This is a genomic window from Beutenbergia cavernae DSM 12333, from assembly GCF_000023105.1.
Classification (GTDB): domain Bacteria; phylum Actinomycetota; class Actinomycetes; order Actinomycetales; family Beutenbergiaceae; genus Beutenbergia; species Beutenbergia cavernae.
Map to the genome: position 1 here is coordinate 1545563 of NC_012669.1, position 112771 is coordinate 1658333.

102 protein-coding genes, 3 rRNA genes and 1 pseudogene (1 of these 106 only partly in view) are annotated in these 112771 nt (G+C 72.4%); 73 read left to right on the forward strand and 33 right to left on the reverse strand.

All coding sequences use genetic code 11. The features are described 5' to 3' along the window. From BCAV_RS06800 to BCAV_RS06815, 4 genes are all read left to right on the forward strand, one after another. Window positions 1-609, forward strand: partial view of an ABC transporter permease gene (locus BCAV_RS06800; RefSeq protein WP_015881851.1) — the 3' portion only. It extends 429 nt beyond the left edge of the window; 609 of the gene's 1038 nt are visible here — the last part of the coding sequence; the start codon falls outside the window, past its left edge; it ends in the stop codon at window positions 607-609. Between the two features lie 60 nt (window positions 610-669). Beyond that, the gene (locus BCAV_RS06805; protein ID WP_015881852.1) at window positions 670-1752 is read left to right on the forward strand and encodes a substrate-binding domain-containing protein; all 1083 of its coding nucleotides are present in this window, start codon (window positions 670-672) and stop codon (window positions 1750-1752) included. 74 nt (window positions 1753-1826) lie between these two features. Continuing rightward, entirely contained in the window at window positions 1827-3023 is a 1197-nt protein-coding gene (locus BCAV_RS06810; RefSeq protein ID WP_015881853.1) for a Gfo/Idh/MocA family protein, read from the forward strand. 33 nt (window positions 3024-3056) lie between these two features. Beyond that, window positions 3057-4064, forward strand: a complete 1008-nt coding sequence (locus BCAV_RS06815) for a sugar phosphate isomerase/epimerase family protein (protein ID WP_015881854.1) — start codon at window positions 3057-3059, stop codon at window positions 4062-4064. Window positions 4065-4143: 79 nt separating this feature from the next. On the opposite strand, the gene BCAV_RS06820 is transcribed toward BCAV_RS06815, so the two are convergent. Further along, the gene (locus BCAV_RS06820) at window positions 4144-4695 is read right to left on the reverse strand and encodes a hypothetical protein (RefSeq protein WP_015881855.1); all 552 of its coding nucleotides are present in this window, start codon (window positions 4693-4695) and stop codon (window positions 4144-4146) included. Between the two features lie 192 nt (window positions 4696-4887). Here BCAV_RS06820 and BCAV_RS06825 point away from each other — a divergent pair, with 192 nt between their 5' ends. Continuing rightward, window positions 4888-5826, forward strand: a complete 939-nt coding sequence (locus BCAV_RS06825; protein WP_015881856.1) for a phosphotransferase family protein — start codon at window positions 4888-4890, stop codon at window positions 5824-5826. An 83-nt stretch (window positions 5827-5909) separates the two neighbouring features. Here BCAV_RS06825 and BCAV_RS06830 read toward each other — a convergent pair whose 3' ends face one another. The 3 genes from BCAV_RS06830 to BCAV_RS06840 all read right to left on the reverse strand — a co-directional run bounded on the left by BCAV_RS06830 (window position 5910) and on the right by BCAV_RS06840 (window position 9405). Next, window positions 5910-7148 carry an acyltransferase family protein gene (locus tag BCAV_RS06830; protein WP_015881857.1) on the reverse strand — a complete coding sequence of 413 codons (1239 nt, stop codon included), beginning with the start codon at window positions 7146-7148 and terminating at the stop codon, window positions 5910-5912. A 156-nt stretch (window positions 7149-7304) separates the two neighbouring features. Next, a complete protein-coding gene (locus BCAV_RS06835; RefSeq protein WP_015881858.1) occupies window positions 7305-7964 on the reverse strand; it encodes a response regulator transcription factor in 660 nt (219 codons plus the stop codon). A gap of 10 nt (window positions 7965-7974) precedes the next feature. Continuing rightward, a complete protein-coding gene (locus tag BCAV_RS06840) occupies window positions 7975-9405 on the reverse strand; it encodes a sensor histidine kinase (RefSeq protein WP_015881859.1) in 1431 nt (476 codons plus the stop codon). 138 nt (window positions 9406-9543) lie between these two features. Between BCAV_RS06840 and BCAV_RS06845 the strand changes: the two genes are divergently transcribed. After that, window positions 9544-10767: a cysteine desulfurase family protein gene (locus BCAV_RS06845; RefSeq protein WP_015881860.1), complete on the forward strand. Its 1224-nt coding sequence runs from the start codon at window positions 9544-9546 to the stop codon at window positions 10765-10767. Here BCAV_RS06845 and BCAV_RS06850 read toward each other — a convergent pair. Next, window positions 10745-11815 carry an NAD-dependent epimerase/dehydratase family protein gene (locus BCAV_RS06850; protein ID WP_187292857.1) on the reverse strand — a complete coding sequence of 357 codons (1071 nt, stop codon included), beginning with the start codon at window positions 11813-11815 and terminating at the stop codon, window positions 10745-10747. The two genes, BCAV_RS06845 and BCAV_RS06850, sit on opposite strands and share 23 nt — an antisense overlap. Window positions 11816-11942: 127 nt before the next feature. Between BCAV_RS06850 and mnmA the strand changes: the two genes are divergently transcribed. Further along, window positions 11943-13085, forward strand: coding sequence for a tRNA 2-thiouridine(34) synthase MnmA (mnmA, locus tag BCAV_RS06855; protein WP_015881862.1), 1143 nt, complete (start codon window positions 11943-11945; stop codon window positions 13083-13085). Next, entirely contained in the window at window positions 13082-14155 is a 1074-nt protein-coding gene (locus tag BCAV_RS06860) for a uroporphyrinogen decarboxylase/cobalamine-independent methonine synthase family protein (protein ID WP_015881863.1), read from the forward strand. Before mnmA ends, BCAV_RS06860 begins: the two co-directional genes overlap by 4 nt. A gap of 48 nt (window positions 14156-14203) precedes the next feature. On the opposite strand, the gene BCAV_RS06865 is transcribed toward BCAV_RS06860, so the two are convergent. After that, window positions 14204-14530: an antibiotic biosynthesis monooxygenase family protein gene (locus BCAV_RS06865; protein ID WP_015881864.1), complete on the reverse strand. Its 327-nt coding sequence runs from the start codon at window positions 14528-14530 to the stop codon at window positions 14204-14206. Between the two features lie 270 nt (window positions 14531-14800). Here BCAV_RS06865 and BCAV_RS23525 point away from each other — a divergent pair. Then, window positions 14801-16045 (forward strand): annotated as a pseudogene (locus BCAV_RS23525) (DUF222 domain-containing protein); the annotation flags it as partial. Window positions 16046-17020: 975 nt separating this feature from the next. On the opposite strand, the gene BCAV_RS23175 reads toward BCAV_RS23525, so the two are convergent. Beyond that, window positions 17021-17836 (reverse strand): MBL fold metallo-hydrolase, encoded by an 816-nt coding sequence (locus BCAV_RS23175; RefSeq protein ID WP_015881866.1) that lies wholly within the window; start codon window positions 17834-17836, stop codon window positions 17021-17023. Between the two features lie 67 nt (window positions 17837-17903). Here BCAV_RS23175 and BCAV_RS06875 point away from each other — a divergent pair, with 67 nt between their 5' ends. Continuing rightward, on the forward strand, window positions 17904-18965 hold the full coding sequence (locus BCAV_RS06875; protein WP_050761684.1) for a DUF4037 domain-containing protein: 1062 nt from the start codon (window positions 17904-17906) through the stop codon (window positions 18963-18965). Here the strand turns inward: BCAV_RS06875 and BCAV_RS06880 are convergent. Beyond that, window positions 18938-20503: an MFS transporter gene (locus BCAV_RS06880; protein WP_015881868.1), complete on the reverse strand. Its 1566-nt coding sequence runs from the start codon at window positions 20501-20503 to the stop codon at window positions 18938-18940. The two genes, BCAV_RS06875 and BCAV_RS06880, sit on opposite strands and share 28 nt — an antisense overlap. A 90-nt stretch (window positions 20504-20593) precedes the next feature. On the opposite strand from BCAV_RS06880, the gene BCAV_RS06885 reads away from it, so the two are divergent. Continuing rightward, window positions 20594-21265 (forward strand): TetR/AcrR family transcriptional regulator, encoded by a 672-nt coding sequence (locus BCAV_RS06885; protein WP_015881869.1) that lies wholly within the window; start codon window positions 20594-20596, stop codon window positions 21263-21265. Between the two features lies 1 nt (window position 21266). Here BCAV_RS06885 and BCAV_RS06890 read toward each other — a convergent pair whose 3' ends face one another. From BCAV_RS06890 to BCAV_RS06905, 4 genes are read right to left on the reverse strand one after another with little or no spacing between them, the layout of a single operon-like run. Next, on the reverse strand, window positions 21267-21815 hold the full coding sequence (locus tag BCAV_RS06890) for a hypothetical protein (protein WP_015881870.1): 549 nt from the start codon (window positions 21813-21815) through the stop codon (window positions 21267-21269). Beyond that, window positions 21812-22219, reverse strand: a complete 408-nt coding sequence (locus tag BCAV_RS06895) for a hypothetical protein (protein ID WP_144016736.1) — start codon at window positions 22217-22219, stop codon at window positions 21812-21814. Before BCAV_RS06895 ends, BCAV_RS06890 begins: the two co-directional genes overlap by 4 nt. A 29-nt stretch (window positions 22220-22248) precedes the next feature. Then, complete coding sequence (locus BCAV_RS06900) at window positions 22249-22734, reverse strand: hypothetical protein (protein WP_015881872.1); 486 nt, start codon at window positions 22732-22734, stop codon at window positions 22249-22251. Further along, window positions 22731-23108 (reverse strand): hypothetical protein, encoded by a 378-nt coding sequence (locus BCAV_RS06905; protein WP_015881873.1) that lies wholly within the window; start codon window positions 23106-23108, stop codon window positions 22731-22733. The genes BCAV_RS06900 and BCAV_RS06905 overlap by 4 nt, the downstream gene beginning before the upstream one ends. Window positions 23109-23132: 24 nt before the next feature. Between BCAV_RS06905 and ligA the strand changes: the two genes are divergently transcribed. Genes ligA through BCAV_RS06935 form a run of 6 tightly spaced genes read left to right on the forward strand, consistent with a single transcriptional unit; the run spans window position 23133 to window position 28670 of the window. Continuing rightward, window positions 23133-25481 carry an NAD-dependent DNA ligase LigA gene (ligA, locus tag BCAV_RS06910; RefSeq protein WP_015881874.1) on the forward strand — a complete coding sequence of 783 codons (2349 nt, stop codon included), beginning with the start codon at window positions 23133-23135 and terminating at the stop codon, window positions 25479-25481. Between the two features lie 35 nt (window positions 25482-25516). Beyond that, complete coding sequence (locus tag BCAV_RS06915; protein ID WP_015881875.1) at window positions 25517-25939, forward strand: hypothetical protein; 423 nt, start codon at window positions 25517-25519, stop codon at window positions 25937-25939. Beyond that, window positions 25936-26655 carry a 5-oxoprolinase subunit PxpA gene (locus tag BCAV_RS06920; RefSeq protein WP_015881876.1) on the forward strand — a complete coding sequence of 240 codons (720 nt, stop codon included), beginning with the start codon at window positions 25936-25938 and terminating at the stop codon, window positions 26653-26655. Before BCAV_RS06915 ends, BCAV_RS06920 begins: the two co-directional genes overlap by 4 nt. Continuing rightward, window positions 26652-27320: a 5-oxoprolinase subunit B family protein gene (locus tag BCAV_RS06925; RefSeq protein ID WP_015881877.1), complete on the forward strand. Its 669-nt coding sequence runs from the start codon at window positions 26652-26654 to the stop codon at window positions 27318-27320. The genes BCAV_RS06920 and BCAV_RS06925 overlap by 4 nt, the downstream gene beginning before the upstream one ends. Next, on the forward strand, window positions 27317-28165 hold the full coding sequence (locus BCAV_RS06930; protein WP_015881878.1) for a 5-oxoprolinase subunit C family protein: 849 nt from the start codon (window positions 27317-27319) through the stop codon (window positions 28163-28165). The genes BCAV_RS06925 and BCAV_RS06930 overlap by 4 nt, the downstream gene beginning before the upstream one ends. A gap of 10 nt (window positions 28166-28175) precedes the next feature. Further along, window positions 28176-28670: a nucleoside/nucleotide kinase family protein gene (locus BCAV_RS06935; RefSeq protein WP_015881879.1), complete on the forward strand. Its 495-nt coding sequence runs from the start codon at window positions 28176-28178 to the stop codon at window positions 28668-28670. On the opposite strand, the gene BCAV_RS06940 is transcribed toward BCAV_RS06935, so the two are convergent. Further along, on the reverse strand, window positions 28634-29956 hold the full coding sequence (locus BCAV_RS06940) for a glycosyltransferase (RefSeq protein ID WP_222836675.1): 1323 nt from the start codon (window positions 29954-29956) through the stop codon (window positions 28634-28636). The two genes, BCAV_RS06935 and BCAV_RS06940, sit on opposite strands and share 37 nt — an antisense overlap. 41 nt (window positions 29957-29997) lie before the next feature. Here BCAV_RS06940 and BCAV_RS06945 point away from each other — a divergent pair, with 41 nt between their 5' ends. Genes BCAV_RS06945 through gatB form a run of 4 tightly spaced genes read left to right on the forward strand, consistent with a single transcriptional unit; the run spans window position 29998 to window position 34053 of the window. Further along, complete coding sequence (locus BCAV_RS06945; protein ID WP_015881881.1) at window positions 29998-30723, forward strand: TetR/AcrR family transcriptional regulator; 726 nt, start codon at window positions 29998-30000, stop codon at window positions 30721-30723. An 11-nt stretch (window positions 30724-30734) separates the two neighbouring features. Beyond that, window positions 30735-31031, forward strand: a complete 297-nt coding sequence (gene gatC, locus BCAV_RS06950) for an Asp-tRNA(Asn)/Glu-tRNA(Gln) amidotransferase subunit GatC (RefSeq protein WP_015881882.1) — start codon at window positions 30735-30737, stop codon at window positions 31029-31031. Beyond that, window positions 31031-32551, forward strand: coding sequence for an Asp-tRNA(Asn)/Glu-tRNA(Gln) amidotransferase subunit GatA (gatA, locus tag BCAV_RS06955; RefSeq protein ID WP_015881883.1), 1521 nt, complete (start codon window positions 31031-31033; stop codon window positions 32549-32551). Before gatC ends, gatA begins: the two co-directional genes overlap by 1 nt. Continuing rightward, window positions 32548-34053, forward strand: a complete 1506-nt coding sequence (gene gatB / locus BCAV_RS06960) for an Asp-tRNA(Asn)/Glu-tRNA(Gln) amidotransferase subunit GatB (protein ID WP_015881884.1) — start codon at window positions 32548-32550, stop codon at window positions 34051-34053. The genes gatA and gatB overlap by 4 nt, the downstream gene beginning before the upstream one ends. 63 nt (window positions 34054-34116) lie before the next feature. On the opposite strand, the gene BCAV_RS06965 is transcribed toward gatB, so the two are convergent. Continuing rightward, window positions 34117-34800 carry a hypothetical protein gene (locus BCAV_RS06965; protein WP_015881885.1) on the reverse strand — a complete coding sequence of 228 codons (684 nt, stop codon included), beginning with the start codon at window positions 34798-34800 and terminating at the stop codon, window positions 34117-34119. Between the two features lie 66 nt (window positions 34801-34866). On the opposite strand from BCAV_RS06965, the gene BCAV_RS06970 reads away from it, so the two are divergent. The 15 genes from BCAV_RS06970 (at window position 34867) to BCAV_RS07040 (ending at window position 50820) form a co-directional block, all read left to right on the forward strand. Then, complete coding sequence (locus tag BCAV_RS06970; protein ID WP_015881886.1) at window positions 34867-35448, forward strand: GNAT family N-acetyltransferase; 582 nt, start codon at window positions 34867-34869, stop codon at window positions 35446-35448. A 52-nt stretch (window positions 35449-35500) separates the two neighbouring features. Beyond that, complete coding sequence (locus BCAV_RS06975; RefSeq protein ID WP_015881887.1) at window positions 35501-36439, forward strand: metal ABC transporter substrate-binding protein; 939 nt, start codon at window positions 35501-35503, stop codon at window positions 36437-36439. Further along, the gene (locus tag BCAV_RS06980; RefSeq protein ID WP_015881888.1) at window positions 36436-37191 is read left to right on the forward strand and encodes a metal ABC transporter ATP-binding protein; all 756 of its coding nucleotides are present in this window, start codon (window positions 36436-36438) and stop codon (window positions 37189-37191) included. The genes BCAV_RS06975 and BCAV_RS06980 overlap by 4 nt, the downstream gene beginning before the upstream one ends. Beyond that, complete coding sequence (locus tag BCAV_RS06985) at window positions 37188-38075, forward strand: metal ABC transporter permease (protein WP_015881889.1); 888 nt, start codon at window positions 37188-37190, stop codon at window positions 38073-38075. Before BCAV_RS06980 ends, BCAV_RS06985 begins: the two co-directional genes overlap by 4 nt. Beyond that, on the forward strand, window positions 38072-38788 hold the full coding sequence (locus tag BCAV_RS06990; protein WP_015881890.1) for a metal-dependent transcriptional regulator: 717 nt from the start codon (window positions 38072-38074) through the stop codon (window positions 38786-38788). Before BCAV_RS06985 ends, BCAV_RS06990 begins: the two co-directional genes overlap by 4 nt. Before the next feature lie 7 nt (window positions 38789-38795). After that, window positions 38796-39527 carry a DUF1361 domain-containing protein gene (locus BCAV_RS06995; RefSeq protein ID WP_015881891.1) on the forward strand — a complete coding sequence of 244 codons (732 nt, stop codon included), beginning with the start codon at window positions 38796-38798 and terminating at the stop codon, window positions 39525-39527. A gap of 65 nt (window positions 39528-39592) precedes the next feature. Beyond that, the gene (locus BCAV_RS07000) at window positions 39593-40837 is read left to right on the forward strand and encodes an exo-beta-N-acetylmuramidase NamZ family protein (RefSeq protein WP_085970048.1); all 1245 of its coding nucleotides are present in this window, start codon (window positions 39593-39595) and stop codon (window positions 40835-40837) included. Further along, window positions 40834-41691 (forward strand): MurR/RpiR family transcriptional regulator, encoded by an 858-nt coding sequence (locus tag BCAV_RS07005; protein WP_015881893.1) that lies wholly within the window; start codon window positions 40834-40836, stop codon window positions 41689-41691. Before BCAV_RS07000 ends, BCAV_RS07005 begins: the two co-directional genes overlap by 4 nt. Beyond that, window positions 41688-42407 carry a PIG-L deacetylase family protein gene (locus BCAV_RS07010; protein WP_015881894.1) on the forward strand — a complete coding sequence of 240 codons (720 nt, stop codon included), beginning with the start codon at window positions 41688-41690 and terminating at the stop codon, window positions 42405-42407. The genes BCAV_RS07005 and BCAV_RS07010 overlap by 4 nt, the downstream gene beginning before the upstream one ends. An 88-nt stretch (window positions 42408-42495) precedes the next feature. Beyond that, window positions 42496-43488: a GNAT family N-acetyltransferase gene (locus BCAV_RS07015; protein WP_015881895.1), complete on the forward strand. Its 993-nt coding sequence runs from the start codon at window positions 42496-42498 to the stop codon at window positions 43486-43488. A gap of 10 nt (window positions 43489-43498) precedes the next feature. After that, on the forward strand, window positions 43499-45202 hold the full coding sequence (locus BCAV_RS07020; protein WP_015881896.1) for an ABC transporter substrate-binding protein: 1704 nt from the start codon (window positions 43499-43501) through the stop codon (window positions 45200-45202). Between the two features lie 55 nt (window positions 45203-45257). Further along, window positions 45258-46946 (forward strand): ABC transporter substrate-binding protein, encoded by a 1689-nt coding sequence (locus BCAV_RS07025; RefSeq protein WP_015881897.1) that lies wholly within the window; start codon window positions 45258-45260, stop codon window positions 46944-46946. A gap of 108 nt (window positions 46947-47054) precedes the next feature. After that, window positions 47055-48032 (forward strand): ABC transporter permease, encoded by a 978-nt coding sequence (locus tag BCAV_RS07030; protein WP_015881898.1) that lies wholly within the window; start codon window positions 47055-47057, stop codon window positions 48030-48032. Then, complete coding sequence (locus tag BCAV_RS07035) at window positions 48032-49948, forward strand: dipeptide/oligopeptide/nickel ABC transporter permease/ATP-binding protein (protein ID WP_015881899.1); 1917 nt, start codon at window positions 48032-48034, stop codon at window positions 49946-49948. The genes BCAV_RS07030 and BCAV_RS07035 overlap by 1 nt, the downstream gene beginning before the upstream one ends. Window positions 49949-49953: 5 nt before the next feature. After that, the gene (locus BCAV_RS07040; protein ID WP_245528966.1) at window positions 49954-50820 is read left to right on the forward strand and encodes an ABC transporter ATP-binding protein; all 867 of its coding nucleotides are present in this window, start codon (window positions 49954-49956) and stop codon (window positions 50818-50820) included. A 118-nt stretch (window positions 50821-50938) separates the two neighbouring features. Here BCAV_RS07040 and BCAV_RS07045 read toward each other — a convergent pair whose 3' ends face one another. Next, window positions 50939-52531, reverse strand: coding sequence for a glycoside hydrolase family 3 protein (locus BCAV_RS07045; protein WP_015881901.1), 1593 nt, complete (start codon window positions 52529-52531; stop codon window positions 50939-50941). A gap of 391 nt (window positions 52532-52922) precedes the next feature. On the opposite strand from BCAV_RS07045, the gene BCAV_RS07050 reads away from it, so the two are divergent. The 19 genes from BCAV_RS07050 to BCAV_RS07140 all read left to right on the forward strand — a co-directional run bounded on the left by BCAV_RS07050 (window position 52923) and on the right by BCAV_RS07140 (window position 76359). Beyond that, window positions 52923-54179 carry a peptide MFS transporter gene (locus tag BCAV_RS07050; RefSeq protein ID WP_245528967.1) on the forward strand — a complete coding sequence of 419 codons (1257 nt, stop codon included), beginning with the start codon at window positions 52923-52925 and terminating at the stop codon, window positions 54177-54179. Window positions 54180-54295: 116 nt separating this feature from the next. Further along, window positions 54296-56155, forward strand: a complete 1860-nt coding sequence (ilvD, locus tag BCAV_RS07055; RefSeq protein ID WP_015881902.1) for a dihydroxy-acid dehydratase — start codon at window positions 54296-54298, stop codon at window positions 56153-56155. Between the two features lie 83 nt (window positions 56156-56238). After that, window positions 56239-56751 carry a hypothetical protein gene (locus BCAV_RS07060; RefSeq protein WP_015881903.1) on the forward strand — a complete coding sequence of 171 codons (513 nt, stop codon included), beginning with the start codon at window positions 56239-56241 and terminating at the stop codon, window positions 56749-56751. Window positions 56752-56778: 27 nt separating this feature from the next. Continuing rightward, window positions 56779-58488: a dihydroxy-acid dehydratase gene (gene ilvD / locus BCAV_RS07065; protein WP_015881904.1), complete on the forward strand. Its 1710-nt coding sequence runs from the start codon at window positions 56779-56781 to the stop codon at window positions 58486-58488. Window positions 58489-58558: 70 nt separating this feature from the next. Continuing rightward, the gene (locus tag BCAV_RS07070; RefSeq protein WP_015881905.1) at window positions 58559-59254 is read left to right on the forward strand and encodes a VOC family protein; all 696 of its coding nucleotides are present in this window, start codon (window positions 58559-58561) and stop codon (window positions 59252-59254) included. 535 nt (window positions 59255-59789) lie between these two features. Continuing rightward, a 16S ribosomal RNA gene (locus tag BCAV_RS07075) occupies window positions 59790-61318 on the forward strand. A gap of 364 nt (window positions 61319-61682) precedes the next feature. Then, window positions 61683-64803: ribosomal RNA gene (locus BCAV_RS07080) — 23S ribosomal RNA — on the forward strand. A 127-nt stretch (window positions 64804-64930) separates the two neighbouring features. Further along, a 5S ribosomal RNA gene (gene rrf, locus BCAV_RS07085) occupies window positions 64931-65048 on the forward strand. The 16S, 23S and 5S rRNA genes sit together here, the layout of an rRNA operon. Window positions 65049-65699: 651 nt before the next feature. After that, entirely contained in the window at window positions 65700-67571 is a 1872-nt protein-coding gene (locus tag BCAV_RS07090; RefSeq protein WP_015881906.1) for an acetolactate synthase large subunit, read from the forward strand. Between the two features lie 17 nt (window positions 67572-67588). Further along, window positions 67589-68113 carry an acetolactate synthase small subunit gene (ilvN, locus tag BCAV_RS07095; RefSeq protein ID WP_015881907.1) on the forward strand — a complete coding sequence of 175 codons (525 nt, stop codon included), beginning with the start codon at window positions 67589-67591 and terminating at the stop codon, window positions 68111-68113. A gap of 39 nt (window positions 68114-68152) precedes the next feature. After that, window positions 68153-69181, forward strand: coding sequence for a ketol-acid reductoisomerase (ilvC, locus tag BCAV_RS07100; protein WP_015881908.1), 1029 nt, complete (start codon window positions 68153-68155; stop codon window positions 69179-69181). 113 nt (window positions 69182-69294) lie between these two features. Then, window positions 69295-70032, forward strand: coding sequence for an alpha/beta hydrolase (locus tag BCAV_RS07105; RefSeq protein ID WP_015881909.1), 738 nt, complete (start codon window positions 69295-69297; stop codon window positions 70030-70032). A 48-nt stretch (window positions 70033-70080) separates the two neighbouring features. Continuing rightward, window positions 70081-70770, forward strand: a complete 690-nt coding sequence (locus BCAV_RS07110; protein WP_050761823.1) for an endonuclease III domain-containing protein — start codon at window positions 70081-70083, stop codon at window positions 70768-70770. A gap of 106 nt (window positions 70771-70876) precedes the next feature. Next, window positions 70877-71980, forward strand: coding sequence for an aldose 1-epimerase (locus tag BCAV_RS07115; RefSeq protein WP_015881911.1), 1104 nt, complete (start codon window positions 70877-70879; stop codon window positions 71978-71980). After that, window positions 71977-72816, forward strand: a complete 840-nt coding sequence (locus BCAV_RS07120; RefSeq protein ID WP_015881912.1) for an SMP-30/gluconolactonase/LRE family protein — start codon at window positions 71977-71979, stop codon at window positions 72814-72816. The genes BCAV_RS07115 and BCAV_RS07120 overlap by 4 nt, the downstream gene beginning before the upstream one ends. Then, window positions 72813-73349: an ASCH domain-containing protein gene (locus tag BCAV_RS07125; protein WP_015881913.1), complete on the forward strand. Its 537-nt coding sequence runs from the start codon at window positions 72813-72815 to the stop codon at window positions 73347-73349. The genes BCAV_RS07120 and BCAV_RS07125 overlap by 4 nt, the downstream gene beginning before the upstream one ends. Next, entirely contained in the window at window positions 73346-73990 is a 645-nt protein-coding gene (locus BCAV_RS07130) for a hypothetical protein (RefSeq protein ID WP_015881914.1), read from the forward strand. The genes BCAV_RS07125 and BCAV_RS07130 overlap by 4 nt, the downstream gene beginning before the upstream one ends. Before the next feature lie 77 nt (window positions 73991-74067). Continuing rightward, the gene (locus tag BCAV_RS07135) at window positions 74068-75111 is read left to right on the forward strand and encodes a 3-isopropylmalate dehydrogenase (RefSeq protein ID WP_015881915.1); all 1044 of its coding nucleotides are present in this window, start codon (window positions 74068-74070) and stop codon (window positions 75109-75111) included. Window positions 75112-75225: 114 nt separating this feature from the next. Beyond that, window positions 75226-76359 (forward strand): branched-chain amino acid aminotransferase, encoded by a 1134-nt coding sequence (locus tag BCAV_RS07140; RefSeq protein ID WP_015881916.1) that lies wholly within the window; start codon window positions 75226-75228, stop codon window positions 76357-76359. A 26-nt stretch (window positions 76360-76385) separates the two neighbouring features. Here the strand turns inward: BCAV_RS07140 and BCAV_RS07145 are convergent, their stop codons facing one another. Next, window positions 76386-77267 carry a TIGR03560 family F420-dependent LLM class oxidoreductase gene (locus BCAV_RS07145; RefSeq protein ID WP_015881917.1) on the reverse strand — a complete coding sequence of 294 codons (882 nt, stop codon included), beginning with the start codon at window positions 77265-77267 and terminating at the stop codon, window positions 76386-76388. 73 nt (window positions 77268-77340) lie between these two features. Between BCAV_RS07145 and BCAV_RS07150 the strand changes: the two genes are divergently transcribed. Then, window positions 77341-77979: a TetR/AcrR family transcriptional regulator gene (locus BCAV_RS07150; protein ID WP_015881918.1), complete on the forward strand. Its 639-nt coding sequence runs from the start codon at window positions 77341-77343 to the stop codon at window positions 77977-77979. Window positions 77980-77982: 3 nt separating this feature from the next. Here BCAV_RS07150 and BCAV_RS07155 read toward each other — a convergent pair whose 3' ends face one another. Then, window positions 77983-78504 carry a DUF6069 family protein gene (locus BCAV_RS07155; protein WP_015881919.1) on the reverse strand — a complete coding sequence of 174 codons (522 nt, stop codon included), beginning with the start codon at window positions 78502-78504 and terminating at the stop codon, window positions 77983-77985. A gap of 357 nt (window positions 78505-78861) precedes the next feature. Here BCAV_RS07155 and cimA point away from each other — a divergent pair, with 357 nt between their 5' ends. Continuing rightward, entirely contained in the window at window positions 78862-80472 is a 1611-nt protein-coding gene (gene cimA / locus BCAV_RS07160) for a citramalate synthase (protein ID WP_015881920.1), read from the forward strand. A gap of 112 nt (window positions 80473-80584) precedes the next feature. On the opposite strand, the gene BCAV_RS07165 is transcribed toward cimA, so the two are convergent. Further along, the gene (locus BCAV_RS07165) at window positions 80585-81172 is read right to left on the reverse strand and encodes a helix-turn-helix domain-containing protein (protein WP_015881921.1); all 588 of its coding nucleotides are present in this window, start codon (window positions 81170-81172) and stop codon (window positions 80585-80587) included. An 85-nt stretch (window positions 81173-81257) separates the two neighbouring features. Here BCAV_RS07165 and BCAV_RS07170 point away from each other — a divergent pair, with 85 nt between their 5' ends. Continuing rightward, on the forward strand, window positions 81258-82214 hold the full coding sequence (locus BCAV_RS07170) for an NAD(P)/FAD-dependent oxidoreductase (RefSeq protein WP_015881922.1): 957 nt from the start codon (window positions 81258-81260) through the stop codon (window positions 82212-82214). On the opposite strand, the gene BCAV_RS07175 is transcribed toward BCAV_RS07170, so the two are convergent. The 3 genes from BCAV_RS07175 to BCAV_RS07185 are packed head-to-tail and all read right to left on the reverse strand — an operon-like array spanning window position 82204 to window position 84631. After that, complete coding sequence (locus BCAV_RS07175) at window positions 82204-82737, reverse strand: hypothetical protein (RefSeq protein WP_015881923.1); 534 nt, start codon at window positions 82735-82737, stop codon at window positions 82204-82206. The two genes, BCAV_RS07170 and BCAV_RS07175, sit on opposite strands and share 11 nt — an antisense overlap. Window positions 82738-82742: 5 nt before the next feature. Then, window positions 82743-83156 (reverse strand): hypothetical protein, encoded by a 414-nt coding sequence (locus BCAV_RS07180; protein WP_015881924.1) that lies wholly within the window; start codon window positions 83154-83156, stop codon window positions 82743-82745. Window positions 83157-83212: 56 nt separating this feature from the next. After that, window positions 83213-84631 carry a hypothetical protein gene (locus BCAV_RS07185; protein WP_015881925.1) on the reverse strand — a complete coding sequence of 473 codons (1419 nt, stop codon included), beginning with the start codon at window positions 84629-84631 and terminating at the stop codon, window positions 83213-83215. 107 nt (window positions 84632-84738) lie between these two features. Here BCAV_RS07185 and lplAB point away from each other — a divergent pair, with 107 nt between their 5' ends. The 3 genes from lplAB to BCAV_RS21550 all read left to right on the forward strand — a co-directional run bounded on the left by lplAB (window position 84739) and on the right by BCAV_RS21550 (window position 86973). Next, the gene (gene lplAB / locus BCAV_RS07190; RefSeq protein WP_015881926.1) at window positions 84739-85803 is read left to right on the forward strand and encodes a lipoate-protein ligase LplAB; all 1065 of its coding nucleotides are present in this window, start codon (window positions 84739-84741) and stop codon (window positions 85801-85803) included. Between the two features lie 80 nt (window positions 85804-85883). Further along, on the forward strand, window positions 85884-86465 hold the full coding sequence (locus BCAV_RS07195; protein WP_015881927.1) for an HhH-GPD-type base excision DNA repair protein: 582 nt from the start codon (window positions 85884-85886) through the stop codon (window positions 86463-86465). 28 nt (window positions 86466-86493) lie between these two features. Next, complete coding sequence (locus BCAV_RS21550; RefSeq protein ID WP_015881928.1) at window positions 86494-86973, forward strand: pyridoxamine 5'-phosphate oxidase family protein; 480 nt, start codon at window positions 86494-86496, stop codon at window positions 86971-86973. Window positions 86974-86991: 18 nt separating this feature from the next. Here BCAV_RS21550 and BCAV_RS07205 read toward each other — a convergent pair whose 3' ends face one another. Beyond that, window positions 86992-87684: a YggS family pyridoxal phosphate-dependent enzyme gene (locus tag BCAV_RS07205; RefSeq protein ID WP_015881929.1), complete on the reverse strand. Its 693-nt coding sequence runs from the start codon at window positions 87682-87684 to the stop codon at window positions 86992-86994. Beyond that, window positions 87681-88367, reverse strand: coding sequence for a pentapeptide repeat-containing protein (locus tag BCAV_RS07210; RefSeq protein WP_015881930.1), 687 nt, complete (start codon window positions 88365-88367; stop codon window positions 87681-87683). Before BCAV_RS07210 ends, BCAV_RS07205 begins: the two co-directional genes overlap by 4 nt. Before the next feature lie 114 nt (window positions 88368-88481). Between BCAV_RS07210 and BCAV_RS07215 the strand changes: the two genes are divergently transcribed. Then, window positions 88482-89534 carry a DUF4185 domain-containing protein gene (locus BCAV_RS07215; protein ID WP_015881931.1) on the forward strand — a complete coding sequence of 351 codons (1053 nt, stop codon included), beginning with the start codon at window positions 88482-88484 and terminating at the stop codon, window positions 89532-89534. Between the two features lie 24 nt (window positions 89535-89558). On the opposite strand, the gene BCAV_RS07220 is transcribed toward BCAV_RS07215, so the two are convergent. The 3 genes from BCAV_RS07220 to BCAV_RS07230 are packed head-to-tail and all read right to left on the reverse strand — an operon-like array spanning window position 89559 to window position 92368. Beyond that, window positions 89559-90284, reverse strand: coding sequence for a FadR/GntR family transcriptional regulator (locus BCAV_RS07220; protein ID WP_015881932.1), 726 nt, complete (start codon window positions 90282-90284; stop codon window positions 89559-89561). Window positions 90285-90317: 33 nt separating this feature from the next. Next, on the reverse strand, window positions 90318-91268 hold the full coding sequence (locus BCAV_RS07225) for a dihydrodipicolinate synthase family protein (protein ID WP_015881933.1): 951 nt from the start codon (window positions 91266-91268) through the stop codon (window positions 90318-90320). Continuing rightward, on the reverse strand, window positions 91265-92368 hold the full coding sequence (locus tag BCAV_RS07230; protein ID WP_015881934.1) for a sialidase family protein: 1104 nt from the start codon (window positions 92366-92368) through the stop codon (window positions 91265-91267). The genes BCAV_RS07225 and BCAV_RS07230 overlap by 4 nt, the downstream gene beginning before the upstream one ends. An 85-nt stretch (window positions 92369-92453) precedes the next feature. On the opposite strand from BCAV_RS07230, the gene BCAV_RS07235 reads away from it, so the two are divergent. From BCAV_RS07235 to BCAV_RS07250, 4 genes are all read left to right on the forward strand, one after another. Continuing rightward, window positions 92454-94088, forward strand: a complete 1635-nt coding sequence (locus tag BCAV_RS07235) for an extracellular solute-binding protein (protein WP_015881935.1) — start codon at window positions 92454-92456, stop codon at window positions 94086-94088. Next, window positions 94069-95076 carry an ABC transporter permease gene (locus BCAV_RS07240; RefSeq protein ID WP_015881936.1) on the forward strand — a complete coding sequence of 336 codons (1008 nt, stop codon included), beginning with the start codon at window positions 94069-94071 and terminating at the stop codon, window positions 95074-95076. Before BCAV_RS07235 ends, BCAV_RS07240 begins: the two co-directional genes overlap by 20 nt. Further along, complete coding sequence (locus BCAV_RS07245) at window positions 95073-95963, forward strand: carbohydrate ABC transporter permease (protein WP_015881937.1); 891 nt, start codon at window positions 95073-95075, stop codon at window positions 95961-95963. Before BCAV_RS07240 ends, BCAV_RS07245 begins: the two co-directional genes overlap by 4 nt. A gap of 83 nt (window positions 95964-96046) precedes the next feature. Beyond that, window positions 96047-97222, forward strand: coding sequence for a sialidase family protein (locus tag BCAV_RS07250; protein ID WP_015881938.1), 1176 nt, complete (start codon window positions 96047-96049; stop codon window positions 97220-97222). A 14-nt stretch (window positions 97223-97236) separates the two neighbouring features. Here BCAV_RS07250 and ybaK read toward each other — a convergent pair whose 3' ends face one another. The 5 genes from ybaK to BCAV_RS21560 all read right to left on the reverse strand — a co-directional run bounded on the left by ybaK (window position 97237) and on the right by BCAV_RS21560 (window position 103786). Then, window positions 97237-97725 (reverse strand): Cys-tRNA(Pro) deacylase, encoded by a 489-nt coding sequence (gene ybaK / locus BCAV_RS07255; RefSeq protein WP_015881939.1) that lies wholly within the window; start codon window positions 97723-97725, stop codon window positions 97237-97239. Then, window positions 97725-98771, reverse strand: a complete 1047-nt coding sequence (locus tag BCAV_RS07260) for a DUF2510 domain-containing protein (RefSeq protein WP_187292858.1) — start codon at window positions 98769-98771, stop codon at window positions 97725-97727. Before BCAV_RS07260 ends, ybaK begins: the two co-directional genes overlap by 1 nt. Window positions 98772-98794: 23 nt before the next feature. Then, on the reverse strand, window positions 98795-100123 hold the full coding sequence (locus tag BCAV_RS23375; protein WP_015881941.1) for a DUF2510 domain-containing protein: 1329 nt from the start codon (window positions 100121-100123) through the stop codon (window positions 98795-98797). 113 nt (window positions 100124-100236) lie between these two features. Next, window positions 100237-102894 carry a DEAD/DEAH box helicase gene (locus BCAV_RS07270; RefSeq protein WP_015881942.1) on the reverse strand — a complete coding sequence of 886 codons (2658 nt, stop codon included), beginning with the start codon at window positions 102892-102894 and terminating at the stop codon, window positions 100237-100239. Between the two features lie 280 nt (window positions 102895-103174). Further along, window positions 103175-103786, reverse strand: coding sequence for a helix-turn-helix domain-containing protein (locus tag BCAV_RS21560; RefSeq protein ID WP_015881943.1), 612 nt, complete (start codon window positions 103784-103786; stop codon window positions 103175-103177). A 121-nt stretch (window positions 103787-103907) separates the two neighbouring features. Between BCAV_RS21560 and BCAV_RS07280 the strand changes: the two genes are divergently transcribed. Both BCAV_RS07280 and BCAV_RS07285 read left to right on the forward strand, forming a co-directional pair. After that, complete coding sequence (locus BCAV_RS07280) at window positions 103908-104630, forward strand: DUF6882 domain-containing protein (RefSeq protein WP_043346767.1); 723 nt, start codon at window positions 103908-103910, stop codon at window positions 104628-104630. A gap of 3 nt (window positions 104631-104633) precedes the next feature. Beyond that, entirely contained in the window at window positions 104634-105866 is a 1233-nt protein-coding gene (locus tag BCAV_RS07285) for an alpha-L-fucosidase (protein WP_015881945.1), read from the forward strand. 7 nt (window positions 105867-105873) lie between these two features. Here the strand turns inward: BCAV_RS07285 and rlmC are convergent, their stop codons facing one another. Beyond that, the gene (gene rlmC / locus BCAV_RS07290; RefSeq protein WP_015881946.1) at window positions 105874-107004 is read right to left on the reverse strand and encodes a 23S rRNA (uracil(747)-C(5))-methyltransferase RlmC; all 1131 of its coding nucleotides are present in this window, start codon (window positions 107002-107004) and stop codon (window positions 105874-105876) included. A 44-nt stretch (window positions 107005-107048) separates the two neighbouring features. On the opposite strand from rlmC, the gene BCAV_RS07295 reads away from it, so the two are divergent. Beyond that, window positions 107049-107702 carry a GntR family transcriptional regulator gene (locus BCAV_RS07295; RefSeq protein WP_043348967.1) on the forward strand — a complete coding sequence of 218 codons (654 nt, stop codon included), beginning with the start codon at window positions 107049-107051 and terminating at the stop codon, window positions 107700-107702. 17 nt (window positions 107703-107719) lie between these two features. Here BCAV_RS07295 and BCAV_RS07300 read toward each other — a convergent pair whose 3' ends face one another. Further along, window positions 107720-108211, reverse strand: a complete 492-nt coding sequence (locus BCAV_RS07300; protein ID WP_015881948.1) for a nucleoside deaminase — start codon at window positions 108209-108211, stop codon at window positions 107720-107722. Window positions 108212-108255: 44 nt separating this feature from the next. Here BCAV_RS07300 and BCAV_RS07305 point away from each other — a divergent pair, with 44 nt between their 5' ends. From BCAV_RS07305 to BCAV_RS07320, 4 genes are all read left to right on the forward strand, one after another. Beyond that, entirely contained in the window at window positions 108256-109443 is a 1188-nt protein-coding gene (locus BCAV_RS07305) for an amidohydrolase (RefSeq protein ID WP_015881949.1), read from the forward strand. 125 nt (window positions 109444-109568) lie between these two features. Then, the gene (locus BCAV_RS07310) at window positions 109569-110444 is read left to right on the forward strand and encodes an SMP-30/gluconolactonase/LRE family protein (protein WP_015881950.1); all 876 of its coding nucleotides are present in this window, start codon (window positions 109569-109571) and stop codon (window positions 110442-110444) included. Further along, on the forward strand, window positions 110431-111189 hold the full coding sequence (locus BCAV_RS07315; protein WP_015881951.1) for an SDR family NAD(P)-dependent oxidoreductase: 759 nt from the start codon (window positions 110431-110433) through the stop codon (window positions 111187-111189). The genes BCAV_RS07310 and BCAV_RS07315 overlap by 14 nt, the downstream gene beginning before the upstream one ends. Window positions 111190-111375: 186 nt before the next feature. Beyond that, window positions 111376-112713, forward strand: coding sequence for an ABC transporter substrate-binding protein (locus tag BCAV_RS07320; protein WP_015881952.1), 1338 nt, complete (start codon window positions 111376-111378; stop codon window positions 112711-112713). Window positions 112714-112771: the final 58 nt, after the last annotated feature.

The window sequence follows — 112771 nt, forward strand, 5'->3', positions numbered from 1 at the left end:
GGGAAGGTCGTGGCATTCATCGCCACGCTCGCGATGCTCGTCGCGGCCCGCGGCCTGGCCGAGATCATCTCGGGCAAGCGGAACCAGAACCTGGAGAACAACGGGTTCGAGGCGTTCTGGCGCGACGACTTCCTGGGTATGCAGACGATCGTCTGGGTGTTCGCCGTCGTCGCCGTGCTCGGCTGGGTCCTCCTCAACCGCACGACCTTCGGTCGACGCACCATCGCCGTCGGCGGCAACGCGGAGGCGGCACGGCTGGCCGGGATCAAGGTCCGAGCGCACACGACGTGGCTCTACGTGCTGTGCGGGGCGCTCGCCGGACTCGCCGGGGTCATGATGATCGCGCGGACGACCACCGGAAGCTCCACCCACGGCACGCTGTACGAGCTCGACGTGATCGCCGCCGTCGTCGTGGGCGGCACGCTCCTGATCGGGGGCCGCGGCACCATCGTCGGCACCGTACTCGGCGTCCTCATCTTCGCGACGCTGTCCAACGTCTTCACGCAGAACAACCTGTCCATCTCCGTCCAGTCCGTCGCGAAGGGCGCGATCATCGTGCTCGCCGTGCTGCTTCAGCAGCAGCTCGCCGCTCGCTCCCGCAAGACGTAGCGGCTCCCACCCATCACCCCCGGGTCTTCTCGACCCTCGCCATCTCAACGAGGAGAAGTCATGTCCCAGCACCCCACCCGCCGAGCGATCGGCGCCAAGGCGCGTCTCGCCGTCGTCGCCGCCACGCTCGGCGCTGGCGCTCTCGTGCTGTCGGCCTGTACGAGCAACGAACCCGCCGAGGAGGAGACACCGGCGGCGGAGGACGACGGCGGAGGCGAGGCCGGCGGCGGCGCCAACGACGAGCCGGGCGAGACGGTCGTGATCGGCTTTTCGGCGCCAGCCGCCGACCACGGCTGGATGGCCGCGATCACCGAGCGCGCGCAGGAGTACGCGGACGAGCACAGCGACATCGACCTCCAGGTCGCCGAGGGCACGAACGACGTGAACCTCCAGATCAGCCAGGTCGAGCAGTTCATCAACGACGGCGTGGACGCGATCGTGCTGCTGCCGTTCGACGGCGCGGCGCTCACCGAGGTGGCGCTCGAGGCGATGGAGGCGGGCATCGTCGTCGTGAACGTCGACCGCGAGTTCAACGACCCGAACGCCGCCCGCGTCACGGTGCTCGGCGACAACTACGGCATGGGCGTCAGCGCGGGGCAGTACATCTGCGAGCAGCTCGGCGACAACCCGGACGCGATCGTGGCGGAGATCGCCGGCATCGACTCGCTTCCCCTGACGCAGGACCGCAGCCAGGGCTTCGAGGACGCGCTCGGGGAGTGCGGGCTCGACGTCGACAACCGGGTCGCCGCCGACTTCACGATCCAGGGCGGGACCGCCGCCACGGAGCAGCTGCTCGCGGCGGCCCCCCAGATCGACGCGATCTGGAACCACGACGACGACCAGGGCGTCGGCGTCCTCGCCGCGATCGAGACGGCCGGACGCGACGAGTTCTTCCTCGTGGGTGGTGCCGGCTCGGTGAACATGATGGAGGAGATCCAGAACCCCGACTCCATCGTCGAGGCGACGGTCATCTACCCGTCGACGCAGGCGGCGGACGGCATCGCGCTCGCCCGCCTCGTCGTCCAGGGGCGGAGCATGTCCGACCTCGTCGAGGTCGAGGTCCCACGCCTCGTCCAGCTGTACGCGCCGGTCGTCACGGCCGATAACGTCGAGCAGTACCTGCCGACCGCGTTCGAGTCCTGAGCGCGCCCAGCACCGACGCTGCCCCGTCCGCCGGCGCCCTGCCGGCGGCCGGGGCACCGACCTGAGAGGACACCATGCCGGACCACCCCTCGCCGACGACGCCGGAGCTCGCCGTCGGGCTCGTGGGCTACGCGTTCATGGGAGCAGTGCACTCCCACGCGTGGCGCACGGCGCCCCGTTTCTTCGACCTGCCGCTGCGGCCCCGGATGCGCGCCGTCGCCGGCCGGGACGCAGCGGCGGTGGCGCAGGCCGCGAGCAAGCTCGGCTGGGAGGAGTCGGTGGTCGGCTGGCAGGACCTCGTGGCGCGCGACGACGTCGATCTCGTCGACGTGTGCACCCCGGGGAACACCCACGCGGAGATCGCGATCGCCGCGCTCGAAGCAGGCAAGCACGTGCTGTGCGAGAAGCCTCTCGCCAACACCGTCGCCGAGGCCGAGGCGATGACCGCGGCCGCCGAGAAGGCGGCGGCGAACGGCGTGCTGGCGATGGTCGGGTTCACCTACCGGCGCGTGCCGGCGATCCAGCTCGCGCGGCAGCTCGTGGCCGACGGGCGGCTCGGCGAGATCCGGCAGGTCCGCGCGCGCTACCTGCAGGACTGGATCAGCGACCCGGAGGCGCCGCTGTCGTGGCGGCTCGACGCGTCGCTCGCCGGCTCGGGCGCGCTCGGCGACATCGGCGCCCACATCATCGACCTCACGCAGTTCATCACCGGCGAGCGGCTGACCGGCGTCGTCGGCCTCACGGAGACGTTCGTCAAGGAGCGTCCCGTGGCGGAGGGCTTCTCCGGCCTGTCCGGCACGGGGTCGTCGACCGAGCGCGGCCCGGTCACCGTGGACGACGCCGCCCTGTTCCTCGGGCGGTTCTCCTCCGGCGCGATCGGCACGTTCGAGGCGACGCGCTTCGCTTGGGGCCGCAAGAACGCCATCCAGCTCGAGATCAACGGCTCGAAGGGATCGCTCGCGTTCGACTTCGAGGACATGAACGTCCTGCAGTACTTCGACGCCGAGGAGGACGCCGTCACGGCGGGCTTCCGGCGCATCCTCGTCACCGAGCCGCAGCACCCGTACGTCGAGGCCTGGTGGCCCGCTGGTCACGGGCTCGGCTACGAGCACGCGTTCACGCACCAGGTCGTGGACCTCGTCCGTGACATCGCGAGCGGGACCCAGCCCACGCCGTCGTTCGCCGACGGCCTCCAGGTCCAGCGGGTGCTCGACGCCGTCCTGCGGAGCAGCGCGGCGGGCTCCACCTGGCTGGACCTCCCGGCGTCCTGACCGTTCCACCACAGCAAGGAGAGAGAGAACCACATGACCCGTCCGATCACGCTCTTCACCGGCCAGTGGGCCGACCTGCCGTTCGAGGAGGTCGCGCGGCTCGCCTCGGAGTGGGGCTACGACGGCCTCGAGATCGCGTGCTGGGGCGACCACCTCGACCCGTGGCGCTGGGACGACGACGCGTACGTGCAGGGCAAGCTCGACCTGCTCGAGCGGTACGGCCTCAAGGTGTGGGCGATCTCGAACCACCTCAAGGGCCAGGCGGTCTGCGACGACCCGATCGACATCCGCCACCAGGAGATGCTCGAGCCGCGGATCTGGGGCGACGGCGACCCCGAGGGTGTGCGCCAGCGCGCCGCGGAGGAGATGCAGCACACCGCGCGGCTCGCGGCGAAGCTCGGTGTGAAGACCGTCGTCGGGTTCACCGGCTCCGCGATCTGGAAGTACGTGGCGATGTTCCCACCGGTGCGCGCCGAGGTGATCGACGCCGGCTACCAGGACTTCGCCGACCGGTGGAACCCGATCCTCGACGTCTTCGACGAGGTGGGCGTGCGGTTCGCGCACGAGGTGCACCCGAGCGAGATCGCCTACGACTACTGGACCACCGTGCGCACGCTCGAGGCGATCGGGCACCGCGAGGCGTTCGGCCTCAACTGGGACCCGAGCCACATGGTGTGGCAGGACATCGACCCCGTCGGCTTCCTCGTCGACTTCGCGGACCGCATCTACCACGTGGACTGCAAGGACACGAAGAAGAGGATGGTGAACGGTCGCAACGGCCGGATGTCGTCGCACCTGCCGTGGGCGGACCCGCGCCGCGGCTGGGACTTCGTGTCCACCGGTCACGGCGACGTGCCGTGGGAGGACGCGTTCCGCACGCTCAACCACATCGGCTACGACGGCCCGATCTCGGTGGAGTGGGAGGACGCCGGGATGGACCGGCTCGTCGGCGCCCCCGAGGCTCTGCAGTTCGTGCGCTCGCACGCGTTCGACGCGCCGGAGGCGGCGTTCGACGCGGCGTTCTCCACGCGCGCGGAGTAGGGGCCTTTCCACGCGCCGAGTGGTCGCACTCGGTCGCCTGCCGCCGCGGTGGGCGACCGCCTGCGACCACTCGGCGCGGTCAGTCCCAGGTGACGGAGTAGATGACGCGGCCGTGCGTGCTCCGCGGGTCGTACTCGGCGCGGATGCCGACGGCTGTGTCGCCGAACACGAGGTTGACCCACGGCGAGGTGACCTGGTCGGCGTCCGCCGTCGTCGCTGCGGTGACGAACTCGTCCGCGACGCTCGCGGGCTGAGCCAGGTCGGCGAGCACGCCCCGGAAGGCCTCCTCGACGGCGCCGAGGTCGAGCTGGCCGGTGTCGCCGAGCACGGGGTCGACGACGACGCCGTCCGTCACGCTGACGGTGAGCGTCGCCGTCGGCATCGTGAAGCTGGCGCCGGGCAGGAGCACCGTCGCCTCGACCGGCGGGTCGGACTCGAGCACGACGGTGGCGTCGTCGTCGACGTCCAGACCGAGGTCGGCGGGGGCGGGAGGGGTCGTGAGGTCGACCGTCTCGGGTACCGGATCGGGTGCCGGGTCACCCTCGATCGAGACGGAGCACGCAGCCGGCGTCAGGATCGCGAGAATGCCCAGGGTGACGACGGCGGCGCGCACGCGGCTGCGGTTCCTCACCGGGACATCCTGCCCGAGCCCGGCGGGGGGCGAGCTCGTCCCTCTGCGGCGAGCTCGCACTCTCCGGAGATCGAGCTCGCCGCAGACGTACGAACTCGCGGGGCGCCCGCGGTCGAGCCTGGGACCTCGAGCTGCCGGGCTGCTGCAGATATCGCCTCGCGGAGCCGCGGCGCCGTCGGGCAGGCTGACCCGATGTCCCGACGCCGCCCCACGTGGCCCGAGCTGCCCGAAGCGCTCCGCGACCTGATCGAGTCCGAGCTCGGCGTCGTCGTCGTCGATGCCCGCAGCCACGACGGCGGCTACAGCCCGGGGCTCGCGAGCACGCTCGTCACCGACGACGGCGGGCGCACCTTCGTCAAGGCCGTCGCTGCGAGCGACAACGAGGTGGCGGCGACGCTGTACCGGCGGGAGGCCGAGGTCGCGGCGGTGCTGCCCGAGGACGTGCCCGCCCCGCGGCTGCGCTGGAGCGCGGAGCACGACGACTGGGTCCTGGTGGCGTTCGACGCCGTCGACGGCCGCACGCCCGCGGTGCCCTGGCAGGCCGGGGAGCTGGACGCCGTGCTCGACCTCGCGTCGCGGCTCGCCGAGGTGCCCGCGCCCGACGTGCCGCAGATCCCGGTGATGGCCGACGCCGAGGACGGCGCGTTCACGAACTGGCGCCAGCTCGCGGACCGGCGCCCCGCCGGGCTCGCCACGTACGAGGAGTGGGTGGTGAAGAACGTCGACCGGCTCGCCGACGTCGAGTCGGGGTGGCGTGAGGCCGTTGCCGGGGACGTGCTCGTGCACGGCGACTTCCGGGGCGACAACGTGATCGTTCCGACCGACGGCCGGGGCGCCGTCGTCGTCGACTGGCCGTACGCGAGCCGCGGCGCGGCGTTCTGCGACGTCGTCGGCATGCTTCCCGCGCTCGCGACCGAGGGCGGGCCGCAGCCCGAGGAGATCGTGCGCACGCACCCGGTGGCGCGGGCGGCGGACCCGGACGCCGTGACGGCGTACGTCGCGGCGATCGTCGGGTACTTCACGCGGGCGTCGCTGGACCCGCCCCCGCAGGGCATCCCGCACGTGCGGGCGTTCCAGCGCGCGCAGGCGGAGGTCGGCGTGGTGTGGCTGCGGGAGCGGCTGCGGAGCTGACGGGCCGGCTGAACCCCTCGAGTGCGTGACCTCTCCCGCGACACGCGCGGGCGCGGCAGGAGAGATCACGCACTCGGGGAGGGTCAGGCCCGGCGGTTCTCGACGAGCGCGGCGCGAGGGCCCCGTTCAGGACGTGCGCCGCGGCTGCCCTCGAACCGCCCGAACACCGCGACGAGCCCGCCGAGCACGAGAGCGAACGCCCCAAACCAGCCCGGCCTGCTGAGCCACCACTCGAGGCTCCACGAGCTGGGGAGCTGGGACCCGGCGCCCACGAGCACGACGCCCACCACGACGAACATCGCCGTGAGGTGCCACAGGTAGAGGGTCATCGACCGCGCGCCGACCCACGCGAGCGCGGCGGCCCCGCGTCCCGCCGCCGTCCACGCCAGGAGCCGTTCGCGCAGCAGGAGCACGGCGCACACCTGGGCGAGCGCGAGCGCGACCACCGGCGCCGTCGGCGGGCCGAGGTTCGAGATCGCGTCTCCCGGCATGCCGATCATGCTCGGCGGGTACGGGCCGAGCGACACGAGGGCGACGAGACCGGCCAGACCGGCGCCGAGACCCGCCCAGAGGACGCCGCGCCGCACGCTCGCACCCGTGCGTCGGGCCAGCGCGTACGCGATCCCGAGCACGTACGGCACCGCCCACACGGCCACGAGGTTCGCCCAGGCGAGGCGGTCGGCGCCGGCGGCGAACCGCAGGAGGTCGACGGCGAGCGGCAGCGCGATCACACCGGCGACGAAGGCGCGCCCCCACCGGCGGTACGCCGCCAGGAGCGCGGGGGCGAGCGCGAACAGCATGACGTCGACGGCGAGGAACCACAGCAGCTGAGGCGCGATCCGCGCGGCCTGCGCGACGGCGTCGTCCGGCACCCCCAGCACCGGCAGGAGCAGCGCCGCCGCGACCCACGTCCCGACGAAGGCGAGCACCGGCACAGCGAGCGCGCGCACCCGGCCGGCCACCACCCGCGGCCATGCCCGGGCCAGCCCGCCCGCCGGGTGCCGCGCCGCCCGGAAGGCCGCTGAGGCGCCGGCCGCGAAGAACAGCAGCGGGAGCACCTGCAGCACCCAGGTGAGCACCCACGCGGCGCCGTGCCCGAGGGCGTTGCCGATGCGCAGGTCCATCCCGTCCCAGGTCGCCTCTGGCATGAGCCAGTGGACGGTGAGCACGGAGAGCGTGCCGAACGTGCGGACGGCGTCGACGAACCGGTCGCGGGTGCGGGTGGTCGCGGCCGGGGCGGGGGACGCGAGCGCGGTACGCGGCCGCTCGAGCACCGCCGGTGGGCGCAGGGAGGTGACGGGTGGGGCGTCGACGACGGCCACGGGAACGCTCCTCGAGGCTGGGGGACAGGTACCCCTCGAGCCTTCCGATCGGCGCCGTGACGCGGCATGGGAGACGCCCCCGACCCGTCCCGGATCTTCCCCCGAGCCCTCCCCGGTGCGTCCCGACCTCCGGTGCGGGGGATGTCCCCCTTCTGCTCAGCCGCGCAGGTAGCGCAGCACCGCGAGCACGCGCCGGTGGTCGGCGGCGTCCGGGGGCAGGTCGAGCTTGTCGAAGATCGCCGTCACGTTCTTCTCCACGGCGCCGTAGGAGAGGAAGAGCTGCTCGGCGATGGCGCCGTTGGAGCGGCCCTCGGCCATGAGGGCGAGGACCTCGCGCTCGCGGGGGGTGAGCCGGTCGAGGCCGTCGCCGCGCCGCGAGCCCATGAGCTGGGTGACGACCTCGGGGTCGAGCACGGTCTGGCCGTCGGCGATGCGGGTCAGCGCGTCGATGAAGTCGCTGACGTCGGCCACGCGGTCCTTGAGCAGGTACCCGGCGCCGCGCGCGTTGCCGCTGAACAGCTCAGTCGCGTAGCGCGTCTCGACGTACTGCGAGAACAGCAGCACGCCGACGTCGGGGTACCGCTCCCGCAGCATAAGCGCGGCGCGCAGGCCCTCGTCGGTGAACGTGGGCGGCATGCGGATGTCGACGACGGCGACGTCCGGTTGCTCGGGCGGCGTCGCCTCGTGGAGACGGGCCACCTCGGCGACGAGCGCGTCGCCGTCACCGACGGCGACGACGTCATGGCCCCGCCGCGCCAGGAGCGCGACGAGGCCGTCCCGCAGGATCGCGGAGTCCTCGGCGATGACCACCCTCATGCGAGGCCCGTCATGCGGAGACGCTCATCGGCAGCAGCACGGTCACCACCGTAGGCCCGCCGGCCGGGCTGACGACGTCGAAGGTCCCGTCCACGGCGCGCACCCGCTCCGCGAGGCCCGCGAGGCCGGACCGGTGCCCCTTCGCGTCCGGTTGCGTGATCGCGGCGCCCCCGCGGCCGTCGTCACGCACCCGCAGCCGCAAGGAGGTGCCCTGCTGCTCCACGAGCACGTACACGCCGCTGGCGCCGGCGTGCTTGACGGCGTTGGTCACGAGCTCGGCGACGCAGAAGTACGCGATCGTCTCGACGGCCGGCGCGGGCTTCGCGCTCGCGTCGACGTCGACGGTGACCGGCAGCGGGGAGCGGGCGGCGAGCGTCTCGAGCGCGACCGCGAGGCCGGCGTCGAGCGCGGGCGGGTGGATGCCGCGGGCCAGCTCGCGCAGCTCCGCGATCGCCTCCTTGGTGGAGGCGTGCGCGTTCGAGACCAGGTCGACGAGCTCCGGGTCGGTCTGGGTCGTCGTCAGCTGCTCCTTCGCCTCGCCGAGCTGCATCGCGACGGCGACCAGGCGCGCCTGGGTGCCGTCGTGCAGGTCCCGCTCGATGCGGCGCAGGCGGGCGTCGGCGTCGTCAGCCATCGAGCCGCGGGCGTGCTCGAGGTCACGCACCCGCAGGCTCGTGAGCGTCGGGCCGAGCAGGGCCACGACGAGCAGCCGGAACAGCTGGGCGAAGGCCCGCTGCACCTGCGGCCACAGCAGCAGGAAGAGCACGCCGACGAGCACGAGGCCGGCCTGACGGATCGGTGTGTCGATGAAGAAGTCGAGGCCGAACGAGGCGCCTCGGTGCCAGGTGCCGTCGCCGGCCTGCTGGAGCGGCAGCCAGCGGGACCAGATCCAGTGCGTCATCGCGCCGAGCCCGGTCGCGAGGAACGTCCACGACAGCACGAAGCCCGCGATCGCGAGCGGGAACGTCACGATCAGGAACAGGACCGCTCGCCACCCCGGCCCGTCGAACAGCATCGACCGCAGCCGGCGCCAGAACCCGGTGGCGAGCCTCCGCTCGACCGGGGCCACGACGTCGATCCCGAGCATGCTCGAGGCCATCGACCGGTACGTCGCTCCCCATCCCCGCGCCCCGATCACGAGGCCGCCGGCCACGAACAGGCCGACGACCGTCACCAGCAGCCCGGCGAGCACCGACACGGTGAACAGGGCGTAGGCGAGCGCGAACGGGGCGAGCAGCAAAGCGAGGTTGAGGAAGCCGAACTCGCTCCAGGCGCGGCGCGTGAACGGCCCTCGCAGGAACGGCAGCTCTTCGCGGCGGTCGACGAACCGGGGGTCGAGGCGGATCGCCGGCGTGGGCGGGATCGTCGTTGTCTCGGCGGCCGACGCCGCATCGGGGGTTCCCGGCCGCGGGAGCGGCTCGGTGGGGGTCACGGTGGACATGGTGGCAGGTCTCCTTCACAGGGGCATGGCCCGACTACTGCTCACCGAGTCTCGACGCCGACGGCGTCCGGCGGCAGGGAGCGCTCCGCCGCCTTCGTACGGGGGATGTCCCCACCAGCGCTCGTAGACTCGAACGCCATGAGGCCGCAGACCTACCTGGACCACGCGGCGACGACGCCGGTGCTCCCGGAGGCGATCGCGGCGTTCGCCGAGGAGGCGGCGCGGCTCGGCAACCCGTCGTCGACGCACGGGCACGGCCGGGCGGCCCGGGCGAGCCTCGAGACATCGCGCGAGCGCATCGCCGCGGCGCTGGACGCCGACCCGGCCGAGGTCCTCTTCACGGCGGGGGGCTCCGAGGCGGACACCCTCGCCGTCACGGGTGCCTACCTGGCGCGCGCGGAGGCGAACCGCACACGCGTGGCGATCTCCGCCGTCGAGCACGCGGCGGTGATCGAGGCGGCGCACGACCTCGCCCGGCGGCACGGGGCCGCCGTCGTGAAGCTGCCGGTGGACGGCGCGGGGGTGCTCCGCCTCGACGCCCTCGGCGCGGAGCTCGACGCGCACGCCGACGCGCTCGCGCTCGTGTCGGTGATGTGGGCGAACAACGAGGTCGGCGCCCTGCAGCCGGTCGACGGCGTCGTGGCGGCCGTGCGGGCGGCGTGCGGTGGCGCCGTCGCCGTCCACTCCGACGCCGTCCAGGCCGTCGGGCACGTCCCCGTGACGTTCGTGGGCTCCGGGCTCGACGCGCTCACCCTGTCCGGCCACAAGCTCGGCGCCCCGGCGGGCATCGGGGCGCTCCTCGCCCGGCGCTCACTGGCGTTGGCGCCGGTGATCGCCGGCGGCGGTCAGGAGCGCGGTGTGCGCTCGGGCACCGTCCCGGTGGCGCTCGCGGCCGCGCTCGCCGTCGCCGTCGAGACGGCCGTGCGCGACGTCGACGGCGAGCGCCGGCGGCTCGGCGCGCTGCGGGACCGGCTCGCGGCCGGCGCGCTGGCTGCCGTGCTCGACGCGCGCCTCGACGGACCGGACGGCGACGCCCGCCTTCCCGGGCACGTCCACCTGACGATCCCCGGCGTCGACGTCGACGCGCTGCTCTTCGGGCTCGACTCGGCCGGCGTCTCGGCGTCCGCGGGATCGGCGTGCCACGCGGGGGTGACCCAGGCCTCGCACGTGATGCTCGCGATGGGGGCGTCGCCGGCGGACGCCCGGAGCGTGCTGCGACTGACGCTGGGGCGGACGTCGACGGATGCCGACGTCGACGCGGTGCTCGCAGTGCTCCCGGGGGCCGCCGAGCGTGCCCGCGCCGCGGGACTCGTGGCGGCCCGCGCCCGCGGCCCGGCTCCTACGCCTCGCCGGAGCGGGTGAGCGGCGGCGTCCAGCCCTCCCGCCGGACGGCGATCCCCGCCGCCGCCTCGCGCAGCACGTCGGCGCCGCTGCGGACGGCGCGCCATGCGAGCCGCTGCTGCGCGCGCTGGGAGTCCAGGACCGGAGTGTGCGCGAGCGTGTCGAGCCAGTCCGGCGCCGCGGGCACGAGCCGCGCGTGCCACGCGAGCGTGTGGCCCACCCGGGCGACCTCGAGCGGGAGCTCGACGAGCCGCTCGGCCCCGAGGGCGTCGGCGACGTCCGCGCCGCGGAGCACCTGCGGTGCGGCGACGTTGAACGGGCCCGGCATGCGGCGCTCGACGGCGGCGAGGTAGGCGGCGGCGACGTCGTCGGCGTGCACCACCTGGATCCGGAGGCCCTCCGGCCACACGAGCGCCGGGAGGTGCCCGTCCCGGAGGCCGAAGCGGGGGACGCCGAAGCCGAGGAACGCGCGGACGAACGCCGCTCCCACCGACTCCTGCAGCGTGATCGCCGGGCGCAGGCTCGTGACTGTCGTGTCGTGGTGCCGGGCGGCGAACGCTTCGAGCATGTTCTCGACGGCCACCTTGTCGGCGCTGACGGCGCTCCCCGGAATGCCGGTGACCGGCCACGACTCGTCGCGCGGGGCGTCGTCGTCCGCCGGCGCGTACGCCGCGTGGGACGAGGCGACGACGACGTGGGGGACGCCGCTCCGCGCCGCCGCACCGAGCACGGCCGCGGTGCCGCGCCGGTTCGTCCGGCGCAGCGTCGCGGCGTCGTGGCTCGGCTGGTGCGCCCAGGCGAGGTGGACGACGGCGTCCGCGCCGCGCAGCAGGGCGACGAGACGCTCACCCTCCGGAGAGCCGGGAGCCGCCGCGGCGACGTCGAGCCGGTGGTGCTGCACGACGGCGGAGCGCGGGGTGCCCGCGCCAGGCGCGCCGCCGCGGGAGGCGAGGCGGCCGGGACCGCGCCGGGAGACGACGTCGAGCTGTGTGACGGGACCCGGCGAGCGCACCGCCCGCAGCAGCGCTGTCCCGACGTTCCCCGTTCCCCCCACGACGACGATCCTCATCCCCACAGCGTCCCAGGCCGCGCCGGGGGCCGCAGTCGCAGCCGGCTCGTACACTCGGTGATGTTCCTGACACGGCGGGCGGCCCGCCGTCGTCCATGGCCGACCACCCACCCGAAGGGCGAGAAGGATGCGCGTGCTCGCGGCTCTCTCCGGCGGCGTCGACTCCGCCGTCGCCGCCGCGCGCGCCGTCGACGCCGGCCACGACGTCGTCGGCGTCCACATGGCCCTCTCGCGCACCCGCGCGCAGCACCGCACCGGCTCGCGCGGCTGCTGCTCGATCGAGGACGCCTCGGACGCCCGGCGCGCCGCCGACGTGCTCGGCATCCCGTTCTACGTCTGGGACCTCTCGGAGGAGTTCACGGACACGGTCGTCGCGGACTTCCTCAGCGAGTACGCGGCCGGCCGCACCCCGAACCCGTGCGTGCGCTGCAACGAGCACATCAAGTTCTCCGCGCTGCTGGACCGAGGGCTGGCACTGGGGTTCGACGCCGTCGCCACCGGGCACTACGCGCGGATCGAGCGGGGTGCGGCGGGCGTGCCCGAGCTGCACCGCGCTGCCGACGCCGCGAAGGATCAGTCGTACGTGCTCGCCGTGATGGGGCCGGAGCGGCTGGCGCGCTCGCTGTTCCCGCTCGGCGAGGTGCCCACGAAGGACGCCGTCCGGGCCGAGGCCGCCGCGCGCGGGCTGTCGGTCAGCGCGAAGCCGGACTCCTACGACATCTGCTTCGTCGCCGACGGCGACACGCAGGGCTTCCTGCGCTCTCACCTGGGCTCCCAGCCCGGCCCGGTCCTCGACACCGACGGCCGCGAGGTCGGCGCCCACGACGGCGCCTACGCGTTCACCGTCGGCCAGCGGAAGGGGCTGCGGCTGCCGCGGCCCGCCGCCGACGGCCGCCCGCGCTACGTGGTCGACGTCCGGACCGCCAGCAACACCGTCGTCGTCGGCCCCGCGGAGCTGCTCAGCGTCCGCGACGTGCTGGGGGAGCGGCCCGTGTGGCTCGCCGAGGAGCCGCACGAGTGGACGGACGCGACGGTGCAGGTGCGCGCGCACGGGGCGGCCCTGCCGGCCCGGATCCGGACGGTGACCGACGACGACGGCGCCTCGCACCTGGCGGCCCGTCTCGCCGAGCCGTTGCGCGGGCTCGCCGCCGGTCAGTCGGTGGTGGCGTACGACGGCACGCGCGTGCTCGGGCAGGCGACAGTCGCTGCCACCGGGCGCGACGCCGTCGCCGCGGCACCGGCCCTCGCCGGCGTCGGCAGCACCGCGTGACCGGGATCGGCGGCCTCGGCCCCTGGCCGGGCACGGAGCCGTTCCCCGCGCAGCAGCAGGTGCTCGACGTCCTCGCCGCAGCGCCGTCCGGCGTCGAGGGCATCCCGCACCTCGTCACGCTGCCCGGCCGCGGCCCGGGAGGCGAGGCGGTGGGCCGGGCGCTCGCGCTCTCCGAGTCGATGCCGGCGACGCTCGAGCCGCACGGGTGGCGGCTCGGCCTCGTCGGGGACCACACGCTGCGCCGGGCGCGCTCGTGGCTCGCCGAGGACGTCGAGGCGCTCGGGCTCGCCGCTTCCGGCTACTCCGGCCCGCTGGCGCTGCCCGTGCTCGGGCCGTGGACCCTGGCCGCATCCACATGGCTGCCGCGCGGCGAGCGCGTGGTGAGCGACGCCGTCGCGGTCCGGGACGTCGTCGCCGCGCTCGCCGCCGGAGTGCTCGACCACCTCGCCGCCGTGAGCCGCGCCCTGAGCTGGGCGACGATCCTGGGCGGCGAGGCGCCGGCGCAGCCGCCGGGCGAGCCAGCGGCGGCCGGCGGGGCGCCTCGGTTCACTGTCGTGCTCGCGGAGCCGCGCCTGGACGCGGTGCTGCACGGAGCGGTGTCCTCGTTCTCAGGCGTGTCGCGGCTGGCGTCGGTCGAGCCCGGCGTGGTGGCCGGTGCCGTGCGCACGCTGGTCGAGGCGTGGGCCGACGTGGCGGACGTCGTCGTCGTCGCGCCGGGCGACGCGGAGACGATCCGGACAGTGCGCTCGGCCGGGGTCGCCGGTCTGGCTCTGGACGTGCCGCGGCTCGGCGGCGCGGCGTGGGACGCCGTCGGCGAGGCGATCGAGTCCGGCCTGCGGCTGTGGGCCGGTGTCGCTCCGGCCCGGGGCGACGGCGCGGCGCCGCGGCCGGACGACGTCGCCCAGGTGCTGCTCGAGCCGTGGCGGCGGCTCGGTCTCGCCTCCGAGGGACTGGACGCCGTCGTCCTGACTCCGCGCTCCGGGCTTGCCGGGGCGTCACCGGCGGCGGCGCGCGCCACGCTGGACGACGTCGCGCGCGCCGCCGCGGCGCTGGGTGAGCTCGTCGCCTAGGACTGCGAGGGCCAACGCGCACGGGCTCGACCCGGCTCGATCACGACCTCAACGCGGGCCGGCCGGGCCGTAGGACCGCGTCACGGTCGCGACCCGCACTTGGTAGTCCTCGTACCAGACGTCCCGCCCGCGCTGCTGGGCGACGAGGTGCTCGGCGACCCGCTTCCACGCCGCAGCCGCCGCATCGTCCGCCCAGTACGAGACGGTGATCCCCAGGTCGTCGCGTGCGGACTCGATGCCGAGGAAGCCTGGCTCCTGCAGGGCCCGCTCCTCCAGGCGAGCGGCCATGCGGCCATAGCCGCGGTCACCCTCGGTGCGCAGCGACGTGAAGATGACCGCTGTGTAGGGCGGCTGCGGGGTCTCGGCGATCGGCACAGCGCGACACTAGGGGACACACCGGCTCTTCCGAGGCGGACCGTGCGTCGGCGGCGGGCGTGTCACGCGTGGCTGCGCCGGGGTCTTGGGGCGGGTTGGGGCGTCTGGGACGAGAGGGCTGGGGACGACGGCGGCCGGTGGCTCGATCGGCTGGGTCGTAGTGCGGGGGCATTCCCTCTTGGATGGCCTGGTCTGGCACAGCGAAATCTTGAGCCTGTGTTCGAATGCGAACGCTTGTCCGAAGGGGCTCGGCGTGGGAGAATCGTTCGTATGTTCGACGACGTCGCGACTGAGCGGCCGGGTGGCGTACCTCCCCGCGGCCCGCTGCTCGATGTGCCCGCGCTCCCGGCGCGGTTCGCCGAACAGGACGCGGCGGAGGCGAGGTTCGCGGCGGATGACCCCGACGGGTACGCGGCGTGGGTCGACGAGGAGATCGCAGCGATCCGGCGAAGCGCGATCGGCTGGGACGAGTGGGAGGCCTGGGAGCCGGAGGTCGATGCCGGTTCTCCGGGCGCATCCACGGCTCCGACCGCCGGTTCCGCCGACGCGCCCACGGCTCCGGCCGCCGGTTCTCCGGGCGCATCCACGGCTCCGACCGCCGGTTCCGCCGACGCGCCCACGGCTCCGGCCGCCGCCGACCTGGAGATCGAGGCGCTGGGCACGCCCCTGGTGGCGCCGAGTCCGCTCGCAGACGGGCTCAACGCCGCTGATGCGGCCCGGTGGCGGCTGCGCGGTGACGCGCCGGCGCCGGACGCTGCGGCGCTCCGGGCGTGGCTCGGCCGCGGTCCGGGCGTGGGGTCGCTGCGGGTGCTCACGGAGCTGGACGCGGTGAAGCTCGCACCGGACGCGCTCGTGGAGGCCCTTGCCGGGTGGCACCAGCTGGAGGCGTACGCCGCGGCCGGGGTCCGGGCGCTGGCCGCCGAGCTGGCGACCCGGGCGGAGATGAATCCGCCCGCGCTCGCCCAGCACTCCGCTCGGGGGTGCGTCGCGGGGGACGAGATCGCCGTCGCTCTCGGTGTGTCCCGGCGCAGGGGCGGAACGCTCGTCGCCGAGGGAGAGGCGCTCGTCGGTCCGCTCGCCGACGTCGGGGAGGCGCTCGCGGCCGGTCGCGTCGACGCCGGCAAGGCCAGGATCTACACCACGCTGCTCGGTGACACGGACTACGACACGATCCTCGCCGTCGTCGACGCGACGCTGCCACGGGCGCCGGAGCTGTCGCACCACGCACTGGAACGGGTCCTGCGCACGGCGCTCACGCAGGCGCTCGGAGCCGACGCAGCCACGCGGCACGCGCACGCGCGCGCCGGCCGGCGCCTGGACGCGCCGAGGCCGTTGGCGGACGGGATGGCGAAGCTCGTCGCCGTCCTGCCCGCGCCAGACGCGATCACGATCCACGCGACCTGTGACGCCGCTGCCCGGGCCGCCCGCGCCGGCGGCGACGAGCGCACCCTGGACCAGCTCCGCGCCGACACCCTGGTTCTCCTCGCTGAGCACGCCATGCGCACAGGCTCGGTCGGCGGGTGCCCCGACAGGGCAGCGAGCGACACCGCCGACGGGCGCCGCGACGACGCCGAGACCGGCGGCGAGCGCCGCGACGACGCCGAGACCGTCGGTGAGCGCCGCGACGACGCCGAGACCGTCGGTGAGCGCCGCGACGACGCCGAGACCGTCGGTGAGCGCCGCGACGACGCCCAGACCGCCGACGGGTGCCGCGACGACGCCCAGACCGCCGACGCCGGTCCGGCAGACGGGTGCGCGGAGCCCGCCGACCCCTCGGCCACCGCTCCGGATGCGTCCGAACCCCGGTCGCCGGTGATGTGGCTGGCCCGCACGGGCGGTGCGCCCGTGACGGTCCAGGTCACGGTGGCCGCATCGACGCTGCTCGGTCTGGACGAGGCGCCCGGAATGCTGGCGGGGTACGGCGCGATCGACGCCGTCACCACGCGAGCGCTCGCGGCCGGGGGCACATGGCGGCGGATCGTCACGGACCCGCTGTCCGGCACGGTCCTCGACGTCGGCACCACGACGTACCGGCCCCCGGCCGCGCTCGCGCGACACGTTCGCGCCCGGGACCGGCACTGCGTCGAACCGTCGTGCCTGACGTCGGCGGAGGCGTGCGATCTCGACCACCTCGTCGAGTACCCGCACGGGCCGACGAGCGCGCACAACCTCGCGCCCGCCTGTCGTCGCTTCCATCTCCTCAAGACGCACGCCGGATGGACCATCGCGCGTCACGACGACGGGTCCTACACCATCACCACCGCGACTGGGCAGACTCGCATCGTTCACCCGGAGGGCCTCGTACCGCCCACCCGTCCCGAGGCGCCACCTCCGCCCGCCGCGACGCCGCTCCCGCCCGCCGGCAGGCCGCCGACGCCCGCGCCGTCGCCGCCCGCGACCGCGTGGCAGGACGACCCCGGCGACCCGTATCCCGGCTCTGACGAGCGCCGACCCACCCACCCGCCCGGAGCCCGGCGAGCCGCCGCCGTTCTAGGTGAGGTGGTCGAAGTCCCCGCGCACCCACGCCGCGTGGCGCTCGGCCGAGGTCTGGACGACGGCGCTCGCGTCCGCGGGGATGACGCCCTCGAAGTTGTTGTACAGGTGCTCGAACGGGAATCGGCCCACGTGCTCGGCCACGCGCAGGACCACGGCTCCGGACAGCGGGATCCGGTTCGGGTAGCTGCGCATGAAGCTGACGGACGTGCGGTCGGGGTTCGCGAAGATCGTGTCGCCGGAGAGGAGCACCCCGCGACCGTCCGCGCCGGCTGCCCAGTGCGCGACGGCGCTCCCGGGGAAGTGCCCTCCCGGCTGCGTGAGCGTGATGCCGGGGAGCACCTCGAGGTCGCCGGACCATGGCCGGATCACGGGGTCGGGCCGCGCGACCCACTCCATGTCGGCCTCCGCCACGAGCACAGGCACGTCGCCGAGCCGCCTGCTCCACTCCACCTGGACGCCGAACATGTGGGGATGCGACGCCGCGATCGCCACGACGGGGCCGAGCGCGCGCACCTGCTCGACGACGTCGTCGTCGAGGTAGCCGAGCGGGTCCCACAGCAGGTTCCCGGACGGCGTGCGCACCACCTTGCTCTGTTGCCCGATCCCGACGCGCGGCAGGCCCGTCACGCCGATCAGGTCCGGCTCGAGCTCCTCGAACGCGGCGCTCGTCCCGCTTGCGGCGAGCTCCTCGAGCGACGTCCAGAGCTGCCCCTGGGCAGGAACCCACTGACGCTCGTCGGCGCAAATCGCGCAGACGTCCACCCGTTCGGCGTGCTCGACGGCGCACGTGGCGCAGATCACGAAGGTCATGGCACCAGAGTGCCAGGTTCGCCCAAAGGGCTCGACGTGGGCCGTCGTCGTCCGCTCTGCTGGTCACGTGAACGACGACGACATGCCGGGTTCTGAGCTCGCCCGCCGCTTCCACGACGACGTCGTCGGCCCGCTCGTCGGGACCCGCTTTCCCGGTCTGCGCTACGCGGCGGGCCGCTGGGGCTCGGGGTCGGACGTGCTCGGCCTCGACGACGCGCAGAGCCGGGACCACGACTGGGGCGCGCGTCTCGCGCTCGTCGTCGACGACGCCGACGCCGCCGCCCTGCCCGCCCTCGACGCCGCCCTCGCGGACGGGTTGCCCGAGACGTTTCTCGGCCGGCCGGTGCGGTTCCCCACGACATGGGACCCGTCAGCGACCCACAAGGTCCAGCTCGACACCGTGCACGGCTTCGCGAACGGGCACCTCGGCGTCGACACGCGCGGCGGGCTGGAGGACATCGACTGGCTCTGCGTCACCGGCCAGGGCGTGCTCGAGGTGGTCGCCGGCCCCACGTTCGTCGACACCACTCGCGAGCTCGAGCCGCTGCACGCGTCGCTCGCCCGCTATCCCGACGGCGTCGAGGCCTACCTGCTGGTCTGCGGCTGGCACCGCCTCGGGCAGGGGATGCATCTCGTCGGCCGGGCGGCGCAGCGCGGCGGCGACGTCGCCTGGCGCGTGCTCGTGGCAGGCCTCGTCGACGACGTCGTCGGCCTGGCGTTCCTGCTCGAGCGACGCTGGATGCCGTACCCGAAGTGGCGCGACGTGCTCCTCGCGCGCCTGCCGATCGCCGGCGACCTGACGGCGTCTCTGGGCGCGGCGCTCACGGCCACGGACTGGCGCTCGGCCGAGGACGCCCTCGCCGACGCGACGGACGTCCTCGCGCGCGTCCAGCGCGGGCGAGGCCTGCCGGCTCCGGCGTCCGGCACCCAGCCGTTCTTCGACCGGCCGTTCCGCACCGTCCCCGACGACTGGGTCGGTGCCATGCTCGACGGCGTCCCGCCCGATCTCGCGGCGCTCCCGCGGGTGGGATCCGTCGAGCAGTGGGTCAGCTCCGTGGACGTCCTCGCGAGGCCCGCGAACCGCGCGGCGATCGCGGCGGCCTACCGCGCCTGGCTCGAGTCCGCGTAGGCGCCCGACCGCCCCCGCCGCAGCAGGATCGGGGCCACGACGGCGAGCACCGCGAGCACGGCGGCGCCGACGAGGGCGCTGGCCCGAAGGCCGTCGACGAACGCGACCCGCGCGAGCTCGGTGAGGGCCTCCGCCGCGTCCCCCGGCAGCCGGGCGGCCACCTCGAGCGCCGTCGCCAGGCCGGACGTCACGGCCGCCACGGCGTCGGCCGGAAGGTCCGTAGGCAGTCCGGAGCTCATCGAGGTGCGGTACGCGGCGGCGGCGACCGAGCCCAGCACGGCGATGCCCAGCGCGGCACCGAGCTCGTTCGCCGTCTCCGACAGCGCAGACGCCGCGCCGGACCGGCTGGGGCTCACGCTGGCCACGACGAGGTCGGTGGCGAGCGCCATGATCCCGCTGATCCCGGCACCGATGAGGGCCGCCCCGATCACGGACCGCGCCAGCCCGTCGTCCACGGGCGTGCCGCTGAACACGACGAACCCCACCGCCGCCACCCCGGCGCCGACCCCGACGATGGCCGCGCTCGGCACGCGCGACGAGAGCGTTGTCGCGACGACGGCGAACCCGCCCACGGCCGCCAGCACGGGCAGGAGCCACAGCGCCGCCGTCAGCGGGCTCAGCTCCAGCACGAGCTGCAGGTACTGGCTGTGCGTGAGCATGACGCCGACGAGGGAGAACATCGCCAGCGACCCGGCGACGAGCGCTGCGCTGAACCGGCGCGAGGCGAACAGCGACACGTCGACCAGGGGTGTCGCGAGCCGTCGCTGCCGGGCGACGAACCCCGCGCCGCACGCCAGGCCGGCCCCGGCGGCGGCGAGCGCCGCCGGCGTCACGGCGCCGTGCTCCGCGACGGTCTTGATCGCCCAGACGAGCGGCAGGATCGCCGCGAGCGACAGGACGGCGCTGAACAGGTCCAGCCGGTCGGGTCGCGGGTGCCGATACTCGGGCACGACGAGCGGGGTCACGATGAGGAGCCCGACGAGCACCGGCACGTTCACGAGGAACACCGACCCCCACCAGAAGTGCTCGAGCAGCACCCCGCCGGCGATCGGTCCGAGCGCCGAACCGCCCGCGAACCCGGCCGTCCAGATCCCGATCGCGCGGGTGCGTTCGCCGTCGTCCGGGAACATGTTCCGGATGAGCGACAGGGTCGAGGGCATGAGCGTGGCCCCACCGACTCCCATGAGGGCGCGGGCGGCGATCAGCACGGGGGCCGACGGCGCGAACGCGGCGAGCAGCGACGCGACGCCGAACACGACGGCGCCGAGCATGAGGAGGCGGCGCCGGCCGATGCGGTCGCCCACGTTGCCCATGACGATGAGCAGCCCGGCCAGCAGGAACCCGTAGACGTCGAGGATCCACAGCATCTGGCTCGCGGTCGGGTCGAGGGCCTGCGCGATGGACGGGATCGCGAGGTACAGGATCGACATGTCCATCGAGGTCAGCAGCACGGGCAGGAGCAGGACGGCGAGGCCCCACCACCGCCGCCGGTCGGGCGGCGCGCTGCGGTGGGCGGGCGCCGGGGCGGTCTCGGGCACGGCATCTCTCCTCGAACTCAACGTGCGTACGGTGTACGCGCTCGTGCGTACACCGTACGCACGCACCTAGGATGTGCGCAAGGAGGACCGATGCCGCGCACCCCCGTCCGCACGCTCGGCCACGACGCGATCGTGGCCGCCGCCGTCGAGCTCGCCGACGCCCAGGGCATCGACGCCGTCTCGATGCGCCGTGTCGCCGAGCAGCTCGGCGCGGGCACGATGTCGCTGTACCGCCACGTCGCGACGAAGGACGAGCTCGTCGCGGCGATGGTGGAGCGAGTCACCGACGCCTACGCGTACCCCGACCCGGCCGGCATGGACTGGCGGGCACGGATGCACGCCATGGCCCGGCGCGAGTGGGACATGTACGTCGAGCATCCGTGGGTGCTCGTGGTGCTGGCGACGGCGACGCCGCCGTTCGGCCCGGCGTCGTTCCGCGCGATGGAGTGGGCGCTCGCCGCGCTCGAGCCGCTCCGCCTCGCTCCCGAGGACGCCGGTGCCGCGATCATGACGGTGACGAACTACCTCCAGGGGAGCGCGCGAGTCGTCCTCGGGCGTCCGCAGCGCGACGACGCCGAGGAGCTGCTGGAGAGCGTCGACCCAGGAACGCTGTGGCGCGAACGGCTGTCGGCGGTCGAGCTGGCCGACTACCCGCGGCTGCGGGCCCTCATCTCGTCACCGTTCCTGCGGGATCCCGCCGCGTGGTTCGAGAACGGCCTCGACGTCGTGCTGGACGGCGTCGCCGCGCGCGCCCGCTCCTGACTCACCAGCCGAAGAACGGCACCCCGGCGGCGTCGGGCACCACCGCGAGCAGCACCACCAGAGCGATCGCCGCGACGGCGAGCCAGACGATCGCGCGGAGGGGTCGGTGCCGGGCGTTCGCGATGACCCGGGTCGACGCGACGAAGGCGGCCAGACCCGCGACGAGCGGGTAGAGCACGCCGAGCGTGCCCTGGGTGCCGTCCGTGCACACGGGGTAGCTCCATCCCTCGGTGTCGCAGCCGGTGACGGTGACGTTGACGACGACCGCGACGGCGGCGGGGACGGCGATGCTCGCGAGGAGAGCGAAGACGCCCAGCGCGGTCAGGATGCCGGAGCGCGACGGCGGTCGCCGGACCGAGAAGACCTGGTCCAGCGGCGGCGCGACACCGTACGTCTCCTGGACCCGTGCCGGGGCGGGCTGCGGTGCGGCGGGCGCGGCCGGCGCTGGGGCGACGCCGTACGGCTGGCCGGGCGCGACGCCGTACGGCTGGCCCTGCGGTGGGGGCGGCGGCGTCTGCGGGACCTGCCCGTAGCTGGGGTCGAACGTCATGAGCCGGCTCCGATCACGAGGGCGCCGGCACCGACGAGCGCGAGGAGGAGTCCGATCAACGGGCGTGTACGCGCGTCGACGATCGCTCCGATCGCGGCGCTGAAGGCGACGGCGGCGGCAAGGATCGGCGTGAGGAGCCAGCTGGTGACCACGTCCCCGGTCAGGCAGGCGGCCTGGTCGGCGGCGCAGACCGCCTCGAGCTCGTCGAGCGCGGCCTCGGCCCCGGAGCCGATGAGCACGAACGGCAGCACGAGCGACGTCAGCAGGACGAGGACGCCCAGGAGTCGCGCGAGCACACGCAGGCCGCCGCTCCCGGGCTCGGCGAGGGCGGCGTGCTGCCCGGCCATGGTGTTGACCTGCCCGCCGGTCGACGGCTGGCCGCCGGGCGGCATCTGGCTGGTCATGGGCTCAGCGTAGGCGAGGGCGACGCCGGTCAGCCGAAGTAGGGCACGCCGGCGAGGGCGGGCACCAGCGTCACGAGTGCGATGAGCGCGATCGCCGTCACGCCGAGCACGGAGCCGGCTCGCTGCGGGCGGCGGCGAGCGTTCGCGAGCGCGACGATGGAGCCGATGACGGCCCCGAGGCCCACGACGGCCGGCACGAGCGCGCCGAGCAGCCATCCCGTGCCGGCCGTGCATACCGGGTAGGTCCAGGAGTCCGACGCGCATCCGGCGGTGGCGAGACCGAGCACGACCATCACCGAGGCGGGTACGAGCACGCCCGCCTGGAGCATCAGCACGCCCAGCGCGGCGAGCACGCCGGCGAAGGGCGCGGGTGCGTCGTCGTCCGGTCCGGTCGGGGAAACGGGCGACCCGACCGGCGACGAGACGGGAGCCGGCGACCTGATCACGGCGCCGGCGGGGACGACGCCGGGCCGGGCGGGACTGCCCGGCGGGTACTGGGGCCTGCCGGCGCTCACAGCACCACCCAGGTCACGACGATCGCCGCGACGCCGACGCCCGCCATGACGAGCGCCGTCGTCGGCCGCCTGCGCGAGTCGACGAGAGCCCCCACGCCCGCGCTGATCGCGACGGCACCCGCGACCACGGGGCGGACGATCCACGCCGTCACGATCTCGCCGGTCAGGCAGGCGACGCCCTGCCCGGCGAGGCACAGGAGCGAGAACATCAGCGCGTCCGTGCCGCCCATCGCGAGCCGCACCCAGGGGTAGGCGGCGCCGGCGACGAGCAGCACGATCCCCACCACCCGGGCACCCACGCCCCACGGCGTCAGCGGCACCGGCGTGCGTCGTGTCGGCGGCGCGGGCCACGTCGCTGGCTGGGCGGAGGACATCGAGCCGAGGCTACCGGCGCGAAGATGTCGGCCCCGCGCGCCACAATTGCCCTCGTGACCCCCTCGATGCCCACGCCGCCAGTGCCGCCCGAGGCAGCGCACCGTTGGGCGGAGCTCGCCCAGCAGGTCAACGACGCCCGGTTCGCGTACTACGTCAAGGACGCTCCGACGCTCAGCGACGCGGCGTTCGACGCCCTGCTGCACGAGCTCGAGGCGCTGGAGGAGTCGCACCCCGAGCTCCGGGTGCCCGACTCGCCCACGCAGCAGGTGGGAGGCACGTTCTCCACCGAGTTCACCGCCGTCGAGCACGTCGAGCGCATGCTGTCGCTGGACAACGCGTTCTCCGCCGAGGGCGTCGAGTCCTGGGCGCAGCGGGTGGAACGCGACCTGGACGCCGCGGCCGCGGGCCTGCACTACCTGTGCGAGCTGAAGATCGACGGGCTCGCCATCGCGCTGCTCTACGAGGGCGGGCGCCTCGTGCGCGCCGCGACCCGCGGCGACGGCCGCACCGGCGAGGACGTCACGCTCAACGTCCGCACCATCGCCTCCATCCCGCACGTCCTGGGCGGAGACGCCGCGAGCCACCCCGCGCGCATCGAGATCCGCGGCGAGGTGTTCCTGCCCGTCGAGGCGTTCGAGGCGCTGAACTCCTCCCAGGTCGAGGCGGGGAAGTCGCCCTTCGCGAACCCGCGCAACGCCGCCGCCGGGTCGCTGCGGCAGAAGGACCCGCGCGTGACGGCGCGGCGTGCGCTGGGCATGTACGCGCACGGCATCGGCGCGCTCGACTGGGGCGACGCGCCGGAGGCGTCGTCGATCACGCGCCAGTCGCAGGTGTACGAGCTGCTGTCGTCGTGGGGCGTGCCGACGTCGCCGCACACGCGCGTCGTCGACGACCTGGCCGGCGTGCAGGAGATGATCGCGTACTACGGCGAGCACCGGCACGACGTCGAGCACGAGATCGACGGCGTCGTCGTCAAGGTCGACGAGGTGGCGCTGCAGCGCCGGCTCGGCGCCACGTCGCGGGCGCCGCGCTGGGCGATCGCGTACAAGTACCCGCCGGAGGAGGTCAACACGCGCCTGCTCGACATCCGTGTCAGCGTGGGCCGCACGGGCCGCGTCACGCCGTACGGCGTCATGGAACCCGTCGTCGTGGCGGGGTCGACGGTGGAGGCGGCCACGCTGCACAACGCGAGCGAGGTCAAGCGCAAGGGCGTGCTCATCGGCGACACGGTCGTGCTGCGCAAGGCGGGCGACGTGATCCCGGAGATCGTCGGCCCGGTGGTGGCCCTGCGGGAAGGGCGCGAGAGCGAGCTGCGCGAGTTCGTCATGCCCGACGTCTGCCCCTCCTGCGGCACGCCTCTCGCGCCGGCGAAGGAGGGCGACGTCGACATCCGGTGCCCGAACGCGCGCTCGTGCCCGGCGCAGCTGTCGGAGCGGGTCTCCGCGCTGGGCGGACGTGGAGGGTTCGACATCGAGGCGCTCGGGTGGGAGGCGGCGACCGCGCTCACCGACCCGGAGCGGGGCCGGCCGGTCGACGCGTCCGTCTACCGGCCCGGGGCCGACCTGACGGCCGAGGCTCCGGCGGCGCTCCCGGACCGGCAGGCTCCCGTGCTCGCCACCGAGGCGGGCCTGTTCGAGCTGACGCCCGACGACGTCGCGAACGTGCGCGTCTGGCGGGAGATCAAGCGCAAGGGGGAGGCCACGGGGTTCTGGGAGGACCGGCCCTTCTTCTTCACGAAGGGCACGGCCAAGGTGCCGCCGAAGCCGACCCAGACCACCCAGGTGCTCTTCGACCAGCTCGAGCTCGCCAAGACGCGCCCGCTCTGGCGCGTGCTCGTCGCCCTCTCGATCCGGCACGTCGGCCCCACGGCGGCCCGGGCGCTCGCGCAGCGCTTCGGTTCGATCGACGCCATCGACGCCGCCAGCGAGGAGGAGCTGGCGGCCGCCGACGGCGTCGGGCCGACGATCGCAGCGGCCGTCAAGGAGTGGCTGGGCGACCCCGAGGCGCCCGACAACTGGCGCCGCGAGATCGTGCGCCGCTGGGCGGCGGCGGGCGTGCGGATGGCCGACGAGCGCGACGAGTCGGTGCCGCGCACGCTCGAGGGTCTGACCGTCGTCGTCACCGGTTCCCTCGAGCGGTTCACGCGCGACGGCGCGAAGGAGGCGGTCCTCGCGCGCGGCGGCAAGGCCGCGGGGTCGGTGTCGAAGAGCACCGACTTCGTCGTCGTGGGGGAGAACGCCGGCTCGAAGGAGACGAAGGCGCGTGAGCTCGGGCGCCCGATCCTCGACGAGGCGGGCTTCGAGCGCCTGCTCGCGGAGGGACCGGACGCCGTCGCCGAGAGCGCCGACTCCTCGGAGGCCGTCACGTCCTGAGGGCGCCCGTGGGCGGCGCTGGACCATACTGGAGCATGATCTCCACGGAGCTCGCTCGGGCGCTCGCCGCGGCAGGACTGCCCTGGCACCCGTCGGCGGGCGACAGGTTCCGGATCGTCAGCGCGCCGGACCTCGAGGACGACGTCTTCACGCTGTCCGAGATGACGATCGAGGCCCGGCACTACCCCACGGGCACGATCCTCGGCTTCAACGGCACCACGGAGTGGGCGCTGGACTCGGTGGCGATCGAGGACGCCCTCTGGATGCCGCGCGAGGACCAGCTCCGCGAGCTCCTGGGCGCGACGTTCCGATCCCTGACTCGCGACGACGACGGGTTCCACGTGACGGCCGTGCACCCCTTGCGCGACGAGTCGCAGACGTTCAGCGCCCCCGGCGCCGCGGACGCCTACGCCCAGGCGGTCCTCGCTCTCGTCGAGCTCGCCGAGGTGCGCACGTGAGTCCTGCGGCGAGCACCGTCGACCTCAATGCCGACCTCGGCGAGGGGGTGGGTGACGATGCCGCGATGCTGGACGTCGTCACGAGCGCGTCCATCGCGTGCGGTGGGCACGCCGGAGACGCGGACACGATGCGCGTGGCGTGCGAGCGGGCGTTGGAGCGCGGCGTGACGGTGGGCGCCCACCCGTCGTACGAGGACCGCGAGGGTTTCGGCCGCCGGCCGCAGGACGTCGACTGGCTGGCGCTCGCGCACGCGCTGCAGCGTCAGGTGCGCGACCTCGAGGAGGCGGCGACCGCCGTCGGGACCCACGTGGCGTACCTCAAGCCGCACGGCGCGCTCTACCACGCAGCCGCGAGCGACCCGCGGCACGCCGGCGCCGTCCTCGTCGCGGCGCACGAGTCCCTCGACCGGGTGCTCCCGGTGCTGGGCCTGCCCGGGTCCGTCCTCGAACGGGCCGCCGCCGACGCCGGGGTGCGGTTCGTGCCCGAGGCGTTCGCCGACCGCGCGTCGACGCCGGACGGGCAGCTCGTGCCGCGCTCCGAGCCCGGCGCCGTGCTCACGGACCCGGACGGCGTCGCGGACCACGTGCTCGCCCTCGCGCCGGCCGCACGGAGCATCTGCGTGCACGGGGACACCCCGGGAGCCGTGGCGATCGCGCGGGCGGCCCGCGCTGCGCTCGAGGGCGCGGGGATCGAGCTCGTGCCGTTCGCGGCGTGAGCGCTGCCGACGACGTCGGTGACGGCGTCCGCGCCTACGGCCAGGAGGCGCTGCTCGTCGACGTCGCCGGCGCCGCGGAGGCCGCTCGGCTCGCCACGGCGCTGAGGGCGGACGCGACGGCGCGGGACCGGCCGCTGGTCGACGTCGTCCCCGCGGCGCGCACCGTCCTGGTGCGCGTGCCGCCCGGGACGGATCTCGCCGAGGTCGCAGGATGGGCGAGGTCGGTGCGCGCCCGCCGTTCCGACGAGCCGGTGGCCGAGGGGCGCGACGTCGTCGTCGACGTCGTGTACGACGGCGCCGATCTCGACGACGTCGCCGCGGCGACGGGTCTGGACGTCGCGGAGGTCGTGGCCCGGCACGGCGCCGCGACGTACAGAGCGGCGTTCGCGGGCTTCGCGCCGGGTTTCGTCTACCTCACGGGCCTCGACCCGGCCCTGCACCTGCCGCGGCGAGCGACGCCGCGGAAGCGGGTCCCCGCAGGCTCGGTGGCCGTCGCGGCGGAGTTCTCCGCCGTCTACCCACGGTCCGGTCCCGGCGGCTGGCACCTGCTCGGGCGGACCGACGCCGTGATGTTCGATGCCGGTGCCGATCGTCCGGCGCTCGTCCAGCCCGGCGACCGCGTCCGGTTCCATCCCGTCCCCGCACCCCGGGGGAGGACGCGGTGATCGAGGTGCTCGACGCCGGGGGCCTGACCCTCGTGCAGGACCTCGGCCGGCCCGGCCTGGCCGCGCTCGGGGTGTCGCCGTCCGGCGCCGCGGACGAGGCGGCGCACCGCCGCGCGAACGTCCTCGCGGGCAACGAGCCGGGGGCCGCGACGCTCGAGGTCGCGTTCGGCGGCCTGGTGCTGCGGTCCGACGTCGTCGCGTACGTCGCCGTGTGCGGGGCACCGTGCCCGGTCGACGTCGACGGGCTCGCGGTCGCGATGGAGCACGTGCACGCGCTCGCCCCGGGGCAGGTCCTGACGCTCGGCGTGCCCGGGCGCGGCCTGCGGAGCTACGTCGCCGTCGGCGGTGGCATCGACGCCGCGCCGGTGCTCGGCTCGCGCTCGCGGGACACGCTGGCCGGCCTCGGGCCGGAGCCCGTGCGCGCCGGCGACCGGCTGCCGGTCGGGGGCCAGGGCTCCGTGGCGACCCCACCGGCGCACGGGGTCGAGACGGCGGCGCGCTCGGGAGCCGGTCCGCTCGACGTCGTGGCGGGTCCGCATGCCGAGCTGTTCGCGCCCGACGCGTTCCAACGGCTCCTCCGCTCCCGGTATGTCGTGCACGCGGACTCCGACCGGGTGGCCCTCCGGCTGGACGGTCCGCTTCTCCCGCGCGTCGCGGAGGTCGAGCTGCCGTCGGAGGGGCTCGTCCGCGGTGCCGTCCAGGTGCCGGGGGACGGTCGGCCCATCGTGTTCGGTCCCGACCATCCGCTGACCGGCGGCTACCCCGTCGTCGCGGTGCTCACGCGGAGCGCGAGCGATGCGGCCGCTCAGCTGCGTCCCGGCGACACGGTCCGGTTCCGGTCGTAACGTGGAGGACGTGGACGAGTCGACCCGTCGTCGCGCGTTCCTCACCGGCGTCGCCGACGAGTTCCTGCAGGTCTGGCGCCGCGGACGCCGCATGATCGCCGTCACGGGAGCCTCCCGAGCCCGTGCCGCGCGGTTCGCCGACGACCTCGAGGGCGCGCTGCGCGAGCGGGGCGTCCCGGTGGCGCGAGAGTCGGTGGACGACGTCGGCGGGCGGGACCTGCGTCGCGGGCTCGTCGCACCGTTCCGCGCCGGTGAGCGCCCGGGCGCCGGCGCTCCGGACACCGTCCTGGTGGTCGACGGCGACGGGCTCCTGGACGAGGAGGTCCGCGACGTGTGGCACTACTCGGTGTGGACGCTCGCGGGGAACGAGCTGCCTCATGCGGCCGCCACGGAGATCGTCGACGTGACCGACGAGTCCGCTCCGAAGCACCACGTCTACGACTACTGCGCGCTGCCGCCGAGCGTCGGTCAGCGGTCCGTGCCCGCCCCGCCAGGGCTGGCCTGAGCCAGGGTCTGCTCGAGCTCGGTCACGAGACCGTCCCCGGACGCGTCCCGGCGCACGAGGGCGCCGAGCCGGGCGGCACCTCGGGCGTAGGACGGATCGTCGAGCAGCCGTCGTACGGCAGCGGCGATCCTGCGCGACGGCGCCCCGCGCCTCAGCGTGAGGCCGGCGCCCCGTGACGTGACGCGGACGGCGTTGTCGGCCTGGTCGCGGCCGTGGGGGAGCAGCAGCAGGGGCAGGTCGGCGGCGAGCGCCTTCATGACCGTCCCGTGGCCCCCGTGCGTGACGACGAGGGCCGCCTCGCGCATCACCTCGCGGTGCGGCGCAGCGGGGACGACCGAGACGTTCGCCGGGGCGTGCAGCTCACGGGTGTCGAGGGCGGGGCCGGTGGTCACGACGCCGCGGACCGGCATCCTCCCGAGTGCGTCGACCACCCGCTGGAGGCAGGCGACCTGGTCCTGGAACGTGGACGACATCGCGACGAGCACGAGCGGGTCGTGGCCGGGCGGCGCGGTCCATCCGTCCGCACCGGCCCACGCCGGCTCGTCGAGGATCGGCCCGCAGTAGCGGACGCCGGGGGGCAGGGTGGCCTGGAAGTCGAAGGCACGGCTGGTGAGGACGAGCTGCCGGCGGGCGCGGCGCACCTGGTCCCAGGAGTGCGAGAGGGGCGCCAGGCCGTGGTCACGACGCACCGCAGTGAGCCGCTCCAGGGTGAACCGGTCGAGCAGGCGCGTGCTCACGGCGGTCGCGGCGCGGTCCCGTGCCCTGCCGAGCGGCCCGCGGGCGGGGCGCATCCCCGTCCCTAGCTGCGGTAGACCAGGTGCGGGGAGCGGGTAGACGTTCGGCATCAGGACGTCGAACGGCGTCCCGCTCGCCTCGGCCGCCACCATCGCTCCCCAGGCGGGGAACGACGTCACGACGAGGTCCGGGAGTTCGCGGGCGATGAGGGAGGCGACGTCGTCGGCCTGCCCTGGTGCCGGCCCGACGAGCATGTGCTCCGCCATCCCGCGTGCGAGGCTGATCGGGTCGCGCAGCTCCCAGTCGTGCAACGGATCGTCGTCGCGCGAGCGGCCGCGCCGGTTCGGCGCCTTCTTCCACCCGACGAGCTCCGCTCCGGCGGCCCGGACATCATCGGCGCTGGCGTCCTCGGCCAGCACGATGACCCGGTGGCCCCGTTCGATCAGCCGCCGGGCGACGCCGATCTCCGGCGGCACGGTCCCGCCCCCCTCCGTGAGCGCGAAGAGGTAGGTCCCCCGCACCGCCGGCTCCCTGGAGCTTCGCTCGTCCACGTTCGGTATAGTAGCGCTACATCCAATTGACGGAGACTCACGTGACGACGTCCCGGGCGTACCGCAGCCCCGTCCGCGACGCGCAGGCGCGCCTCACGGAACAGCGGGTCCTCGACACCGCCGAGGACCTCTTCCTCTCCCGCGGGTACACCGCCACGTCCGTCGCGCAGGTCGCCCGGGGCGCCGGAGTCTCGCCACAGACCGTGTACAACGTGTTCGGCTCGAAGGTCGAGGTCCTCGCACGGCTCTACACGCGCCGCGTCCTCGGTGGCGACCCGACCCCGCCCCTGGAGCGGCCGGAGATCCGGGCGCTCGACGCCGAGACGGACGCCGCGTGGATCGTGCGCGCGTACGTGAGCCTCAGCCGCGAGCTCGCGGAGCGCGTCGGACCGCTCGAGACCGTCGTGGCCGCCGCCGCGGCCGGCGATGCGGACGTCGCGGCGCGCGTGGGCGGCCTCGGCGCCGAGCGCCTCCTCGGCGCGGAGCTGCTCGTGCGGCGGCTGCGACAGCTCGACGCGCTGCGGCCCGGGCTCGGCGACGACGAGGCGCGCGACAGGCTGTGGACGCTCTCGGGATCCGCTGTCTGGCGGATGCTCACGCGCGAACGCGGCTGGAGCACCGAGGCGTACGAGACGTGGCTGACCGAGGTGCTGAGCCAGGCGGTGCTGGCGGACCCGGACGCCGTGGCCGTGCCGCCGTGGGAGCGCGGCGGAGAGGCGGTCCGGCAGGCTGCGGACGCGACGGATCCGCGCACGCGGACGACCTAGACTCGGGCACCATGTCCACCTTCACCACCGACGAGGTCGCGCGCCTGGCGAACCTCGCCCGGATCGACCTGACGCCGGCCGAGCTCGAGCGCTACGCGGGCGAGCTCGAGGTCATCGCCTCCGCGGTCGCGCGCGTGAGCGAGGTTGCGGGCGACGACGTCCCCGCGACGTCCCACCCGATCCCCTTGACGAACGTGTGGCGCGACGACGTCGCCGCCCCGACGCTCGACCGCGGCGAGGTGCTCGCGTCGGCGCCCGAGGCCGCGGACGGCAAGTTCGCCGTCCCGCAGATCCTCGGGGAGGAGTGATGAGCGACGCCACGCTGACCCGGCGCACGGCCGCCGAGCTCGCAGCGCTCCTCGAGGGCGGCGAGGTGAGCAGCGTCGAGGTGACGCAGGCGCACCTGGACCGCATCGGCGCCGTCGACGACGCCGTGCACGCGTTCCTGCACACGGACGGCGCGCCGGCCCTCGCAGCCGCGGCCGCCGTCGACGCGGCGCGGGCGGCCGGTGACGACCTCCCCGCGCTCGCGGGCGTGCCGATCGCCGTCAAGGACGTCGTCGTGACCAGGGGCCAGCCGACGACGGCGGGCTCCCGCATCCTGGCGGACTGGGTGCCGCCGTACGACGCGACGCTCGTCACGCGCCTGCGCGCGGCGGGCATGCCGATCCTCGGCAAGACGAACATGGACGAGTTCGCCATGGGCTCGAGCACGGAGCACTCCGCGTTCGGCCCGACGCGCAACCCGTGGGACCTCGATCGGATCCCGGGCGGCTCCGGCGGGGGGAGCGCCGCGGCCGTCGCCGCGTACGAGGCGCCGCTCGCGATCGGGACCGACACGGGCGGCTCCATCCGGCAGCCGGCGGCCGTCACCGGCACGGTCGGCGTCAAGCCGACGTACGGGTCGGTGTCGCGGTACGGGCTCATCGCGCTCGCCTCCAGCCTCGACCAGGCCGGCCCGTGCACGCGCACGGTACTCGACGCCGCGCTGCTGCACGAGGTCATCGGCGGGCACGACCCGGCCGACTCGACGTCGCTGCCGGGCGAGGCCACCGGGTTCGTGGCCGCCGCGCACGACGGCGCCCGCCGGGACCTGACCGGCCTGCGCGTCGGCGTCGTCCGCGAGCTCGGCGGCGAGGGGTACCAGTCGGAGGTCCGCGCCGCGTTCGACGCCAGCGTCGAGGCGTTGCAGCGCATCGGGGCGGAGGTCGTCGAGGTCAGCTGCCCGAGCTTCGACGCCGCGCTCGCCGCGTACTACCTCATCCTTCCCGCCGAGGCGTCGAGCAACCTCGCGAAGTTCGACGGCATGCGGTACGGGCTGCGGGTGGAGCCCTCGGACGGGCCGGTGACGGCGGAGCGCGTCATGGCCGCGACCCGCGGCGCGGGGTTCGGCGACGAGGCGAAGCGCCGCATCATCCTCGGCACCTATGCGCTCTCCGCCGGGTACTACGACGCGTACTACGGCAGCGCGCAGAAGGTCCGCACGCTCATCCAGCGTGACTTCGCGGCAGCGTTCGCCGAGGTGGACGTGCTCGTGTCGCCGACGGCGCCGACCACCGCGTTCCGGCTCGGCGAGAAGCTCGACGACCCGATGGCGATGTACCTCAACGACGTCGCGACGATCCCGGCCAACCTCGCCGGCATCCCGGGCATCTCGATCCCGAACGGGACCGACGCCGCGGGCCTGCCCACCGGGTTCCAGATCCTGGCGCCGGCCCGCGAGGACGCCCGCCTGTACCGCGTGGGAGCCGCGCTCGAAGCGCTGCTCGTCGAATCCTGGGGCGGCCACCTGCTGGAGCGCGCCCCTGAGCTGGAGGTGTCCGCGTGAGCACGCAGACGAACGCCCTCGTCCCGTTCGACGAGGCGGTCGAGCGCTACGACCCCGTGCTCGGCATCGAGGTGCACGTCGAGCTGGGCACCGTGACGAAGATGTTCGACGGCGCACCCGTCACGTTCGGTGCCGAGCCGAACACCCAGGTCACGCCGGTGTCGCTCGGGCTGCCGGGCGCGCTGCCCGTGGTGAACCGGACGGCCGTCGAGTACGCGATCCGCATCGGACTGGCGCTCAACTGCGAGATCGCCGAGCTGTGCCGGTTCGCCCGGAAGAACTACTTCTACCCGGACGTGCCGAAGAACTTCCAGACGTCCCAGTACGACGAGCCGATCGCGCACGACGGGTGGATCGACGTCGAGCTCGACGACGGCGAGGTCGTGCGCGTCGAGATCGAGCGCGCGCACATGGAGGAGGACGCCGGCAAGAACACGCACGTCGGCGGCAGCACCGGACGTCTGCAGGGCGCCGAGTACTCCCTCGTCGACTACAACCGCGCCGGCATCCCGCTCGTCGAGATCGTCACCCGGCCGATCCCGGGAACGGGGGCGCGGGCGCCGGAGGTGGCCCGGGCGTACGTGCGCACGCTGCGGGACATCTTCCGCTCGCTCGGCGTCTCGGAGGCGCGGATGGAGCGCGGGAACGTGCGCGCCGACGTCAACGTCTCGCTGCGGCCGTCGCCGGACTCCCCGCTCGGCACCCGCACGGAGACGAAGAACGTCAACTCCTTCCGCAGCGTCGAGCGCGCCGTGCGGTACGAGATCTCGCGGCAGGCGGCGGTGCTCGACGCCGGTGGGCCGGTCATCCAGGAGACGCGCCACTTCCACGAGACGGACGGCTCGACGTCGCCCGGCCGGGTGAAGTCGGACGCCGAGGACTACCGGTACTTCCCCGAGCCCGACCTCGTGCCGCTCGCACCGGAGCGCGCCTGGATCGAGGAGATCCGCGCGAGCCTCCCGGAACCGCCCGCGGACCGCCGTCGTCGCCTGCTCGGCGAGTGGGGCTTCTCCGGCACGGAGATGCGCGACGTCGTGAACGCCGGCGCCGTGGAGCTCATCGAGGCCACGGTCGTCGCCGGCGCGGCACCCGCCGCCGCCCGGAAGTGGTGGATGGGCGAGCTCGCCCGGCGCGCGAACGCCGACGAGGTCGCGCTGGAGGAGCTGCCGGTCACGCCGGAGCACGTCGCCGAGCTGCAGGCGCTCGTCGACGCGGGCCGGATCAACGACAAGCTCGCCCGGCAGGCGCTCGAGGGCGTGCTCGCGGGGGAGGGGCGTCCGGAGGAGGTCGTCGTCGCCCGGGGTCTCGAGGTCGTCTCGGACGACGGTGCGCTGCTCGAGGCGATCGACGCCGCGCTCGCCGCGCAGCCGGACATCGCCGAGAAGATCCGCGGCGGCAACCTCGGGCCTGTCGGCGCGATCATCGGCGCCGTCATGAAGGCGACCCGCGGGCAGGCCGACGCCGGACGCGTGCGCGAGCTCGTGCTCGAGCGGGTGCGCTGACCCCTTCCCCGAGAGGGTTCCCTCAGCGTGCGGGTGCGCTGACCCCTCCCCGAGAGGGTTCCCTCAGCGTGCGGGTGCGTTCCCCGGGATCGCCTCCGGCGGCGTGTGCGCGTCGAGCACGAGCGGCGTCGCGAGCTCGTGCCGCAGCACCTCGGCCTCGTCCGGCGGCAGCCGCGGTGACAGCGCCGCGTCGATCGCGGCGACCACGTCACCGGGGTCCCGCCCGATGCCGAACGACCACAGCGCCGTCCGCACCTGAGTGCCCGGCGGCACGACGGCGGGGCGGCGGAGGCGCGCGAGCCCGAGCGGAGGGCCGTCGAGGCTGAGCACGTACCTCGGCCAGCCGACCATGCGCCGGGTGAACGAGAAGCCGGAGCCGGTGTGCCGCACGAAGAGGCGTCCCGGCGTGGCGACCCGGATCGTGGCGGGGTCGACGTCGTCCCAGCGGATCAGGTAGGGCGTGAAGCCCGGCCAGAACGTCCCGAGGAGCAGGCCGCCGCGGGTGACGACGAGGTGGTCGGCGGCGACGAGCTCGGCGGCCCCGATCGCGACGAGCACGAAGCCACCCGTGAGCAGGACGTTCGCCAGCGGGGCGACGAGCGGGTCGGAGACGTTCACCCACACGAGCAGCAGCGCCGGCACCCAGAACATCGCCCGCAGCCACGGCGGCACGTACGTGCGCCGGACGAGGAGCACCTCGCCGAGCCCGAGTCTCCGGGCCAGCCGGTGGGCGCGGGCGCGCGTCACGGGACCTCGTTTCGCTGTCGGAGGAGTGGCTACCAGCCGCGAGCCTATCCGGCGAGGATCGACGTCATGACCTCTCAGACACGTCTCGTTCCCGTCCTCGAGGGCGACATGGTGCGACTCCGCCCGCTCGGACCCCAGGACGCCGACGCCATGTGGGACGGCCTCGACGACGCCGAGTCGATGCGCCTCACCGGCACGACCGCGACATTCACCCGCGAGCAGATCGACGAGTGGGCCGCGACGATCGCGGACCGCCCGGGCCGCTTCGACTGGGCGATCACGCATGACGGCGACGCCTACCGCGGCGAGATCGTCCTCAACAACCTCGACGACGACGCCCGGTCCGCCACCCTGAGGCTCGCCGTCGATGCGGGTCACCGCGGGCGGGGCTACGGACGGGAAGCGATGCAGCTCGTGCTGCGGTTCGCGTTCGCGCCCCCGCCCGAGGGCCTCGGGCTGCACCGCGTCGGCCTCGACGTCCTGTCGATCAACCCGCGCGCGCAGTCTCTCTACGAGAGCCTGGGCTTCGTCGTCGAGGGGCGGCAGCGGGAGGTGTACCCCGATCCGGATCACCCCGGCCGCTGGGCCGACGCGATCATCATGGGCATGCTCGACGAGGACTTCGAGGCGGCCAGCGCCGACTGGTGACACGCCCCCGGGCCACCTGCCGCCGCGATGGTGTTTGCGCTACCGTAGGCGAATGTTCGGTGGCCCAAACTTCCGCGTCGTCCGTGCAGCTGCCCTGCTGCTCGGCGCGGCGGCCGCCGTCGCCGGGTGCGCCGCGTTCACGGAGTCGGGCGGCGAGCCCGCGGGCACCGACGGCGAGCGCCCGCTCGTGCTCACGACGTTCAGCGTGCTCGGGGACATGGCCGCCAACGTCGCGGGCGACCACCTCGACGTGGCCTCGATCGTGCCCGTGGGTGCGGAGATCCACGGGTACGAGCCGACCGCGCAGGACGTCGTGCGGGCCCAGGGCGCCGATCTGATCCTGGACAACGGGCTCGGTCTGGAAGCGTGGTTCACGCGCTTCACCGACCGCACCGGCACGCCGTCGGTCACGCTCAGCGAGGGCCTCGCGACGGTGCCGATCGCGGGGACCGACGACGTCAACCCGCACGCCTGGATGAGCCCCGAGGGCGCCGTCCACTACGTGCACGCGATGGCCGAGGCGTTCGCGGAGCTCGACCCGGCGCATGCCGGCGACTACGCGCGCAACGCCGACGGCTACGTGGACCGGATCGAGGAGATCGGCACGCGGGCCGACGACGTGCTGGCCGGCATCCCGCCCGAGCATCGCCTTCTCGTGACGTGCGAGGGCGCGTTCAGCTACCTGGCGCGGGACATCGGCCTCGAGGAGGCGTACCTGTGGCCGGTCAACGCCGACGCCGACCCGACGGCGCAGCACGTCGCCGACGTCACGCGGCTCGTCATCGAGCGCGAGCTCCCGGCCGTGTTCTGCGAGTCGACCGTCTCGGACGCCGTGCAGTCCCAGGTGGCCGCCGAGTCGGGAGCACGCCTCGCGGGCCCGCTCTACGTGGACTCCCTGTCGGAGGCCGACGGCGAGGTCCCCACGTACCTGGACCTGCTCGCGCACGATCTCGAGGTCATCGCCGAGGGCCTGGCGGGAGGGGCACGGTGAGCGGCACGCTCGAGGTGCGCGGCGCCGTCGTCCGCTACGGCGACGTGACGGCGCTCGACGGGGCGGACCTGACCCTCGTGCCCGGCCGGATCACCGGCCTGGTGGGCACGAACGGCTCGGGCAAGTCCACGCTGTTCAAGGCGATCATGGGGCTGGTCCCGCTCGCTGGTGGCGTCGTGACGTACGACGGCGCGCCGCTCGCGCGTGCCCGGCGGCGCGGGGTGCTGGGCTTCGTCCCGCAGTCGGAGGAGGTCGACCAGGGTTTCCCGCTCGCGGTGCGCGACGTCGTCGCCATGGGCAGGTACGCGGGGCTCGGGCCTACCCGGCGACTGCGCGCACCCGACCACGCCGCCCTCGCCGAGGCGCTCGACGCCGTCGACCTGGAGGACCTCGCCCACCGCCAGATCGGGCGACTCTCGGGCGGCCAGCGCAAGCGGGCGTTCGTCGCCCGCGTGCTCGCCCAGCGCGCGCAGGTCCTGCTGCTCGACGAGCCGTTCGCGGGCGTCGACGTCGTCAGCGAGCGCACGATCTCGCGGGTCCTCCGCCAGCGGGCCGACGACGGCGCGGCGGTGCTGATCGCGAGCCACGACCTCGTCGCGCTCCCGGGTCTCGCGGACGACGCGGTGCTGCTCCAGCGGCACGTCGTCGCGCGCGGCACCCCGGCCGAGGTGCTGGCCCCCGAGGTGCTGGCTCGCGTGTTCGTCGAGTCCGAGGAGCGGCGCGAGGTGCCGGGCGTGGGGGCGCGGGGATGAGTCATGTGATCGACGTGCTCGTCGACCCGCTCGCGCTCGGCCTCATGCAGCGCGCGTTCCTCGTGACGGCGGCCGCAGCGATCGTGTGCGCGCTCCTGTCGTGCTGGCTCGTCCTCATCGGCTGGTCGCTCATGGGGGACGCGCTGTCGCACGCCGTGCTCCCCGGGGTCGTGCTCGCGTACGTCGTCGGCGTCCCGTTCACGCTCGGCGCCCTCGCGTTCGGCCTCGCGGCCGCGGGGCTGATCGGCGTCGTCCGCGACCGGACGCGCCTGGCGGAGGACGCCGCCATCGGCGTGGTGTTCACGACGTTGTTCGCGCTCGGTCTCGTGCTGGTCTCGCTCAACCCCGCCCAGGTCGACCTCCAGCACATCCTGCTCGGCAACGTGCTCGGCGTCTCCGTCGCCGACACGATCCAGGTGCTCGCGCTCGCGGCCGTCACGACGACGGTGCTCCTGGTCAAGCGGCGCGACCTCACGCTGTACGCGTTCGACCCGACGTACGCGCACGCGATCGGCCTGTCCCCGCGCCGGATCGCGGCACTGCTGCTCGGGCTGCTGGCGCTGACGATCGTCGTCGCGCTCCAGGCGATCGGCGTCATCCTCGTCGTCGCGATGCTCGTGATCCCCGGCGCGACGGCGCGGCTGCTCACGGAGCGCTTCGGCGTCATGCTCGTCGTGGCTCCGGCGACGGCGCTGGCCTGCGCGGTCGTCGGCCTGTACCTCAGCTACTACGCGGGTGTCTCGAGCGGCGGAGCGGTGGTCCTCGCCCAGGGTGTGCTCTTCGGCGTCGTCGCCCTCGTGACCCAGCTGCGCCGCCGACGCCCGGCGGGCGGGCCGACGGCGCACGCTGCCTCCGCCGAGGCGGCCCTACGCTCGGGGGTATGACGAGCCCTTCACGTGCGTCAGACGTGTCCGCCGTCGCGCAGGACTACCTCAAGCTCGTGTGGAACGCGCAGGAGTGGTCGGACGCGCCGCTGACGACGAAGCGCCTCGCGGAGCGCCTCGGCGTCACCGCGGGGACCGTGTCGGAGGGGGTCCGCAAGCTCAGCGAGGCCGGTCTCATCGACCACCCGCGGTACGGCCAGATCGCGCTGACGGACGCGGGCCGCGAGGTGGCGCTCGCCGTCGTGCGCCGCCACCGCCTCATCGAGACGCTGCTCGTCGAGACGTTCGGGTACTCGTGGGACGAGGTGCACGACGAGGCCGAGGTGCTCGAGCACGCGGTCTCGGACGCGTTCGTCGAGCGGATCGCCGCGCACCTGGGGCACCCCGAGCGGGACCCGCACGGCGACCCGATCCCGACCGCCGACGGCGAGATCCGGATCCCGGCGGCCCGGCCGGTGAGCGACCTGGCGGTGGGGGAGGGCGGCGTCGTCACGCGCGTGTCCGACGCCGCGGGTGACCTCCTGCAGTACTTCGCCGAGGTCGGTCTCGTCCCCGACGCGCACGTGAGCGTCGTCGAGCGCAACGACGGCGCGGCACTGCTCGGGCTGCGCGTGCGAGGTGGGGAGGCCAGCGGCGACGACGGCGCGGCGTCCGAGACCAGCGTCCCGCTCGCGCTGCCCGCGGCCCACGCGATCTGGGTCGTTCCCGCGTGAACCCGCGATGATCGGCCAGGCGATCGCCGTCGGTGGCCTCGGCGTCCTGGCGCTCAACGTCTACGCCGTCGTCCTGATCGTCGTCCGTTCCCGCGCGTGGGGGACGCGCCTGTACCGACCGATGCTGCTCAACGTCGCGCTGTCGACGATCCCGATCCTGCTCGCGATCGGGATGATCGTGGGCACGCTCGTGCTGCTCGCCGCGGAACCCGGTCGCGTGCGGCTGCCCGTGGCGTACCTCATCGTCAGCGGGCTGGCGTTCGTCGTCTTCTTCCCGAACTCCGTGTACCTGATCACCGAGCTGAACTTCTCCCACCGACGCTCGGACGATGCCGTCCCGTTGTGGTTCGACATCGTGATGACGCTGACGCTCACCCTGTCGGGGATCGTCAACGCCATCGTGGCGCTGGCGTTCGTGCAGACGTTCGCCATCGTGTTCCGGGCCGCGGGAGAGATCCCGGCCACGCCGCCGTGGTGGTCGTGGGCGGTGACGGCGGGGGTGCTCGTGCTCGGCTGCCTCGGCGTCTACCTCGGCCGCCGCCTGAGGTTCAACAGCTGGGACGCGGCCCGCCCGTGGCTCGTGGTGAGCCGGCTGGTCGCGTACCTGCGGCCGCGGGGCCGGATGCGTGAGCTGGTCCGCTTCGTCGGCGCGCACGCGGTGCTCCTCGTCGTCCTGTACGTGATGGTCTACTTCCCGATCTACGTGCTGGTCATCGGGTGGGCGCTCGACTCGGGCTGATGACGGCGGCTCGACGGGACGTCAATGATTGACGTGCGAGCATTGTCCTACGTAAATTGATGACCATGCCCTCCCTGTCAGCGACGACAACGTTCGCGCGCCGCACCGCTCTCGTCCGCACGGGTCTCGACCGAGCCGTCGAGGACCCGGGCCTCCTCGGTGCCGAGCCGATCGCCATGGTGTGCAACTACACGTCGGTGACCGCCGACCTGCGTCGCGGCGTCGACGCGCTCGCGGCTCTCGGCGGCGTCGACATCCGCGCCATCTGCGTGCCGGAGCACGGCTACTGGGGTGCCGTGCAGGCGGGCGAGAGCGAGGCGGGGGCGCCGGACGTCCGCACCGGCATCCCGATCGTGGACACGTACCTCGTGGAGGGGGAGGCGCTGGAGCGGCTGCTCGCCGGGACCGGTGCCGCCCGCATCGTCCTGGACCTGCAGGACATCGGCTCCCGGTTCTACACCTACATCTGGACGATGCTCGACGTGATGTGTGCCGCGGCGAACGCCTCGCTCGCGGTCACCGTCCTCGACCGCCCGAACCCGATCGGCGCCGGCCGCGCGGCCGGGCCGGGCCTGCTCGAGGAGTGCGCGAGCTTCGTCGGCCGCGAGAACGTCCCGCTCGTGCACGGCCTGACGATCGGGGAGCTCGCCCGCTGGTTCGCCGCCGAGTTCGTGCCGGCGCGGACCGGGCGCGAGGTCGCTCTCGACGTCGTCGCGATGGACGGGCCGGGCGACGCCACCGGCGACGCCGCCGCCACCGGGATGACCTGGGTGCCGCCGTCGCCGAACATGCCCAGCCCGACGACGGCGCGGCTCTACCCGGGTACGTGCCTGGTCGAGGGGACGCTCCTGTCGGAGGGCCGGGGGACGACGTCGCCGTTCGAGACGGTCGGCGCGCCCTGGCTCGACGGACGCTTCGCCGACGCGCTCGCCGAGCGGGAGCTGCCCGGCGTCGCCGTCCGCGAGGCGTGGTTCCGGCCGGTGTTCTCCAAGCACGCGGGCGAGCTGTGCGGCGGCGTGCAGCTGCACGTCACGCGGCCCGAGGACCTCGATCCGCTGGGCATCGGGTTCGAGCTGCTCGCCGTCGCACGGCGCGTGGCGCCCGACGAGCCGCTGTGGCGGCAGCAGAGCGAGGCGGGACGGCCGCCGTTCGCCGACCTCCTCTGGGGGTCGCCGGCCCTGCGTACCGGGATCGACGCCGGGCAGGACCTCGCGGCTGTCCTCGCCGCGAGCCCCGAGCCGCTCGAGCCGCCCGAGTCGGTCCGGCTCTATCCTCGCGCCACGCCCTCGGAAGAAGCAGGTGAGCGATGAGCATCCAGAGCTCGATCCAGTCTCGGCTCGACCAGTTCGCGCCGTCGATGCGGCGGGTCGCGGAGGCGATCCTCGAGCGTCCCCAGGTGGTGCTGGAGAAGACCATCAGCGAGCTCGCCTCGCAGTGCGAGACGTCGGAGACCACCATCGTCCGGTTCTGCCGGACGCTCGGGCTGACCGGGTACGTGCAGCTGCGGCTCGAGCTCGCCACCGAGATCGGCCGCGAGAACGCCCAGCGCGGCGAGCTCGGCGACCACGGGGCGGACATCCTGGCCGAGGACGGGCTCGCCGCGATGGCGGCGAAGATCGCGTTCACCGACACGCTCGGGATCGAGGAGACGCTCGCCAGCCTGGACATCGAGCACCTGGAGCGCGTCGTCGACGCCATCGACACCGCCGGCCGGAGCGTGACGTACGGCGTCGGCTCGAGCGGTTCGAGCGCGGCCGACCTCCAGCGCAAGCTCTTCCGGATCGGACGCGTCGCGTTCACGTTCGACGACCCGCACGACGCCGTGACGGCGGCTGCGCTGAGCTCGCCGGGCGATGTCGCCGTCGCGTTCTCGCACAGCGGCGCCACGCGCGAGGCCCTGGCCTTCCTCGCGACCGCCGGCAAGCACGGTGCCCGGACCGTCGCCGTGACGAACTCCGCCGAGTCGGCGCTCGCCCGGGCGGCGGACATCGTGCTCGTCACCTCGGTGCGCGAGACGCAGTTCCGGTCCGGGGCGATGGCCTCCCGGATCGCGCAGCTGATGATCGTCGACTGCATCTTCGTCGGCGTCGCCCAGCGCCGGTACGACCAGACCGTCGACGCCCTCAAGTCCACCTACGCAGCAGCCCAGGAGTTGCGCTCATGACCTCTCTCACCGTGCTCGCCGTCGGCGCGCACATCGGCGACATGGACCTCGCGGCGGGCCCGTACCTCGCTCAGAACGTGCTCGACGGCGGGCGCTCGGCGCTCGTCGCGCTCACGCCGGGGGAGCGGGGCCACCCCCGGCTGACGCCGGCCGAGTACCGGCTGCAGAAGATCGCCGAGGGGGAGGCGTTCGCCGCGGGGATCGGCGCGGAGTTCACGTGCTTCGACGATCTCAGCGACGGTTTCCTGACCGCTGACGACGACGTCGCGATGCGGCTCGCGCGGATCATCCGTGAGCTGCGTCCGGACATCCTGCTCGCGCACTGGGTCCACAGCATCCACACCGACCACGAGCACGCCGCCCGGATCGCGATCCGCGCCCGGTTCCTCGCCGGCCTGCCGGGGGTGGAGGAGGACGGCGAGACGCCAGCGACCACCAGGCACGGGGTGCCGAGGGTGCTGCACTGCGAGAACTGGGAGGACGACCACGGCTTCGTGGCCGACCGGCACGCGCCGGTCGGCGAGGAGGCCTTCACCCGGTGGCACGCGGCGATCAGCGGGCAGGCGTTCGCGCGCGGCGAGACGTACGGCTTCCGCTACATCGACTACTACTCGGCGCAGCTCCAGCTGCGCGGCGCCCTGGGTCGGACGGAGCGCGCCGTGGCGTTCGCGCCGGAGTCCGGTAGCCGAATGACGCAACCGATTCGTAACACGTAAATGATTGACATGCACGTGCCGTGAACCGTACGTTGACGTGCAGATGAACACGCGGTGAGGGGGCCGCATCGGGGACGGAAGGTCGGGGATGAACGAGGTGCGCGCCTTTCGCGCTGAGGATGCCGACGGCGTCCTGGCCCTACTCGTCGACGCACTGGGGCCGGACGCCCCGAGCGCGTCGTGGTTCGGCGACTACGTGCTCCTGGAGCCCAACTTCGACCCCGAGGGTCTGATCGTCGCCGTCGAGGACGGCAGGGTCGTCGGCGCCGTGCACGCCGTGCACGCTCGGCACGCCGGGCGGACGCTCGGGCGCTCCGGCGCGATGCCGGTGGACCCGGAGACCGGATGGATCACCTGGTTCGCCGTCCACCCCGACCACCGGCGTCGCGGGCTGGGGGCACGCCTGCTCACGGCGGCCGCGGACTACCTCGCCCGCGCCGGGGCAACGACGCTCGTCGTCAGCGGTTACCCGCCCGCCTACCTCACGCCGGGCGTCGACGCCGTGCAGTTCCCCGACGCCGTGCGGCTGCTCGAGCGGTGCGGGTTCGACGTCGCGTCCCGGCCCGTCGCGATGGACGCGCCGCTCGCGACCTACCGGGTGCCCGCGTCGGTGCGGGAGCTGCGTGCCCGCCTCGAGAGCGAGGGGCGCACGTTCGCCCCGGCCCGGCTGGCCGAGATCCCCGAGATCGCGGCGTTCGCCTCGCAGCGTCTCGCACCCGACTGGGGCGAGGTGCTGCGAGCCTCCGTCGGGCGGCACCGCCACCCCGAGCGCGTGATCGTCGCGCGCGAGGGCGCCGCCGGCCCCGTCATCGGCTTCGCGACGTACGCCGCGTACCCCGCCGCGGGGATCGACCGCTTCGGACCGTTCGGGGTCGACCCCGACGTCCGCGGAGGCGGGCTCGGCGCGGTGCTCCTGCACGAGACGCTCGCCGCGATGCGCCGCGAGGGCGCCCACTCCGCGTGGTTCCTGTGGACTGGGGCCACGTCGCCCGCCGCGACGCTCTACCGGCGCAGCGGCTTCGACGTCACGCGCACCTTCGACGTCATGACTCGCTCGACCCACCCAGCCATCGATGCCTAGGAGGCACGCAGTGACCCGACACCTCGATCCCCGAACGTCCAGGCGACGTCCTCGCCTCGCCGCGCTCGGCGCCACGGCGGCCGCGCTCGCCCTCGTCCTGACGGCCTGCTCCTCCGGGGGCGGGGCCTCAGACGACGGCGACGACGGTGCGGCCGGCGGTGAGCAGGAGGTGCTCACCGTCCACGCGAACACGGCGCCGACGTACCAGGAGAACTTCAACCCCCTCTCACCGTCCGTCCTCCCCGGGACGCGTGGCCTGGTCTACGAGCCGCTCATCGCGTACACGCCGATGAAGCCGGGCGAGGGCGAGCCGTGGCTCGCCGAGAGCATGGAGTTCAACGAGGACGGCACCCAGGTCACGTTCACGCTGCGCGAGGGCGTGCAGTGGAACGACGAGGAACCGTTCACCGCTGACGACGTCGTCTTCACGTTCCTCCTGTACCGCGACAACCCCGCGACGAACACCGGCGCGCTGCCCGTCACCGACGCCGAGGCGACGGACGAGCGGACGGCCGTCATCACGTTCGGCGAGACGATGTACTCGCGCGCCCCGCAGCTCGGGAACACGATCACGCTGCCCGAGCACGTCTTCGCCGAGCAGGACCCCGTCGAGTTCCTGAACGCCGACCCCGTGGGCACCGGGCCGTACGTCGTCGACCGGTTCACGGACCAGGTGTACGACTTCGCGCAGAACCCGAACTACTGGGACGCCGACAACTACGAGGTCGAGACGATCTCGTTCCCTGCCTCCAGCGCCGACACGTTCAACGTCGCACTCAGCAGGAACGAGCTGCAGTGGTCCGGCGGGTTCGTCGCGAACATCGACGACATCTACGTCAGCAAGGACGCCGAGCACAACAAGTACTGGTACCCCGGCGACGGCATCGTGGGCCTGTTCGTCAACCAGCAGCGCGCACCGATGAACGACGTCGCGTTCCGGCAGGCGCTCTCGCTCGCGGTCGACCGCGACCAGCTGTCCTCCACGGCGATGCAGAGCTACACGCCGCCGGCGCACCCGACCGGTCTGCCGCTCCCGGCGTTCGACGCGATGATGGACCCGGACCTGGCGGACGCCGAGTACGTCCGTGACGTCGACGAGGCGAACTCGATCCTCGACGACGCGGGCTACGCGATGGGTGCCGACGGCGTCCGGACCGCGCCCGACGGCACGCCGCTCAGCTTCGACCTGATCATCCCGTCCGACTGGACCGACTGGGTCACGATCGCCGGCCTCCTCCAGGAGCAGCTCGCGGAGATCGGCGTCCAGCTCGCTCCGCAGGGTGTCGCGTTCCAGTCCTGGGTCGACCAGCGCAACGGCGGCAACTACGACCTGACCCTCGGGTCCGTCGCGGCCGGCACCGCCCCGTACTTCATGTACCGGTCGATGATGAGCTCGGAGTTCGAGGTGGCCGAGGGCGAGGCCGCCGTCAACAACTTCGCGCGGTGGTACGACGCCGAGTCGGACGCGTTCTTCGACGCCTACGAGTCCACGAACGACCCCGAGGTCCAGCTCGAGGCGATCCAGGGACTCGAGAACATCGTCGTCGAGGAGCTGCCGATCATCCCGCTGCTGCAGAGCCCGAACTGGTTCCAGTACCGGACCGAGTTCTTCACGGGTTGGCCCAGCGAGGAAGACCCCTACGCGCTCGGGGCGCCGTACATGTTCCCCGACAACCTGCTCGTCGTGCGTGCGCTGGAGCCCGCAGGCGAGTGACCTCTCCCCGGGGTGCGCGATGCGCGCACCCCGGGGTCCGACCGAAGGGAAGAGAATGCACACCACCCGATCCGGCCGACGGCGCTGGGGCGCCGTCGTCGCCGCGAGCGCAGCTCTGGCGCTCACGCTCACCGCCTGCGGCGGTGGCGGCACCGACGACGAGACCGGCGGCGGCGACGGCGACGAGGGCGCGTCCGCGCAGGAGCCGCTCACGGTGTACGCGTCGACGCTGCCGAGCTTCCAGTCGAACTTCAACCCGTTCTCGCCGAGCGCGCTCACCGGGGCCAAGGGGCTCATCTACGAGCCGCTCATGGCGTACACCGGCTTCCGGCCGGGCGAGGGGACGCCGTTCCTCGCGACCGACATGACGTTCAACGACGACGGCACCGTGCTCACGATCACGCTGCGCGAGGGTGTGCAGTGGTCGGACGGCGAGGACCTCACCGTCGACGACGTCGTCTTCACGTTCGAGGCGATGCGGGACGAGCCGGCGATCAACGGCAGCGCGCTGCCGATCGAGGCCGCGGCCGCGGGCGAGGGGAACACCGTCGAGGTCACGTTCTCCGAGCCGGCGTTCTCGCTGATCCCGAGCATCGGCAACAGCGTGATCGTGCCGGAGCACGTGTACGGCGAGCAGGAGATCATCGCGGAGTACGTCGACGAGGACCCGGTGGGCTCGGGCCCGTACGACCTCATGCGGTTCTCCCAGCAGCTGTACCAGCTGGAGAAGAACGACACGTACTGGAACGCGGACGAGGTCGGCCCGGAGCAGATCGACTACCCGGCCATGTCCAACCAGACCTTCACCGCACAGCTCGGCGAGGGCGGGATCGACTGGGCCGGCGGATTCCTCGCCAACGTGGACCAGGCGTTCATCGACAAGGACCCGGAGAACAACCACTACTGGTTCCCGGGCGCCGGGATGGTGCACCTGGTCCTCAACAACCAGAACCCGATCTTCGACGACATCGAGCTGCGTCGCGCGATGCTGCTCGCGATCGACCGGCAGCAGCTGTCGGACACGGCGATGGCGGGCCACGCACAGCCGGCGACCACCACGGGGCTCGTGCTGCCAGCGCAGCAGGACTTCGCCGAGGACAACACGCAGCCGCTCGAGCTGAACGTCGACGAGGCGAACTCGATCCTCGACGCCGCCGGGTACACGGCCGGGGACGACGGCATCCGCACCACGCCCGCCGGCGAGCGCCTCGCGTTCACGCTGAGCGTCCCGTCGGACTTCGCCGACTGGATCTCCATCGTCACCCTGCTGCAGGAGCAGTTCGCCGCCGTCGGCATCGAGATGACGCCGCAGGGCGTCGCGACCCAGGAGTGGTCCGACGGGCTGCGCGCGGGCTCGTTCGAGGTCGCGATGGCGAACGCCGGGATCCTCACCTCGCCGTACTTCTTCTACCGAGCGTTCATGTCGTCGGCGCTGTCCGCCCCCGCGGGCGAGCAGGCGATCACGAACTACTCGCGGTGGGAGGACCCGGAGACGGACCAGCTCCTCGCCGACTTCGCCGCGACGAACGACCCCGAGGCGCAGCGTGCCGCGGTGGTCGGGCTCGGTGAGATCATGGAGACCGAGCTGCCCGTCATCCCGATGCTCCAGTCGCCGACCTGGGGGCTCAACCGCACGGCGAACTTCTCGGGTTTCCCGAACGACGACGACCCGTACGCGAACCCGACGCCGTACACGTACCCGGACAACCTGCTCGTGGTGATGAACCTCGACCCGGTGGAGTGACCGACTCGGCCCGCCCGGACGCTTCGTGCGCCCGGGCGGGCCGCCGCCGGGGACTCCCTGTGCGGGCAAAGCAAGGCCACCGGCAGGTGGCGATAGAGACGAGGTGTGATGCGCTACCTGCTGCGCAAGATCGCGCTGTACCTGTTCATCGCCTGGGCAGCGCTGACCATGAACTTCCTGATCCCCAGGCTCATGCCGGGCGATCCGGTGTCCGCTCTCCTGGCCAAGTTCGAGGGGCAGATCGACCCCGACTCGATCACGGCGCTCCGCGAGGCGTTCGGCATCTCCGACGACCCGCTGATCGTGCAGTACGGCCAGTACCTCGTCGACCTGTGGAACCGCGACCTGGGGCTCTCCCTGTCGCAGTTCCCCGTGCCGGTGACGCAGATCGTCGCGAGCGCCATGCCGTGGACCATCGGTCTCATCGGCGTGACCACCATCATCAGCTTCGTGATCGGCACGGGCCTCGGCATCGTGTTCGCGTGGCGCCGCGGCTCGTGGTCGGACCACCTCCTGCCGGCCCTGACCTTCCTCAACGCCGTGCCGTACTTCTGGATGGCGCTCATCCTCGTCATGGTGTTCGGCGTCAACCTCGGCTGGTTCGAGTACTCGAACGCGTACGACGCCTCACTGGATCCCGGGTGGACGCCGGAGTTCATCGGGTCGGTGATATCGCACGCGTTGCTGCCCGCGATCACCATCGTGCTGGCGTCGTTCGCCGGCTGGGTGATGAGCATGCGGAACATGACCGTCACGATCCTCGGTGAGGACTACGTGACGATGGCCGAGGCGAAGGGCCTCCCGCAGCGGATGGTGATGTTCGGATACGCCGCGCGCAACGCGATCCTGCCGAACGTGACGAGCTTCGCCCTCTCGCTCGGCGCCGTCGTCGGCGGGTCGATGCTGACGGAGGTCATCTTCAACTACCCGGGGATCGGGTACTCGCTGTTCAACGCGGTCAAGGGCTCGGACTTCCCGCTCATGCAGGGGTTGTTCCTCATGATCTCGCTCGCCGTGATCGTGGCGAACCTCATCGCCGACGTCCTGTACGTGTTCCTCGACCCGCGCACCCGGCAGGAGAGCTGATGTCCACCCAGAGTCCCGCCCGCACCTCGCGCGGGAGGAAGTTCCTCGCGACGATCTGGCCCCAGTCCGGCAAGGTCCGCGCCGGCCTCATCATCTCGCTGGCGTTCGTGCTCCTCGCCGTGTTCGGCCCCATGATCGCCCCGTACTCGCCGACGGCGAGCAGCGCCGACATCCTGCAGCCGCCGTCCGGCGCGCACTGGTTCGGCACGACCCAGACGGGCCAGGACGTCTTCTCCCAGTTCGTCCACGGCGCACGCGTCTCGCTCGCCGTCGGCATCGTGGCGGCGATCATCGCGAAGATCATCTCGATCCTCGTCGGCGTCATCGGCGGGTACTTCCGCGGGGTCACCGATGAGGTCCTCTACATCGTCACCGCCGTCTTCCTCGTGATCCCGTCGATGCCGCTGCTCATCGTGCTCACCGGATACCTGCCGAGCCGCGGCATGGTCGCCGTCGCCGTCGTCATCGCCATCACGTCGTGGGCCGGTTCGGCCCGCGTGCTGCGCGCGCAGACGATGTCGCTGCGCCGGCGCGACTTCGTCGAGGCCGCGCGTGCGACGGGCGAGTCCAAGTGGCGCATCGTGTTCGCGGAGATCGTGCCGAACGAGATGCCGCTCATCGCCTCCGGGTTCCTGTTCATGGTCATCGGCGGCGTCCTGAGCGAGGCCGGGCTGTCCTTCCTCGGGCTCGGCTCGCTCACCACGACGAGCTGGGGCTCGATGCTCTACTTCGCGCAGAGCTCCCAGGCGTTCCTGTACGGCGCCTGGTGGTGGTTCGTCCCGCCGGGTCTCGCGATCGCCACACTGGGCGCCGGGCTCGCGCTCATCAACTTCGGCATCGACGAGTACGCCAACCCGCGCCTGCGCACCGGCAAGAAGCGCCGGCAGCCGGCGCGGATCGGACGCCGGGCCCAGGCGCTCGAGGGCGTCACGAGCGAGATCGCCCTCGCCGGCGGCAGCGCGGAACCGGCCATCTCCGAGGAGTCCATCGCCGCCGAGGAGCTCGCCGTCACCGGCGACACGGCGGGCGGCCGGGTGCGGTCGGACCTCGAGGCGGCGCCGTCGGTCATCCGCGACAACCCGGACTCCGGGTCGGAGCCGGTCATCGAGATCCGTGGCGTGAGCGTCGACTACCCGACCGACGAAGGGGTGGTCCATGCCGTCCGCGACGTGACGCTGACCCTCCACCGGGGCGAGATCCTCGGCCTCGCGGGTGAGTCGGGCAGCGGGAAGACGACGCTGACGAACGCCGTCACGCGGCTCCTCCGCGATCCGGCGGAGGTCACGCAGGGCGAGATCCTGTACCACCGCCGCTCGACGCGAACGGGCGCGACGACGGCGATCGACGTCCTCGGCCTCACCCAGACCGCGCTCCGCGCCTTCCGGTGGTCCGAGATCGCCGTCGTGTTCCAGAGCGCGATGAACGCCCTGAACCCGGTGACGACGGTCCGGGCGCAGTTCGACGACGTCCTGAGGGTGCACCGCCCCAAGATGACGGCGTCGCAGCGCGACGCGCTCGCCCGCACGATGCTCGAGAAGGTCGGCATCGAGCCGGACCGCGTCGGATCCTACCCGCACGAGCTGTCGGGCGGCATGAAGCAGCGCGTCGCGATCGCCATCGCGCTCGTGCTCGAGCCGGACCTCATCATCATGGACGAGCCGACGACGGCGCTCGACCTGCTGGTCCAGCGGGAGGTCATCGAGCAGATCATGGCGCTGCGCGACGAGTACGGGTTCGCGATCATCTTCACGACCCACGACCTCGCGCTGCTGCTCGAGATCAGCGACTCGATCGCCGTCATGCTGTCCGGCCGCCTGGTCGAGTACGGCTCGTCGGCGGACGTGTACCGCGAGCCCCAGCACCCGTACACCCGCGAGCTCATGGGCTCGCTGCAGGCCATGGGAGCCGCACTGTGAACACCGTGAGCACAGCGAACAGCTCGACGACCACCCCTCCGGCCGCCGGCGGCGACCCGGACGGCGTCGTGCTCGAGGCGAGGAGTCTCGTCAAGGAGTTCCGCGCGGCCGGCGGGCGGCGGTTCGGCCACGCCGCGACGTTCCGTGCCGTCGACGACGTCTCGTTCGAGCTGCGACGCGGCCGCACGACGGCGCTCGTGGGGCAGAGCGGGTCGGGCAAGTCGACCGTCGGTCGGCTCATGGCGCAGCTGCACCCGCTGACGTCCGGGGAGATCCTGCTCGACGGCCAGCCGGTGCACGCCGTCCGGGGCAAGGCGTTCACGCGGTACTGCGGGTCGGTGCAGATGATGCTCCAGGACCCGTTCGCGTCGCTCAACCCGCTGCACCGGGTCGAGCACGTGCTCGGGCGGGTGCTCCGCATCCACGGGCACGCACGCACGCCCGAGGAGGTGCGGGAGCAGAGCCTGGCCCTGCTCGAGAGGGTGAACCTCCGGCCGTCGACGCGCTACCTCACGCGGTTCCCGCACGAGCTTTCCGGCGGTGAGCGGCAGCGCGTCTCGGTGGCGCGGGCGCTCGCCGCGCAGCCGCGGGTTCTGCTCGCCGACGAACCGGTGTCGATGCTCGACGTGACGATCCGGCGGGAGATCCTCGACCTCATCGACACGCTGCGCCGGGAGGAGCGGATCGCCGTCCTCTACATCACGCACGACCTGGGGAGCGCACGGGCGTACTCCGAGGAGACGCTGGTGATGTACCACGGCAAGGTCGTGGAGCGCGGGCCCAGCGAGCAGGTCATCTCCGACCCGCAGCACGAGTACACGCAGCGGCTGCTCGCCGCCTCGCCGGACCCCGCGCGCCGCCTCGCCCGCTGACGCCGACCCGTCGCGAGAGGTTCGTGGCCCCCTCGCGAGAGGTTCGTGGCCCCCTCGCGAGAGGTTCGTGGCCGCACCGCGAGAGGCCTCAGCGCCTCCCGCGGGCTGCTCGGCCCCCTCAGGCCGGCCCGAGCAGCAGCTCGGCGGCGGCGCGTGCGCTGACCGCCGAGCTGCCGTACGTGTGCAGCACCCGGGTCGGGGCGACGGGCGTCCCGTCCGTGCCGCTCAGCACGCCGCCCTCGCCGAGCCGCGGGTCGTCGGGCCAGCCGAGCACGACGACGACGGCGTCCGCTCGCTTCTCGAGCGTGGCCGCGAGCGCGGCTGCCTCGTCGGCGATCCGGTGCGGCGCGTCGACGACGACGACGACCTCGCCCTCCGCGCGCTCGACGGCCGCGCGGGCGCCGTCGGCGACGCTGCGCCCGTGGTCGACCTGGGTGCGCAGCTCGATCCGGTGGATCGGCGTCCGCTCGCGCAACGCCGTGCTCACGAGGTCCGCCCCGCGTCCGGCGGCGACGTTGACCGCCGAGCGTGCGTCCAGCACGGTGAGCGTCGGGGACGCGGTGACCCGGACGTCACCCGTCACGGCGCACGCCGTGGCGGCGATCTCGACGGCACCGGCGGCGTCGAGACCGGCGGAGGACGCGACCGGCGCCGTCGCCACCCAGTCCGACAGCGTCGCGACGCGACGCGCCGCCTCCTCGAGCCGCGACGCCGCGAGGTCGCCGTTCTCCACGGCACCGACGATCGCTGCGAGCACCTCGCGGTACTCGAGCTCGTCATAGCCGGCGGCGCCGGGCAGCGTGGCGTGCGCGCCGCCGTTGCCGAGGCACAGCAGGTCGACGCCGGCCGCGAGGGCGCGGACCGCCCCAGGGCCTCGCCCGTACACGGCCCGGATGGCGGCCATGTCGATGGCGTCCGTGACGACGACGCCGTCGAACCCCATGTCGCGCAGGAGGGCGATCGCTGCGGGGTTCACCGTGGCCGGCTCCTCGCCGAGGGCAGTCACGGTGATGTGCGCGGTGAGGACGGCGCGGACGCCGGCCTCGATCGCCGCGGCGAACGGCGGGAGGTGCCAGCGCTCGAGCTCGTCCATCGTGAGGTCGACGCGCGGGGAGTCGTGGTGGGAGTCGAGGTGCGTGTCGCCGTGGCCGGGGAAGTGCTTGGCGCACGCGGCGACGCCGCCCGACTGCAGCCCTGCGACGTACGCAGCGGTGTGCCGCGCCACCAGCGCCGGGTCCGCCCCGAAGGACCGGGTCCCGATGACCGGGTTGCGGGGGTCGACGTTCACGTCGGCAACCGGTGCCAGGTCGACGTCGACCCCGGCCTCGCGCAGCTCGCCGGCGATCTGCCGCGCGACCCGCCGGGTGGCGCTCTCGACGTCGTACCGCCCGAGCGCGCCGTGGCCGGGGGCGAAGGAGCCGCGCCGCGAGTGCAGCCGCGTCACCAGCCCGCCCTCCTCGTCGATGCCGATGAGCGTGCCGTCGCGGGCGTCGTGGATCTGGCCGCACAGGGCGCTCAGCTGGGCAGCGTCGGCGACGGCGCGCGCGTCGTCATCCGGTCCCGGGTCGTTCGCGGCGAGGTTGTGCCCGAACAGCACGGCGCCGGCGAGCCCGCCCTCGAGGCCTTCCTGTAACCAGTCGGGGGCGACGGTGCCGGCGAAGCCCGGCCAGATGACGGAGCGGGCCAGGCGCTCGAGCGTGGTGTCGGTCATGGGTGAACCTTATGAGCGCCGGGCACCGGCATGTCAACGAGCAACGCGTCGGAGCACACGTCCGTCATTCAGTTTCGGCCGACGCGGGCGGGATGCCGCCCGCACCCACTGATGCCACGATCGCCCCCATGGCAGCCGCGGCCGGTCCGGATCGCCCGCCGTCCGCCGTCGTGCCCGGCGAGCGCACGTTCTTCGGCCACCCGCGCGGCCTCATGACGCTCTTCGGCACGGAGCTGTGGGAGCGGTTCAGCTACTACGGGATGCGCGCCATCCTGCTGCTCTACCTCACGGACGCCATCGCGAACGGCGGCCTGGGGCTCGACGACGTCACAGGCGAGGCGCTCGTCGCCATCTACGGCAGCGCGGTGTACCTGCTGTCGGTGGCCGGCGGGTGGCGGACCGCGTCATCGGAGCGCGTCGCTCGACGCTGTACGGCGGGATCGTCATCGCCGCCGGGCACGTCTTCCTCGCCGTCCCCGGCGCCGGCTTCACGTACCTCGGCATCGTCCTCGTGGCGTGGGGCACCGGTCTGCTCAAGCCGAACGTGTCGTCGATGGTCGGTGAGCTGTACGAGCGGGACGACCCACGCCGCGACTCGGCGTTCTCGATCTTCTACATGGGCATCAACATCGGGTCGCTGTTCGCCCCGATCCTCGTCGGGATCGCCAACCAGATCGGCGGCTACCACGCCGGGTTCGCCGTCGCCGCCGTCGGCATGAGCGTCGCCCTCGTGTTCTTCGTCGCCGGTCGCCGGTTCCTGCCCGGGGCGGGCGACGACGTCCCGAACCCGATCGAGCCGCGAGAGCGGGGCAAGATCGTGCGGCTCGGCGCGATGATCGTCGGCGGTGTCGCGCTGATCTACCTCGTCGCCGTGGGTGTGGCCGGCTCGTGGGGCATCACGTCGGTGGTGGACGCACTGAGCTACCTCGCGCTGCTCGCGCCGATCCTGTACTTCGTGGTGATGTACCGCTCGCCGCGCGTGACAGACGTCGAACGGCCGCGGCTCGTGGCGTACATCCCGCTGTTCGTGGCGGCGATGGTCTTCTTCATGATCTTCGAGCAGGCGGCGACGACGTTGACGACGTTCGCGCGGGACCGGACGCAGCTCGAGCTCTTCGGCGTCGAGGTCAGCCCGGCGTTCTTCCAGTCCGTGAATCCCGCCGCGATCATCGTGCTGGCGCCGCTGTTCGCCTGGCTCTGGGTCCGGACGAGGGATCGCCCGCCGACGCCGTACAAGTTTGCGATCGGCCTGGCGCTCGCGGCGGCGTCGTTCCTGTTCCTCTCCGGCGCCTCGGCCGTCGTGGGGGAGGGGCTCGCGCCGGCGTGGGTGCTCGTCGTCGTGTACGTGGTGCAGACGCTCGGGGAGCTGTGCCTGTCGCCGGTGGGACTGGCGGCGACGACGCTGCTCGCGCCACGGGCGTTCCGGGGCCAGGCGATGGCGCTCTGGTTCCTCGCCTCGTCCGCGGGGCAGGCGATCACGGCCCAGCTCGTGCAGGTGACGGACGGTGCGTCCGACACGGCGTACTTCGGCTGGACCGGGGCCGTCGCTCTGGCGTGCGCCGGGGTGGTGTGGGCGCTGTCGCCGTGGGTCACGCGGCACGTCCGACGCGCCGACACCATGGAGGGCGTCCACACCGCCGGCGAATGAGGCGCTGGTGCCGCTCGTGGGGACCACAGGGCGGACGCCTGACCCGCCTCGTCGCGGACGCGACGTACCGTGGCGCGGCGCCCATGCGCGGGCGCGCACTCGCCTGAGGAGCTGACATGAGCCGCCCGTTGCGCTCTCGAACGTCCACCCACGGCCGCAACATGGCCGGCGCGCGCGCCCTGTGGCGTGCGACAGGCATGGGGTCCGACGACTTCGGCAAACCGATCGTGGCGATCGCGAACTCGTACACGCAGTTCGTCCCCGGGCACGTGCACCTCAAGGACATGGGCGATCTCGTGGCGTCGGCGATCCAGGAGGCGGGCGGCGTCGCGAAGGAGTTCAACACGATCGCCGTCGACGACGGCATCGCGATGGGCCACGGCGGGATGCTCTACTCGCTGCCCAGCCGCGACCTCATCGCCGATTCCGTCGAGTACATGGTGAACGCGCACTGCGCCGACGCCCTCGTGTGCATCTCGAACTGCGACAAGATCACGCCCGGCATGCTCAACGCCGCCCTCCGCCTGAACATCCCCGTGGTCTTCGTGTCCGGCGGGCCGATGGAGGCGGGCAAGGCGGTGGTGGCCGACGGCGTGGCCCGGACGCCGCTCAACCTCGTCAACGCGATCAACTACTCGGCGGACGACGACGTGTCCGACGACGCGCTGGCCCAGGTGGAGGAGAACGCCTGCCCCACGTGCGGCTCGTGCTCCGGCATGTTCACGGCGAACTCGATGAACTGCCTCACGGAGGCGCTCGGCCTGTCGCTCCCGGGCAACGGCTCGACGCTCGCCACGCACGCGGCTCGCAAGGAGCTGTTCCTCGAGGCGGGTCGCACGATCGTCGAGCTCGCTCGTCGCTACTACGACGAGGAGGACGACGGCGCCGCGCCGCGTTCCATCGCCACGAAGGCCGCATTCACGAACGCGATGGCCCTCGACGTCGCCATGGGTGGGTCGACGAACACGGTGCTGCACATCCTGGCCGCGGCACAGGAGGGCGAGGTCGACTTCACGCTGGCCGACATCGAGGGGCTCAGCCGGCGCGTGCCGTGCCTGTCGAAGGTCGCTCCCAACCACCCGAGCTTCCACATGGAGGACGTCCACCGCGCCGGGGGGATCCCTGCCCTGCTGGGCGAGCTCGACCGCGCGGGCCTGCTCGACCACGACGTCACGTCCGTGCACACGCCGACGCTGCGCGCGTGGCTGGACGACTGGGACATCCGGGGCGGACTGGCCACCGACCGGGCTGTCGAGCTGTTCCACGCGGCGCCGGGCGGGGTGCGCACGACCCAGGCGTTCTCGACGTCGAACGTCTGGGAGAGCCTGGACACGGACGCCGCCGAGGGCTGCATCCGTGACCTCGAGCACGCCTACACCGTGGAGGGCGGGCTGGCGGTGCTGCGCGGCAACCTCGCCGTCGACGGCGCCGTGTTCAAGACCGCCGGCGTCGACCCCGACGTCTTCCACTTCGTCGGGACCGCGCTGGTGTGCGAGTCGCAGGACGAGGCTGTCGAGAAGATCCTCAGCAAGCAGGTCCAGCCGGGGCACGTCGTCGTCGTGCGCTACGAGGGCCCCGCGGGCGGCCCGGGCATGCAGGAGATGCTGTACCCGACGTCGTTCCTCAAGGGTCGCGGCCTCGGCAAGGTGTGCGCGCTCATCACCGACGGACGCTTCTCGGGCGGATCCTCCGGGATCTCCGTGGGGCACGTCTCGCCCGAGGCGGCCGCGGGTGGCCTGATCGGCCTCGTCGAGGACGGCGACGAGATCGAGATCGACGTCGACACCCGGCTCATCCGCCTCAACGTCCCGGACGCGGTGCTCGCCGAGCGCCGCGCCAAGATGGAGGCACGCGAGCACCCCTGGCAGCCCGTCGGCCGCGACAGGTACGTGTCGCCGGCGCTCCAGGCGTACGCGGCGATGGCGACGTCGGCCGACCGCGGCGCCGTGCGCGACGTGTCTCTCATCCGGCGCTGACTCGATCGACGTGCGGCGTCCGGCGCCGTGCGGGATGCTCGCCGGGAGGGGGCACGCCGTCGCCCACGTCGAGGAGCCGAGCGGTGCGCGAGATCGTCGGCCGATCGCCCAAGCAGACATCGGTGCTGTGGGTCCCCGTCGGCCTCGGCCTTTTCTGGACCGGGTACTGGACGGTGCAGCTGGCCAGGGGTGACGATCGCGCGCCGATCATCGTCGCCGTTGTTGTCGCGTTCGTTGGGCTCAGCGTCGCAGTCCTGCTGAACGGCCGAACCTCGCTCGTGCTGACGGACGACGAGCTGATCCTCGAGCGGCGCCACCGCCCCCTCCGCGTCGAGCGTGCTGCGGTCCGCGCCGTTCACGGCGATGTGCCGGACCGCCCGACGTGGTCCGAGGTCGTCGTCGTCGAGCACGACTCGGGGAGCGTGCGCCTGCCGCCGATCGACGTGCCGCCGGGCACCGTGATCGAGCGCCTGCAGCGCTGGGCCGACGTCGGCGAGCGCCCCGGAACGTCGGCCCCACCGGCGACCGTCCCACGGACGTCGTCACCACCGACGGCGCACGGAGTCGGCGACCTTCCCCTGGGGCCGGATGCCTGACGTGCGCCCGCTGCCTAGGCTCGGCACATGACTGCGACCCCCGACACCGCTCCGGACATCAAGCCCCGCTCGCGCCAGGTCACCGACGGCCTGGAGGCGACCGCAGCACGGGGGATGCTCCGCGCCGTCGGCCTCGGCGACGAGGACTTCGCGAAGCCGCAGATCGGCGTCGCGAGCTCGTGGAACGAGATCACGCCGTGCAACCTGTCGCTCGACCGGCTCGCCGACGCCGTCAAGAGCGGTGTGCACGCGGCCGGCGGCTACCCGCTCGAGTTCGGCACGATCTCCGTGTCGGACGGCATCTCGATGGGCCACGAGGGGATGCACTTCTCGCTGGTGTCGCGCGAGGTGATCGCCGACTCCGTGGAGACCGTCATGCAGGCGGAGCGACTGGACGGCTCCGTGCTGCTCGCCGGGTGCGACAAGTCCCTCCCCGGGATGCTCATGGCGGCCGCGCGGCTCGACCTCGCGAGCGTGTTCCTGTACGCCGGCTCGATCATGCCCGGCTGGGTGAAGCTCTCGGACGGCACCGAGAAGGACGTGACGATCATCGACGCGTTCGAGGCCGTCGGGGCGTGCGCGCGCGGGCTCATGAGCCGCGAGGACGTCGACCGCATCGAGCGGGCCATCTGCCCCGGCGAGGGCGCGTGCGGCGGGATGTACACGGCGAACACCATGGCGTCGGTGGCCGAGGCGATGGGCATGTCGATCCCGGGATCGGCGGCGCCGCCGTCGGCCGACCGTCGCCGCGACGCGTTCGCGCACCGCAGCGGTGAGGCGGTCGTCGAGATGCTCCGGCAGGGGATCACCGCACGGCAGGTCATGACGAAGGAGGCGTTCGAGAACGCGATCGCCGTCGTCATGGCGTTCGGGGGCTCCACGAACGCCGTCCTCCACCTGCTCGCGATCGCCTACGAGGCCGAGGTGGACCTGACGCTCGGCGACTTCCAGCGCGTCGCGGCGCGGGTCCCGCACCTCGGCGATCTCAAGCCGTTCGGCCGGTACGTGATGAACGACGTCGACCGTATCGGGGGCGTCCCGGTCGTCATGAAGGCGCTGCTCGACGCCGGGCTCCTGCACGGGGACTGCCTGACCGTCACGGGGCGGACCGTCGCGGAGAACCTCGAGGCCATCGCGCCCCCTGACCCGGACGGAAAGATCCTGCGTGCGCTGGACAACCCCATCCATCGCACCGGCGGCATCAGCATCCTGCACGGCACCCTCGCGCCCGAAGGCGCCGTCGTGAAGTCCGCGGGGTTCGACTCGGACGTGTTCGAGGGCACGGCGCGCGTGTTCGACCGGGAGCGGGCCGCCATGGACGCGCTCGAGGACGGCACGATCACCGACGGCGACGTCGTCGTCATCCGGTACGAGGGGCCGAAGGGCGGCCCTGGGATGCGCGAGATGCTCGCGATCACGGGCGCCATCAAGGGCGCCGGCCTGGGCAAGACGGTGCTGCTGCTCACCGACGGCCGGTTCTCGGGCGGCACGACGGGGTTGTGTGTCGGGCACGTCGCACCGGAGGCCGTCGACGCCGGGCCGATCGCGTTCGTGCGTGACGGCGACCCGATCCGGCTCGACGTCGCGAACGCCACGCTGGACCTCCTCGTCGCCCCGGCGGAGCTCGAGGCCCGCCGCGCCGGCTGGGAGCCGCTCCCGCCCAGGTACACCCGGGGGGTGCTGGCGAAATACGCCAAGCTCGTCGGGTCGGCGTCGACGGGTGCGGTGCTGGAGTGAGGCGGGAGCCGGCTCGCGCGGCCCGGTGGGTCGCGGGATCCTGACCTGAGACCCACCGAGGAGGCCCGTCATGTCGGACGCGATCAGCCCACAGCAGTTCCACGACGCCGACGGCCTCGAGGACTGGCGCGTCCTGCTGCGCCGCGCGCACAGCGTCTTCCGGACGGGCTCGTTCGCCGTCGGCGTCGCCCTGGTCGACGCCATCGGGCGGCTCGCCGACGCCGCGAACCACCATCCCGACGTCGACCTGCGGTACTCGTGCGTGGTGGTGCGGCTGTCCTCGCACGACGTCGGCGGACTGTCCGAGCGCGACGTCGCGCTCGCGCGGGGGATCTCGCGTGCCGCGGCCGCGCTGGGGGTCACCGCGGACCCGGCCGCGACGCTCGAGCTCGAGATCGCCGTCGACGCGATGAGCCGACCCGCAGTGCGGGCGTTCTGGCACGCGGTCCTGGCCTACGACGAGGTGCCGATCCCGGGGGTCGCAGAATCCGCAGAAGCACGGGAGCTGAACGATCCGCTCGGGCACGGGCCGGCGTTCTGGTTCCAGCAGATGGACGTGCCGCGCACGGAGCGCAACCGGATCCATGTGGACGTGACGGTCCCGCACGACGTCGCGCGCGCACGGGTCGACGCCGCCCTCGCGGCCGGGGGCCGGCTCGTGTCCGCGGAGCACGCGCCCGCGTTCTGGGTCCTGGCCGACGCCGAGGGGAACGAGGCGTGCGTCTCGACCTGGCAGGGACGCGAGGCGCCGGAGCCGACGACCTGAGGAGGGCCGCTCGCACGCGTCCTGCCCGGCCGGAGGCCGCAGGATCCGCGTGATTCCGCCGATTTGCCGAGCGGCCACAGCAGTGCCTACAGTAGAGCCACTGCCCCGCACGGGAGGAACGGACGCCGGATCGGCGGACGGTCCCGAAGGCAGAACCCACCTTGAACGAACGGTCTCGGACCGGCTTCTTGAGCGGGTTGACCACCAGCACGATCTGTGACGGAAGCCTCAGGGCCCGACGTTGACGGACGTGTGGTGTGGGGGGTAGTTTGGAGAGGTTGCCCTGATGGCTGGGCCTGCTGGTTGGTGGGTGTGGTTGTTGGTGTGTGTCTGTTTCTTGAGAACTCAACAGTGTGTTTGAATCGATGCCATAGTTTTGTCCTCGTCCGTGGGGCTGGTGGCTGCTGACTTTGTTGGTGGTTGTTGGTTTTGCGGTGGGGTTCCTTTGGTTGCATGCCCTCGGTTGTGGGGGTGTGTTGCTGGGGTTTACTGTTTCGTTATTGTTCTTACCGCCTCTTTTTGGGGTGGTGGGGTTTTGACGGAGAGTTTGATCCTGGCTCAGGACGAACGCTGGCGGCGTGCTTTACACATGCAAGTCGAACGCTGATGCCCCGGGCTTGCCTGGGGTGGATGAGTGGCGAACGGGTGAGTAACACGTGAGTAACCTGCCCCAGACTCTGGGATAACTCCGGGAAACCGGGGCTAATACTGGATATGACATCCTGCTGCATGGTGGGGTGTGGAAAGGCTTGTCTGGTTTGGGATGGGCTCGCGGCCTATCAGCTTGTTGGTGGGGTGATGGCCTACCAAGGCGGTGACGGGTAGCCGGCCTGAGAGGGTGACCGGCCACACTGGGACTGAGACACGGCCCAGACTCCTACGGGAGGCAGCAGTGGGGAATATTGCACAATGGGCGCAAGCCTGATGCAGCGACGCCGCGTGAGGGATGACGGCCTTCGGGTTGTAAACCTCTTTCAGTAGGGAAGAAGCCTTCGGGTGACGGTACCTGCAGAAGAAGCGCCGGCTAACTACGTGCCAGCAGCCGCGGTAATACGTAGGGCGCAAGCGTTGTCCGGAATTATTGGGCGTAAAGAGCTCGTAGGCGGTTTGTCGCGTCTGCTGTGAAAACGCGAGGCTCAACCTCGCGCCTGCAGTGGGTACGGGCAGACTAGAGTGCGGTAGGGGAGACTGGAATTCCTGGTGTAGCGGTGGAATGCGCAGATATCAGGAGGAACACCGGTGGCGAAGGCGGGTCTCTGGGCCGTAACTGACGCTGAGGAGCGAAAGCATGGGGAGCGAACAGGATTAGATACCCTGGTAGTCCATGCCGTAAACGTTGGGCACTAGGTGTGGGGCTCATTCCACGAGTTCCGTGCCGTAGCAAACGCATTAAGTGCCCCGCCTGGGGAGTACGGCCGCAAGGCTAAAACTCAAAGGAATTGACGGGGGCCCGCACAAGCGGCGGAGCATGCGGATTAATTCGATGCAACGCGAAGAACCTTACCAAGGCTTGACATGTACGGGAAGCCACCAGAGATGGTGGTCTCTTTGGACACTCGTGCACAGGTGGTGCATGGTTGTCGTCAGCTCGTGTCGTGAGATGTTGGGTTAAGTCCCGCAACGAGCGCAACCCTCGTCCTATGTTGCCAGCACGTGATGGTGGGGACTCATAGGAGACTGCCGGGGTCAACTCGGAGGAAGGTGGGGATGACGTCAAATCATCATGCCCCTTATGTCTTGGGCTTCACGCATGCTACAATGGCCGGTACAAAGGGCTGCGATACCGTGAGGTGGAGCGAATCCCAGAAAGCCGGTCTCAGTTCGGATTGGGGTCTGCAACTCGACCCCATGAAGTCGGAGTCGCTAGTAATCGCAGATCAGCAACGCTGCGGTGAATACGTTCTCGGGCCTTGTACACACCGCCCGTCAAGTCATGAAAGTCGGTAACACCCGAAGCCCATGGCCCAACCCTTGTGGGGGGAGTGGTCGAAGGTGGGATCGGCGATTAGGACTAAGTCGTAACAAGGTAGCCGTACCGGAAGGTGCGGCTGGATCACCTCCTTTCTAAGGAGCGTCTGGCATCCTCGCGTTGGAGCTCGTGCGGTCGTTCGTGGCCGGTGGGGTTGTGGGGGTGTTCAGGGTCATGCCTCATCCGAGTGTGGTGGGGGTGGCTGCTCATGGGTGGAACATCGGTTCAGGCACGCTGTTGGGTCCTGAGGGAACAGGCGCCGGTCTGGTGGGTGCGCGCGTGTGGGGATGCCCGGGTTGGTGGGGTGTTCGTGTGCGGGTGGGCTTGCTGGGTGGGGTGTGTGTTTGCTCTGGTTGTGCCCTACATGGTTGCTCCTGCCGCGGTTGGTGGTGGGGGTGGTGTGGTTGGGGTGGTTGTTTGAGAACTGCACAGTGGACGCGAGCATCTTTGATCTTTTGTGGTCAAGTGTTTAAGAGCAAACGGTGGATGCCTTGGCATCAGGAGCCGAAGAAGGACGTGGTAGCCTGCGATAAGCCTCGGGGAGTTGGCAAACGAGCTGTGATCCGAGGGTGTCCGAATGGGGAAACCTGGCCGGAGTCATGTCCGGTTACCCGCGCCTGAATATATAGGGCGTGTGGGGGGAACGTGGGGAAGTGAAACATCTCAGTACCCACAGGAAGAGATATTCCGTGAGTAGTGGCGAGCGAAAGCGGACGAGGCTAAACCGGTGGTGTGTGATAGGCGGCGGCCGTTGCATCATCGGGGTTGTGGGACTCACCTGTTTCGTCTGCCGGCGGAGCGAGGAGTAAGAAAGCGTTGTCATAGTCGAACGGTCTTGAATGGCCGGGCGTAGTGGGTGCGACCCCCGTAGACGAAATGGCATCGCCTCCTGGTGAGGATCCCGAGTAGCACGGGGCCCGTGAAATCCCGTGTGAATCTGGCAAGACCACTTGCTAAGCCTAAATACTCCCTGATGACCGATAGCGGACAAGTACCGTGAGGGAAAGGTGAAAAGTACCCCGGGAGGGGAGTGAAATAGTACCTGAAACCGTTTGCTTACAATCCGTCGGAGCCTCCTTGGTTGGGGTGACGGCGTGCCTTTTGAAGAATGAGCCTGCGAGTTAGTGGTGCGTGGCGAGGTTAACCCGTGTGGGGAAGCCGTAGCGAAAGCGAGTCCGAATAGGGCGATTGAGTCGCGTGCTCTAGACCCGAAGCGAAGTGATCTACCCATGGGCAGGTTGAAGCGCGGGTAAGACCGTGTGGAGGACCGAACCCACCAGGGTTGAAAACCTGGGGGATGACCTGTGGGTAGGGGTGAAAGGCCAATCAAACTTCGTGATAGCTGGTTCTCCCCGAAATGCATATAGGTGCAGCGTTGCGTGTTCCTTGCCGGAGGTAGAGCTACTGGATGGCTAATGGGCCCTACCAGGTTACTGACGTCAGCCAAACTCCGAATGCCGGTAAGCCAAGCGCAGCAGTGAGACTGCGGGGGATAAGCTTCGTAGTCGAGAGGGAAACAGCCCAGACCACCAGCTAAGGCCCCTAAGCGTGTGCTAAGTGGGAAAGGATGTGGAGTTGCCCAGACAACCAGGAGGTTGGCTTAGAAGCAGCCACCCTTGAAAGAGTGCGTAATAGCTCACTGGTCAAGTGATTCCGCGCCGACAATGTAGCGGGGCTCAAGTACACCGCCGAAGCTGTGGCATCCGTACTCGTGCTCGGCCCGCCCTTGTGGTGGGTCCAGGCGTACGGATGGGTAGGGGAGCGTCGTGTGGCGAGCGAAGCCGCGGAGTGATCCAGCGGTGGACGCCACACGAGTGAGAATGCAGGCATGAGTAGCGAAAGACGGGTGAGAAACCCGTCCGCCGAATGACCAAGGGTTCCAGGGCCAGGTTAATCCGCCCTGGGTAAGTCGGGACCTAAGGCGAGGCCGACAGGCGTAGTCGATGGACAACGGGTTGATATTCCCGTACCGGCGAAGGACCGCCCATACCGAGCCCGGTGATGCTAACCACCCAAACCGTTCCACCGGACCCTTCGGGGTCCACCGGGACGGGGCGCGTGGGACCCGAACCGGTAGTAGGTAAGCGTATTAACAGGGGTGACGCATGAAGGTAGCCAGTTGGAGCGATGGTTGACTCCTTCCAAGGCTGTAGGACGCCTCCTAGGCAAATCCGGGAGGCATCAAGTCCGAGAGCTGACGGTGACCGCAACAGCGGGAATATGGTGATCCTATGGTGCCAAGAAAAGCCTCGACGCGAGGGACTAGCCGCCCGTACCCTAAACCGACTCAGGTGGTCAGGTAGAGAATACCAAGGCGATCGAGAGAATCGTGGTTAAGGAACTCGGCAAAATGCCCCCGTAACTTCGGGAGAAGGGGGGCCCGGAGCGTGAACCCACTTGCTGGGGGAGCGTGGAAGGGCCGCAGAGACCAGGGAGAAGCGACTGTTTACTAAAAACACAGGTCCGTGCGAAGTCGCAAGACGATGTATACGGACTGACGCCTGCCCGGTGCTGGAAGGTTAAGAGGACGGGTCAGCCCCTTCGGGGGGCGAAGCTCAGAATTTAAGCCCCAGTAAACGGCGGTGGTAACTATAACCATCCTAAGGTAGCGAAATTCCTTGTCGGGTAAGTTCCGACCTGCACGAATGGCGTAACGACTTCTCCGCTGTCTCAACCGCGAACTCGGCGAAATTGCACTACGAGTAAAGATGCTCGTTACGCGCAGCAGGACGGAAAGACCCCGGGACCTTTACTATAGCTTGGTATTGGTGTTCGGGACGGCTTGTGTAGGATAGGTGGGAGACTATGAAGCCCTCACGCCAGTGGGGGTGGAGTCAACGTTGAAATACCACTCTGGTCGTTCTGGATATCTAACCTCGGTCCGTGATCCGGATCAGGGACAGTGCCTGGTGGGTAGTTTAACTGGGGCGGTTGCCTCCTAAAGAGTAACGGAGGCGCCCAAAGGTTCCCTCAGCCTGGTTGGCAATCAGGTGTCGAGTGTAAGTGCACAAGGGAGCTTGACTGTGAGACCGACGGGTCGAACAGGGACGAAAGTCGGGACTAGTGACCCGGCGGTGGCTTGTGGAAGCGCCGTCGCTCATCGGATAAAAGGTACCCCGGGGATAACAGGCTGATCTTGCCCAAGAGTCCATATCGACGGCATGGTTTGGCACCTCGATGTCGGCTCGTCGCATCCTGGGGCTGGAGTCGGTCCCAAGGGTTGGGCTGTTCGCCCATTAAAGCGGCACGCGAGCTGGGTTTAGAACGTCGTGAGACAGTTCGGTCCCTATCCGCTGCGCGCGTAGGAAACTTGAGAAGGGCTGTCCTTAGTACGAGAGGACCGGGACGGACTAACCTCTGGTGTGCCAGTTGTTCCGCCAGGAGCACGGCTGGTTGGCCACGTTGGGAAGGGATAACCGCTGAAAGCATCTAAGCGGGAAGCCTGCTTCAAGATGAGGTTTCCATCACCCCTCGAGGGTGGAGAGGCTCCCAGCAGACCACTGGGTGATAGGCCGGATGTGGAAGCAGGGACTAACGACCTGCGAAGCTGACCGGTACTAATAAGCCGACCACTTACCACAACACAACATCACTGATGTGCGCGTCCACTGTGCGGTTCCCGAACCACCACCCCCGCAACCCCCAAACCCCACCACAACGGTGGACAACACAGGGGTTCGCGAGCAAGGGTGACAGTTCCATAGAGTTACGGCGGCCATAGCGAGGCGGGAAACGCCCGGTACCATTCCGAACCCGGAAGCTAAGCCCCTCAGCGCCGATGGTACTGCACGGGAGACCGTGTGGGAGAGTAGGACACCGCCGAACACCCATTCACGAAAGGGCCACCCACCAGGGTGGCCCTTTCGTCGTTTTCGGGTGAGGTCACGCACCAGGCGGGGACCTTCACCGGGCGTGAGCGTGCGGGGCTCTCCGGAGTGGGGGCATCCCGTCGTCGTTGTGCCGGCCAGCCTCAGCGGGGGCCGTGCCACGGCCACGCGGCGTGCGCCGCCCCGACGCGGCGTGCGCCGCCCCGACGCGGCGTGGCGGGCGCCCCCTCGCGGCGTGCGGCCGGCAACACCGGGCTTGCGCCGGCCGCAACAAGCGTGCGCCGGCCACACGTGGTCTGCGTCCGCCCACACCTGGCGTGCCGTCGGCGGTGCTGCTCGGCGGCGGAGGCTGGGCTGCACGGCCGTGTTCATGGACGCCGGCGAGGGTTGGAGTGCGGTCGATCGACCCGTCCAGAGCCCGGACCGTGGTCCCAGGATGCGAGACGGACCCGGGCGAGCGTGACCGCGGTGCCCGCGGGGCGTATGGTGTCGACATGCGCATGATTCAGCTCGTCGTAGTTCTTCCGGGGCGCGCGGTCGTCCTGGCTTAGACCTCGAGCACCGCGCGCGCCCCTCGACCAGCCTCACGGCCCCGGGGGGTTTTTCTATGTCCGGCATCCAGTACGCACCAAGTCCACCAGGAGTGACGATGGCCAAGGGACCCCATCCTGCGCCTCCACGTAGCTCGGGAGCAGGCACCACGCCACGCGACGTCCAGTCGCGGCCGAGGCTCAGTGCCGCCCCCGACACCACGCAGGCCGCGCAGGTCAACGAGCCGATGAACGGTGCTGCGAGCATCGTCCGGTCCCTCGAGGCGGTAGGCGCGGAGGTCATCTTCGGCATCCCCGGCGGCACCATCCTCCCGACGTACGACCCGCTGGTGGACTCCACCAAGCTCCGGCACATCCTGGTGCGGCACGAGCAGGGAGCCGGCCACGCGGCGTCCGGGTACGCCCACGTCACGGGCCGAGTGGGTGTCTGCATGGCCACGTCCGGCCCCGGGGCCACCAACCTGGTCACGGCTCTCGCCGACGTGAACATGGACTCGATCCCCGTGGTCGCGATCACCGGACAGGTGGGCGCGTCGATGATCGGCACCGACGCGTTCCAGGAGGCCGACATCGTCGGTATCACGATGCCGATCACGAAGCACTCGTTCCTCGTGACGGACCCGGACGAGATCCCGGCCCGGATTGCCGAGGCGTTCCACATCGCCTCGACGGGTCGTCCCGGGCCGGTGCTCGTCGACATCGCGAAGAGCGCGCAGCAGGCGGAGACGACGTTCCGGTGGCCGCCGGAGACGGATCTCCCGGGCTACCACCCGACGCTGAAGCCTCACCTGAAGCAGGTGCGTGAGGCGGCCCGGCTGATCGCCACGGCGCGGCGACCCGTGCTGTACGTCGGCGGCGGCGTGATCCGAGGCAACGCTAGCGCCGAGCTGCGCGCGCTGACGGACACGTCGGGTGCGCCGGTCGTCACGACGCTCATGGCGCGCGGCGCCCTGCCCGACGAGCACCCGCAGCACCTCGGCATGCCGGGCATGCACGGCACCGTGCCGGCCGTCGCGGCGCTGCAGCGGGCCGACCTCATCGTCGCGCTCGGTGCACGCTTCGACGACCGCGTGACGGGTCAGCTGTCCAGCTTCGCGCCGTCGGCGACGATCGTGCACGCCGACATCGACCCGGCAGAGATCTCGAAGAACCGCACGGCGGACGTGCCGATCGTCGGCGACATCCGCGAAGTGCTGACGGATCTCGAGGCGGAGGTGCGGCGGGAGCACGCCCAGCACGGGCTGCCGGACCTCGAGGGCTGGTGGACGCAGCTGGACTCCCTGCACGAGACCTACCCGCTCGGATGGGCGCCCACGGAGGACGGTCTGCTCGCGCCGCAGCACGTGATCTCGCGGATCGGCGCACTGACCGGACCCGACGCCGTGTACGTCGCCGGCGTCGGTCAGCACCAGATGTGGGCCGCGCAGTTCATCTCCTACGCGCGGCCTCGCTCGTGGCTCAACTCCGGCGGGCTGGGGACGATGGGCTACGCCGTCCCCGCCGCCATGGGTGCGAAGGTCGGCGAGCCCGACCGGACCGTCTGGGCGATCGACGGCGACGGGTGCTTCCAGATGACGAACCAGGAGCTCGCGACGTGCGCGATCGAGAACATCCCGATCAAGGTCGCGGTCATCAACAACTCGTCGCTCGGCATGGTGCGCCAGTGGCAGACGCTGTTCTACGACGGCCGGTACTCCCACACGGAGCTCAACACGGGTCATGAGACGCGGCGGATCCCGGACTTCGTGACGCTCGCCGAGGCATACGGATGCGTCGGACTGCGCTGCGAGCGCGAGGAGGACGTCGACGACGTCATCGCTCGCGCGAACGAGATCGACGACCGCCCTGTCGTTGTCGACTTCGTGGTGAGCCGTGACGCGATGGTGTGGCCGATGGTCGCATCGGGTGTCAGCAACGACGCGATCCAGTACGCGCGTGGGATCACGCCCGCCTGGGACCGAGAAGACTGAGCAGGGAGGACTGACTCATGACCAGACACACGTTGTCGGTGCTCGTCGAGAACAAGCCGGGCGTCCTCACGAGGGTCGCCGCGCTGTTCGCCCGCCGGGCCTTCAACATCCACTCCCTGGCGGTCGGGCCCACGGAGCATGCGGAGATCTCCCGCATCACCGTCGTCGTCGACGTCGCCGAGCACCCGCTCGAGCAGGTGACGAAGCAGCTCAACAAGCTCGTCAACGTCATCAAGATCGTCGAGCTCGAGCAGGCGAGCTCCGTGCAGCGCGAGCTGCTGCTCGTCAAGGTGAAGGCCGACGACGCGAGCCGTACCGCCGTCCTGCAGGTGGTCGAGCTGTTCCGCGCTCACGTGGTCGACGTGACGCCGGAGGCCGTGACCATCGAGGCGACCGGCGGGCCGGACAAGCTCAACGCGCTGCTCACGTCGCTCGAGCCGTACGGCGTGCGTGAGATCGTGCAGTCCGGCACGGTCGCCATCGCCCGCGGCGCCCGCTCCATGACCGACCGGGCGCTCGAGCGCATCTCGCGCGGCGCCTGAACCGAACGCATCAACACCGATCCAAGGAGAAGAATCACTGTGGCTGAGCTGTTCTACGACGACGACGCCGACCTGTCCGTCATCCAGCGCAAGAAGGTCGCCGTCATCGGTTACGGCAGCCAGGGGCACGCCCACGCGCTGAACCTGCGGGACTCGGGCGTCGACGTCCGCGTCGGGCTCCGTGAGGGGAGCGCGTCTCGCGCCAAGGCGGAGAACGAGGGTCTGAAGGTGCTCACGGTTCCCGAGGCGGTGAAGGAGGCCGACGTCGTCGTCATCCTCGCGCCGGACCAGCACCAGCGCGGCCTCTACACAGCGGACATCGAGCCGAACCTCAACCCGGGTACGACGCTCGTGTTCGGCCACGGCTTCAACATCCGGTACGGCTACATCAAGCCCTCGGCCGACCTCGACGTCGTCATGGTCGCCCCGAAGGGCCCGGGTCACCTCGTGCGTCGCGAGTACGTCGACGGCCGCGGCGTCCCGGTCATCGTCGCCGTCGAGCAGGACGCGACCGGTGGCGCCTGGGAGCTCGCGCTGTCGTATGCCAAGGCGATCGGCGGCCTGCGCGCGGCCGGCATCAAGACGACGTTCACCGAGGAGACCGAGACCGACCTGTTCGGTGAGCAGGCCGTGCTCTGCGGCGGCGTGTCACAGCTCGTCCAGTACGGGTTCGAGACGCTGACGGAGGCCGGCTACCAGCCGGAGGTCGCGTACTTCGAGGTCCTGCACGAGCTCAAGCTGATCGTCGACCTCATGTACGAGGGCGGCATCGCCAAGCAGCGCTGGAGCGTCTCCGACACGGCCGAGTACGGCGACTACGTCTCGGGCCCGCGCGTCATCGACCCGCGCGTCAAGGAGAACATGCAGGCCGTCCTCGCCGACGTGCAGAACGGCGCGTTCGCGGCGCGGTTCATCGCCGACCAGGACGCCGGCGCCCCGGAGTTCGCCGAGCTTCGCGCGAAGGGCGAGGCGCACCCGATCGAGGGCGTCGGCCGCGAGCTGCGGAAGCTGTTCGCGTGGGTGAAGCCCTCGGACAGCGACTACACGGAGGGTTCCGCCGCACGCTGACGCAGCACTCGACGAGAGGCCGGGTGCATCCGGTGGCGGTATCTGCCGCTGGATGCACCCGGCCTCGTCGCAGGTCGCCGCAGGAGCCGCACGCATCGCCGTACGCTTCCCCCATGACTCGGAGCGGCACGCACTACGGTCCGCTTCCCGAGCACCTCGCCGACGTGCAGCTTCCGGACGACGCCGGTGCGCCGGTGCTCGTGTACTTCCACGGCGGCGGGCTGGAGAGCGGCGACAAGGCCGACGCCTCGGGTCTCGTCGAGCGTCTCGTGCCGGCGGGTGTCGGCGTGGTGTCGGCGGCGTACCGCCTCTACCCGGAGGCACGATTCCCGGACTTCGTCGAGGACGCGGCCACGTGCGTGGCGTGGGTGCGGCACACGTGGCCCGACCGTCCTCTGCTCGTCGGCGGCAGCTCGGCGGGCGCTTACCTGGCGATGATGATGTGCTTCGACGAGCGATGGCTCGCGGCGGCCGGAGCCGACGTCGCCGACGTCGTGGGGTGGGTGTTCGACGCCGGTCAGCCCACGACGCACTTCAACGTACTGCGCGAGCGCGGGCTCGACCCGAGGCGCGTCGTCGTCGACGAGGCATCGCCGCTCTATCACGTCGGGACACGCGGGGAGCTGGCACCGGTCCTGCTGGTGCTCGCCAGCGAGGACGTCGCGGGCCGCCTCGAGCAGACGAACGTCCTCCTCGCGACGCTCCGCGAGCTCGGCCTCGCGGAACGGGTTCGCGTGGAGGTCATGGAGGGGTACCAGCACTCCGCCTATCTCGGCGAACCGGAAGGGCTGTCGAGATTCGCGGACCTGGCGCTCGAACTCGTCCGGAGGAGCGTCGCGGCGGCGACCTGACGCCTCGCCGACGACGGCGGTGTCGGTGGCGCCCGATAGCGTGTGCCCGTGCGGCGGGTGGAGAAGGTGCAGCGGATCGGTGACGTGCTGGACGAGCTCTACCCGGAGCCGCCGATACCGCTCGATCACGTCAATCCGTACACGCTCCTGGTGGCCGTCGCGCTGTCGGCGCAGACCACCGACAAGAAGGTCAACGAGATCACTCCCGCACTGTTTGCGCTCGCGCCGACGGCGGCCCAGATGTACGAGCTCGGCCCCGAGCGGATCCTCGAGCTGATCCGCGAGGTCGGGCTCGCGCCGACGAAGGCGCGCAACCTCTGGACGGCGGCCGGCCAGATCGTGGAGGCCGGCGGCGAGCTGGTGCCGGAGTGGGAGTTCCTGGAGGGGCTGGCGGGGGTCGGCCACAAGACCGCGAGCGTCGTCATGGCGCAGGCGTTCGGCGTGCCCGCGTTCCCGGTGGACACCCACATCTTCCGGCTGGCCCGCCGGTGGGGGCTGTCTCGCGGCACCACTGTGGAACGTGTGGAGGCTGACCTCAAGAAGGCGTTCCCGCGCGAGACCTGGGTCCGCCGGCACCTGCAGATCATCTACTTCGGGCGCGAGTACTGCCCGGCGCAGCGGCACGTGTTCGCCACGTGCCCGATCTGCTCGTTCGCCGCCACCAAGGCGCAGGAGCTGGCCGAGGCGAAGGCACGGGCAGCGAAGAAGGGACGCAAGGCAGCGCCGAGCGACGCGTGACCGCCGAGGCGTCCGGCAGCGTCAGCAACGGGGTCGATCCGGGAGCGCATAGCTCCCGAATCGACCCGCTCACGGGTCGTGGACGGGGAGCCGATAGGGTCGGCGCGTGGGCCATGACGCACACCCGGACGCCGGCCGGCCGGTCCTCGGCACGGTCGACCAGAGCGACCTGACGCGTGGCTGGACGGGCCTCGTGCTGCGCACCGCGCACGCCGAGGTGACGCTCCTGCCGGAGCAGGGCTGCGACGTCTACGCATTCGTGGACAGGCGCACCGGCGTCGACGTCCTCTGGAAGACGCCGTGGGCGATGCCGCCGCGCGGGTCCGGCCGCTGGAACGCCGAGGACGAACCCGAGTGGCTCGAGCGCTACCCCGGCGGTTGGCAGGTGCTGCTGCCCAACGGCGGTGCCGCGTCCCGCCTGCCGGGCGACGTCACGTGGGGCTTCCACGGCGAGGCGTCGCGGATCCCGTGGGAGGTCGTCGCGACCGGGGACGACGGCGGCACCGGCGGACCGGCGGTGGCGGACGACGACGGAGCGCGCCTCCCGCACGATGCCGCACCCTGGGCGGAGCTCACCACGCGCCTCACCCGCTCCCCGCTGCGGCTGCACCGCCGGGTGGACCTCCGCGGCACGACCCTGGGCATCACGGAGTCCGTGACGAACACCGGTCCGGACCCCATCGAGGTCATGTGGTCGCACCACCCGGCGTTCGGCGCGCCGTTGATCGCGGAGGGCACCACGATCGAGGCCGGCGCCCGGACGGTCGTCGCCGACGCACGCGAGCCGGGCACCGACCTGGTGCCCGGATCACGGCACGACTGGCCGCTCGCCCGCACGAGGACCGGCGCCGACGTCGACCTCTCGGTCATCCCCGCCGCGCCCCGCGCCACGCTCGCCTACCTCACGGACCTGACCGGCGACGCCGCCACCGTCACGATCGCGAACGCCGAGCTCGACCTCGGGGTGACGCTGCGCTGGGACCCCACCACGTTCCCGCACGCGTGGCTGTGGCAGGAGCTGCACGCGCACCCTGGCGCGCCGTGGTGGCGCGAGGCCTACGTGTGCGCCGTCGAACCCGCGAGCACGATCCCCGGGCACGGGATCGCGCACGCCCGCGACGTCGGCGCACCGCTGCACCGCATCGACGCGGGCGCGACGAGCACGACCCGGATCGAGGCCGTGCTCGTCCAACCCTCGGTCGAGTCATGACCGCCCGGGTGTTCGTGGACGGCACGCTCAGCCGGCCCCAGCTCGACCACCCGGAGGGCATCGCCGTCCACCCCGACGGCAGCGTCTGGTGCGGCGGCGAGCACGGTCAGCTGTACCGCATCGAACCGGACGGCTCGAGCTTCACCGAGGTCGCGAGCACCGACGGGTTCCTGCTCGGTCTCGCGTTCGGGCCGGACGAGACGCTGTACGCGTGCGACCTGCGGCACCGCTGTGTGTGGCGCTACGACACGGCGACGGGCGACCTCACGGAGGTGACCCGCGGCGGGACCGGCACGCTCGAGACCCCGAACGCCGTCGTCGTCGCCCCCGACGGCACGCTGTACGTCTCCGACTCGGGCACCCAGGGCGCGCGCGACGGGCGCGTCTTCCGCTTCGGCCCCGACGGCAGCGGCGGCCCCTGGTTCACCCAGCCGCTCGACTTCGCGAACGGCGTCGCCCTCGCCGCGGACGGCGGCGCGCTCTACGTCGCCGAGACGTTCCGGCCGGGCATCACGCGCATCCCGATCGGCGACGACGGCGAACCGGGCGCCGCGCAGAGCGTCGTCGAGCTGCCGGGCGTGCTGCCCGACGGCGTCACGCTCGGCCCCGACGGCCGGCTGTACGTCGGCTGCTACGAGCCGAGCCGCATCCTCCGGGTGGACCCGAGCACCGGCGAGACGGAGGTGCTGGTGGACGACCCCACGGCTCACCTGCTGTGCCACCCGACGAACACGGCGTTCCGCGGCGGCGACCTGTTCTCGAGCAACCTCGGGCGCTGGCACGTGACGCTCGTCGAGGGGGTCTGCGCAGCGCCGTCGGGCAGACTGTCCCGGTGACCGAACCCCAGCCGCAGGACCTCGAGCGTGACGCCGAGCTCGAGGCGTTCTGGGCGGACGCCCGCACCCGCGGCAACACGAACCGGCTCGAGGCCCTCGTGGGCGCGAACCCGCGGGGGAGCGTGCGTCCCCCGGCGTGGTCGTTCGCCGCCGACGCGGCGACCGCCGATCTCATGCTCGAGCAGCTGCTCGACGGCTCGCGCACGGCAGTGACGTCGCTCGAGCTCGCCGACGACGGCGACGCCGTCGTCCCCGAACCCGGCGACCTTGCGATCGTGCTGGACGGCGAGGGCCACCCACGCGCGCTCGTGCGGACGGTGCGCGTCGTGACCGTGCGGTATGCGGACGTCGACGAGGCGACGGCGCGCGCCGACGGCGCCGCGGACGTCGAGCAGTGGCGGCGGGACAACGCTGCCGTCCTCGCGTCGGCCCTTGGCCCTGGTGAGGAGATCGGTGACGACTCCCTGGTCGTCGTCGAGCATCTGCAGCGGGTCTACCCCGCCCGGCCGCGACGCTCCGGGGGCGATGGATGACGGAGCCGAGCGAGCCCGGCGAGGGTGGGCAGCGGGGCTCAGCGTGGTCCGCGCGCCTCCAACGCACGGGCGGGGCGATCGACGCGCGGACGGCTGAGGCGGCGCGGCGGCTGGCCGTCCCGATCGCCCGGACGACGCGAGTGCTGCGCATCCCGTCGTGGCTCTTCGGCTTCGGCGCGAGCGTGCCGCCGCTGGCGCTCGTCCCGCTCGCGCTGTCGTGGCAGCTCTGGCCGAAGGTCGTCGGCCTCACCGTGTGCGCCGCGGCGATCGTCGTCGTGGCGTGGTTCTGGTACCGCCGGCTCGCGATGCTGCGCGCCGTGCGCGACGTCGACGCCTTCACGGGCGAGACCGCCCACCTGCTGAGCGTGACCGACCTCGGCGGGGAGGTGTACTCGCGGCTGGAGGCCGCGGCGCAGCGCGGAGGGATCGGCCTCATGCGCCGGATGGCCGCGATCTGGAGGGTCATCCAGATCCCGTCCGTGCTGGCCGACCACATCGAGGAGCATCCGCGGGTCCGCTGGTTCGTCCCGCCCCGCCTGCTGACGACGTGGACGCTCGTCGTCGCGACCGCGTGGGTGGGCGTCGTCGGCTGGGTGCTCGTCGCCGTCGCCTACCCGCTGTCCGCGACCCCGGTGCTGTAGATCCGCACGCGCCGACGCGCGATCCATCACGTGAGACAGGGTGTCCGAGTCATGGGACCGCGGGTACGGTGCAACGCATGACGCGCTCGATCGACCTCGCCGTGGTGGCCGGGGACGGCATCGGACCCGAGGTCGTCGCGGAGGGTCTCAAGGTCCTCGACGCGGCGCTCGCCGGCACCGACGTCACCGTGCGGACCACAGCCTACGACCTGGGTGCCGCGCGGTGGCACGCGACCGGCGAGACCCTCACCGATGAGGACCTCGCGGCACTCGCGCAGCACGACGCGATCCTGCTCGGCGCGATCGGCGACCCGGGCGTGCCGAGCGGGGTCCTGGAGCGCGGCCTCCTGCTCAAGCTGCGCTTCGCGTTCGACCACTACGTGAACCTCCGCCCGTCGCGGCTCTACCCCGGCGTGGCCACGCCGCTGGCGAAGGGGGGCGACGTCGACTTCGTCGTCGTCCGCGAGGGCACGGAGGGGCCCTACGTGGGCAACGGCGGCGCGATCCGCGTCGGTACGCCGCACGAGATCGCCAACGAGGTCAGCGTCAACACGGCGTTCGGGGTCGAGCGCGTCGTCCGCGACGCGTTCGCTCGGGCCGACGCGCGCCCCCGCAAGAAGCTCACCCTCGTGCACAAGCACAACGTGCTGGTCCACGCGGGTCACCTGTGGCGGCGCACGGTCGAGGCCGTCGGCGCCGAGTTCCCCGACGTCGCGGTGGACTACCTGCACGTCGACGCCGCGACGATCTTCCTCGTGACGGACCCGGCACGGTTCGACGTCGTCGTCACCGACAACCTGTTCGGCGACATCCTCACGGACCTCGCCGCGGCCATCACCGGCGGCATCGGCCTCGCGGCGTCCGGCAACATCAACCCGGACCGTGCGTTCCCGTCGATGTTCGAACCGGTGCACGGCTCGGCGCCCGACATCGCCGGGCAGGGCAAGGCCGACCCGACGGCGACGGTCCTGTCGGTCGCGCTCCTGCTGGAGCACCTCGGGCTCACCGAGCAGGCTGCCCGGATCACCGCCGCTGTCGAGAGCGACATCGTCGAACGTGGCAGCGCCGTCCGGTCGACGGCGGAGGTCGGCGACGCGCTCGCCGCCCGAGTAGCCGGCTGAGCCGCCGGCCGCTCGCAGCACGTCCAGCACCGCCCGCGACCAGCCGACGGCTCCACCACCTGACCACGGCGGCCAACGCCGCTAGGTTCTACTCGAGACACGGTGGAGGCACTCATGACCAGCACGACCCCGGCCACGAACTCGGCGACGTCGCCGCAGTCGGCCGAAGACACCTTCGACGTCCGGCCCTCGTCGCACCCGCGCACTGCTGAGGAGCGCGCCGAGGTGCTCTCCGACCTCGGCTTCGGCGTCGCGTTCACCGACCACATGGCGCGCGCGACCTGGACGTCGGACGCCGGATGGCACGACCGCCGCATCGAGGCGTACGCGCCGCTGCAGCTCGACCCGGCAGCCGCCGTCCTGCACTACGCCCAGGAGATCTTCGAGGGTCTCAAGGCGTACGCGCACGCCGACGGCTCCGTGTGGGCGTTCCGGCCGGAGGCGAACGCCCGCCGGTTCGCCCGGAGCGCGCGCCGCCTGGCGCTGCCGGAGCTGCCGGAGGAGGACTTCCTCGCCTCGATCCGGGCGCTCGTGCACACCGACGTCGAGTGGGTGCCGACGTCGTCCGGCGCCAGCATGTACCTGCGGCCGTTCATGTTCGCCTCGGAGGCGTTCCTCGGCGTGCGCCCGGCGAAGCGTGTCGAGTACCTCGTCATCGCTTCCCCGGTGGGCCCGTACTTCACACGCGGCTTCACGCCGGTGTCGATCTGGGTGAGCGAGGAGTACCACCGCGCCGGCCCAGGCGGTACCGGCGAGGCGAAGTGCGGCGGGAACTACGCGGCGAGCCTGCTTCCCCAGCAGGAGGCGTACGCGCACGGGTGCGACCAGGTGTGCTTCCTGGACTCCTCCACGAACACGCTCCTCGAGGAGCTGGGCGGGATGAACCTGTTCGTGGTCGGGGCCGACGGCGTGGTGAGCACCCCGCGGCTGTCCGGCACGATCCTCGAGGGCGTCACGCGCTCGTCGATCCTCGAGCTCCTCGGCGAGCAGGGGCACGAGGTGCGCGAGCGCGACATCCCGCTCGCCGAGGTGCTCGACGGCGTCGCGTCCGGTGCCGTGACCGAGGTGTTCGCGTGCGGGACAGCCGCTGTGGTGACCCCGGTGGGCCGGCTCGCGAGCGCGCGGTTCGACGTGAGCGTCGCCGACGGCGCAGCGGGCGCGGTCACGACGGCGATCCACACCGCGCTCACCGACGTCCAGTTCGGCGTCCAGGAGGACACGCACGGCTGGATGCAGCGCCTCGTCTGAGGCGCGGTCGGCGCCGGACGCCTGCCTCAGCGGGCCGCTGTGACCTCCGCGACCCGAGGGACCACGCCCGCCAGGACCTCGAGCGCCTCGGCGCTCCAGGGCCCGCCGACGACGAACGTCGCGTGGTCGATCCCGAGAGCGGCGGCCGCGGCGCACCGGCGGGCGACGTCGTCGCTCGTGTCGCCCGGGGAGAGCCGGGTGGCGAGCGTCGTCTCGATCTCGGCGTACGGGCGTCCCACGTCGTCGCAGTGACCGCGCAGGACGGCGAGGTTCTCGCGGACCGTCGCCCCGCCGTCGGGGACGTCGAAGACGTTGCAGGCGTCGGCGTACCGGGCGACCAGGCGGAGCGTGCGTCGCGGTCCGGTGCCGCCGATGAGCACCCGTGGGCGACGGAGGGGGAGCGGCACTCCGACCGGGTGCTGCAGGTGGTAGTGCCTGCCCTCGAACGCGGACTCGTCGCCGGACCACATGCGGTCGGCGAGCTGGAGCGTCTCCTCGAGGCGCTCGAAGCGCTCCGCGACGGCGGGCATGGACAGGCCCATGTCGCGCGCCTCCGCCTCGTGGTACCCGGCGCCGATGCCGAGCCAGGCTCGGCCGCCGGACAGGGTGTCGAGCGTGGTCACGGCCTTGACCAGCAGTGCGGGTGCCCGAAACGTGGCGGCCGTGACGGCGGTGCCGAGGTGGACGCGTTCGGTGCAGGCAGCGAGATAGCCGAGCGTCGTGTACGCCTCGAGCATGTCGCGTTCGTCCGCCCCGGCGTTCGGGTCCGCCTGGATGAGGTGGTCCGGCACCCACACCGTGTGGAAGCCGGCGTCGTCGGCACGCCGACCGATCTCGGCAAGGTGCCGCGCGAACGTCGACGGACCGCCCGGCCAGGAGTAGTTCGTGGTGCTGATGCTGATGCGCATCTCGGTCGCCCCTTCCTCGTTGCCTCAAACATAGAGTCACCCTAAATTTGGGGCAACCCCATATACTGCCCGCATGGGCTTGCGCGAGGTGAAGAAGCAGGAGACGCGGCGACGCATCGCGGCAGCCGCGTTCGAGCTCTTCGCCCGACACGGGTACGACAACGTCCCGGTCGCCCGCGTCGCCCGCGAGGCGGGCGTGTCGGAGGCGACGCTGTTCAACTACTTCCCGACGAAGGAGGACCTCTTCTTCTCGGGGCTCGGAGCCTTCGGGGATCGGCTCATCGCCGCCGTCGCATCACGCGGCTCCGGGACATCCGTCGTGGCCGCTTTCCGCGACCACGTCCTGGACGTCGGCGGCTTCGTCGCCGGCCTTGCCGCGGGTGACACCCAGGCGCTGGCCGAGGCGCGGCGCGTCAACCTGGTGGTCGCGGAGAGCCCGGCGTTGCGGTCCCGCGAGGACGCGATGTTCGCCCGCGAGAGTGCGGACCTCGCGGAGGCGCTGCTGGGCGAGGTCGCCGACGGCGAAGTGACCGATGCGGACGTCGTCCTCGCGGGATCCCTGGCGAGCGCCCTGGTCGGCGTCCATCGCGAGCTCGTCCACCTCGTCCGACGACGCGTGCTGGACGGCGACCGCATCGCGGAGCTCGCGGACGACGTCGTCCGGCTCGGCGGCCTCGCGTTCGACCGGCTCGGTCGGGGACTCGAGGCGTAGCGGTCAGTACGACGGCGGACGGCGTGGCGGTGCCTGCGGGGGACCGGGCGGCGGAACGGCGGGATCGACGGGCGGCACGCGCCGCGCCGTCGTCATCCTCGCGACGCCCGCGAGCAACGACCAGACGGCAGCGCCGATGACGATGTTCAGCCCAGCGGTGGCGACCGCCGTCGTCAGGTCTGCGTAGCCGAACGGGAGGACGGCGGCCACGGCCGTGGCGAGTGCCATGATCCACCCGAAGAACGCCAGGGGACGCGGCGTCGTCACGATCAGCAGGTGCAGGAGACCGGCCGCGAGGATCGCGGCGACGAACCCGTGCAGGGTGTAGGTCCCCATGAGCGAACCCGCGTCGAGCACGTTGATGGGGTCGAGGTCCACGTCGAAGACGTTGAACAGGACGACGACGCCGACGAGCCCGATGAGCGCCGCCACCACCGCCGTGGCCGCTGCGCCGGCCCAGAAGCGGCCCGCGTTCACCGTGAGTCGTGGGTCAGGGACCGGCTCCGCACCGTTCGGGTAGCTCATCCGTGCTCGCCTCTCTGCCGGGTACCGCGCCGACGTCGACGGCGGCGCGTCGATCCGAGCCTAGGGCGGACCGTTCCGGCGCGCAGGGCGGGGTGGCCGGCTGGTGGTCGCCCGCCGGCCTGCTCGGGACGGTGTGGCATACTGCCCGCGTGGCACACCACGCCGCAGCACCCGCGCTGCTCCTTATTACCTAGCGCGTCCGGCCCACCCGGACGCGCTGACCTCCCGCACCCATGGGGGGTCTTTTTTGTGGCCGGGGTACCCTCCTGGCCGCAGCGCCGGGAAGGAAGCGAGGACTGGGCCGACGGCGGCACCACCGCCGGGACGTCCTCGCACCACCGATGAGAGACGAGCCTCATGACCACGCTCCCCGCCCTCGCGGGCACCGCCGTCCAGGTCTACGACACGACGTTGCGCGACGGCGCGCAGCAGGAGGGCATGAACCTCACCGTCGCCGACAAGCTGGCGATCGCGCCGCTGCTCGCGGAGCTGGGTGTCGCGATCATCGAGGGTGGTTGGCCCGGGGCGATCCCGAAGGACACGGAGTTCTTCAAGCGCGCGGAGAAGGAGCTGGACCTCGGCGACGTCGAGCTGGCCGCGTTCGGCTCGACCCGCAAGGCCGGGTCGAGGGCGCACGACGACGCGCAGGTCCGTGCCCTGCTCGACTCCGGCGCGCCGGTGGTCACGCTCGTCGCGAAGAGCGACATCCGGCACGTCGAGCGCGCCCTGCGCACCGACGGCCCCGAGAACCTCGCCATGATCGCCGACACCGTGCGCTACCTCGTGGGCGAGGGACGCCGCGTCATCGTCGACGCCGAGCACTTCTTCGACGGGTACGTCTTCGACGCCGACTACGCGCTCGCCGCCGTCGCCGCCGCGTTCGAGGCCGGCGCGGAGACAGTCACCCTGTGCGACACGAACGGGGGCATGCTGCCCGACGGCGTCCACGAGATCGTCGCCGCCGTGCGCGCCCGCAGCGGCGGGCGGCTCGGCATGCACGCCCACAACGACTCCGGCTGCGCCGTCGCCAACACGCTCGCCGCTGTCGCGGCCGGGGCGACGCACGTCCAGGGCACCGTCAACGGGTACGGCGAGCGGACCGGGAACGCCGACCTCGTGGCCGTCGTCGCGAACCTCGAGCTGAAGCTCGGCGCGACCGCTCTCACCCCCGGCGGTCTCGACGACGCGATGCGCATCTCGCACGCCATCAGCGAGATCACCAACATCAGCCCGTACGCCCGGCAGCCCTACGTCGGGGCGAGCGCGTTCGCCCACAAGGCGGGTCTGCACGCGAGCGCCATCCGGGTGGATCCCGACCTGTACCAGCACGCCGACCCCACGCGCGTCGGGAACGACATGCGGATGCTCGTCTCCGACATGGCCGGGCGCGCGTCCATCGAGCTCAAGGGCCGCGAGCTGGGCTTCGACCTGGCGGGGCAGGACGACGTGCTCGGGCGCGTCACCCACCGCGTCAAGGACGCGGAGGCCCAGGGCTACACGTTCGACGCCGCCGACGCGTCGTTCGCGCTGCTGCTGCGCGAGGAGGTCGACGGCGCCCGCCCGCAGTTCTTCACGATGGAGAGCTGGCGCGTGTCGGTGCACTACCTTCCCCGCCACAGCCCGGACACGGACGCCGAGGCCACGGTCAAGCTGCACGCGGGCGGCGAACGGATCGTCGCGACCGGCGAGGGCAACGGTCCGGTCAACGCGCTCGACCACGCGCTGCGCCGGGCGCTGCTCCCGGCCTATCCCGAGATCGCCGACTTCGAGCTCATCGACTTCAAGGTCCGCCTCATCGACACGTCGCACGGCACGGACGCCGTCACGCGGGTGCTCATCGAGACGACCGACGGGCAGGACGTGTGGAGCACCGTCGGCATCGGCCCGAACATCCTCGAGGCGAGCTACGAGGCCCTGTCCGACTCGCTCGTGTTCGGGCTGCTCGCCCGGGGGGTCGAGCCGCGCTGACGACCCGCTCCAGCGTCCGCGACCAGCTCGGCCGGGTGTCGGGCGCAGCTCGTCGAGATCGAGCGTCCCGTCCTCGTGGTCCTCGGTCTCGCCATCTGAGGTCGGCGCGCAGCTACCGCTTCGGGCGTGCCCGCACGTGCATGCGCTCGCCCTGCGGGCCGTAGAGGCTGAGGAGCTCCACGGCCTCCGTGTCGGCGCGCCCGAACCAGTGCGGGGTTCGCGTGTTGAACTCCGCCACCTCGCCCTGGGCGAGCACGAAGTCGTGCTCGCCCAGCAGCAGGCGGAGCCGGCCGTGCAGCACGTAGATCCACTCGTATCCCTCGTGCGCCTGCTGCGTGCCCGGGACGGGCACCGGGCCGGCCGGGATGAGGTGCTTGAACGCCTGCAGGCCGCCCGAACCCTGCCCGAGCGGCAAGATCGTCTGCCCGTACCGGTACACCGGGCGGATGTGGACGCGCGGGTCACCGGTCGGGGGAGCGCCGACGAGATCGTCGAGGGGGACGCCGTGCACCCGCGCGAGCGGCAGGAGCAGCTCGAGTGTCGGCTTGCGCCCGCCGGACTCCAGGCGCGACAGGGTGGACGTCGAGATGCCCGTGCGCTCGGCGAGCTCCGACAGCGTGAGACCTCGCTCGTGGCGGAGCGCCCGCAGGCGGGGGCCGACGGCGGACAAGGGCTCCGCGGGATCGCTCACCCTGCCCATCTTGCCGTATCGGCAATGGAACTTGCCACCAGGCCTTCCGCCGTCGCATCGTCGGACCATCAGCGGATCGACGAGAGGCAGTGACATGAGCGAGCGTGACGACGTCGCCGACGTGGTGGTCATCGGCGGCGGAGCGGCCGGGCTGAGCGCGGCCGTGAACCTGGGGCGGGCGCGACGGTCGGTCGTCGTTGTGGATGCGGGACGTCCCCGCAACGCCCCGGCCGAGGGGGTGCACGCGTTCCTCACGCGCGACGGCACGCCACCGGCCGAGCTGCTGGCCGCCGGGCGCGCGGAGGTCGAACGGTACGGCGGCCGCATCGTGCGGGCGGCGGTGCGGGAGGCCGCGGGAACGGTCGGGGACTTCACCGTGTCTCTCGACGACGGCGGGCGGGTCCGTGCCCGCCGGATGCTGCTGGCGACGGGCGTCCGGGACGAGCTGCCCGACGTGCCCGGCCTGCGCGCACGGTGGGGCCGCGACGTCGTCCACTGCCCGTTCTGCCACGGCTGGGAGATCGCCGACCGGCGCATCGGCGTCGTCGGCAGCCCGATGGCGGTGCACCAGGCGCTCCTGTTCCGGGGGTGGAGCGACGACGTCACGCTGTTCCTCCGGGACGCGATCGAGCCCTCCGAGGAGGAGTGGGCGAAGCTCGCCGCCCGCGGGATCGCCGTGGTCGACGGCGCCCTCGCCGCCGTCGAGGTCACCGGCGACGCCGTGACGGGGGTCGTGCTCGCCGACGGCACCGTACGGCCCGTGGACGCGCTCGTGGTCGCGCCCCGCGTCCATGCGGACGTCGTGCCGGGACTGGGCGTGGCGGCGACGGAGCACCCGGCCGGTGTGGGGACCTACGTCGCCACGGACCAGGTCGGGGCGACGTCGGTGCCCGGGGTCTGGGCGGCGGGAAACCTGGCCGACCCCATGGCGCAGGTGATCCAGGCGGCCGCCGCGGGCACCCGGGCGGGCGCGGCGATCGTGGCCGACCTGCTCGAGGAGGAGCTCCGTGAGGCCCTGAGCTCGGCGCGCGGCCTGGCGCTCAGCCCCTGAGCTCGTCCCGCGGGACGGCGTCGACCACGAGGCGGACCCGGCCGCCTCGAGCGAACTGCTTGCGAGCTCCCGAGAGCATGGCGTGCACCCCCTCGCCCGCGGCGTCCTCGGCGATGCGCACCGAGACGATGACGGGGTAGTCCTCCCGCGCCGAGCCTGGCACTGTCGCGAGGACGTCCTCGCTCACCGCTCGCGTGAGGCCCTGCTCGATCGCCGCGCGGACGGCGTCGGCGGCGGCCTCGTCGGCGCCCGGCTCACCGGCGTGCACGATGCCGACGACCACGGCACCCGCGCCGTCGCTCCAGGAGACGTCGGCCACCGTCTCGCTCGGGGCGGTGCCGAGCACGAGCTCCGGCTCGGCGTACTCGGCGCTCGACGTCGCCTCCTCCTCGGGTGCGACGTCGGGCAGCGCCAGGGGGATCGGCTCGCGCTCGGGTGCCGCGACCGACTCCTCGGCCACGGCGTCGGGCGCCTCGGGTCGATCCTCGCGTTCGGCGCGTCGCCGCCGGAACCATGCCGCCATGGCCCTCAGGGTCCCCGATCGGCCCGCTCGCGGGCAAGCCGGGCGCGTTCGGCCACGACCGGCCCGGCGACCTTCGCCGGAACGCGCGTGGACCAGGCCTCCACCACGAGCTCCTCGAGCCGGTCGGCGTCGATGGCGTCGAGCAGGACGAGGACGCCCGGGTAGCCGTGGAAGTGCGGCGTCACGAAGAAGACTTCCGGCTCCTCGGTGACGAGCGCCTGCTGGGTCTCGACGTCAGGGGTGCGAGCGCCCAGGATCGGGCCGGTCGGGGCGTCGTCGCCGAGGAACTCGAGATCGGCCTTCCGCAGCGGCCGTTCCCACACCACGAGGCCGCGGGGCGCGCGCCACTCGCCAGGGCGCGTCTCGGCGACGTCGGGGAGCCCCAGGGCGATCCTGCGGACGTCGTCCCATGTGGCCATGGCGGCACCGTAGTCCCGCGCGCCGACGAGAAACAGACCGAGCCGCGGCGCCGCCGTCAGTCGAAGAAGTCCTCGACGCCGTCGAACCCGTCGAGGATCTCGCCGAGCACGATGCCCCCGAGGATCCCGCCGACCACTCCGGAGGAGCGCGACCCCCCGATCCGGGGCCCGTACCCGCCCTGGTCGGGGCCGTACGGGCCGGAGGAGTACCGGGCCTCCTCGCGCGCGCTGGCCCGGGCGTCCGCCTGGGCCAGCGAGGAGGCCCGGACCGCCAGGTCCGCCGCCCGGCGGGCGCGGCGGAGCGCCTGCTCGGGGTCCGGCTCGACCTCGGCGTCCCCGAGCTCCCGCATCGCCTCCGCGAGGCTCGTCCGCGCGTCGGGTCCGACCATCCCGCCGTACTGCGCGAACAGCCGGCGCGCGTGGTCGATCTGGCGTGCTGCCTCGTCCTTCGTCGCAGCGAGCTGGCGGGTGACGTGCGCGGCGCGCTCAGCACGGCCCTGGAGCTGCCGCATCGCCGTCTCCAGCGCGCCGTTCGCCTCCGTGAGCGTGCTCAGAGCCGCGAACGGGTCGCTCCTGGCACCGGGCTGCGGCGCGGTGGCCAGCGCCGCCTCGAGGCGCTCGACGGCGGCCGCGACCTCGGTGGCCTGGCGCGCCGGCAGCTGGCGTGCCTCGGCGATGTCGGACGCGGAGTCCGTGACGACGGCGGCGAGCTTCCCGTCGGCCTCCAGCGCCTGCAGCTCGAAGCCCTCCACGGCTGCGAGCAGGGCCGTGGCACGCCCGACGGCCTCGCTCGCCGCCCGGATCGCCTTGTCCGCGTCCTCGGGCCGGCGGGTGTCCAGCCGGTCGCCGGCGATCTCGAGGCTGCGTTCGGCGAACGCGAGCATCGCCTCGGCCTGCTCGGGGTTCGGCGCCACCCCGACGAGGGCGCTCTCGGCGTAGCGGCCGGCCAGCCGGTCGAGGGTCGCGCGAGCGGGCTCGAGACCCGCACGGGTCTCGGCGACCTGCGTCCGGATCGTCGCTATCGCGTCCGGCACCTCACGCGCCGCGGAGCGCCGGCCGGCGAGTGCCGACGTCTCGGCCCGGACCCCCTTCTCGGCCGTGGCGCACAGCTCGATGATCTGGCGGTTCCACTGCTCCCGCTGCTCCGGGGTGTCGGGCTCGGAGTCGGCGAGCAGCTGCCGCAGGTGGAACGCGTGGCGGGTCCGGGCGCGCGCGTGCTGCACGGCGGTCAGCAGGTTCTCGGCGGCACCCGGCCCGAACTCGGCCGCCGCGAAGCCGGCCTCGTCCTCGGCGAGGCGGATCAGCTCGTCAGCGCGCACGAGCGCCTGCCCCGCCGTCTGCTCCAGCTCGGCGAGATCCGCACCGCGCTGGCTGCGCTGCCGCGCGTTCACGCGCCAGAGCAGGAGGCCCACACCGACCGCGGCGGCCAGCACGAGCACTGTCACGGCGATGACCGCACCCCAGGCGACGTCCATGGGCCGATCCTAAGCGGCGCGGCTGCGCAGCAGGTTCGGCCGGGGAAGCACGCGCGGGTGTGCGACGTTGACGACTGACGAGCGCAAGCTTTGGGAGGATGGGTCACGTGCACGGTGAGTACAAGGTTCCTGGCGGCAAGCTGGTGGCTGCGGACGTCGAGACGGGCGGGGTCGACGGCGACGGCCAGGTGCTCACGGACGTCCGGATCAGCGGTGACTTCTTCCTCGAGCCGGACGAGGCGCTCGACGCCATCGACCGCGCGCTGACGGGCATCGCCGCCGACACGCCCGTCGCGCGGATGGCGACGCTCGTCGAGGCGGCCGTCGGGCCGGACGCCGTCCTCGTCGGGCTGACGCCGGAGGCGGTGGCGATCGCCGTCCGCCGCGCGCTCGGCCGCGCCACGAGCTGGCACGACCACACGTTCGACGTCATCCGCTCCGGTCCGGAGGAGCCGTTCATGCACATGGCGCTGGACGACGTCCTGGCGCAGGCCGTGGGCGAGGGGACCCGGGGACCCACGCTGCGGCTCTGGGAGTGGGAGCGCACCACCGTCGTCATCGGCTCGTTCCAGTCGATGCGCAACGAGATCGACCCCGACGGCGCCGCGCGGCACGGCGTGACGGTGACCCGGCGCGTCTCCGGCGGCGGGGCGATGTTCATCGAGCCGGGCAACACGATCACGTACTCCCTGTACGTCCCCGCGTCGCTCGTCGAGGGCCTGAGCTTCGAGCAGTCGTACGCGTTCCTCGACGACTGGGTGCTCGGCGCCCTGCGCGAGCTCGGCATCGAGGCGACGTACGTCCCGCTCAACGACATCGCGTCGCCGGCCGGCAAGATCGGCGGCGCGGCCCAGAAGCGGTACGCGAGCGGCGCCGTCCTGCACCACGTGACGATGTCCTACGACATCGACGCCGCGAAGATGCTCGAGGTGCTGCGGATCGGCCGGGAGAAGCTCTCGGACAAGGGCACGACGAGCGCCGCGAAGCGGGTGGACCCGCTCCGGTCGCAGACCGGGATGCCTCGCGAGGCGATCATCGACGCGTTCGTCGGCCACTTCGCCGGCCGGTACGCGACGCGGCCGGGCGAGATCACGGCCGAGGAGCGCGCACGTGCCGAACGGGCGGTCGTCGAGCGCTTCGCGACGCCGGAGTGGCTGCACCGGGTGCCCTGACGCCGTCCTGACCGCCGCGGCGACCTCCGCGGGCGCGCCGTGAAGGAGTGCGTCGGCGGCCCAGGGGCCATGATGGAGTCATGACCACGACGCTCTGGCTCACGGGAGACCCGGACGCGGATCGCCTCCTGGCGCGCGACCCGTTCGCCCTCCTGGTGGGCATGCTCCTCGATCAGCAGGTCCCGATGGAGACGGCGTTCGCCGGCCCCGCGAAGATCGCCGACCGGATGGGCGGCTTCGACGTGCGGGCGATCGCCGAGGCGGACCCCGAGCGGTTCGAGGAGCTGTGCCGCACGCCGCCGGCGGTGCACCGGTTCCCCGGATCCATGGCGCGCCGGGTGCAGGACCTGGCGCAGGAGGTCGTGAGCACCTACGACGGCGACGTCACGAACCTGTGGACGCGGGGAGAGCCGGACGGCGCGGAGGTGCTCCGGCGGCTCAAGGTCCTCCCCGGCTTCGGCGACCAGAAGGCGCGCATCTTCCTCGCCCTGCTCGGCAAGCAGCGGGAGATCACGCCGGCCGGGTGGCGCGAGGCGGCGGGCGCCTACGGGGAGGACGGCGCGCGCCGGTCGATCGCCGACGTCACCGACCCGACGTCGCTCGCCCAGGTGCGTGCGACGAAGAAGGCTGCGAAGGCGGCCGCCAAGGCCGCACAGGGCTGAGCCCGCGAGGGCGGAGGAGGAGCACGCGATGACGCTGCTGCAGGTCGAGGAGCCGCACGACGCCCACGTCCACGCCCGGCTGAGCCGCGATCCGGTGGTGTGGCTGACGACCGTCCGGGACGACGGCGTGGGCCACGCCGTGCCCATGTGGTTCGTGTGGGACGACCCGCAGCTGCTGCTGTGGGCCTCGCCGGGCACGCGCAAGCTCGCGCACCTGGACTCGCGCCCGGACGTGGCGCTCCACCTCGACACGGCGGCGGGCGGCACGGACGCGGTGCTGCTCGACGGCGTCGTGCGCCGTGAAGGGGCGGCGGCGTGGGAGGTTCCCGCCTTCACCACGAAGTACGGCGACGAGCTCGGCGGCACGGAGGGCGCGCGGGCGTGGGCCGAGACGTTCAGCGTGCCGCTCGTCGTCGACGTCGCGCGCATCCTCGCGTGGGACTACCCGGGCGGGACGTTCCGCCAGACGACGTGGCCGCCCGGCGCCGAGGACGCCCCGGCGCCGTAGGCGCGGCAGGCGCGGGGTTCAGCGCGCGCCGAAGACGGCTGTCCCGAGGCGCACCATCGTCGCGCCCGCCGCGACGGCGATCTCCAGGTCGCCGCTCATGCCCATCGAGAGCTCGCGCGCGAGGCCCGTGCCCTCATCGCCGGAGGCGACGACGTCGTCGCGCACCCGGGCCAGGGACGCGTAGCTCGCCCGCACCACGTCGACGTCGGTGGAGTTGGCCCCGATCGTCATGAACCCGCGCAGCCGGAGGCTCGGGAGGGCGCCGATCCGCCGGGCGAGGCCATGGGCTTCCTCGGGCGTCGTCCCCGACTTCGTCGTCTCGCCGCTCGTGTTCACCTGCACGAAGACGTCGAGGCTGCGGCCCAGATCGCCGGCGACCCGGTCGAGCCGGACGGCGAGCGCCTCGTCGTCGACGGTCTGCACGCACGTCGCCCAGGCGAGCGCAGCCCGGACCTTGTTCGACTGCAGGTGCCCGATGAGGTGCATCTCGTGCGGCAGGTCGGCCAGCTCCGGGCCGCTCGCCGCCATCTCCTGCACGCGGTTGTGCCCGAGGAGGTGCCCGCCCGCGGAGATCGCCGCGCGCATCGCCGCGACCGGCTGGGTCTTCACGGCGAGCAAGAGGTCGATCTCTGCCGGGTCGCGGCCGACGACGCCGGCGGCGTCCGCGATCCGCTCGCGGGCCGCGGCGAGCGTGGCCCGCACGTCGGTCATCGCTGCACCTCGAGGTCGTCGCCGATGCGGATGCCCAGCTCGGCCGCCATGGACGCGAGCCCGCTCACGGCGTCGCCGTGGCCCAGCTGGGCGCCGCGCAGGGCCGCCAGGCCGGTCGCGCCGTCGAGGTCGCAGCCGACGACGACGACGTCGGAGCGCACGCGCGCGCCGCCCAGGCGGGCACCGCGCAGGTCGCAGTCCACGAACGCGACCTCGGTCAGCTCCGTGTCGATGAGCTCGAGCCCCGACGCGTCGACGCCCTCGAACCGCACGCGCCGCAGGCGCGACTGGGCGAACGTCATGGTCGCGGCGACGCCGCCACGAACGGCGACGTCGCGCCACGCGGCGCGGAGCCATGTCGCGCCCGTGAGCCGGGCGTCGGCGACCGACGACGCCGCCAGCCCGACGTCCTCGAGCCGCGCGCCGGCGAGGTCGACGGCGTCGAGCGTGCACTCGGTGAGGTTCACCCCGCGCCAGTCGGCGCCCGGTGCGCGTACGCCGTCGAGGCGGCTCGCCAGGATCGCGACGTCGTCGAGGGTGCCGAGGTCGGCGCGGCGCAGGTCCGCGCCGTCGAGCGTCGCGTCGCCGTCCGGCCGAGCGGGAGCGAGCACGGCGGCGGGGGCCGCCGGGCGCGGGGCGAGCGAGTCGGCGACGGCGCGCAGCGGCGGGTGTCCTCGGGGCATGCCGTCAGCCTAGGTGCGTCAGGAGCCGACGCCGCGGCGCTCAGCGCCTGACCGGAGCGCGTCGCGGCTGACTACGCTGGGGCGCGAGTGCTCGTCCCACGCGGAGGTGGCCGGATGTCGCTGCAGGACAGTCCGCTGGTGGCGTCGGTCCGGGATCTGGGTGTCCAGTTCGCCGACAACGACGTCGGCATCACCGGGCAGGACGCCGTCAGCTCGGTCCGACTCTCCGACGGCACGACGTTCTGGATCTTCGGCGACACGATCGAGGGCCCGTTCGACTCCATCCGAGGCTTCGAGCTCACCGAGGTCCTCTCCAACACGGGCGCGATCGTGCCCATGCAGGACATCTCGAACGGGGTGCGCGAGTTCCGGTACCTGACGGACCCGCAGGGCACGCGAGCGCGGCAGCTCATCAACTTCCTCCCGCCCGAGCACAAGGCGACGCAACGGCTCTGGGCGATCCACGGCACCCAGGTCGCCGACCAGCTGTACCTCTACTACCACCGCATCACGATGGACCCCGAGCGGGACGTCTTCGAGACGTTCCAGCTCGACGGCATGGGGGTGGCCCGCGCGGCCGTCCCGGACTACCAGTTCGAGCGACTGCCCGCCCTCGACGGCAGCCAGGAGTGGTGGAAGGGCGACGAGCCCGGCTTCGGGGTCTGGGTGCAGCGGCACGACGAGCACCTCTACCTCTGGGGCTCGATCCAGCCGGAGTCGAAGTCGGCCGGTGACATGTACCTCGCCCGGGTGCGCCCGGACGACATCGAGGACCTGGCCGCGTACTCCTACCTCGTGGAGGCGCCGACACGGGCGCGCCCGGACGTGACGCCGCGCTGGTCGCCGACGTTCGCGCCCACCGCCTGCCTGTTCGACGACGTACCCAACGAGATGTCGTCGTCGTGGAACGAGCATCTGGGAGCGTTCATCTCCCTGACCACGTTCCGGCGCGACAACGTGCTGGTGATCCGCACAGCTCCGGAGCTCACCGGGCCGTGGAGCGAGCCGCAGGTGGTCTACCGCCCGGAACGCACCCGGCCGGAGTCGTTGTACAACGCGGGCAAGGAGCATCCGGAGTTCGCCCGCGAGGGCGGCAAGGTCACCTACATGACCTTCATCGACTCCTCGGTCTACCGGCCGCACCTCATCGAGATCACTCTCGCGTGAGTGGGCGACGTGGTGCCGGCCCCGCTACCCGGCGGGCTCGGCGCCGTCGGCCGTCGCGAGGCGGACGCTGATCCCGGAGAAGTGGTCAGCCATCGCGACCGCCGCCGCGTCCGGGTCGCCGGCCGCGAGCGCATCGCAGATGCGGCGGTGCCATCCGGCGGCGTCGGACGGCGTGTACCGCGGACCTGGCAGGCGCGGGTCGATCTCGTGGAACGTCCGCCAGAACACGCGCAGCAGCTCGAGGATCAGGCGGTTGTCGAGGGGCGCGTACAGGGCGGCGTGGAACCGCCAGTCCTCGTCGGGGAAGTACTGACCGGACGCTGCAGCCGCCTCCATCTCCGCGACGACGTCGCTCAGCGGGTCCATCGGGTGCGTCGACCAGTACGCGGTGACCTCACGCGCCAGCCCGACCTCGAGCGCGCGACGCACCTGGAGCAGCTCGCGGACGTCCCGCAGGTCCCGGTCGAGCGACACCGCGAGCCGGAAGCTCAGGCCGTCCTCGAGGGACTGCAGGTCACCGGCGCCGACGTACGTGCCGTACCCGTGGCGCACGTCCACGATCCCGACCGCCTGGAGTCCCTTGATCGCCTCGCGCAGCGAGTTGCGGGAGACCCCGAGCGTCGCCATGAGCTCGGGCTCTGTCGGGAGCAGGTCGCCGGGGCCGAGACCGCGCTCGACGATGAGGGTGCGGATGCGGCCGCGCACGTCGGCCTGGCTCGCGAGGGCGCGAGTGCTGCGCGACGTCCCCATCACCCTCCTCGCCGTCGTGCTGGCCTGCGCCCCTCACCCGGGCGGCGTCACACCGCCGATCAGCCCTGCCTGCTCGAGGGACCGACGCACCTGCCGGACGTCGTCGGCGTCGGGCGCGATGCCGGGCGACGCCAACGTACCGTGCGCGAGCACGCCCAGCAGGACGAGCGCGGCCTTGAACGCGCCGAGCGCCGCCGACGTCGTCGAACGGCTCTGCGTCGTCGCCACGCTCGTGATCGCGAACAGCTCGAACAGTCGGTCCTGCTCGGCGCGGGCGGCGGCGACGTCGCCAGAGCGGGCACTGTCGTACAGCCGTCGGTAGCCGGCCGGGTCGACGTTCCCGAGGCCCGGCACCACGCCGTCCGCCCCGAGAGCCAGCGCGTAGTCCACGGTGAGCTCGGACCCGGTGAACACCGCGAAGTCCCGCAGGTCGCGCTCGCGGCGGGCGGCCAGGAGCGCGCGGATCGAGACGTCGGATCCGCTCGAGTCCTTGACGCCGACGATCGCGCCGGCTTCGGCGAGGTCCGCGACGTCGATCGCGCGCAGCTTGGTGCCGACCCGCGACGGGATGTCGTACGCGACGACCGGGACGGTGGCCACGCGGGCCACCGCCTCGAAGTGGCGCCGGATCTCGGCGGGATGCGTGCCGGCGTAGAACGGCGCCGTGACCACGACGACGTCGGCACCGGCGTCCTGGGCGCGGCGGATCTGGTCCGCCACCCGAGCCGTCGACGTGTCGATCGCGCCGGCCAGCACTGGCGCGCGACCCGCAGCATGCTCGACGGCGACGCGCAGGACCTGCTCCCGCTGGGCGTCCGTGAGCCCGGTCACCTCACCTGTCGTCCCGAGCACGAACAGGCCGTGCACCCCGCCGTCGACGAGGTGGTCGACGAGGCGGCGCAGCGAGGCGTCGTCGACGGCGTCGCCCTCGGCGGTCAAGGGCGTGCACATCGGCGGGATGACGCCGTGGAGCACCTGGGTCATGGGGTCGTTCCTCTCGTCGGGAGGGTCAGGTGAGCGATCTGCTCGTACGGTGACGACTCGCCGCGCTCGACGAGGATGTCGAGGCCTCCGTCGGGGCGCACCCCGAGCGACGAGTACGCGGCCGGCCCGGGGACGACGACGTCGGGCGCGCCCCACGTGCCGCCGCCGTCGCTGCTACGCCGCAGCGCGAGGTCGCGTCGGGCGCCCGGGTCGGCCGGGAGCCCCAGGACCAGGTCCCCGTCCTCCCGGGCGACGACGTGACCCTGGACGGCGGGGGAGGCGATGTCGTCGTGGCGGCGGAACGGGGCCCGGAACGTCTCGCCGCCGTCGTCCGACCACGCACCGAGCCGGCCGCCGCCCTCGGACTCGTTGCGGGCGTTGACGTACAGCGACCCTCCCGAGGGCGCCACCGTCGCCTCGTTGGGGTTGAGCCCGTCGTGCCGGGGCGGGGAGTCGGTCGCTCCTCGCCGCCACGTCCGGCCGTCGTCGTCGCTGAGCACGAGGTGCGTCCCGTAGGCCCGCGTCCCCGGCGGGGCGTCGAGGCGCGAGTGCGCGCAGGCCGCGACGAGGCGCCCGGCGAACGGCCCGTCGGTGAGCCGCACCCCGCCGGACGGCCCGGTCGCGTACCAGCCCCAGTCGTCCGGCTTCACGTCGGCCGTGATCTCCAGCGGCGCGGAGAACGGCGCGTCCGGAGAGTCCGCGCGCTGCACCCACACCCGGCGCCGCTCCTCGGCGGGCACGCCGGGCCGCTTGAGCTCGCTCTCGCTCCGCGTCGCGCCGTTCGTGGTGGTGAGCAGGACGACGGCGCCGTCCGCCGTGGCGAACGGGACCGGGTTGCCGATCGTGCGGGTCTGCTCCGCCGCGACGACCTCCAGCGGACCCCACGTACGTCCGTCGTCGGCCGAACGGCGCAGGACGAGGCGGATCTCCCCGGTGTCGGAGAGCGACGTCGTCCGCCCCTCGCAGAACGCGAGGACGTGCCGCCCGACGCGCAGCAGCGCGGGGATCCGGAAGCCGGCGTACCCGTGCGTACCGGCGGCGAACAGCGTCGTGGCGCCGGGGCCGGTCCCGGCGTCGACTCCGAAAGAGGGCGGATGCATTGTGGACATAGGACGTACTATGTCATGGTTGCTCCGACGGCGAGACCTCCGACACGGGAGCAGCCAGGTCCGAAGGGGTACCGACATGAGACTCGAGCTCGATCGACGCACGATGCTGCAGGCGGGCGCACTCGCGCTCGGCGGGACCGCTCTCGCCGCCTGTTCGTCCGGTGGGGGCGGCAGCGCGGGCGGGGGCGGCGGTGGTGCCTCCGGCGCGCCGGCGACGTTGCCCACGTTCCGGCTGTGGGAGGGCCCGGCGCCGGACTTCGCCGGTGCCGCGGACGGCGGGATGGACGGGTTCCGTGCGTTTCCGGCAGAGCCTGCCCGGGCCATCGACGACGTGCCCGGCGACGGCGAGCCGATCACCTTCATGACGAACATCCCCGGTGCGATACCGCCCACCCGGGAGGCGAACTCGTTCTGGCGGGCCGTCGAGGAGCGGATCGGCTCGCCGCTCGACATCTCCATGTCGTCGAACGACGAGTACGAGGACAAGTTCGCGACCCGGGTCGCCGGCGACGACCTGCCGGACCTCATCAACGTGCCGCCGAACGTGCCCCAGCTCCCCGCGCTCCTGGCGGCGAAGGCGCTGGACCTCACGGAGCACCTGGCGGGCGACGCCGTGCTCGACTACCCGTTCCTGGCGAACCTCCCGACGGAGTCGTGGAAGGGCTGCCTGCAGGGCGGCGGCATCTACGGCGTCCCCGTCCCGCGGGGCCTCGCCCGGACATCCCTGCCGATCTACCGGCGCGACCTGGTCGAGGCGGCCGGAATCTCCGACCCGCAGCCGACGTCGTTCGAGGAGTTCCTCGACCTGTGCCGCGAGATGACGGACCCGGCCCGGAACACCTGGGCCTGGGCCAGCGTGCCCACGAACTACCTGCGTCAGATGTGGAGCTGCCCGTACCTGTGGGCGGTCGACGACGACGGCCGGTTCACGGCGATGTGGGAGCTCGAGGAGTGCGAGGCGGCGCTCGCGGACGCCGTCACGATGTTCGAGGCCGGCGTCGTGAACCCGGACGCGTTCACCGCCAACGTCGGAGCTCAGAAGCAGTGGTTCGCGGCCGGGACCGCCGTCTTCGTGCTCGACAGCTATGTCGCGTGGAACCAGTTCTACACGGACAACCCCACCCTGACGGAGATGCGGGTCGACATGCTCGACGTGCCCGGCCGCGACGGCGGTGCGGGGACGCCGTGGCTCGGCCTGGCGAACAACAACATCACGGCGTTCAACGCGAACACCGAACACGACGTCGAGACCCTGCTCGCCGTCGCGAACTGGATGGCGGCGCCGTTCGGCACCGACGAGTACAAGTTCCGGAAGTTCGGGGTCGAGGGCGAGCACCACGAGCTGCAGGGCACCGACCCGGTCGTCACGCCGCTCGGCACGACGGAGCTCGGCATCGGCCTGCAGTACATCGCCGACGCCCCGATGACGCTGTACCTGCCGGGCCGTCCCGAGGTGCCGGAGGCGCAGTTCGCCAGCCAGCAGGCGGTCCTGGACCGCCTCGTCGCCGACGCGTCCTGGGGGCTGTACTCGGAGACGTCGTCCCGGGTGAACAAGCAGATCCAGGACACGATCAACGACGTCACGAACCAGATCATCCAGGGCAACGCCGCCATCTCGACGTGGCCGGACGCCGTCCAGGCGTGGCTCGACGGCGGCGGTGAGCAGATCCGGGGCGAGCTGGAGGAGGCATATGCCGAGCAGAACGGCTGACCGGGCGGGCGTCGCCACGCCCGACGCCGGAACCGAGCGGGCAGCCGATCCGTCCGTGCCGCCTCCCGCGCACCGTGGGCCGTCGTTCTGGCGGCGCCTGCGACGGGACCAGGTGCTCGTCCTGTTCGCCGTGCCGGGCGTCGCACTCGTGCTGCTGTTCCAATACGTGCCGCTGCTCGGCAACGTGATCGCGTTCCAGGACTACCAGCCGTTCCTCGGGATCGGCGACAGCCCGTGGGTCGGCTGGGACAACTTCGCGATCATCGTGAGCGGCGACCCGGCGTTCCTGGCCGCCCTGCGCAACACGCTGCTCCTCACAGCCCTGCAGGTGCTGCTCGTGTTCCCCGCGCCGATCGCGCTCGCCCTGCTGCTCAACAGCCTCGCATCCGAGACCCTCAAGCGGATCGTGCAGAACGTCCTGTACCTGCCGCACTTCCTGTCCTGGGTCATCGTGGTGGCGCTGTTCCAGCAGATGCTCGGCGGCAGCGGGCTGCTCAACGCGTTCCTGCGCTCCCACGACATGGCGACGCTCGAGATCATCGGCAACCCCGACGTCTTCCACCTGCTCCTCACCTGGCAGGTCATCTGGAAGGACACCGGCTGGGCGACGATCCTGTTCCTGGCCGCCCTGTCGACCGTCTCGCCGCAGCTGTACGAGGCGGCGAGCGTCGACGGCGCCGGCCGGATGCGGCAGATGTGGCACATCACGCTCCCGGCCCTGCGCGGCATCGTGATCCTGCTGTTCATCCTGCGCCTCGGCGACTCGCTGACCGTGGGATTCGAGCAGATCCTGCTGCAGCAGGACGCCGTCGGACGGGCCGTCAGCGAGGTCCTCGACACCTACGTCTACAACAACGGGATCCTCGGTGGCGCCTGGGGCACCTCGGCGGCCGTCGGGCTCGTGAAGGGCGTCGTGGGCGTCGTCCTCGTGCTCGCGGCGAACAAGGTCGCGCACATCTTCGGTGAGGAAGGGGTGTACCGCTCGTGAGCCGGAGACGCATCCACGGGACGCCGGTCGCGGCCTGGCCCGTGCAGACCCTCAAGGCGGTGCTCCTCGGCACCCTGTGCGTGCTGGTGCTGCTGCCATTCCTCGCGGTCATCTCGACGTCGCTGGCCGGTCAGGACCAGCTCTCCCGGGCCGGCGGGCTCGTGCTCTGGCCCCACGGCGTGCACCTCGACGCGTATCGCTCGATCCTGTCCGGCGGCGTCGTGACACGTGCCGTGCTGGTGAGCGTCGGGATCACCCTGGTCGGCACCGCGCTGAGCCTGTTCACCTCGTGCCTGCTGGCCTACGGCCTGTCACGGCCCCGGTCCTTCGGCAGCAGGCCGGCGCTCCTCGTCGTCCTCTTCTCCATGCTGTTCAGCGCGGGCATCATCCCGACGTACCTGCTCGTCAAGCAGGTCGGGCTCATCGACAGCTGGTGGGCGCTCATCCTGCCGACCATGATCAGCGGGTTCAACGTGGTCGTCCTGCGGTCGTTCTTCATGAACGTCCCCTCCGAGCTGCTGGAGAGCGCGCGGATCGACGGGGCGGGGGAATGGGTCACGTTCTCCCGCATCGTGCTGCCGCTGTCGAAGGCCGTGCTGGCCGTGGTGGGCCTGTTCTACGCCGTCGGGTACTGGAACGCGTTCTTCAACGCCCTGCTCTATCTCAACGACTCGGCGAAGTGGCCGCTGCAGCTCGTGCTGCGGACGTACGTCATCAACGAGACGGCGCTCGCGTCCACGGATCTCGGCACCGCTGAGAACCTGCCGTCGCAGTCCTCGATCCAGATGGCGATCCTCGTGCTGTCGATCGTCCCGATCCTCGTCATCTACCCGTTCCTCCAGCGGCACTTCGCCAAGGGCGTGCTCACCGGAGCCGTCAAGGGCTGAGCGCCCTCACCCCGAGCGAGACTCCGGAGCGAGCGCGAGCGAGCGACGGAGGATCGCGACCGAAGAACCGATCGGAGCCAGTCATGCGAGTCCTTCCTGTCGTCGCCCTCGGCGCGTCCCTCGCGCTGCTGTCCACCGCGCCTCCCGCCACCCCGGCGCCCGACACGACCACACCCGAGCACATCGTGCTCTTCGAGCAGGGGAGGGGCGGATACGAGTGCTACCGCATCCCCGCGATCGTCCGGACGTCGGACGGCGGGCTCCTCGCGTTCGCGGAGGGCCGCCGACCCGCCACGCACACGACCGCCTGGTGCCACGACGCCGCACCCATCGACGTCGTCGTCCGGCGGTCGGATGACGACGGCGTCACGTGGGGTCCCGTGTCGGTGGTCCTGTCGGGCGATCCCGCCGGCGGCGACGAGGAGGCGACCCGGGGGAACCCGGCGCCGGTCGTCGTCACGCGCGGCGAGCACGCCGGGCGCATCGTCCTCGTCACCACGCACAACCCGGCCGGCGGAGGAGTGCGCACGCCGTACGTGCAGACGAGCGACGACGACGGTCGCACGTGGAGCGAGGCGACGTCGCTCGCTCACCTCCCGCCGGACGGGACCGGTTGGTATGCGACGGGCCCGCAGCACGGGATCCAGCTGACGAGCGGCCCGCACCGCGGCCGGCTCGTCGTGGGCGTCAACTACGACGCCGGAGGCGTGAGGTTCGGCGGGCTGCTCCTCAGCGACGACGGCGGCGACACGTGGCGTGCGGGCGCCGCGGCGGCGGCGGTCGACCCGGCGGACATCCCGCAGGAGCTCGGCGTGGTCGAGACCCCGGGCGGCGGCGTGCTCGCCGTCGCCCGCAACCAGAACGCCGCGGGTGCGCACCAGCGCCTCGCCGCCCGGAGCGGCGACGGCGGCGCGACGTTCGGAGGGCAGTTCACCGGCGTGGCGGACCTCGTGACGACGCCCCGGGTGCAGGGATCCGTGCTGGCGCTGACACCTCCGGGACGGCCGGGAGCCTCCGGTCCGCTCGTGTTCAGCTCGCCCGTCGACCCGACGTTCCGGCGCAATCTCACGCTCTTCCGCTCCGACGACCACGGGCGCACGTGGGCGACCCACGCCGTGCTGACCGCTGACCGGGCCGGCTACAGCGACCTCGTCAGGCTCGGGGACGGGAGGCTCGGCGTGCTGTACGAGGGTGGCGCCTACCCCGACGGCGACGCGCGGGACGAGATCCGGTTCGTCGCCGTCCGCGTGCCGCGCTGACGCGCTGTCGCGGGTCAGCGGGCGAGCGGGGCGACGACGGCGGCCGTGAGCCGCACGAGGTCGGCGGGCGCGAGCTCGACGTCGAGCCCGCGGCGACCGGCCGAGACGAGCACGGTGTCGTGGGCGAGCACGCTCGCGTCCACGGCCGTCACGAGGCGGGTGCGCTGCCCGAGCGGGGAGATGCCGCCGCGCACGTAGCCGGTGGACCGCTCGGCAGCTGCGGGGTCGGCCATGGCCGCGCGCTTTGCGCCGAGGGCCTGGGCGAGGGCCTTGAGGTCGAGCGTCGCGTCGCCCGGGAGGACGGCGACGACGAGCCCGCCCGGAGTCGCCTCGGCCACGAGCGTCTTGAGCACGCGGTCGGCGGGGACGTCGAGCGCCTGGGCCGCCTCGGCCGCGTAGGAGCCAGCGAAGCGTGGATCGTGGGCGTACTCCCGGACCACGTGGGCGACGCCCGCCGCGGCGAGCGCGGCGAGTGCGGGCGTCGCCGCGCCCCTGCGACTCATCAGCCGAGGGTCACCGTGACCTCGACGACGACGTCCGTGCCTTGGTACTCGCCGACGAGCACGTAGAGGTTCCCCGGGCCGGCGTCGGTCTCGAGGTACGGGTCGTACTCGGCGCCGCCGACCTCCTCCTGCTGCTCCGCCGTCCGGTCGTCGATGTCCACGACGTCGCCGTCGGGCGGCAGGAGGAGCACCATGCGTGGGTCGTCGCCGCTGCCGCCCACGGTGCGGACGTCGACGGTGAGCGCGGACAGCGCGTCCAGCGGCAGCACCGCCACGGCGAACGAGCCCGCCGGGACGTCGAGCGTTCCCGGCAGACCCGGCGTGAGCGCCGTCGCGTCCGCCGGGTCGACCCGCAGGTCGAACCCCTGCTCGAGCCCGTCGTACTCGGTGATCCGCACCAGGTGCTCGCCGGCCGTGAGCTCGGCGATCCCGCCCGGGTCGAGCGACGCACCGCCCATCAGCTCCACGAGCTCGCGCCCCCGGTCGTCGCTGCGCCAGGCGACGTCGCCGGCGTCGTCCACGATCTCGAGCACCAGGTCGCCACCCGACTGCGCGGCGAGGTCCACGAGGTAGGCGCCGTCCTCGGGGATCGTCAGCGTCGCCTCCCAGGTGGAGCCCGTGGCGAGCGTGTCGGACGCCGGCGTGCCCACCACGACGGGCGTGCCCTGCTGCAGCCCGCCGGTCGGGCCGGGACCGGGGCCCGGACCGTTGCCGCGGGTGAGGAGCGTGGCGCCGACGATGACGAGGGCGACGACCACGGCGACCGCGATCCCGAGGTAGAGGCCGCCCCGGCCGCGGCCCGGCACCTGGGCGGGCGCCGTGCGCACCGGCGCGTCCGCCCACGTGGCCACCGGGTACGCCCCGGTGCCCGGTTCGGCCGGGGTGGCGGAGAGGTACGGGTAGTCGGCGGCCGCCGTGCCGGCGCCGTGCACCTCGGGAGCCTCCGGGGCGAACGGCTGGACGTACTCGGTCCACGCGTCACCGTCCCAGAACCGGACCTGGCGTTCTCCCTCCGGGTCCGGGTACCACCCAGGTTCGCGCGTCACCACCGACATCGGCCTTCCGGCGCCTACTCGTGCGTCGCGACGATGGTGGCGTCGGCCGCGGCGCCGTTGTAGTCGCTGATGACGACGACGTAGCGCCCGGCCGGCAGATCGGACGCCACGATGAGCGGGTCGTAGCTGTCGCCGCCCTGCGTGTCGGCGTCGGAGCCGCGGTCGTCGTTGTCGAGCACGTCGTCGCCGTCGGGTGCGACGAGGGACATCCGCAGGTCCCCGTCGTCGGTCGTGGCGCGCGCGTCGAGGGTGACCGACTCGCCGTCGGCGATCGTCACCCACCCGAACCAGGCCGAGCCCTCCGGCACGGAGAACTGCGCGCTCTGGGTGGGGATCTCCACGGCCTCCGCGACGTGCGTGGCGGAGAGCGTGACGTCGGCGGCGTCCCCGTAGTACTCGGCGACGACCACCGTGTAGTCGCCGGCCGCGTAGTAGCCCGTGAGCAGCGAGTCGTAGGTGGAGTTGAACAGGTTGCGGGCGGCGCTCGGGTGGTCGTCGATGGCAGCGATCTCGGAACCCGAGGAGTCGAGGAGCGCGAGCGTCGTGTCCGCGTCGTCCTGACCCTCGGCCGCGATCACGTACAGGCCGTCCTCCGGGATCGTGAACGTCGCCTCGAACGTCGCGCCGGCCGGGACCGACACCTCCACCGGGCTGTCGAGCGGCAGCTCGCCCGTGGCGTTGCCGCCCCCGGTGGTCGGCGGGTCGGTCGGGTCGGAGGTGGGCTGGACCGTCGGCTGCTGGGTGGGCAGCGTCGTCGGGTCGCCCCCCGCGGTCAGCAGCCGGATGCCGAGCACGGCCAGCACGATCACGACGACGGCGCCGATCGCGATGAGCGCGATGACGAGTCCGCGGTTGCCGCCAGAGCCCCCGGGACCGGGCCCCCCGGGACCGCCGGGCCCTCCGTACGCGGCGGCACCCTGCGGCTGCCCGTAAGCGTCGTACTGCTGGCCGGGTTGCTGCTGGCCGCCGACGCCGTACGCCGTGCCGGCGGTGTCCGCCCAGCCCGGGGCGGGGGCGGCGCCGTAGCCGCCGCTGGGGGCCTGGCCGTAGCCGCCGCTGGGCGCCTGGCCATAGCCGCCGCTGGCGGACTGCCCGTAGCCGCCGCTGGGCGCCTGGCCGTAGCCGCCGCTCGCGGACTGCCCGTAGCCGGGGGCGGCGCCGAAGTCGGTGGTGGGTGCCGTGCCGTAGCCGGCGTCGTAGCCACCGGGTGCCGCCGGGCCGCTCGGCGCACCGGGCGGCTCGTTGCTCGCCGCGTAGTGCTCGGTCCAGGCAGTGCCGTCCCAGTAGCGCAACCGGTCCTGACCGTCGGGGTCGGGGAACCAGCCTGCGGGTGGAGTGCTCACGTCGTCAGTCCTTGCCTCGCGTTCGGCGCGCGTCCCACGCGCCTTGGCATCCTATGGGCTCATGCCCACGGCGGTCCCGAGTGACGGGTGGGCAGAACTCCCCGCTCGCTTCGTCAGAGCGGACCGAGCGAGGCCGGGCGGACCACGATCTCGCCGGCGTCGTCGCTGGCGTCGAGGTCGACCTCGAGCTCGAGGCGCCAGTCGTGGTCGCCGTCGGGGTCGTCGAGGATCTGGGTGAGGCGCCAGGTCCGGGGTCCGGCCGCCTCGTCGAGCAGGACGAGGGCCGCCGACCTCGCCGGACCGGACGTACCGACGTCGTCGTACTCCGACCAGTAGGGCTCGAACGCGCTCGCCCACCGCTGCGCGTCCCAGCCGGAGTCGCCGTCGAGGGCGCCGAGCTCGCCGTACGCCTCGCGGGCGAGGAGCTCCACCCTGCGCATCGCGGCTCCGCGGGCGGCGATGCGCAGCGCGCGCGTGTTGGCGGAGAGCGGAGCGGGCGCCTCGGCGTCGCCGAACCGGCGTTCGGCGCGGTCCACCTCGGCGTCGCTGAGCCCGTCCGCGGCCTCGCTCGCGACCTCGGTGAGGGCCTCCCACTCCGACAGCAGCGAGGAGTCGACCTGCCGCACGACCTCGCCCAGCCACGTGACGACGTCGTCGACCTCCGTGGTCCGGGCCGACGACGGCACCACCTGCCGCAGCGTGCGGTACACCTCGCTGAGGTACCGCAGGACGACGCCCTCGCTGCGCGCGAGCCCGTACCGGGAGACCAGCTCGGAGAACGTCATCCCGGTCTCGACCATCTCGCGCACGACCGACTTCGGCTGGAGCTCCCACTCCGACACCCAGGGGTGGGCCCGGGCGTACGCCGTCATGGCGGCGCCGAGGAGCTCGGCGAGCGGCTGCGGGTACGTGACGTCCTCGAGTGCGGCCATCCGCTCCTCGTAGTCGAGGCCGTCGGCCTTCATCGCGCCGATCGCCTCGCCGCGCGCGGCCCTCTCCTGCGCGACGAGCAGCGGGCGCGGGCCGGGCGTCGTCGCCTCGACCACGGAGACGACGTCGAGCGCGCGGGTGAACTCGTCCTGCTCGGGGTCGAGCAGGTCGAACGCCGCGAGCGCGAACGGGGACAGCGGGGCGTTGAGCGCGAACTCGCTCGGCACGTCGGCGACGAGCCGCAGGCGCGGTCCGCCGTCGTCGGCCGCCTGGCGCGAGGAGACGTGCCGCACGATCCCGGCCGCCTTGAGCGAGCGGTAGATCCCGACGGCGCGGCGCACGTGCGGGTTCGCGGGGCGCTCCGGCTCGTGGTTGTCGGTGAGGAGGCGCGCCATGCGAGCGACGGGGTCACCGGGGCGGGCGAGGACGCCGAGCGCCATCGCGTGCGTCACCCGGAACTGGCTCGTGAGCGGCTCCGGGTCCGCGTCGCGCAGCCGCTCGAACGTCTTGTCGGTCCAGTTGACGACGCCGTCGGGTGCCTTCTTCCGGACGATCTTGCGGCGCTTGCGCTCGTCGTCGCCGGCCTTCGCGAGCGCCTTGGCGTTCTCGATGACGTGCTCGGGTGCCTCGACGACGACGTCGCCCATGGTGTCGTGGCCCGCACGGCCCGCCCGGCCGGCGATCTGGTGAAACTCGCGGGCGCTCAGGTGCCGGCTGCGCTCGCCGTCGAACTTCGTCAGGCCCGTGAACACGACGGTGCGGATCGGCATGTTGACGCCGACGCCCAGCGTGTCGGTGCCGCACACGATCCGGAGGTGGCCGGCCTGCACGAGGCGCTCCACGAGGCGGCGGTAGCGCGGCAGCATGCCGGCGTGGTGGACGCCGATGCCGGCACGCAACAGCCGGGACAGGGTGCGCCCGAAGCCGGTGGCGAACCGTTCGCCGTCGAGGGCGGCGGCGATCGCGTCCCGCTGGGCGCGGCTCGCCACCTGGACCGACGTCAGGGCCTGCGCGCGTTCGAGCGCCGCGGCCTGGGTGAAGTGGACGACATAGGCCGGCGCCCGGTGCGTCCCGAGCAGCTCGACGAGGAGCTCCTGGAGGGGTTCGAGCGAGTAGGTGTACGTGAGCGGTACGGGCCGTTCGGTGTGCGTGACGGTGGCGACGTCCCGGCCGGTGCGTCGCGCGACGTCCGCCGCGATGGCCGTCATGTCGCCGAGCGTCGCCGACATGAGCAGGAACTGGGCGCCGGGCAGATCGAGGAGCGGCACCTGCCAGGCCCAGCCGCGTTGCGGGTCGGCGTAGAAGTGGAACTCGTCGGCCACGACCACGACGTCCGCGTCGTTCTCCGTGCTGGTGGGCGTCGCCGCGAGGTCCCCGCGAAGCGTCTGCGCGGCGAGGATCTCCGCGGTGCAGCAGATGATGGGCGCGGTGGGGTTGATGGCGACGTCGCCGGTGATCATCCCGACCTGGTGGGCGCCGAACGTCGCGGCGAGGTCGAAGAACTTCTCGCTGACGAGCGCCTTGATGGGTGCCGTGTAGTAGGTGCGGGCGCCGCGGGCGAGGGCGACCGCGTGCGCGGCGACGGCGACGAGTGACTTCCCGGAGCCCGTCGGCGTCGCGAGGATCACGTGCTCGCCCGCCGCGAGGGAGAGTGCTGCTTCCTCCTGGTGGGGGTACAGCACGAGGCCCTGAGCGTGCGCGTGCGCCTCGAACGCGGCGTAGGCGTCGTCCGGGGTGGTGCCGGCCGGCAGCGCCAGCGGATGGCGGGCTGCGGTGGCCGGTGCGGTGCCCGACGGCGGCCCCTGAGCTCCCGGCGTCGTCGCGCCGTCCGTCGTCGTCACCTCACGACCGTACCGGCCGGGGATCTCGAGTAGCGCGCCGTCCGTTCGAGCGACTCAGGTGACGGTGCCGCCCGTGGCGGGCGCCTCCGGTAGCGGCGCCTCCCGTGCCGGCGCCTCGCCAGAACGACCTGTGCTCCCTGGAGCCGTTCGTCTTGAGCGTTTCGGCGCCGACCGCACGGGGTGCTCCGCCAGGTCGGCCCCCGCTGTCTGCTCTGCCGGGGCGGACGCCCGTTGTGCCCCGCCGTGCCGCCCAGGCGGCGACCGGGCGCGCCCTCCGACCTCAGGCAGCATCGTCGGCGACCGTCTTGTCGGCGCCAGCGCTGTCGGCGATGCCTGGCTTGGTGAGGGATCGAGTCGCATCGAACGCGTCGAACGTCGTGACCTCCTCGGGATCCGAGGTCGCGATTCCTGTCGGTTCGAAGATCCTGACGTCCGCGGACGGCCGGATCGCGCCGCCGTAGCGGAACTCGCCAAAGAGTTCACGAACCTCGTCCTTGTTCGGGTCCAGAGCACTCCTTCGGTTGCGCTGATAGGTGACGACGTCGGCCAGGAGCACCGCACGGTGCGTCCTGGCGCGGTCGGCCGGAAGGACGCCGTCGTCGATGAGGCGCACGACGGTGGGTCGCGACACCCCGAGGATCCGGGCCACCTCCGCGGTGGTCAGGCGCTGGCTCACCGGGACGACCTGGACGTCTCGCCCCCGGCGCATCGTCTCCACGACCGTGCGCAGGAGCTCGACCATCTCCTCAGGGAGCTCGTGCTCCCTCCCCGAGCCCGTCGCGAGGCGCAGCCGTGGTGCTGCCTCCAACGCGTCCGCCAGCTCGCTGAAGCCACGCGCGTCGGAGAGCGGCATGAGCAGGACGGGAAGGTCGTCGGCGTGTCGGATCGGCATGCGAACGAATGTACGACGACGGTCCGACATCGAGTCGAAACGCACAATACGAACGAGTCCGAGTCGAGGTATGTCTCCCGCGGGGTCCAGAGGCTCGGGGCCGTTCCTCTACGCTCTCGCCATGAACGCGCAGATCGGATCCCTGCAGGACGTTCTCGATGACGCCGTCCTCACCGCGCTCGACCGGCGTCGCGACGTCATGGACGCCACCGACGAGGACACCCCGTACGGCGGCTCGCTCGGCGCGGACCTCGGCTCCGGCACCTACTCGTTCATCGGGCGGGAGCGCCTCGACGCCCGCCTGCACTTCGTCGGTTCGGCAGCGCCGGGACCGAACTCGTGGCTGTGGGGCTGGAACAACGTCAACGGCTTCCCGGACGCCGTCGTCGCACGCGCCGGGCAGCTCCGCGACTTCGGGCAGCGGTTCGGCATCCGCGAGCTCTCCGACGGCGAGACACCCCTGACCGCCGACCCGAAGACGTCCGCCACGGCGTTCGGCGCCGTGGCGTCGCTCATCTGCGGTCTCCCGTTCTGGCTGCTCGACGCCGGTCAGGGCACCGTCGGCGCGCTCCTGCTCGAGTCCCCGGCCTTCGCGGGTGGGCCGTCGTCGATCGTCCGCGCCTCGACAGTGCTCCCGGAGGCCGCGGAGCTCGGGCTGATCTCGGACTGGTCACGCGCCCTGAGGTCGTACGCCACGTACCGCGGCTTCGGTATCGAGGAGGCTCCAGCGTCGATCACGCTGCGGGCCGGGGACGGTCACCTCGTGGGCACGCTCGACGATCAGGGCCGCCTGCGGAGCCTGGACGTGTCCGCCGGTCCGTCCGTGCCGCCGTCGGCCGACTGAGCCGTGAGCGCCGCGACCCCTGTCCCCACCCCCGAGCAGCTCGCCTGGCAGCGCCTCGAGGTCGGCGCCTTCTTCCACGTCGGCGTCAACACGTTCGCCGGCCTGGAGTGGAGCGACGGCACGCTCGCACCGGAGACGTTCGCACCCACAGACCTGGACGCCGGCGGCTGGCTGGACGTCGCCGTCGCGGGCGGAGCTCGCTACGCGATCCTCACCGCGAAGCACCACGACGGCTTCTGCCTCTGGCCGACCGAGACCACTGACTACTCGGTGGCGTCCTCGCCGTGGCGGGGCGGCGACGGCGACCTGGTGCGCGAGTTCGTCGACGCCTGCCGCGAGCGCGGCGTCCTGCCGGGCCTCTACCTCTCGCCGTGGGACAGGCACGACCCGCGCTACCCGGACCCGGCCGCGTACATGGACGTCTACGTCGCCCAGCTCACCGAGCTGTGCACGCGGTACGGGCCGCTCGTCGAGATCTGGTTCGACGGCGCCGGCTCCGAGGGCTACACGTACGACTGGTCGCGCATCATGGGCGTCGTCCGCGAGCACCAGCCGCAGGCGATGGTCTTCAACATGGGCACGCCGACGATCCGGTGGGTCGGCAACGAGGACGGGCTCGCGGCGGATCCGGTGGAGTACGTCGTCGCCGACACCCGCACCTCGAACTACACGGCGGACACCGTCGGCCTGGCGCGCGCCGCGTACCTGCCGCCCGAGTGCGACGTCTCCGTGCGCCGCGGCTGGTTCTGGAGCGCCGACGACGAGCCCAAGACCCTCGAGCACCTCCTGGGCATCTACTACCGGTCCGTCGGCCTCGGCGCGAACCTGCTGCTCAACGTGCCGCCGGACGCGCGCGGCCGGATCGACCCGGCGGACGACGCCGTCGTCCGGGCGTTCGGCGCCGAGGTTCGGCGAAGGTTCTCCACCCCGGTCGATCTGGAGAGCTCCACATCGGTCGACCACCTGCGCCTGCATGAGGACCTGACGCACGGCCAGCGGGTGGCGACGCACGAGATCGAGGCACGCGGCGCCGTCGTCGCCCGCGGCCTGACGGTGGGAGCCGGGCGGCTCCACGTGCTCGCGGAGCCCGTGCCCGCGCGCGAGCTGCGGATCCGCGTCACGGGACAGGGAGCGGCGCTCGCGGGCGTGGAGGCGTTCGCGACGGGGCATACGAGCGCTCCGGACGTTCCCGCTGACTACCGCGCACCCACGGAGCGCCCCGACGCCGTCGTCTGACGGGACGTCAGCCTCGCTCGAGGAGCGTCAGCACCTCGTAGTGCGCGGTCTGCGGGAACATGTCGAGCACGCGGGCGCGCACGGGGCGAAGTGACGGCATGACCGCCAGGTCACGCGCGAGCGAGGCGGAGCTGCAGCTCGAGTACACGACGTGGCGCACGCCTGAGCGCTCCAGCCACGCGGCGAGGTCGGGGCCGATGCCGCGCCGCGGCGGGTTGACGATCACGACGTCCGGGACGCCGTCGTCGTCGGCGGCGAACGCCGTGGCGTCGCCGACGGCGAAACGCGCGTTCGCCAGGCCGGCGTCGGCGGCGCTGTGGGTGGCGCTCGCGATCGCCTCGGCGCTGGTCTCGACGCCGAGCACGCGCCGCTCGGTGTCCCGCGCCGCCGCGTGCAGGGCGAAGGGGCCGACGCCGCAGTAGAGGTCGACGACGCTCGACGGCGCGAGCTCGTCGATCCAGTCCGTCGCCTCGCGGTAGAGCGCCGCGGCGACGGCGGTGTTGGTCTGGAAGAAGCTCTGCGGGCGCAGGTGGAGGTCGAGGCCGTTCACCGCCATGCGGAGAGTCTGCGCCGGCGTCAGCGGGATCTCCGTCGGACCCTCCAGGACGGCGCTGTGCTCCGGCTGGACGTTGACGGAGGCGACGGCGAGCCGTGGCAGGGCCTCCTGCAGCGCCGGCAGGTGCTTGCGGATCCGCGCGAGCGCCTCGGTGGAGCGCAGCACGAACCGGACCATGACCTCGCCGTCGGGCGACGCCGTCACGAGCAGGTACTTCAGCTCTCCGCGCCGCGTGCGCAGGTCGTACGGCGCGAGGTTCGCGCGCGCGACGAACTCGGCCAACGGGCTCAGAGCGGCGGTCACCGGCGGCTCGTGCAGCCCGCACCAGCGGAGGTCGACGCCCTCGCCGTCCGGGCCGAGGATGCCGATCACCGGGTCCACTGCCGAGCCGGTCACGACCATCTTCGCCTTGTTCCGGAACTGCTCCTCGGCGCTCGGATGCGGTGGGAGCCACGCGACGCCGTCGTGACCCGTGAGCGCGGCGCGGGCGTGCGCCTGCTTCCCGGCGAGCTGGTCGGCGTACGGCCGCTCGATGAGGGTGCAGGAGCGGCACAGGGCCGCGTCGTAGTAGGAGCACTGCACGGTTCGAGGGTACGGCGGCACCGCGTCACGCAAGAATGGGCGCCATGGCGCAGCCCGGAACGTTCGAGCCGGAGTCGGAGCGCGTCACGCGCGTGCTGCGTGACGAGATCCTCGACGGCGTCCGCGCGCCCGGGAGCAAGCTCGTCGAGCGCGACCTCGCGGCCGATCTCGGCGTCAGCCGCGTGCCGGTGCGCGACGCCCTCCGGGCGCTGGTCGCCGAGGGGCTCGTGACGCCGCGGCCGCGCACCTGGGCGGTGGTGCGGGAGTTCACGGCGTCCGACGTCGCCGACCTCACCGAGGTGCGGTCCGCGTTCGAGGTGCTGACGTTCCGCCTCGCGGCGCAGCGTCGCACGGCTGACGGGCTCAGCCGCCTGCGAGCGGTGCTCGACGCGGAGCTCGGCGCTGCTCGCACGGGGGACGCCGTCGCCGCCCACCGTGCCGCTGCCGACTTCCACGAGGCGGTGACGGCGCTCGCGGCCAACGAGCTGCTCGGCGAGCTCGAGCGCACGCTGCGCAGCCGGATGCGCTGGCTGCTCGGTCAGCACGACGACCTCATCGGTGTCGCGCGTGAGCACGAGGAGCTGTTCGGCGCGATCGAGGGCGGCGACGTCGCACGGGTGGAGGAGCTCGTCGTCGCGCACCTGGAGTCGGGCCGGGCGGCGGCCGCGGGGCGGGTCGGGGCGGTGCCCGGGGACTGACCGGGGACTGACCGGGACTAGGTGGTGACGCCGGCGAGGCGCGCGTGGAGCGCGCGGATCTCGTCGCTGAGGCTCGCCTCCGGGCCGGCGACCGGCACACCGGGCGCGACGGCCTGGATCGGGAGGGCCGCGACCGGCCCCGGGGCGAGGCCCCACTCGCGGCGCCACGCCGTCAGCTGCTCGGAGCTCGCCGCGTACACGATGCGGCCGAGCCCGACCCAGGCGTGCGCGGCGCTGCACATCGGGCAGTGCTCGCCGGAGGTGTAGACGACGGCGGCCGCGCGTTCCTCCGGTGACAGGTGAGCGGCGGCCCAGCGGGCGATCTCGAGCTCGGGGTGGCGGGTCTGGTCGCCGCCCTTGACCCGGTTGCGGTCCTCGAACCGCACGGCGCCCGTGGCGTCGACGAGGAGGGAGCCGAACGGCTCGTCGCCGTCGTCGAGCGCCTCCCTCGCGAGGTCGACGCACCGCCGGAGGTGGGCGCGGTCGGTGTCCGTGAGCTGCGCCGTCATGTGCGCTCCTCAACCTCGGTCCAGAATGGTATACCGTTTGGCTCATGGTATCGCTCACGCTCACGAATGTCCGCCCGTGGGGCGGCGACGCCGTCGACCTCGTCCTCGACGGCGACCGCATCGCCTCCGTGGTCCCGGCCGGGTCGGCGACGCCCGGCGGCGACGCGCTCGACGGCGGAGGGCGCCTCGCGCTGCCCGGGTTCGTCAACGCGCACGCGCACGTCGACAAGAGCTGGTGGGGCCAGCCGTGGGTCTCCTACGGTGGCGAGGCGACGACGCAGGGTCGGATCGCGCACGAGCGCGCCGAGCGGGAGAAGTACGGGATCCCGAGCGCGGCGTCGACGACAGCGGTGCTGCGCGAGTACCTCCGGCACGGGACGACGGCGGTGCGCAGCCACGTGGACGTCGACCTCGGCGTGGGCCTGCGGGGGATCGAGGCGGTGCGCGACGCCGTCGACGCGCTCGGCGGTGCCGTCGAGGTGGAGATCGTGGCGTTCCCGCAGGACGGCGTCATGCGTCGCCCGGGTGTGCTGCAGCTGCTCGACGACGCGGCCGCGGCCGGCGCGACGAGCATCGGCGGGATCGACCCGTCGGCGATCGACCGTGACCCGGTGGCGCAGCTCGACGGCCTGTTCGAGATCGCACAGCGGCGCGGCGTCGGGCTGGACATCCACCTGCACTCGGGCGGCGAGCTCGGCGCGTTCGAGTACGAGCTCATCATCGACCGCACGCTCGCGGCCGGGCTGCAGGGGCGCGTGAACGTCTCGCACGGGTTCGCGCTCGGGGAGCTGGCCGGCGCGCGGCAGGCGGAGCTGCTCGCGCGGCTGGCCGAGGCGGGGATCGGGTGGTCGACGGTGGCTCCGGTGCGGACGGCGCCGCTGCCGTGGCGCGAGATGCGCGACCTCGGCATCCCGATCGGACTGGGGACCGACGGCATCCGCGACCTGTGGTCGCCGTACGGAGACGGCGACATCCTGCGCATCGCGCTCGGCTTCGCCCGGCTGCACGGCCTGCGCTACGACGAGGACCTCACGTACGCCGTCGAGCTGGCGACGACGCGCGCGGCCTCCTACGTGCACCGCTCCGTCCACGATCTCGTGCCCGGCGCGCGGGCCGACGTCGTCCTCCTCGACGCCGAGAACGTGCCGGACGCGCTGATGCGGGCGCCGCGACGCGAGGTCGTCGTGGCGGGCGGGCGCGTCGTCGTCGACGGCGGGGAGTTGCTCGTCTGAGGTCTCGCCCGGGTTCCGGGTTGACGGCGAAGCCGTTCGCATGACAACCTCCCGGGTCATATAGCGACCCGGGAGGTTCGGTGACGCCTGAGTCATCAGATGCGCAGCAGGTACTCGATCTGCGAATGGAACTCGGCGAGAGTCCACGCTGGTTCAGGCGCGACGGGCGTCTTCACTGGGTCGACATCGAGCACCGTACGCGCTTCTCCTGGGACACCAGGTCCCCCGAGCCGACGGTCGTCGGCTACCCGCAACGGGTCACCGCGGTCGCGCCTGCGGGCGGGGACGGCATCGTCATGGTGCGGGGCGCGGATGTGGTCCTCGAGACACCGCGAGGAACGCGCGTACTCGTGAGCCTGGACGACGTCGACCCCAGTTCGTCCCGCCCGAACGATGCGCGTGCCGACCACGCCGGTCGGCTCTGGGTCGGCTCGCTGGAGTTCGCCCCGTCGGGCACAGGGGCAGCGCTCTACCGCGTCGACCGGAGCGGCGTCACGAGGTGTCGCGACGGCCTGTCGCTGTCGAACGGCATCGCCTTCAGCCCGGACGGCGCCTGGATGTACCACGCGGACACCCTGAACCGGGTCGTCACGCGGTCGGCGCTCGCACCCGACGGCACGCTCCGCGACGCCGAGAGCTTCGCGCAGTGGGACGACGCCTACCCGGACGGCCTCGTCGCCGACGCGGCGGGCGGTGTCTGGGTGGCCCTGTGGGGCGGCGGTCGCCTGGAGCGCCTCGACTGCTCCGGCGTCCTCACTGACGTCGTCTCGACCCCGGGTGCCCACCAGGTGACGGCGGCAGCGCTGGGAGGCAGCGATCTGCGCTCGCTGTACATCACGACAGCACTCGAGGGTGGCGGGGGCGGACCGCGGGGCGGCTCCCTCTTCCGGGCGGATGTGTCGGTCCCCGGCCTTCCCGAGCCCGAGGCGTCGTGGTGGGCCGACGAGCCCGAGCCGCTCGGGGCGTCGGACGGGAGGGGCGGCGCCGATGTCCGGTCATGACTCCGCGCGCGAGCGTGTCGCGGTGGTGACGGGCGGCGCCCGCGGCATAGGACTGGAGATCGCGCGGCGTCTCCTGGACGACGGTCATCGCGTGGCGGTGCTCGACGTGCTCGACGACGTCGAGGCGGTGGCCGCACGGCTCGACGCGGAACGCTGCCGGGGGATCGTCGCCGACGTGTCCGACCCGGCGGCCGTGGCCCGTGCGTTCGACGACGTCGACTCGCTCTGGGGGCGCGTCGACATCCTCGTGAACAACGCTGCCCTGACCGCCGTTCACCGGCCGTGGCGCGCGGTCGAGCCGGCGGACTGGGACCGTGTGATGGCGGTCAACCTTCGATCCGCGTTCCTGTGCTCACGCGCGGCTGTGGCGTCGATGGAGGCGCGAGCCTGGGGGCGGATCGTCAACATCAGCTCGGTCACGTTCCACTCCGGCCAGCGGCACCTCGTCGACTACGTCGCGTCCAAGGGCGGTCTCGTGGGCTTCACGCGTGCACTGGCGCGCGAGGTCGGCGCGAGCTTCGTCACTGTCAACGCTCTGGCTCCGGGATCGATCCGGACGGAGGCCGACGTCGTCAACTTCCCCGACCAGGACGCGATCGACGCCCAGCAGGCAGCGGTTCAGGCCATCCCGCGTCGCGGAGTGCCGGCTGACGTCGCGGCGGCCGCGTCGTTCTTGTGCGGAGACGACGCGTCGTTCATCACTGGCCAGCTCCTCACCGTCGACGGCGGATGGTTCATGCGCTAGGTCACGACCCAGGGTTGTCGGGTCCCAGGTCGAACCACTTTTCACGATGCGACCTCTTGTCGCCTCCGCGCCTGAAGTAGCCCTGTATCTCTGAGATCATCTTGACGATTCGAGTTGGATCGTGAAGTATCAGTGCACAATGCGAGTCGTACCGTTGAAGGTGCGGCCAGGGAATCGAGGAGAGACATGGCAGCACGAACCAGGCGCCGCTCCGGCCGCGCCGTCGCCGTCGGCGTGGCCGGCGCCGTCACGCTCGTCCTGGCCGCCTGCTCGGGGGGCGGCTCAGGAGGTGCCGACGACGGCACGGAAGCCCTCGCCGATGCATCGGGCGAGATCACTGTCTGGTCCTGGTCGACGAACGCGTCGGACATCGCGGACCTCTTCATGGAGGAGCACCCCGACATCAGTGTCGACCTCATCAATCCGGGCGACGGCACGACCACCATGGAGCAGCTGCAGACGGCGTTCCAGGCCGGGAGCGGAGCGCCCGACGTCGTGATGGTCGAGCACAGCATGGTGTCGCAGTTCGCGATGTCGGGAGACATCATCCCGCTCACGCCGTACGGGATCGACGACATCTCCGGCGACTTCGCCGACAGCATCATGAACCAGCTCACCGTCAATGGCGAGATCTACGGCACCCCGATCGACGCGTCTCCGATGGCGCTCTTCTACCGCAGCGACATCTTCGCGGAGGCCGGCATCGAACCGCCCGAGACATGGGCCGAGTTCGAGGAGGCTGCCAGGACCCTGCAGGCGGCGAAGCCGGGCACGTTCATCGCGAACAACGCCATCTCCGACGGATCCGCCCCCCGGATGTTCTGGCAGGTGGGGGCCTCCCCGATCACCGTCGACGGCGAGTCGATCGCGATCGACTACGACCAGCCGGAGCTCGCCGAGATCCTCGACTACTGGGGTGATCTCGCGGAGGAGGGTCTGACGGCCGACCTCGCGCCCTACTCGGCCGAGTGGAACGCCGCCTTCGCCGACGGCACCATGGCCGGCTGGGTCGGACCGTCCTGGGCGCCGGTGATGCTCGGCGCGGCCGCCGAGGGCTCCGCCGGGAGCTGGGCCGTCTCCCAGCTCCCCACCTGGGAGGCGGGGGAGCGGGCCTCGGCGGAGTGGGGTGGCAGCTCGTACACCGTGACGGCGCAGTCGGACAACCCTGAGGCCGCCGCGCTGTATGCCACCTGGGTCAACCACGAGCCCGCTGCGTACGAGCTGCTCTACGAGCTCACGGGGTCCTTCCCGACGCTGAAGTCGTACATCGACGACGAGGAGTTCCTCTCGCAGCCGTTCGAGTTCTTCGGCGGTCAGCCCGTCAACCAGGTCCTCGCCGAGGAGATGCTCGCCATCCCGAGCACCTGGGAGTGGCCGCCGTTCGTGTCGACGGTGAACACGGTGTCGTCGGAAGAGCTGCGCGCGTTTCTGGACGACGGTCAGTCGTCGGCCGACACGCTCGCCAACATCCAGACGGAGCTCGTGACCTACGCCGAAGACCAGGGCTTCACCGTCACCGACTGACTCCGGGGCCGGCGGGTCGGGCGGCACGTCCTGCCCGACTCGCCGAACCTCGCAGACC

Excerpts from the sequence above, each read along its gene's own strand:
- BCAV_RS07205 (WP_015881929.1), bottom strand. The coding sequence starts at position 87,684 with ATGACCGACGTGCGGGCCACGCTCGCCGCGGCCCGCGAGCGGATCGCG.
- BCAV_RS07155 (WP_015881919.1), bottom strand. The coding sequence starts at position 78,504 with ATGAGCTACCCGAACGGTGCGGAGCCGGTCCCTGACCCACGACTCACG.
- BCAV_RS07170 (WP_015881922.1), top strand. The coding sequence starts at position 81,258 with ATGAGCGAGCGTGACGACGTCGCCGACGTGGTGGTCATCGGCGGCGGA.
- BCAV_RS23175 (WP_015881866.1), bottom strand. The coding sequence starts at position 17,836 with ATGACCTTCGTGATCTGCGCCACGTGCGCCGTCGAGCACGCCGAACGG.
- BCAV_RS07225 (WP_015881933.1), bottom strand. The coding sequence starts at position 91,268 with ATGACCCAGGTGCTCCACGGCGTCATCCCGCCGATGTGCACGCCCTTG.
- BCAV_RS07175 (WP_015881923.1), bottom strand. The coding sequence starts at position 82,737 with ATGGCGGCATGGTTCCGGCGGCGACGCGCCGAACGCGAGGATCGACCC.
- BCAV_RS06845 (WP_015881860.1), top strand. The coding sequence starts at position 9,544 with ATGAGGCCGCAGACCTACCTGGACCACGCGGCGACGACGCCGGTGCTC.
- BCAV_RS07105 (WP_015881909.1), top strand. The coding sequence starts at position 69,295 with ATGACTCGGAGCGGCACGCACTACGGTCCGCTTCCCGAGCACCTCGCC.
- BCAV_RS07035 (WP_015881899.1), top strand. The coding sequence starts at position 48,032 with ATGTCCACCCAGAGTCCCGCCCGCACCTCGCGCGGGAGGAAGTTCCTC.
- BCAV_RS21560 (WP_015881943.1), bottom strand. The coding sequence starts at position 103,786 with ATGCCGATCCGACACGCCGACGACCTTCCCGTCCTGCTCATGCCGCTC.
- BCAV_RS07165 (WP_015881921.1), bottom strand. The coding sequence starts at position 81,172 with ATGGGCAGGGTGAGCGATCCCGCGGAGCCCTTGTCCGCCGTCGGCCCC.
- ilvD (WP_015881904.1), top strand. The coding sequence starts at position 56,779 with ATGACTGCGACCCCCGACACCGCTCCGGACATCAAGCCCCGCTCGCGC.
- BCAV_RS06990 (WP_015881890.1), top strand. The coding sequence starts at position 38,072 with ATGACGAGCCCTTCACGTGCGTCAGACGTGTCCGCCGTCGCGCAGGAC.
- BCAV_RS07025 (WP_015881897.1), top strand. The coding sequence starts at position 45,258 with ATGCACACCACCCGATCCGGCCGACGGCGCTGGGGCGCCGTCGTCGCC.
- BCAV_RS07070 (WP_015881905.1), top strand. The coding sequence starts at position 58,559 with ATGTCGGACGCGATCAGCCCACAGCAGTTCCACGACGCCGACGGCCTC.
- BCAV_RS07210 (WP_015881930.1), bottom strand. The coding sequence starts at position 88,367 with ATGCCCCGAGGACACCCGCCGCTGCGCGCCGTCGCCGACTCGCTCGCC.
- BCAV_RS07130 (WP_015881914.1), top strand. The coding sequence starts at position 73,346 with ATGACGGAGCCGAGCGAGCCCGGCGAGGGTGGGCAGCGGGGCTCAGCG.
- BCAV_RS06890 (WP_015881870.1), bottom strand. The coding sequence starts at position 21,815 with ATGACGTTCGACCCCAGCTACGGGCAGGTCCCGCAGACGCCGCCGCCC.
- gatC (WP_015881882.1), top strand. The coding sequence starts at position 30,735 with ATGTCCACCTTCACCACCGACGAGGTCGCGCGCCTGGCGAACCTCGCC.
- BCAV_RS06905 (WP_015881873.1), bottom strand. The coding sequence starts at position 23,108 with ATGTCCTCCGCCCAGCCAGCGACGTGGCCCGCGCCGCCGACACGACGC.
- BCAV_RS07120 (WP_015881912.1), top strand. The coding sequence starts at position 71,977 with ATGACCGCCCGGGTGTTCGTGGACGGCACGCTCAGCCGGCCCCAGCTC.
- BCAV_RS06915 (WP_015881875.1), top strand. The coding sequence starts at position 25,517 with ATGATCTCCACGGAGCTCGCTCGGGCGCTCGCCGCGGCAGGACTGCCC.
- BCAV_RS21550 (WP_015881928.1), top strand. The coding sequence starts at position 86,494 with ATGACGCTGCTGCAGGTCGAGGAGCCGCACGACGCCCACGTCCACGCC.
- BCAV_RS07140 (WP_015881916.1), top strand. The coding sequence starts at position 75,226 with ATGACCAGCACGACCCCGGCCACGAACTCGGCGACGTCGCCGCAGTCG.
- ilvN (WP_015881907.1), top strand. The coding sequence starts at position 67,589 with ATGACCAGACACACGTTGTCGGTGCTCGTCGAGAACAAGCCGGGCGTC.
- BCAV_RS07220 (WP_015881932.1), bottom strand. The coding sequence starts at position 90,284 with ATGGGGACGTCGCGCAGCACTCGCGCCCTCGCGAGCCAGGCCGACGTG.
- BCAV_RS07015 (WP_015881895.1), top strand. The coding sequence starts at position 42,496 with ATGAACGAGGTGCGCGCCTTTCGCGCTGAGGATGCCGACGGCGTCCTG.
- BCAV_RS07030 (WP_015881898.1), top strand. The coding sequence starts at position 47,055 with ATGCGCTACCTGCTGCGCAAGATCGCGCTGTACCTGTTCATCGCCTGG.
- BCAV_RS07150 (WP_015881918.1), top strand. The coding sequence starts at position 77,341 with ATGGGCTTGCGCGAGGTGAAGAAGCAGGAGACGCGGCGACGCATCGCG.
- BCAV_RS06885 (WP_015881869.1), top strand. The coding sequence starts at position 20,594 with ATGCCGCGCACCCCCGTCCGCACGCTCGGCCACGACGCGATCGTGGCC.
- BCAV_RS07305 (WP_015881949.1), top strand. The coding sequence starts at position 108,256 with ATGGTATCGCTCACGCTCACGAATGTCCGCCCGTGGGGCGGCGACGCC.
- BCAV_RS07250 (WP_015881938.1), top strand. The coding sequence starts at position 96,047 with ATGCGAGTCCTTCCTGTCGTCGCCCTCGGCGCGTCCCTCGCGCTGCTG.
- BCAV_RS06815 (WP_015881854.1), top strand. The coding sequence starts at position 3,057 with ATGACCCGTCCGATCACGCTCTTCACCGGCCAGTGGGCCGACCTGCCG.
- BCAV_RS07135 (WP_015881915.1), top strand. The coding sequence starts at position 74,068 with ATGACGCGCTCGATCGACCTCGCCGTGGTGGCCGGGGACGGCATCGGA.
- BCAV_RS07195 (WP_015881927.1), top strand. The coding sequence starts at position 85,884 with ATGACCACGACGCTCTGGCTCACGGGAGACCCGGACGCGGATCGCCTC.
- BCAV_RS06985 (WP_015881889.1), top strand. The coding sequence starts at position 37,188 with ATGAGTCATGTGATCGACGTGCTCGTCGACCCGCTCGCGCTCGGCCTC.
- BCAV_RS06895 (WP_144016736.1), bottom strand. The coding sequence starts at position 22,219 with ATGACCAGCCAGATGCCGCCCGGCGGCCAGCCGTCGACCGGCGGGCAG.
- BCAV_RS07320 (WP_015881952.1), top strand. The coding sequence starts at position 111,376 with ATGGCAGCACGAACCAGGCGCCGCTCCGGCCGCGCCGTCGCCGTCGGC.
- BCAV_RS07235 (WP_015881935.1), top strand. The coding sequence starts at position 92,454 with ATGAGACTCGAGCTCGATCGACGCACGATGCTGCAGGCGGGCGCACTC.
- BCAV_RS07000 (WP_085970048.1), top strand. The coding sequence starts at position 39,593 with ATGCCCTCCCTGTCAGCGACGACAACGTTCGCGCGCCGCACCGCTCTC.
- BCAV_RS06825 (WP_015881856.1), top strand. The coding sequence starts at position 4,888 with ATGTCCCGACGCCGCCCCACGTGGCCCGAGCTGCCCGAAGCGCTCCGC.
- BCAV_RS07295 (WP_043348967.1), top strand. The coding sequence starts at position 107,049 with ATGGCGCAGCCCGGAACGTTCGAGCCGGAGTCGGAGCGCGTCACGCGC.
- ilvD (WP_015881902.1), top strand. The coding sequence starts at position 54,296 with ATGAGCCGCCCGTTGCGCTCTCGAACGTCCACCCACGGCCGCAACATG.
- BCAV_RS07230 (WP_015881934.1), bottom strand. The coding sequence starts at position 92,368 with ATGCATCCGCCCTCTTTCGGAGTCGACGCCGGGACCGGCCCCGGCGCC.
- BCAV_RS06975 (WP_015881887.1), top strand. The coding sequence starts at position 35,501 with ATGTTCGGTGGCCCAAACTTCCGCGTCGTCCGTGCAGCTGCCCTGCTG.
- BCAV_RS07310 (WP_015881950.1), top strand. The coding sequence starts at position 109,569 with ATGGAACTCGGCGAGAGTCCACGCTGGTTCAGGCGCGACGGGCGTCTT.
- BCAV_RS06970 (WP_015881886.1), top strand. The coding sequence starts at position 34,867 with ATGACCTCTCAGACACGTCTCGTTCCCGTCCTCGAGGGCGACATGGTG.
- gatA (WP_015881883.1), top strand. The coding sequence starts at position 31,031 with ATGAGCGACGCCACGCTGACCCGGCGCACGGCCGCCGAGCTCGCAGCG.
- BCAV_RS07045 (WP_015881901.1), bottom strand. The coding sequence starts at position 52,531 with ATGACCGACACCACGCTCGAGCGCCTGGCCCGCTCCGTCATCTGGCCG.
- BCAV_RS07180 (WP_015881924.1), bottom strand. The coding sequence starts at position 83,156 with ATGGCCACATGGGACGACGTCCGCAGGATCGCCCTGGGGCTCCCCGAC.
- BCAV_RS07090 (WP_015881906.1), top strand. The coding sequence starts at position 65,700 with ATGGCCAAGGGACCCCATCCTGCGCCTCCACGTAGCTCGGGAGCAGGC.
- BCAV_RS07185 (WP_015881925.1), bottom strand. The coding sequence starts at position 84,631 with ATGGACGTCGCCTGGGGTGCGGTCATCGCCGTGACAGTGCTCGTGCTG.
- BCAV_RS06810 (WP_015881853.1), top strand. The coding sequence starts at position 1,827 with ATGCCGGACCACCCCTCGCCGACGACGCCGGAGCTCGCCGTCGGGCTC.
- BCAV_RS07215 (WP_015881931.1), top strand. The coding sequence starts at position 88,482 with ATGTCGCTGCAGGACAGTCCGCTGGTGGCGTCGGTCCGGGATCTGGGT.
- BCAV_RS06805 (WP_015881852.1), top strand. The coding sequence starts at position 670 with ATGTCCCAGCACCCCACCCGCCGAGCGATCGGCGCCAAGGCGCGTCTC.
- BCAV_RS07300 (WP_015881948.1), bottom strand. The coding sequence starts at position 108,211 with ATGACGGCGCAGCTCACGGACACCGACCGCGCCCACCTCCGGCGGTGC.
- mnmA (WP_015881862.1), top strand. The coding sequence starts at position 11,943 with ATGCGCGTGCTCGCGGCTCTCTCCGGCGGCGTCGACTCCGCCGTCGCC.
- ybaK (WP_015881939.1), bottom strand. The coding sequence starts at position 97,725 with ATGAGTCGCAGGGGCGCGGCGACGCCCGCACTCGCCGCGCTCGCCGCG.
- BCAV_RS06850 (WP_187292857.1), bottom strand. The coding sequence starts at position 11,815 with ATGAGGATCGTCGTCGTGGGGGGAACGGGGAACGTCGGGACAGCGCTG.
- BCAV_RS06995 (WP_015881891.1), top strand. The coding sequence starts at position 38,796 with ATGATCGGCCAGGCGATCGCCGTCGGTGGCCTCGGCGTCCTGGCGCTC.
- ligA (WP_015881874.1), top strand. The coding sequence starts at position 23,133 with ATGTCGGCCCCGCGCGCCACAATTGCCCTCGTGACCCCCTCGATGCCC.
- BCAV_RS07240 (WP_015881936.1), top strand. The coding sequence starts at position 94,069 with ATGCCGAGCAGAACGGCTGACCGGGCGGGCGTCGCCACGCCCGACGCC.
- BCAV_RS06840 (WP_015881859.1), bottom strand. The coding sequence starts at position 9,405 with ATGTCCACCGTGACCCCCACCGAGCCGCTCCCGCGGCCGGGAACCCCC.
- BCAV_RS07145 (WP_015881917.1), bottom strand. The coding sequence starts at position 77,267 with ATGCGCATCAGCATCAGCACCACGAACTACTCCTGGCCGGGCGGTCCG.
- BCAV_RS06835 (WP_015881858.1), bottom strand. The coding sequence starts at position 7,964 with ATGAGGGTGGTCATCGCCGAGGACTCCGCGATCCTGCGGGACGGCCTC.
- cimA (WP_015881920.1), top strand. The coding sequence starts at position 78,862 with ATGACCACGCTCCCCGCCCTCGCGGGCACCGCCGTCCAGGTCTACGAC.
- BCAV_RS07010 (WP_015881894.1), top strand. The coding sequence starts at position 41,688 with ATGACCTCTCTCACCGTGCTCGCCGTCGGCGCGCACATCGGCGACATG.
- BCAV_RS07315 (WP_015881951.1), top strand. The coding sequence starts at position 110,431 with ATGTCCGGTCATGACTCCGCGCGCGAGCGTGTCGCGGTGGTGACGGGC.
- BCAV_RS07280 (WP_043346767.1), top strand. The coding sequence starts at position 103,908 with ATGAACGCGCAGATCGGATCCCTGCAGGACGTTCTCGATGACGCCGTC.
- BCAV_RS07005 (WP_015881893.1), top strand. The coding sequence starts at position 40,834 with ATGAGCATCCAGAGCTCGATCCAGTCTCGGCTCGACCAGTTCGCGCCG.